Source organism: Archangium gephyra, from assembly GCF_049060025.1.
In the GTDB taxonomy this organism is placed as follows: Bacteria; Myxococcota; Myxococcia; order Myxococcales; family Myxococcaceae; genus Archangium; species Archangium gephyra_A.
Genome location: NZ_JBMEQQ010000002.1, coordinates 3,780,173 through 3,892,599, shown reverse-complemented (window position 1 = coordinate 3,892,599; position 112,427 = coordinate 3,780,173). Strand labels below are relative to the sequence as shown.

Below are 112,427 nucleotides of genomic sequence, written 5' to 3'. Positions count from 1 at the left end.
GATGGCCGCCCCGCCTCCCAGGAAGCCAAAGGGGATGATGGGCGTGCGCGTCTTGAGCGCCAGGCGCATGAAGCCCGTGCCGAAATCCACCAGGTCATAGCGCTGCGGGTAGAGCTTCGCGGTGCCGCGCGCGCCCTCGGGGAAGATCATCAGCAGCCGGTCCTCCTCCAGCAGGCGGATGGCGTGCTCGGGCAGGCCGGGGAACTGGCCACAGCGGCTGGCCCACGTGGAGGCCACCGGCGTGGCGTTGATGAACTTCTCCGCCATGCCCTGCGCCAGCCGCGGCGGCTCCATCTCCAGGAAGCACGAGGTGACCACCATGGCCCCGTCCACCGCCACCCCGCCCGAGTGGTTTCCCACCACCATGGCCCTCCCGCGCGCCGGCACGTGCTCGATGCCGTGGCAGCGCACCCGGAAGTAGCTCCGGTAGAAGAAGGACATCAACTCGAAGATGACCCCCAGGTGCCACTTCGACACGCCGTAGGGATCCACCCCGTACGCGTTGAATGGCAGCTCCAGCCGCTCCAGCCGCTCCTTCACCGACTCGTCGCGTTTCACGCCTTCTCCCCCTCCAGGGACACCGCCCTCCATCGTGTCAGATTCCGCTTGGGGGGCCCACCTCCCCATACCTTGTGTTCTCCGTGAAAAGTTATTTTCATTGGTTATGTCTGGATGTCAGGAATATCAGGCCCACCCGTATTTTATGGGAAGCGCTGCTTTCCAGATGAGCCGTGCAGAGGGAGGGTGGAGATGAAGACGATGAGCCGCGTGATGGGAACCTGGATGGCGCTGCTGCTGGTGCTGGCGCTTCCGGTACCGGCCGAGGCCACGGGTCCTCGGGATGTGAAGGTGGAGCGGCGGGAGTTCCCGGTGCGGCTCGCCAACGGGCAGAGCTACACGGTGGTGGGCTACCTCTACTACCAGGGCAGCCTGAAGAACCGGCCGGTGCAGATCCTCTCGCACGGCATCACCTACAACCACGGCTACTGGGACCTGCCGGAGCTCGACGGCCAGGGGTACTCGTACGCGCGCTACATGGCCCGCCGGCACTACGCGGTGCTCGCGTTGGACCTGCCGGGCACGGGGGAGAGCGACAAGCTGGACGGGGATGCCCTGAACCTGGCCGAGGCGGCGAGCGCCCTGCACCAGGTGGCGGTGCACCTGAGGGCCACGGCGGAGAAGAACACCTTCGAGACGCTCATCTACGTGGGGCACTCCTTCGGGGCGCTCATCTCCACCGTCGCGCAGGCGCAGCACGGGGATGCCCAGGCGGTGGTGAACACGGGCTGGCTGAACACCCAGCACGAGGTGCCGGTGGATGGGAGCGTGCTCCTGGCGTTCCTGGAGCAGGGCCCCTACATCCGCTTCCCCGGGGAGATGCGCAGCGCCCTCTTCTACAACCCGGCGAACGCGTCCCCGGCGGTGATGGCCCACGACAACGAGGTGGCGGACGCCGTGACGCGGGGCCAGTACCTGGACCTGCTGACGGTGCTGGCCTCCCCGCAGCTCATTCCCGCCGCGGAGCTCCGGGTGCCGGTGATGGTGCAGCTCGGGGAGCTGGACCTGGTGGCGTCGGGCGCCTACGCCGAGGCCGAGTCGACGATGTACCCGAATGCCCCGTCCGTGTGGGTGGACACGCTCGCCAACACCGGGCACGTCCTCAACGGCCACTACGGCAAGGAGCGCGGCTGGGCGGCGATCGACCAGTGGCTGCGCCGCGTGGTGCGCTGAGGGTGTCACGGGGGGCCCGGGAGTGGGCTGCCGTCCGCGTGACGCGGGCGTCCAACGCGGAGGACCCCCCGGCGAATTTCAGCGGGTTTCGCCGGCCTGGGCGCGCAGGTGCTCCAGGTAGAAGGCCACCACCACCAGCGAGTGGGTGATGGCCCCACCCAGCACGAGCTGGGGCACCGCCGAGCGGGGGTGCAGCTCCACGGTGATGTCCTCGCCCGCGTCCTGCTTGCCCTCGTGCGCCTTCACGCAGTCGAGCGCCAGGTAGCTGTGGCACACGTTGCTCTGGATGGCGGGATTGGGGTGCACCTGGCCGAGCCTCACCACGCGGCCCGGCACATACCCCGTCTCCTCCTCCAGCTCGCGCGCGGCGGCGGCCGCGGGGTCCTCTCCCGGCTCCACGAGGCCGCCGGGAATCTCCAGCGTCGTCTCCTGGGTGCCGAAGCGGTACTGGCGGATGAGCACGAGCTGGTCGTCCTTCGTCACCGCGACGACGTTCACCCAGTCGGCGCTGTCGATGACGACCCGGGGCTGCTCGTGGCCGGTGCGCGGGTCCGCCACCACGTCCTGACGGACCTTGAGGACGCGGTAGTCGTGCTCCAGGCCCCGGCGAAGGCGGGGCCACGGTTTGATGGGGCTCATCGGCTCAGTTCAACAGCTCGGCGCGCTCGCGCAACTCCCGGGCCGTCAACTCCAGCCGATCCCTGTCCGGCGCCTCCGGCGACAGCTCCAGGCAGCGCTCCACGTCCTTGAGGGCCGCCCGGTAGGCCCCCAGGTTGGCGAGCAGGGCCGCCCGCGTGCGCAGCTCGCCTGGATGGTTGGGGGCCAGCATCAGCAGCAGGTCCACCACCGCGAGCCCCCGCTCGCTCTCGTCGCGCTCCAGGTACACCCGGCGCAGGTTGGAGAGCATCCGGTAGGTGATGAGCTCCACCGGCGCCGGCGCCAGCATGGCGGGCGTGAAGCGCAGCTGCGGCGCCACCCGCTCCAGCAGCTCCTTGCAGCCCTCCTCGGTCAGGATTTCTCCACCGTTGTACGGGTCCACCACCAGCTTGTGGTCCCCCGCGCTGCAGGCCACCAGGAAGTGCCCGGGGAAGGGCACGCCATAGAGGGGGATGCCCGCGCGCCGCGCCACCTCCAGGTACACCACCGAGAGCGTGATGGGCAGGCCCACCTTGTGCTCCAGCACCTGGTCCAGGAAGCTGTTCTCCGGCGCCTGGTAGTCGTCCTCGTTGCCGCGGAAGCCTTCGATGTCCGCGAGCACGTGACGCAGCGCGGTGAGGCCGGCCATCACCTCGCCATGGCCGGTGTGCCGCTCCATCTCCAACTGCACCCGGGCGGCCAGCGCGTCCAGCGTGTGCAGGTACGCCGCGACGTCCAGCTCCGGCCGGTTCAGCGTGGCGATGGCCAACGCCGCCAGGTCCAGCCGCGGCGGATCCGACGCGAGCGCGGATACCAGGCGTTCGCGGGCTACCGGCGGGCTCAAGGTCGAGGTGATGCTCACGGCGGGAAGGACTAACCCAGGCAAGAGGGAACGGCAAAGGCAGGCAGGCAGTCAGCTCCGGGGGGGTTCGGGGGGCAACAGCCGCCCCTTGATTTCCGCCCGCATCGCCACCTGGGCCGAAATCAGTCCCGAAAGGAGACCGTCCTCGAACTCGAAAGTCGGGTGTTCCTTGAGTTTGGGGAAGTCATGCGGGTTGCGCAGCTCCTCGGGGGTGATGTTGGGCACCACCTCGCGGGCCAGGCGCAGCACCTTGGCCTGCTGCTGGGAAATCATCCGCTCGAAGAGCTTGCCGGCAATCTCCAGCATCTCGAGTCCGCTCTCTTCCGTCATGGTCTCCTCGGTTCAGTGCTGGGCGATGTCCCACTTCACCCGGCGCCACGTGCGCCGGAAGGACTCTATATCCCCCTCGACCGCGTCCCGCTCCTCTTCCCGGCCATCGAGGAAGGCCACGAAATCGAGCTGCTGGCCGGGCTGGCCGTATTCGGCGTCGAAGAGGCGGACGATTTCGTTGGCGGGAAGGGTGCGCCGGCCGGCCACGTCCACCAGGCCGATGCGCACCCCGCGCATGTCCTGGGAGGGGGCGTAGGACTTGTAGACGAGCTCGGTGCACACGAGGGTGGAGTCGGAGAAGAAGTCGAAGTTGAAGTCGTAGGGCCGCCCCTGCAAGTGGAAGGCGCGGGCGATGGCGCGGGCCTTCTCCACCGGGGACAGGCGCGGGCGCAGGACGCCGAGGTAGTCCACGTGCATGCCGTGCTCGGGGCCGGTGAAGGACACGCCCTCGCTAATGGACTCGATGATGCGCATGGCGTCGCCGTGGCTGTCCGGGGCGGTGTAGGTGGCCCACTTGGCGGGGTACTCGCGCGCCAGGTGCCCGGCGAGCGTCTGGGGCGAGCCGGGCAGCGTCTTCAGCCAGTCGCGCACCCCGGCGTCGCCATCGAGGAAGGTGGCCCAGTCCTGTGGGGTGCCCACGTAGAGGCTCGGCGTGGGGCCAGAAGCCGGGCAGGCCGATGTTGGAGAGGTACCAGTTCTGCCGGGCCACCAGGATGTCGCCCGGCTGCATGCGCGCCAGGAGGGCGAGCGTCTGCTCGCGCCGGATGAGGGGCTGGCCGATGCGCTTCACCCGGGTGTCACCCATCCACTCGGCCACCGAGCGCTGCACGGGGAAGACGGCCTGGGCGGTGGAGTCCTTGAGGACGTCCGCGCCGGCCTTGGCGAAGAGGGTGAAGCCGCGCTCGAGCAGCTTGCTCCGGGCCGCCTTGGAGTTGTGCCGCATCTCCTGGAGGAGCCACACGGCGCGGCGCACGTTGAGGATGCCCGTCTTCTTGAAGAGGGGCCGGAGCTGCTCGCCGTAGGTGTCGCCCGTCATGAGCTGGGTGCTGGTGGAGACGTGGATGGCCTTCTCCTTGAAGCGGGCGAAGGTGCGCGCGGGCAGGCCGTACTCCTCGGCGGGCTCGTCCAGGAGCACCTCGAGCTGCTTGCGGCCGCTGGTGAGCTTCCGCGTACGTCAGCCCGTGGGCCAGCTCCGTGGTGAGCGCCCCGTGGGTGAGCAGGAAGCCCCAGGCGTGCTTCGTCTGCTGGGTGAGCGCCGGCACCTTGATGAAGTCCCAGTAGCGCTGGCGGATGAGCTCGAGCGAGGCGAAGTAGTCGGAGAAGGCCGCCCAGGTGGTGAGCAGGGTGCGCTTCTCGTCCGGCGTGTAGGGGATGTCCTGCTTGCGGTGGTAGAGGCCGCGCGTCTTGGAGATCTGCTCCTGCAGCGCGCGCAGGCCCTGGGCGTAACGCTCGACGGCCTCCAGGTCGCGCAGGGCCTGGTCCACGAAGGCACCATCCCCCAGCGAGTAGACGCTCGTGGCGTCGGAGGCGGAGGACGTGGCCTCGGAGGCCTGGAGAGCGGGCGAGGGAGCGGCGGGAGGCGCTGCGAGCGCGAGCCAGGTGACGAGCAGGGGAGTGGAGAGCATCGGAAGTCCCGGAGGAGGTCTGGGGAGCGGCACTCTACCCTGGCCCTGGCTGGATGGCTGCCCGGGAGGCACGGCCGAAAGGGTCATGACGAGGTGGCCCGCCAGACATTCCATCCACAGTTTGAAGCCGAGGCCCGGGAGCGGAGAGGGAAGCCCGGGCGGAAAGGCACAGGACACGAGATGGCATTCGGATTTGCGGAGAACCCGGCACTCTCCATCACGCCCCACCTGGACTCCGTGGACTACCCGGCCACGCGCGAGCAGATCGTCTCGGCCGCGGCGGACAACGGCGCCTACATGGACATCATCAACGTCCTCAAGTCGCTGCCGCAGGAGGAGTACCAGTCCCGGGAAGACGTGATGAGGGATCTGGCGGAGGCGGCGCGGCGTTTCGCGTTGGGTGGCCGCGACTACAGTGACGATGGGGTGGATCGGGATCGGCGCAACATCGGCCGCGACCTGGTGGAGAACGCCCCGGATGGGAACCAGCGGCATCCGTAGTCACGGGTGACGAGTCGTGCAGTCGAGGCGCTCGCGGGCGCCGGCCACGTGCCGGTCCTCGCGGGCGCTGTGTTTTTACTGGCACCCGATGGCTTCGCTCGCGGTCCGCTGTGTAGGCTCCGAGCCACGACGGACTCAGGGGGCCAGGGCGATGAACCGCGTGCGCGTGATGGCAGGGATGCTGGTGCTGATGATCGGGACCGCGTGTCCCGTGGGTGGGGAGGCGGGAATTCTGCGCCAGGCCATGCTCAAGGACCTCGCCAATGAAATGGCTCAAGACGGTTGCCAACCCGCGGATCTTCAGGAGCGGTGTGGGGACCAGTACTACGATGCCTGTCTGGAGACATGCATCGAGAAGATGAACAGGAGGGACCGGAGATGAAGTGGCGCAGCCGGCTTGCTGTCCTGCTGGCGTTCCTGCTCCCAGTTCCACTGATCTGGGCCGCGAACAGGCTGCTGGTAGGTGCGCTGACTGGGCCCATTGTACGAGAGGACGCGGGCAGGTTTGTCCCCATGCTCCCACCCGACGAGGCGAGCCGATTACTCACATTCGCGAGGTCCTGTGCGGGGGATGAAGATTGTGAGGCCCCGCTCGTCTGTCTGCGCCAGTTGAAGTGGAAGAGAGCCTGCGTGGCGAGCACCTGTGAAACGAATGCGGACTGTAGCAGTGGCCTCTCCTGCTATTCCGTCGCAGTGGGCGAACGAGTGGTGCGCATGTGTGGTGCTCCAGGTGAGGTCTCGGAGGGTCAATTTTGTACGGAGCTTCCTCGTGAACGGAGCTGGGCGTGCGCACCGGGCCTGGTCTGTACCCAGATGGCATGTCGCCGCCCCTGCCAACCTCAGGATCCCCAGAGTTGCCCCGGTGGGTATTTTTGTAGCGCTGCGGATGTGAAGGGCCCCGTGTGTCTGCCTTCCTGTGAGGGGCAATCCTGTCCGGAGGGAAAAAGATGCGTGTCACTGATGCATGGAGCCTCGGTGTGCGCGCGGGTGCATGGAACGGATTGCCAGCTCGAACCCTGCCCGGCGGGGCAGGTATGCGATGTTTCGGTCCGGGAGTCACAAGCTGGGGTGGGGATGAGGTGCGCGCCTGCATGTAGCAAGCAGGGGCTACCATGCCCCGAGGGGTTTTCGTGTATCGGGGAGACGTGCCGTCAGCAATGCAAAGCCGACGAGCCGGGCGCCTGTGGGCCTCTGGAGAAGTGTGCGGGATTTTCGGAGCGCTCCCCAGGAGTGTGTATTTTCAACTTCGGGCAATGAGGGCGCGAACTCCTGTATGGCCGCCTGTGAGGAGGAGCTGGCGAGAAGGAGCCGGAAATGACGTGGCGAGCCCGGCTTGCCGTCCTCCTGGCATTTTCATTGGCAATCCCGTTGATGTGGGCGTTGAACGGGCTGCTGCTGGGGGGCCTGAAGACATCCGGAACACGCGAGGATGGCAGCAGGATTGTTCCAATCCTTGCGCCAGACGAGTCGAGACGGTTGCTCACCTTTGAAAAGCCGTGCAGCGCGGATGAGGACTGCGATGCTCCACTCGTCTGTCTACGAGGAAAGTTGCTGTGGAAGGCTGCCTGCGTGGCCAGTCAGTGTGCGACGGATGAGGATTGCAGTGAGGGCCTCTCATGCTACTCAATCCGGACAGGCCAACGCGTGGTACGCAGGTGTGGGGCTCCAGGCAGGGCGACAGAGGGGATGTTTTGTGTGGAGTTGCCCCTCAAACCTGAAATGGGGTGTGCGCCGGGTCTGATGTGTACCGACAAGAGATGCCGCCGCACCTGTCGGCTCCAGGAGCCCCAGGACTGTCCCGGTGGGCATTTCTGTAGTGCCGCGGATGTGAAGGGCTCCGTGTGCCTGCCGAGCTGTGAGGGCCAGGCTTGTCCGGAGGGACAACGGTGCGTGTCGCTGCCGCACGGAGCCTCCGTGTGCGCGCGGGTACATGGAACGGATTGCCAGCTCAATCCCTGCCCGGCGGATCAGGTGTGCGATGTCTCAGCCCAAGAGTTGAAAAATGATGTGTGGATGAAGTGCGCGCTTGCGTGTGGCGGGCAGGGACCCTCGTGCCCCGAGGGGTACTCATGCATGAGCGAGCGCTGCCTCCAACAGTGCAACTCGGATGCTCCGGATGCCTGCGGGCCGAGGCAGAAGTGTGTGGGATTCTCCGAGAGCCAACCCGGGTTTTGTATCGTCGATTCTGGCAAGTGAGGAGCGCCCGGTTTCGGGTCCTCCTCCCGGAGGCACGCGGCGCACGGAGCGCCACGGTGCCCACAGGCCCGAGTGGAATGGCTCAGCGCCAGTCCGGCGGGGCCATGTTGACGCGGGGCACGTAGTAGCCCTCGGGCCCCTGCAACACCGTCTCGAAGCGCGGATCGTTGAGCACGGCGCTGCCCGGGCTCTTGTCCACTCGCGCCGGGTCCACCTTGGCGCCATGCATCGGCAGCTTCGCGTACGTCGGGATGCCGTACTGGTGCTTGCCATCCACGGCCACGCCACAGATGGGATACGAGGTGCCGTCCGATAGATAGAGACGGTCGAACTGGATGTAGACGCGGTTGGGCGTCGTCACCGCCTCGCCGGTGATCTTCAGGTACAGTTCCTGGCCGTTCATCTCCACGAACATGGAGGCGGCGACGGGGCCCGGCTTGAGGTTGAGGGCGCCTCCATCCTCGATGGATTCATCCGAAACCGGAGTGCCCGATTCCGGCTCGATGAAGGAGCCCTGCTCGTCGGGCTTGATGCCCAACCTGGCGGGGGTGGCACGGGCTTCGGGGGAGCAGCTCGCGAGGTAGCCGATGGGATCGGGCCGCACGGGAGTGGTGGCGCACCCGAGGAGTTGCGCGGAGGCCGCACTCAGCAGGCTGGTGAGTAGCGCGCACCTGCGCGAGCTCGCCGGAGGCGGAGTGGGGGAGGCCACGGGGGCTTCGGAGTGGGAAGAGGTGGGCAAGGGCTGTGTTCCTTTCTCGGAATGCGCCGGAGTGGCCAGCGCGGTGGGCTCCGCGTGGAGCAGCATCCACCCTATCCCGAGCACTCCCAGCCCAAGGGCCAGCGCGGCGAAGTGCCGGAGCCGCCTTCCCTCCCACCACGCGCGGGCGGGCGGAGGGTTCTCCTGAGGAGGGGCAGAGGGCTCTGGCTCCGGGAGTTCCTCCCGAGGCTCTTCCAGCATGTCCACCTCCGGGAACAGCTCCCTCACCCGCGTGCACTCGGAGGGGCGCTGCGCCGGAGCCTGCCAGGGCGCGGTGTGCCCCTCTTCCCCGAGCAGCCGCTCCAGCTCCTCGCGTACGGCCCTGGCGCTTGGAGGGCGCTGGTCGGGGTCCTTCGCCAGCAGCCGAAGGGTCAGCACGCACAACGACTCGGGCGCACCGGGCTCGAGCCGTCCGGGCTCCAGCGGCGGCGTGGTGGCGATGGCCGCCAGCAACTGCTCCAGTGGCACCCGGGTGCTGAAGGGACGGCAGTTGGTGAGTGTCTCGTACAGCAGCACGCCCACGGCATACAGATCCGCTGCGGGACGGGCTTCCAGCCGCGAGTCCCGGGTTGAAGTCTCCGAGATCAGGGACGCCAGGAAGAGGACGGCCTCGGGTGGCTGGCAATGGAGCGTCCCCGGCGCGAGCCCATCCGTCAGCACGCTCGCACAGGGCAGGTGCACCGTGCCGAAGTCGATGAGAAAGGGGGTGTCGTCTCCCTCTCGCACCAGCAGGTTCTCCGCTTTCACGTCCCGGTGGCAGATGCCGCGCTCGTGCAGCACCTCGAGCGTCTTCAGGAACTCGCACAGCACGCCCACGGTCCGCTGCAACGTGACGCGCTCGTCCCAACGCCAGACGTGGAAGGTGCTTGCGGAGACGTAGGGTGTGACGAAATAGGTGTAGCCCTTCTCCGGGTCGGGCCACCGGCCCCACTCGAGCACCGGCAGCAGTTGGGAATGCTCCAGGTGTTCCAGGGAGAGCACCTCGCGGCGCATCCAGTCATCCACCCGATCCTCGTCCTCTTTCGAGGCGGGCCGGGCCGCCATCTTCAATGAATAGCGGCGGCCCTCGCGCTCCACCAGGAAGACGAAGGAGAAGCCACCCACGCCCAGCCGGCGCACGATGAGGAAGTCCCGGATGCGGTGCCCCGAGCGAAGCTGGTGGGGGCTCAGTGGCGGGTTCATGGGTGCGTCCGCACTTCTTCGAGGGGGAGCGGCTGGAAGGCCCCAGGTGAGTCCTCTCCGTCCAACGCCAGCTCCAGCCGCGAGGCACCTTCCGGGAGAACACCCGTCAGGATGTGGCGCTGGCGTATCGGCCCGGCTTCTCCTGAGACCAGGTGCGTGGGCCACTCCAGGAGGACGCCGTCCGTGAGCGCCGCCCGCAGTCGCGCCTGGACCAGCCGCCACGGGGAGGTGCCCTTCTTGCGGCTGCGCAGGGCCACGGTGGCGAAGAAGCGCCGCTCCATCCAGAGCACGGATTCGGCCTCTCCCCGCGAGGCTCGTGTCTCGAGGTCCACCGTCTGCTGCGGGACGCCGAGCGTGGCGCGGCCGTCGGGTGTGGACAGGAGGCCCCGGGCCAGGGACTCCACGGCGGCCGCATCGGTGGAGGGCTCGCCCTTCACCACGCGCACCTGGATATCCACCGCGTCGCTCCGGGTGACGAGCACGAAGCGGAGGGGTCTGGCATCGGGCCCGGTCTCCACGGTGAGGGGGATCTGCTCATCCTCTCCCAGGTCCGTGGTGGGAACGATGATCAGCGAGCCGTTATCCATCGGAACCAGTTGGAGGCGCTTCTCGTCCGCGGGAAGCGTCACGGCTCCGAGTCTCAGGGGGGCTTCGAACAGAAGGAGCGAGGCCATCCCCGCACGCACCTGGAGCGCGAGGGGGGGCACCTGCTCGGGCCGGACAGGGGCCACCAGCATGCGCCGGCGGATCCACGGTGAATCCAACCGGACCTGCGCAGAGGCCGGGGCGGAGAGCAGGAGGGACAGGACGAGGAGCCAGGAACCAGGGCGCACGTGAGCACTCTCAGGGCAGGCGCGCAGGGTAGGGGCGGTCGGCTCGTGGGGGCAAGGACAAACCCACTTGCGCGGTCAGCCAGGGAGAGCCCACTTCGGAGATTGCCTCCGCCCCTGGATGGGCCTTCCGGCCGCGAGTTGAACGAACTTGTCCAACAGTCGGACAGCTTTTGGAAGACCGCGCCCGTGCCCTCGAACCGCTCGCGAGTCCCGGGGCTTTCTGCCAGCGTGCGCGGCCGTCATGCGCCTTCTCCATTCGAGCTTCCTGCTGCTCCTCGTGGCCCTGGTCAGCGCGTGCAGCCGCAACGCCCCCTCGCTGGTGCCCGCGCCGGGCGCGCCGCCTCCCGCTCGGCTCGAGTTCAAGCCTCCCGACGGTGCGGTCCTCACGGAGTCGCTGAAGAGCTCCGTGGGGTGGAGCGGCGCACCGGGCACGCAGGACGCGGAGTTGACCACCGTCACGCGTTTCACTCCCGAGCAGAGCGGCTGGCTCCTCACGCAGCGGGTGACGCAGGCGCGCTACACCCGGGAGGGGGCTCCGGTGGAGACGCTCGTGGATGACGTCCTCACGCGCTTCCCCTTGCGCGTGCGGCTCGCGGGGGATGGCACCTTCGTGGGCGTGGTGGAGCCGGAGGCCGCGCTGGCGGCGCTCGCGGCGGTGGCTCCGGCGGGACAGGACGTCTCGCTCCTGGAGGGCTTCTTCGCCCCGGAGGCGCTGGAGGCGCGCACGCGGGCCGAGTGGGAGGCGAAGTACGGCGGCCTCTACGGGCGCGCCTGGGAGCCGGGCGCTCAGTCCTACGTGGTGGGCACGGTGCCGCTGGGCGGGCGCGAGGTGACGTACCTGCTGGAGCGCACCTTCACCGGGACGCTTCCCACCGAGCACGGCGAGGCGATGGTGTTCTCACTGCACTGTCTGGCGGCGCCAGGCGCGGAGGCGTCCCCGCGGGTGCTCGAGGCGTTGAGCCAGGCGGGAGACCCCGAGCTGACGCCCGGGGTTCAGTGCGAGGGAGAACAGTTGCTCGGCAGAGGCCGTTTCATCCCGGTGCGACGCGGGCTCACCTTGCGGGCCACATTGGGTGACGAGACCTGGACGTGGGCAGCGAAGTCCCAGTTGGAGTCGCTGCAGGCGCCCGAGGAGGAGCGGTGATGAGCTACGAGCAGAACCTCATCGAGGACGAGGCGGGCATCCGCGCGGTGGTGCAGGCCAGCAAGCGCGTGGCGGTGCTGGGCATCAAGACGGAGCAGCACGGCGGCCAGCCGGCCTTCTACGTGCCGCAATACCTGGCGAACGCGGGCGTGGACGTGGTGCCGGTGCCCGTCTACTACCCGGACGTGACGCACATCCTCGGCAAGCCCGTGTTCCGGCGGCTGGTGGACATCCCGGGGGACATCGACCTCGTGGACGTGTTCCGCCGGCCGCAGGACATCGACCAGCACGTGGAGGACATCCTCGCCAAGAAGCCGAAGGCCGTCTGGTTCCAGTCGGGCATCCGCAACGACGCGGCGGCCCGGCGGCTGGCCGAGGCGGGCATCCAGGTGGTGCAGGACCGCTGCCTGATGGTGGACCACCGGCGTTACGGGCGCTGACCGCCTCCTGCGGTCACGCCTGCTCGAAGGGCACCGGAGGCCGGGCGATGGCGCGCTCGGCGCTGAGCTTCGCCTGGTGCAGGGCATCGAAGCCCCGCTCCATCTGCGACGGCGACACCGGCGGCAGGGTGGACACCACCACGTAGACGGGGACGTTGCGCTCCTTCAGCAGCGAGAGTTGCAGCCGGAAGTGGTCCTGCCTCAGCGCCGCCGAGCCCGCGGCAATCCCCTGTGCGTACGCCATGGGGCCTCCCAGCATCTTGCGCGTGCGGCTCGGCAGGTAGTGCACGAGGATGGCGTCCAGGTCCTTCCCGAAGGCGCTGTCCCGCATCGCCAGCGCGGGCGCCTTGTCCACCAGTCCTCCGTCCCAGTACAGGTCCCGCCCCAGCCGCACCGCGCGGAACAGGCCCGGGTAGGCGCACGTGGCGTGCACCCGCGGCGCCAGCTCGCCCGAGGTGAACACCTCATGCGTCCCTTGCGTGAGGTTGGCGCTCACCAGCAGCAGCGGGTGCGGCAGCTCCTCGAAACCGTGCACCGGCAGCGTGTCCTCCAGCAGCCGGCGGAAGCGCTCGCCCTTGAGCAGGCCCGTGGCCCCATGGCCCTCGCTCGGAAACGCGTTGAGCACCGCTCCGATCGGATCCGGATCCCAGAACGCCTGCCGCGTCTGCTTGAGGACCAGCTCCTCGATGGTGTGCACGCTCGCCCCCGCGGCGGCATACGCGGCCACCAGGCCTCCGGCGCTCGTCCCGGCGTATGCCGAGGGCTTCAACCCCGTGGCCGCCAGCCCCTTGAGGAACCCGGCATGTCCATAGAAGCCGAAGTACCCGGCGGAGAGGACGAGTCCGAAACGTTTGCCTTCGAGGAGCTGGTGCAGGGAGGGAGCGGCCATGGCGCGTCTCTAGACGACCCTTCCCCACATGGCAACGCGCCGCGTCGCCCCGGTGCTCTTCCCTGGCATTCCGCGTCATATCGACGTATGTTGATTCACCGATATGGAAGAGCTGTCCCAATCCTTCCGGGCCCTGGGTGACCCGACTCGTTTGCGCATCCTGCGGCTGATGGCGCGGGCCCCGCTGAACGTGTCGGAGCTGGTGTCCCTGGTGGGGGTGGCGCAGTCCTCGGTGTCCCACCACCTCGGGAAGCTCAAGGGGCTGGGCCTCATCCGCGAGGAGCGGCAGGCGGGCTTCACCTATTACTCGCTGGCGCTGGAGCCCCAGGACGCGCGCTGGCCGCTCATCCGGCTGGCCCGCGAGGCCGCGGACGAGGAGGGGGACCTGGCCCGGCTGGAGGATCTCCTGCGCCAGCGCGAGGACCGGCAGGCCCTCAACGAGCGGCTGCTGGAGCCGGGGCAGTCCTGGTTCCTCTGGGCGGGGGCGCTGGCCTCGCTGCTGCCGGCGCTGGACGTGGCGGACTTCGGGTGCGGCACGGGCGTGCTCTCGGTGGCCATCGCCCGGTGGGCCTCGCGGGTGTGGGCCATCGACCAGAGCGAGGCCGCGCTGGTGCAGGCCCGCGAGCGCGCCGCCCGCGAGGGCCGCTCCAACATCACCTTCCTGCGCGAGGACCTGCACCGGCTGTCGCTGCCGGCGGGCGAGCGCGACCTGGTGGTCATCTCCCAGAGCCTCCACCACACGGAGTCCCCGCCGGCGGTGCTGGCCGAGGCCGCGCGCATCCTCAAGCCCGGGGGCAAGCTGGTGCTGTTGGAGTTGATGCCCCACGACGAGCGGTGGGTGCTGGAGCGGCTGGGCCACCGGCACCTCGGCTTCGCCCCGGAGACGCTCGAGGCTTCCCTGCGCGAGGTGGGCTTTGGCGCCCTCACGCGCGAAACGCATGCACGCGAGGGGGCGAGCCCCTTCCGCGTCTTCCTCCTCACCGGAGTCAAACAGTCATGAGCAGCCACCTTCCCGCTCCTCTTCCTCCTCCTCCGGGGCAGCACGGCCGCCGCGTGGAGGCCCTGCGGGCCGCGATGCGCGAGCGCGTGCTGGTGCTGGATGGCGCCATGGGCACCCAGTTGCAGAACCAGAACCTCAAGGCCGCGGACTTCGGCGGCGCCGAGTACGAGGGCTGCAACGAGTACCTCGTCCTCACCCGGCCGGACGTCATCGAGGGCATCCACGCCGCGTACTTCGCCGCGGGCGCGGACGTGACGGAGACGGACAGCTTCGGTGGCACGCCGCTGGTGCTCGGCGAGTTCGGCCTGTCGCACAAGGCGATGGAGATCAACATCGCCTCGGCGAAGCTGGCGCTCCGGGCCGCCGAGGCCGCCGAGGCGAAAGACGGGCGGATGCGCTGGGTGGCGGGCTCCATCGGCCCCACCACCAAGGCCATCAGCGTGACGGGTGGCATCACCTTCGAGGAGCTGGTGGACAACTTCGCCGCGCAGGCGGAGGGGCTCGCGCTGGGCGGCTCGGACTACCTGCTCATCGAGACGTGCCAGGACACGCGCAACGTGAAGGCGGCGCTGCTCGGGTGCGAGCGCGCCTTCCGCAAGCTGGGGTGGAAGCTGCCGGTGGCGGTGTCCGGCACCATCGAGCCCATGGGCACCATGCTGGCCGGCCAGTCCGTGGAGGCGCTGGCGGCCTCGCTGGAGCACGTGGAGCTGCTCTACCTGGGCCTCAACTGCGCCACCGGCCCCGAGTTCATGACGGACCACATCCGCTCGCTGGCCGCCATGAGCCCCTTCGCCGTCTCGTGCGTGCCCAACGCGGGCCTGCCGGACGAGAACGGGCACTACCTGGAGTCCCCCGAGATGCTGGCGCGCTCGCTGCGCCGCTTCTGTGAGCAGGGCTGGCTCAACGTGGTGGGTGGCTGTTGTGGCACACACACCGGCCACGTGTCCGCCATCGCCGAGGCGGTGAAGGGCCTCACGCCTCGCCGCCAGCTCCCGCCTCCGCGCTCGACGCTCTCAGGCGTGGACTTCCTGGAGGTGCGCAACGAGGAGCGCCCCGTCATCGTCGGCGAGCGCACCAACGTCATCGGCAGCAAGAAGTTCAAGGAGCTCATCGTCGCGGGGCAGCTCGAGGACGCCTCGGAGATCGCCCGCGCCCAGGTGAAGCGGGGCGCGCAGGTCATCGACATCTGCCTGGCCAACCCGGACCGGGACGAGCTCGAGGACATGCGCCGCTTCCTGGACGTCGTCGTCAAGAAGGTGCGCGTGCCCCTGATGATCGACTCCACGGACGAGCGCGTGCTCGCCATGTCGCTCACGTACTCGCAGGGCAAGGCCATCATCAACTCGGTCAACCTGGAGGACGGCGAGGAGCGCTTCGAGAAGGTGGTGCCCCTGGCGCGTGAGTTCGGCGCGGCGCTGGTGGTGGGCTGCATCGACGAGAAGGGCATGGCCGTCACCCGCCAGCGCAAGCTGGAGGTGGCCGAGCGCTCCTTCGAGCTGCTCACCGGCAAGTACGGCATGAAGGCGGAGGACCTGTACTTCGATCCGCTCGTCTTCCCGTGCGCCTCGGGCGACGCGCAGTACACGGGCAGCGCGGTGGAGACCATCGAGGGCGTGCGGCTCATCAAGCAGCGCTTCCCCCAGTGCAAGACGGTGCTGGGCATCTCCAACGTGTCCTTCGGCCTGCCCACCGCGGGCCGCGAGGTGCTCAACTCCGTCTTCCTCTACCACTGCGTCCAGGCGGGCCTGGACATGGCGCTCGTCAACTCGGAGAAGCTCGAGCGCTACCCGTCGCTGCCTCCCGAGGAGCGCCAGCTCTCCGAGGATCTGCTCTACAACCGGGGCGCGGATCCCATCACGCCCTTCGCCGCGCACTTCCGCGAGCGCAAGCCGAAGAAGGCCGACGTGAGCACGCTGCCGCTGGAGGAGCGGCTGCAGCGCTACATCGTCGAGGGCAGCCGTGACGGCCTCCATGCGGACCTGGACCTGGCGATGGCGAAGTACGCGCCGCTGGACATCATCAACGGCCCGCTGATGAAGGGCATGGACGAGGTGGGCCGGCTCTTCGGCGCCAACGAGCTCATCGTCGCCGAGGTGCTCCAGAGCGCCGAGTTCATGAAGGCCGCGGTGAGCTACCTGGAGCCGCACATGAGCAAGGCCCAGGCGGCCAGCCGCGGGAAGATCGTCCTCGCCACGGTGAAGGGCGACGTGCACGACATCGGGAAGAACCTGGTGGAGATCATCCTCGCCAACAACGGCTTCGAGGTGGTGAACCTGGGCATCAAGGTGCCGCCCGAGCAGTTGGTGCAGGCGGTGCGCGAGCACTCCCCGGACATCCTCGGCCTGAGCGGCCTGCTGGTGAAGAGCGCGCACCAGATGGTGGCCACGGCGGAGGACCTCAAGCGCCAGGGCGTGGACGTGCCCATCCTCGTGGGCGGCGCCGCGCTGAGCCGCAACTTCGTGGACCGCAACATCGCGCCGGCCTACGGGGGCGGCACGGTGGCGTACGCGCAGGACGCCATGAGCGGCCTGGAGCTGGCCAAGCAGATCGTCGACCCGGCCTCCCACGAGAAGCTCAAGGGCGAGCTGGCCGACCGCCGCACGAAGCTGTCGCAGCAGGACAAGGACCGGCCCAAGGCCAGCGCCCCGGTGGCCGCGGTGCGCAGCAAGGAGGTCTCCATCCTGGAGCAGGTGCCGCCCGCGCCGGACTACGTGCGGCACGTGCTGACCAACACGCCGCTGGACACCATCTGGCGCTTCATCAACCCGGTGATGCTCTACGGCCGCCACCTGGGCCTGCGCACCGCTTCCCGCGCGCTGGGCACCCCCGCCGAGGCGGACCTGGCCAAGACGGAGGAGGGCCGCAAGGCGCTCGCGCTCAAGGAGCAGGTGGAGAGCATCAAGGGCTCTCTGCGCGGCGGGCGCATGCATGCCAAGGCCGTGTTCCGCTTCTTCAAGGCGGGCAGTGACGGCAACCGCCTCCACCTCTTCGATGGCGAGACGGGCCAGCCGGGCGTCGTCTTCGAGCTGCCGCGTCAGGAGAAGCCGGGCGGGTTGTGCCTGGCCGACTTCGTCAAGCCGCTGGAGAACGGCGCGGCGAGCGACAACGTGGCCATGTTCGTGGTGACGGCCGGGCAGGGCATCCGCGAGCTGAGCGAGGAGTACAAGGCCAGGGGCGAGTTCCTGAAGATGCACGCCGTGCAGGCGCTCGCGCTGGAGACGGCCGAGGCCTACGCCGAGATGCTCCACACCCAGCTCCGCAGCATGTGGGGCTTCCCGGACAAGCCGGACATGACGATGCTCGAACGCTTCCGCGCCGAGTACCAGGGCAAGCGCTACTCCTTCGGCTACCCCGCCTGCCCCCGGCTGGAGGATCAGACGCTCCTCTTCCAGGCCCTGCGCCCCGAGGAGATCGGCGTCCAGCTCACCGACGGCTGCATGATGGAGCCCGAGGCCAGTGTCTCCGCGCTCGTCTTCCACCACCCCCAGGCACACTACTTCTCAGTGTCGTGAGAGGGTTGACCCCAAAGTAGGGTTCATGGGGGCGTGAAGCCCACATTTTAACACCTGGGTCAGTTTTGTCCCAGAGGTGGGTCATCCCCGATACTCGACGTGCGAGATCATGGTAGAAGTCCATCCCCACTGGTAGCGCGGTGGGGCGGAATGCCTCATCCTGGAGGCCCATGAGCACACGCAGTTCGGAAGGCCGTCATTTCGGAGTCGTTCGGGAGCTGAAGAACCAGTACGCGGAGGCCCGGTCCCCGGGGGTTCCGGAGGAGCACCTGGAGCGGATCCAGGCGCGGGTGAAGGAGCTGGTGCCTTCCCTGATGGCCTGGCGGGAGCGCTTCCCGGCCATCATGGCCTCGCGGCTCAAACCCGCCACGTTGGGTAGTGTGGCCGGGCACCCGGAGTTGACGCTCGAGCAGCACCTGCTCATCGCCAAGGCGGGGCTGCTGGTGTTCGCCGTGGACGACATCGCCGATGGAGAGATCGGCGCGCTGGAGGACGCGGAGGTGCAGCGCGTGCTCGAGCGCTACGTGGAGACGGTCCGGGCGCCGGACTCGCTGGAGTGGGCGGGCGCGGACGAGGCCAGCTTCGTGGGCGGCGCGGTGCAGGACGTGGCGAGGCAGCTCCACGCGGCGCCCGGAGCGGGGCGTTTCCTGTCGCTCTGGCAGGAGCATTTCCGGCGCATGGGCGCGGGCCACCTGACGGAGCTGCGCGACAAGCGCCGCTACCAGCGGGAGGGCGCGCTGCCCACGCTGGAGCATTACCTGGACGTGTCGCGGTGGACCTGCGGCGCGCCCATGTACCACTGCGCGGCGCTCGTGGTGCTCGCGCCGGACTTCGCCGGGGAGCCGCTCCAGGAGCCGCTCGTCGAGCACGCCCTGTCGGACATGGGGCTGCTGGGCCGGTGGATGAATGACGTGCGCAGCCTGGAGCGCGAGCGCGCCGAGGGGAAGTTCAACAGCCTCACCCTGCTGTGCGCGGCGGGGATGCCCGAGGCGGAGGCCGAGCGCGAGGCGGTGGAGCGCTCCGGCAAGCACCTCGAGTCGCTCTCGAACGTCGCCGGACAGCTTCCCGAGGCCTTGCGTCCCTGGGGCAAGACGCTGGTGGCCACGGGCCACTTCAGCCGGATGTTCTACATGCAGCGCGAGTTCCACCACCCCGAGTCCAGCGGCTAGGCGCGCCACGCTTCCGCCGAAGTCCCTCCCGAAGAGGTCTGATGAAACGTATCCAGGATGTCTTGTTGGCGGAGCTGCACTCGCTGGTGTCTTCACTCGGCGCGAAGGGCGGGTTGATGAGCCCTTCCGTCTACGACACGGCGCAGATGCTCCTCACCCTGCCTCCAGCGGAGGGTGGCTGGCCCGCCGTGGAGTGGCTGCTGTCCCAGCAGCATCCCGATGGCGGTTGGGGTGATCCGGCCATGCCGCTGCACCGCGACATTCCCACCCTCGCGGCCGTGCTCGCGCTGCGGGAGTACGGCCGCCGCCAGGGAACCCGCTCCGCCATCCAGGAGGGCGTGGCGTTCCTGCGCAAGCAGGCGGCGCTGTGGGCCACCATGGCCCATGACGATCTGCCCGTGGGTGGGGAGATCGTCCTGCCCGGCCTGTTGAATCAGCTCGACGCGGCCGGGGAGATGCACATCCCCCGCAGGCCCTACGGCAAGCTGATCGAGTTCGGCGAGCGCAAGCGACAGTCCGTCGCGAAGCTGCCGATGCTGCCGGGCATGCCCTGGAACCACGTCTGGGAGATCACCGGCACCGAGCCGGATCCGCGGATCATCGACGGCTCGGGAGGCCTCAGTCACAGCCCGGCGGCGACGGCGGCGTGGGTGAAGGCCGCCTCGGACCGGCCGGAGCTGGAGGACACCGTGGAGCGCGCGCGCCGGTACCTGTCCAACGCCGAGCGCGCGTGCGAGATGGGCATTCCGGGCGTCACCTCGACCATCTACCCCTTCGAGCGCTACGAGCAGGTCTTCTCGCTCTACGCCCTGCAGATCGCCGGCGTGCTCAAGGATCCGCGCCTCGAGGGCGTGGTGATGCCGATCGTCAAGGAGCTGGTCACCGCCCTGACTCCCAAGGGCATCGCGATGAGCGACCACTTCCTGCAGGACGGGGATGACACGGCGGCGGCCGTGATGCTCCTGCACGAGTTCGGCTACCCGGTCGACCTCTCGGTCCTCTACCGCTTCCAGAAAGACGACCACTTCGTCGCCTACGCGGGGGAGATGCACCCCTCGCCGACGGTGACGGCCCGCTGCATCCACGCCCTGGTGGTGATGGGCCAGGACGTCGCGCCCTTCCAGCGCTTCCTGCTCGACCGCCAGGACGCGGATGGACGCTGGACGGTGGACAAGTGGAACCGCTCCTGGCTGTACACCACGGGCCACGCGGCCATCGCCCTCGTCGGCTCTCCGCACGTGGAGGCGCTGCGCGAGGCCGTCGAGGCCGTGCTCGTGTGCCAGAACCGCGACGGCGGCTGGAGCACCAACGGCCCCTCCAACCTGACGGAGACGGCCTACGCGGTGCTGATGCTCGCCTACCTGGAGCGCCAGGGCTTCTCCAACCAGGGCATCGTCCTGTCGTTGGACCGGGCCTTCGCGTGGATGCTGCAGAACTACCGGCCCTTCGCCCGTCCCGAGACGAAGGTGAAGTGCTGGATCGCGAAGGAGCTCTATCGCGTGGACCGCATCGACTCCATCTTCGAGCTGAGCGCCATGTTGATGCTCGACCAGCGCAAGTCGAAGGAGCGCGGGGGCGGCTGAGGCCCTCGGGGCACTCCACGCGGGTGCCCCGGGCTTCGAGCGGGTGGTTGCGCTACGCCACCTGGCTCGCGTCGCGGGTGGCGGCGTCCTCGCGGTGCTTTACCCGCATCTTGAGGTGCGAGGGGCGCAGGGTCACCGTGAGGACCTCGGGGGAGCTCCTTGTCGTCGACGAGCTCGACGTTCAGCCGCTGCACCATGGTCGCGACGATGAGCTGCTTCTCCATCATGGCGAAGTGGTTGCCGATGCAGGTGTGCGGGCCCGCGCCGAAGGGAAAGTAGGCGTAGCGCGGAAGCTGCTTCTCGAGCTTCCGGCCGGAAGCGGTCGGGATCGAAGCGCTCCGGGTCCGGGAAGAACGTGGCGTCCCGGTGGATGATGTAGGGCGGCATGAGGACCATCTGCCCCTTGGCCAGGCGGTACCCCGCGACGTCCAGGTCCTTCGTGGGCGCGCGTGCCAGCATGAAGATGACGGGGTAGAGCCGCAGCGACTCCTTGATGACCTGGAGCGTGTAGCGGAGCTGGGGCAGGTCCTCGAATGCCGGCGGACGCCCACCCAGGACGGTGTCCACCTCCTGGCGCACCCGGGCGAGCACCTCGGGGTGCCGGGCCAGCAGGTACCACGTCCAGCCCAGCGAGAGCGCCGTCGACTCATGCCCGGAGTAGATGGTCATGAGATCGTTGTGGAGCTGATCCTCGCTGATGGGCTGGCCCTCCTCGTCGCGCACCTGCACGAGCGAGGACAGCATGTCCTTGCGCTGCCCATGGTCCACGCGCCGCTGGCGGATCATCCCGCGGAAGGTCGTGTCGATGGTGCGCAGGGCCTCGCGCACGCGCTTGTTGCGCGGCGTGGGCCAGGAGAGGGGAATCTGCACCAGGCTGGAGGTGAGGTACTCGATGTGCTGCAGGGCCTGCCCCATCGCGCCGAGCAGCTCGTTCGTCTCGTGGCGGTAGTCCACGTCGAAGAGCGTCTTGCCGATGATGCGCATCGTCAGGGTGGCCATCTCGTCGTGGACGTCGAACTCCTGGCCGTCCTTCCAGCCCGCGATGGCATCCAGGGTGTACTGCACCATGGTCTGCGTGAAGTGGGCGAGCTGCTCGCGCTGGAAGCCAGGCGCCAGGAGCTTGCGCTGCTTGCGGTGCTGGGGCCCGTGCAGCAGCACCAGGCTGCGCTCGCCCACGAGCGGGATGAACGTCTTCACCAGGGGGCCGCCATCCACGTCGTTGGCGTGGTGGTGCAGCAGGGTGTGCGCGATGGTGCCGGAGGTGACGACCGTGATGGGGAGCGGGCCCACGCGGATGGTGCCGATCTCTCCGCAGGTCTCCTTGAGGTCCCGGAAGAGCTTCAGCCGGTCGTGCCGGAAGCCGGACAGGTTCCCCGTCAGGAAGTGGCCCGGGAACCGGGGGATGGGCCTGGGCGTGGTGACGGCGGTGAGGGTGGGGGCGTCAGGAGGGGCCGGGGGGGGACTGGCGGGGGCGGGGGCTTCCATGGAAGTCCAGTCCTACACCCTGACCCAGGGGGTCGCCAAGACAGCGAGGCTGGATTGTTACAGCGGCGAGCAGGCGGGCGCGGTAGGCCCCCCGGACCCTACCTGCATTGCAGGCCCAGCCAGGCCCGGTCGAACCGGCAGGCGCGCAGGTCCTGCTCGCGGATGAGGAGGTAGAGGTTGCCGCCGTCGCCCCAGGTGAAGCCCGTCTGGTCATCCGAGCCGATCTGCCAGAGCAGGCGCCAGGCGGAGGCCCCGGGCTCGAGCCGCCGCGCCTCGGGGGAGTCGTAGCCGCGCGAGCCGCCGCAGTAGATGCCGTGGGAGACGAGCTGCGCCTCCAGGCGGGCGTCGTTCTGTATCCACCAGGGATGGCCCTCCACCTGGTGCGCGTGCTCGCCGCCGGAGAGCCGCTCGCGCAGCACGAGGTAGTCGTCCGCCTGCTCCGGGCCCCAATCGTCCGCGGGCACGGGGGCGCGGCGGTCCGCGGGGTCCGGCAGGCAGACGCCGAGCCGGGGCTCCAAGCGCAGGGGCAGGTCGAAGGCCAGGCCGGCGTCCTCCAGCTCCTTCGGAGGCGCGAGCGGCACGGCCTCGGCGCTGTGGGGGGTCCAGAGGAGCTTCCAATACTCGCTGTCCTTGGGGTTGTACCCCCAGCGTTGCTCCTGCGCGTCGTAGAAGAGGGCGAGGACACCGTCGCGGGGCAGGTGGGGCAGGGCCTCGCCCCGGCACGCGGCGAGCTCGGCGAAATCCAACTGGCCCACGAAGACGAGCGGGCCCCGGGGCGAGCGGGGCCATGGCGTGCCCGGTGGGACGAGCGGGTGTCCTCCATAGCGGCACCCGGGCAGGGTGGGATCCTCCGCGTCCCGGGCGGAGAAGAGGAGGCAGGGCGCGGCGACGGACTCGAGACGCTCGTGCCAGGCCTGGAGTGAGGAAGGAAGGGGAGGAAGTCCGAGCATGGGCGCGGCAGGCTACCCGACTCCGGTTACACTGGGAGTCATGAGCGCGCCGAACATCCGCCGGGCCATCCAGCTCCTTCCCACCTGTGCCACCACGGGTGTGGGGAGTCTTCCGCACACCCAGCTCGAGATGGGCCTGCAGGCCGCGCTCGTGCTGGACATTCCCTTCCTGCCGCAGCTTCCCGTGGGGCGGCCCTCGGAGTTCATGATTCCGCAGGCGCTCGAGGGGTTGCCGGGCGTGCGGTGGGACGACGAGGGCATGTGCACGGTGGACCTGGGGGCGTGGGAGGCGGGGCGCGCGGACTTCCTGGCGCGGCTGGAGGGAGCGTTGTCCTCGGGAGCGCTGGAGAGCTTCGAGCCCTCGCTGGACAACTGCCGGGCGTGGAGGCCGTTCCTCTGGGAGGTGGAGAACCGGAAGCTGGCCTTCGCGAAGGCGCAGCTCGCGGGCCCCTTCACGGTGCGCTCGGTGGCGCGCACGAGCGAGGGACACGCCACGTTGGACGTGCCGGGGCTGGACGAGGCCATCTTCCGGCTGGTGCTGGCGCGCTCGCTGGCGATGGTGAAGGCGCTGCGGCGGGCGGGGACGACGCCGCTCTTCTTCCTGGACGAGCCGGGCCTGTTCGCCTTCGAGCGCTCCAACCCGAGGCACCTGCTGGCGATGCAGGAGCTGCGGCTGCTGGTGGTGGCGCTGCAGCGCGAGGGCGCGCTGGTGGGGGTGCACTGCTGCGGCAACACGGACTGGGCGAGCCTGCTGGACGCGGGGCTGGACATGCTGTCGCTGGACGTGCGGCTGTCGCTGGACGCGGTGCTGGAGGATTCGGGGGCGTTCTCGCGCTTCCTGGACTCGGGGGCGACGCTGAGCCTGGGCATCATCCCCACGGACCTGGCCTCCACCTACGCGGTGGAGGAGCTGGTGGACGCGGTGGAGGTGTCACTGAAGGCGGCGCTGCCACCGGGACACGCCTTCGAGCGGGTGGGCTCGCAGGTGCTGCTGACGCCGGCATGCGGGCTGGCGATGCGCACGGTGGTGGACGCGGAGCGGGTGCTCGAGCAGCTCAAGGTCGCACAGCGCAGGCTCCAGGAGGCGCTGACGGCCGAGCAATCCACGCCGAAGTCCCCGTACGCGAGCTGATCCGTTAGCGACCAGGTTGAATCCGAGCCCCCCACCCCTCGCCCTCCGGGAGAGGGAAAGGGTGAGGGTATCGCGCATCCCAGGTTGAATCCGTGGCCGAGGACCTCAGCGCCCGAGCTTCAGCTCGCGCTCGGCCTGGGCCCAGTCCTGCTCGTGCTGACCGTGGCCGGCGCCGCGAGCGAGGAAGATCTCATAGGCGCGCCTGGCGATCTGCTCATGAGTGGGGGTGGTGCGGTTGGAGGCCGCGGCATTGCGAGCCGTGGTCTCCGGCATCTGCTGGGTCGGCGTGGGGTGGGACGTCTTGGCGTGCGTACGTGCCATGCGGAGCTCTCCTCCAGGAGCAAAGGAAGACTGCGGACCGCAGCATCGGCACCTGGGAGCGGGAGGGGAATTGGACCCGGGGCCCTCCGTTGCCGGAGCGACACGCCGGACCCGGGCCTGTCCTCTAGAGGACGCTCCTCACTCGCGAAGCGCACCGGCGGTGACAGCGGCCTCGAGCGCCTTGTGCATGGCGGTGCTCATGCCGAGCGAGGAGGCCTCGCCGGGGGTGCACCAGCGCAGCTCCTGGAAGGCGGGGGCGCGGGTGGGGTGCTGCTGTCCCGTCACGTGCAGCAGCCGGAGCGAGAGGGATCGGTGGGTGAGCTGCCGGCGCACGGTGCCGAGGTGTCCCCTCACGGAGACGTCCGTACCGAGCGCCTCGGCGAGCTTCGCGGCGGACTCCGGGTCGGCCGTATCGTCCTGCACCTCGGCGGCGGGCAGCTCCCAGAGGCCGCCGAAGAGGCCCTTCTCGGCGCGCCGGGCGAGCAGCAGGCGGCCCTCGTGGGCCCAGACGGCGACGGCGAGCGTCATCCGCTTGGGGGCGGCGCGCACCTTGGCGGGGGGCAGCTCGGCCACGCGGCCATGGAGGTACGCGAGACACTGCTCGCGCACGGGGCACAGAAGACACAGGGGATTCTCCGGGCGGCACATGGTGGCGCCGTGCTCCATGAGGGCCTGGTTGAAATCCCCGGGCCGCTCGCCGGGGACGAGCGCGGTGGCGAGCTCCCACAGCCGGGCCTCGCGGGCGCGGTCACCGGGGGCCCCCTCCACCTCGAAGAGGCGGGAGAGGACGCGGGCCACGTTGCCATCCACGAGGGGGGCGGGCTCACCGAAGGCGATGGAGGCCACGGCACCGGCGGTGTAGCGGCCGAAGCCGGGGAGGGAGAGCAGCTCGGCGGCGGTGGAGGGGAGCCTGCCGCCGAAGCGGGAGACGATCTCCTGGGCGGCGCGGTGCAGGTTGCGCGCGCGCGAGTAGTAGCCGAGCCCGCGCCACCCGGCGAGCACGTCCGGCAGCGGCGCGGCGGCGAGCGTCTCCACGGTGGGGAAGCGCTGGAGGAACCGCTCCCAGTAGGGGATGACGGTGGCCACCTGCGTCTGCTGCAGCATGACCTCGCTGAGCCAGATGGCGTACGGGTCACGGGTGCGGCGCCAGGGCAGGTCGCGCTTCTGCCGGTCGTACCACGCGAGCAGCGAGGCGCGCAGGGACTCGCGGCGAGCGGGCTCGACGAGGGGCGAGGGAGAGGACGCCTTGCGTTTGCGCGGAGGGCTCATGGAGCCTTGGCGGGATTGACGATGCGGCGGGCCACGCGGTCGAAGAGCGCGGGGACCCAGCGGTTGGCGAGCACCATGACACGGCCGGGGAGGGTGAGGACCGTCTCGCGGCGCTTGCGCCGGCTGGCGCGCACCATGGCGGTGGCCACGGCGGCGGAGCTCATCGCGTTCAGGGGAATGGCGTCCTGCTTCCAGCCCTCGGCGTTGAGGCGGGAGTCGCGGAACTCCGTCTCGGTGAGGCCGGGGGAGACGAGCAGGACGGAGATGCCCTCGGCGGCGAGCTCGGCGCGCAGGGACTCGGTGAGGAGGTTCACCGCGGCCTTGGAGGAGCCATAGCCGCCGAGCAGCGGCAGGCCGCGGTGGCCGAGCACGGAGCTGACGTTGACCACCTGCGAGCCGGGAGCGCGCTGGCGCAGCAGGGGCAGGGCGGCGCGGGTGACGCGCACCAGGCCGAAGAAGTTGACCTCGAAGACGTGGCGGAGCTGCGCCTCGCTGAAGCCCTCGACGGGGCCGTAGAGGCCGAGCCCGGCGTTGTTGACGAGGATGTCCAACCCGCCGAAGGCCGCCTCCGTCTCGCGCATGAGACGGATCACATCCTCCTCCACGGTGACATCGCAGCGCACAACGAGCGCCCGCACGCCGAGTGCTTCCACTTCGCGCGCGGTGTCCTGGAGCTGGGACTCGCGGCGGGCGGCGAGCACGAGGTGGGCGCCCTGGGCGGCATAGGCGGTGGCGGCGGCGCGGCCGATGCCGCTGGAGGCGCCGGTGATGAGGACCACCTTCCCCTGGAAGTCTTTGTTGGCCATGAGGCGCGGCACCTTAGCGGCTCTCAGGTGGGGGAAAAGGACCTGCTGGGGAGTGCCTGCACGCTTGTCCCTCTTTCGACTTCAGCGAGCCACCGTCTAGGATGCGCGACCTCCCATGCGGCGCACCTCCTTCGCCAACGATTTCTCCTGGTCCAAGAGCCGGCACGAAAAGCTCCAGGAATGCCTGAGGGCCTACTACCTCTATTACTACCGCTCCTGGGGCGGCTGGGAGTCGGGGGCGCCCAAGGAGGTGCGGGAGCTGTACGTGCTCAAGAAGCTGGGCAACCGCTACGCCTGGGCGGGCAGCGTGGTGCACGACGCCATCAAGGACGCGCTGTTGGACATCCGAGCGGGGCGCGCGGTGGAGCCGGAGAAGGTGGAGGCTCGGGCGCGCAAGCTGATGCAGGACGACTTCCGCCACTCGCGGGGCAAGTCGTACTGGACGCAGAAGTACCGCAAGACGTTCTCGGGCCTGGTGGAGCACGAGTACGACGAGCAGGTGGCGGACGAGGCCTGGAAGCAGAACTGGGAGACGGTGCGCTCGGCGTTGGCGTGGTTCTTCAGCTCGCGCTGGCCGGAGCTGGCCCGGGGGCTGAAGCCCGCGCAGTGGCTCGAGGTGGATGCGGGGGCCGAGTTCTCCACCTTCACGATGGACGGGGTGAAGGTGTTCGCGATCCCCGACTTCGCCTACGTGGACGCGGACGGCTCGCCGGTGGTGGTGGACTGGAAGACGGGCAAGGCGCGCGAGGGGTATGACGAGCAGGTGCTGGGCTACGGCCTGTACGTGTCGCAGCGCTACCGGCTGCCGATGGAGAAGGTGCGCGCGTCGCTGGTGTACCTGAACGACGGGGTGGAGCATCAGGTGCAGGTGGACGCGGACGCGGTGGAGGGCTTCAAGGCCCGCTTCGCGCAGAGCGTGGCGCGGATGCGCGAGCTGCTGGCGGACCCGGCCACCAACACGCCGAAGGACGAGTCCGCCTTCCCGCAGACGGAGAACCTGTCGGCGTGCACCCGCTGCGCCTTCCGCCGCCCCTGTGGCCGCGAGGCAGCGGCGGCGAAGGTGGCCTGAGCCTCAGGCCCGATGCTGCCATGCCCGGCGACTCACCCATCCCCCCTCCCGGCGGCTTGCCCACCCTGCGCTTCCCCCCCAGCTCCCCATCTCGAGCCGGGTGGAGGACATCACCGCGGCCATCACCGCCCATCAGGTGGTCATTGTCGCGGGGGCCACCGGCTCGGGGAAGACGACGCAGCTGCCAAAAGTCCTGCTCGCCATGGGGCGCGGACGCCCGCGCCAGATTGGCGTCACCCAGCCCCGGCGTATCGCCGCGACGAGCGTGGCGGCGCGCGTGGCACGCGAGCTCGGCACGGAGCTGGGCACGGACGTCGGCTACCAGATTCGCTTCGAGGACCGCTCGTCCCGGCAGACGGCCGTGAAGTTCATGACCGACGGGGTCCTGCTCGCGCAGATTCACAGCGACCCGCTCCTGCGCCGCTACAACACGATCGTGCTCGACGAGGCCCACGAGCGCAGCCTCACCATCGACTTCCTGCTGGGGTGGCTCAAGCGCATCCTCCCCAGGCGCCCCGACCTCAAGGTGGTGGTCAGCTCGGCCACCATCGAGACCGAGCGCTTCTCCCAGTTCTTCGGGGGGGCTCCGGTCATCCAAGTGGAGGGCCGTACCTTTCCGGTGGACGTGCTCTACGAGCCGCCCCCCGAGGACGCCGAGCTTCGCCGACTCCGTCGCCGATGCGGTGGCGGACGTGCTCTCGCTCGACCCGGACGGGGACGTCCTCGTGTTCCTCCCCGGGGAGCGGGAAATCCGCGAGGCCGAGAGTGCCCTGAACGCGCGCGAGCTCCGCGGCACGGTGGTGCAGCCCCTGTATGCGCGCCTGTCGGCCGCCGAGCAGTCGCGCGTCTTCTCCACCATTCCCCAGCGCCGGGTCATCCTCGCCACCAACGTCGCGGAGACGTCGGTCACCATCCCGGGAATCGTGTACGTCGTGGACACGGGGGTGGCGCGCCTGTCGCGCTACGACCCGCGCTCGGGCACCACGCGCCTGCACATCGAGCCGGTCTCCCAGGCCAGCGCCGACCAGCGCAAAGGGCGCTGCGGACGCGTGCGCGAGGGGATCTGCGTGCGCCTCTACGACGAGGCGGGCTTCACCATGCGGCCCGCCTTCACCGACCCGGAAATCAAGCGCACCGGGCTCGCGGGGGTCATCCTGCGGATGAAGTCCCTCGGCCTCGGTGACGTCGAGGACTTCCCCTTCCTCGACCCGCCCCAGCCGAGGGCCATCGCCGAGGGCTGGCGGGTGCTCGAGGAGCTCGGGGCCATCGAGGGCAAGGATCGCACCTTGACGCCGCTCGGGCACCAGCTCGCGCGCTTCCCGGTGGACCCGCGCATCGCGCGGATGATTCTCGCCGGCGCCGAGTACGGGTGCCTGGACGAGGTGCTCATCGTCGCCGCGGCGCTCAACCTGCAGGACCCGCGCGAGCGGCCACGGGAGCTCGCGCAGAAGGCGGACGAGTCGCACCGGCGCTTCCGTGACGAGCACTCGGACTTCACGGGGCTCCTCAAGCTGTGGGCGTTCGTGCGCGAGGCCGAGGGCCGGGGGACGTCCCATCTGCGGCGCGTGTGCCGGGACAACTTCCTGTCCTTCCTGCGGGTGCGCGAGTGGCGGGACGTCCAGCGCCAGCTCGAGGAGACCGTCCGCGAGCTGCGCCTGCCGCGCAAGGGCCGGGGCGCCCCGGCGCGCGGGGACGTCCTGCACCAGGCGCTCCTCACCGGGCTCCTGTCCCGCATCGGCCAGTGGAATCCGGAGCAGCGCCACTATACGGGCGCGAAGCAGACGCGCTTCATGCTTCACCCCTCGTCGGCGCTCGCGAAGAAGCCCCCTGCCTGGGTGATGGCGTTCGAGCTCGTGGAGACGTCCCAGCTCTTCGCGCGCACCGTGGCGAAGCTCGACCCGGAGTGGCTCGCGGCGGCGGCCCCCCACCTGCTCAAGCGCAGCTACTCCGAACCGCACTGGTCGGAGAAGTCCGCGCGCGCCGTCGTGAAGGAGAACGCGACCCTCTTCGGGCTTCAAGTCTTCAAGGAGCGCCCGGTGGCCCTGGCCAGCATGGACCCCGCCCGGGCCCGGCTGATGTTCCTCGAGCATGCCCTGGTGCGCGGCGAGTACCGCACCCGGGGGGCGTTCCAGGAGAAGAACCGCCAGGTGCTCGAGCGCGTGGCGCGCCTGCGGGACAAGGCCCGGCGCAGCGAGCTGCTCGACAGCGAGGCGCTGCTGACGTTCTTCGACCAGCGCGTCCCGGCGGACGTGACGGACGGAGCGAGCTTCGAGGCCTGGCGCCGCAAGGCCGAGGCGGCCGACCCCGACGTGCTCGTCCTCTCGATGGAGGATGCCCTCGCGGACGACCCGGGCCTGTCCCCGGCGCACTACCCGGACGCCATCACCCTGCACGGCGCGTCCGTGCCGGTGACGTACACCTTCGACCCCGCGGCCGAGGACGACGGCATCACCCTGAGCGTGCCGCTGCTGCTGCTCGCCCAGCTCGTCCCGGGTGAGCTCGACTGGACCATCCCCGGGTGGCAGCGGGAGAAACTCACCGCCCTGCTCGAGCAGCTCCCTCGCGCCCAGCGCAAGCAGCTGGGGCCGGTGCCGGACCTGGTCGACCGTCTCGAGAAGGAGCTGGTGCCCTTCCGCGGGCCGATGATTCCGGCGCTCGCGCGTGCGGTGTACCGGCTGAGCGGCGTGGACGTGCCCGAGGAGTCCCTCCGGGCGGATGCCGTGGCGCCCTACCTGCGCCTCACGCTCCGGGTGCTCGACGAGCGGGGAAAGGAGCTCGCGCGGAGCCGCGACGCCGACGCGCTGCTCGAGCAGTACGGGGGACATGCACGGGCGAGGCTGCGCAGCGCGGCACCGGCTTCGGACTGGGAGCGCAAGGGGCTGACGGCCTGGACCTTCGGAGAGCTGCCCCCCGTGGTCACCCGGCGGGTCGGCGGGCTCGAGGCTCCGCAGCTACCCCGCGCTCGTCGACCGGGGCGCTGCCGTGGACCTGGTGCTGCTCGAGACCTCCTCCGCCGCCGACGCGGCCACGCGCACGGGGGTCCGCCGGCTCCTGATGCTCGCCGCGCGCGGACACGTGGCCGTCAGCGCCGCGCGCATGCCGCTGCCCTTCCCGTCCCTGGACGGCGCGCCGCCCGCGCGGGGCCAGGCCGACGCCTTCCGGGCGCTCGTCCTCGCACGCAGCGTCGACGATGCGTTCAACCTCGCACCGGGTGCGCCGCTGCCCCGCACGAAGGCGGCCTTCGAGGCGCTGGTCCGTGAGGGCTCACCGCGCATCGAGCCTGCGGCCCGGGACTGGGCGAACACCGTCGCTGTCACCTCCATGGAGCTCGCCACGACGCTCGCCGCACTCAAGGCGGCATCCAAGGGGCCGAGCGGCGCGGCGGCCGTGCGGGACATCCGCTCGCAGCTCGGGCACCTGTTCCCCGCCAACCTCATCGAGTGGATTCCCTTCGTGCGCCTGCTGAACTACCCGCGCTACCTCCGCGCAGCCCAGGCACGGCTGTCGCGTGCGGTGGCGAACCCCGGCAAGGACGCAGGGAAGGCCGCGCCCTTCACCCCCCTGTGGGAGACCTTCCTCGCCAGGCGCGCCACCGTGCGTGACCAGGAGGCGGCGCAGGAGCTGCGGTGGGCCTTCGAGGAGCTCCGCGTGGCCATCTTCGCTCCGGAGGTGACGACGCCCGTGTCGGTGACGGTGGCGAAGATCGGCGCGGCCCTCGCCGCGCTGCGCTAGACGCGAGCGGCTCCGGGATTGCAACATCAAGAAGAGTGACAAAGCTCCTTGAGCCTCATCGCCATGACAGGGACATCAAGCGAACACCATGTCAAAGTCCTGTTTCATCTTGAGCAGGATGAGGATGGATATCCTCCAGCCCGTGTGGAGACACTCTGGGCCATCGAGATGGGGGACGGTCTCTACAAGATCGACAATATCCCTTTTTTTGTTACGGGCATTGCCGTGGAGGACATCGTCTCGGCGGAGCCAGAGGCGGGCATGCTTGTCTACAAAGAGGTCGTCCATCCCTCGGGGCACAGCACCTTCCGTGTCGTCGTGTATAACCATGATGAGGTCCCCGGGGTGCGTGGACTCTTCAAGCAACTGGGCTGCTCGACGGAACAGAGCCACCTGCGAGGTTTGATCGCGGTGGACGTGCCTCCATCCGTTCCATGGGATGCCCTGAAGCGGGTGCTGGATACAGGCCGAGCGCAGGACCGGTGGGACTACGAAGAGGCCTGTCTGGCACGGTCCTGACGGTTACCCGGTGAGGGGGTGAAAGTCGGGTCTGTCGGGACGGCCAGGACGGCCGGAACGGTGTCCCCGGAACGGTGTCAAAGGATTCCCCGGAACGGTGTCCACGCCTTCACCTTTGCCTCCAACCATTTCCACCTGCTGGTGTGGGCCCGGGGGGCAGCGCTCGCCGGTTTCATGCAGTACCTGCGCGCCAACCTCTCCAGGAAGGTGGGGCGACTGGTGGACTGGAGCGGCGGCTTCTGGGAGAGGCGCTATTCAGCCGAGCCAGTCCTGGACGACGAGGCGCTGGTGGGGCGGTTGCGCTACGTGCTGGCCCATGGGGTGAAGGAGGGCCTGGTGGAGAGGAGCGCCGAGTGGCCGGGCCTCTCGTGCCTGCCGCAACTGCTGGGGCCGGCGAGGCGGCTGTTTCAGTGGTTCAGCTGGACGAAGCGCTGGAGCAAGAGGAGGAGCGAGGACTTGGAGGCGGGGGAGGGGCGCTTCGCCAAGGAAATCGCCGAGCCAGTGGAGCTGGTGGTGGAGCCCCTCCCGTGTTGGAAAGGACTGGGGGAGGAGGAGCGGCGGCGTGCGGTGCGGGGATTGGTGGAGGCGGTGGAGTCCGAGGCTCGCGCACGGGACAAGCCTGTCATGGGGGTTCGAGCTGTGCGGGCCCAGCACCCGCATACCCGGCCCGAGCACCTCAAGCGCAGCCCGCGGCCATTGGGTCATGCCTCCACGCGCCAGGCGCTGAGGGAGTTGCGCGAGCAGTACCGGACCTTCGTCGCGGCGTTCCGCGAGGCGGCAGCTCGGTGGAGGCGAGGGGACTTTTCGGCCCCCTTTCCGCTCTACTCCTTCCCGCCGCGTGTCGTGCCGAGTCCCCTCACACGAATTCTTTGACACCCTCTCGGGCCGAGTCCCCTCACACGAATTCTTTGACACCCTCTCGGGGAGCACTTGGGGCTGCCCTCGTGGCCTGCTCAGCTGGCCCCGGCGCAGGGGCCATCGCAGCTGGCGTGGTGTTGAGCCCCAAGCAGTCGCGCTGCCCCACATGCCCACGCCCCTGCTGCGTCCTTCCAGGAGGCGGGGCCGCTTGGGCCGGCGTGTGCCTCCAGGAGGCTGCACGCTCTGCGCACCGGCCTGGCGCACAGCCCGGGGGGCTCCCGTCAGCGGCCCTCCGCGGCCCCTCGGCTCCTGCCCTCTCCCTCAACACGGCCCCCATCCCTCCTATACGCCGGGCTGGAGCAGGTGCGCCGCAAGAGTTCCTCATCGAGCGGTGCTGGGATTGCCTTTGCGGTCAGGGCGCGAGTACGCCAGTCACGGTGGTGCTGGCGAGCACGGGCGCACTGTCCGAGTCGGAGGTGTGGATACTGAAGACGTAGCTATGACCCGCTACGATCCACTTGGCGTATTCGCAGGCAGAGCCGTTGTCGCTCTCCTTCGTGAACAGTTTGCCTGGGCCCCCGTCCACGCGCACGCGGATCCACACCGGTTGGGTGAGGAAAGTGGTCGACCAGCAGATTTTGGTGGTACCCGCCGCCCCAGCCGCCACCGAGACCGTCTGTGGGCTCGCGCTGATGGAAGCCCGCGTCCCTACGTAGTCGCACTGCACTGCGTTCCACCCCCCGCCGGTGGAGCAGGTACCGCAGCTGCTGAGGCAGAGATAGTAGCTGGGGAGATAGCCGTACGGGCACAGGGCGCCACACCTCAACAACTCACTCTGGACGGTCCCAGGCTCTTCGGACTCGGTGTCGGGTGGCATGTCGACCCCGCACGCCGTGATGAGAACAACCATCACGAGTGAAATACCCATCAACTTGTTCCCCATCAACTTGTTCTTGAACACTATTCTCTCCCAGGTTGGCGCAAGAGTGCCTTTGGTTTCTTCGGGGCGGGTGATTGCTCTTGCAATGTTTCAAGGTGAAGACGCATGGCGTGGTGGACAAGGGCCTGCTTCAATTGCCACCAGGCACTGAACGCTCACCATGCCGCGAGCATGTCGTAAGTATTCACTGGCTGAAGGTGCTCACCTGCAAGAGGTGAAAGAGAGAGATTCTCTCGTTCTGCGAAGTCAGGACGAGTGCCGCCTCGCATACGCGGCCCAGGTACACCGGCCCGGGCAGGGGATGGCGTGGTGAGGGAGCGTGGCGACATCTGGGTGTCACTCACTCGTCCGGTGCACGCACCTTGCGAGGGTGCACCACCACGGCTCCAGCGCAGGGGCTCGCCCAGCGCGCGTGGTGTTGAGCCCCAATGCGTATTCCGGCCATCGTGATCACCCAGATCGGTCGATCGTGATCACCTGGATCGGTCATAGTGATCGGAGCGAAGCGACGCTGACCGGGGACCTACTTCTCCGCAGACTCCTCCTTCCTGCGGGAGGGGCCCTTTAGCATGACCCGATGGGAGTTATGTCGCACCCTGTCGCAAATAGCGTCGGCCACCGTCGGGTCACCCAGGTGGTCGTGCAGCTGGCTGGTCATGAGGGTGCTGCGGTTGCCGTACCTGTCCTCGAGAATCTCCAGCATGTCCCTGCGCTCCTGCACCTTGAGCGGCGCCAGCCCCCAGTCATCAATCACCAGCACGTCCACCTTGGCCAGACGCGCGAGCACCCGCGCGTACGAGCCGTCCGCGTGTGCCAGCGTCAGCTCATCGAAGAGCCGGGGCGCCCTGCGGTAGAGCGCCTTGTAGCCCTTGCGGCACGCGGTCTGCGCCAGCGCGCATGCCAGGTACGTCTTGCCGGTGCCCGTGGCTCCCGTAATCACCACGTTCTGGTGCTCGGCCACCCAGCGGCACGAGCCCAGCCGGGGCTGCGCTGGACGGAGGTGGACGTGCGGCCCCCGCCCCGAAAGCAACCCCGGTGCGCCGTCCTGGAGGGCTTCTCCCTGCATGCCAACACGCACCTGCACGCCAACGACAGGTTGGGGCTGGAGCGGCTGTGCCGCTACGGGGCGCGCGGTGCGCTGGCGCTGGCGCTGGAGCGTTTGTCACGAGCGGAGGACGGCCGCATCGCCTGGCGAATGAAGCGCCCGCTGCCGGACGGCACCACGCACCTGCTCTTCACCGGGCTGGAGCTTTTGCGGCAGTGGGCGTGCGAGCAGCGCGCATTGCCCCAGTCGGCGCTGAGCCAGGCAATCAAGTACATGAGCAACCGGTGGACGGGGCTGACGCGGTTTCTGACGGACCCGCGGGTGCCGCTGGACAATGGCGCCACCGAGCGCGCCATGCGCGGGCTGGCGCTGGGGCGCAAGAACCACTACGGCAGCCGGAGCCGGCGCGGCACCGAGGTGGCGGCCCATCGGATGGCGGGGCCGGGACCCATGTCTACCTTACGACGGAGGACGGCCCGGGGCGGATCGTCGCGGGGGAACCACCATGTCCAGCAAAGGCCTCGCGAGCGCGGTGGCGCTCGTGTGTCTGTCATACGGAGGGGGCTGCGGCCTGGCAGCCCGCCAGCCCGGCGGAGCCACCACCGCGGGCGCCAGCGAGGAGGCCCGCCAGGAGCAGCGGCGGGCCATGCGCCAGGAGGAGGTGGCCTCCCGCCCCCGCCCCACCGGGGAGCAGGCGCGGCAGGGCATCACCGACGCGCTCGCCGAGCCCGAGACGAGGGCGCAACCGCGGAGGGGCGTCGATGCGAGGGTCAGCCAGCCGCCGCGGAGCGTGCCGGGTGGGGAGGGTCCCTCTGCTGCCGAGGGGCCGGTGGCCACCGCGGGCCCGAGGGCGGCAGGGGAAGGTCCGGGCGTCGGAGGCGCGAACCTGGCCGGAGAGATGGCCGAGCCGGTCATCGAGGAGCCGAAGAGCGAGCCGGGAGCGGTCTTCCCTCAGTGCGAGGGGTTGCGGGGGGAAGCGGCACGCACCTGCATGGAGGCCGGGCTGGCCGCGTTCGGTGCGTCCGTGGCCCAAGCGGCCGCCGGGGAGGTCCGCGAGGCGCTCCAGCCCTGGCTACTCCTGCTCACCGCCGGAGGCGGGTTGCTGGTGGTGCAGTTCCTCCTCAACTTCCTCTCCCTCTTCATGGCGCGGGGCGCCACGCCTGACGGCCCGCGGGCGCCGCGTCCCCGACCGGGCACCCGCCCGCCGAGCGTGGCGACCTTCCTGGCTGGCGCTCGAGCTTCGCCCGGAATGAGACCGGCTCCACCTTCCTCGGAGAGGGAGGTCCTGGCGGCTGAAGACAGAGCTGAGCCGCGCCCGGGAAGTGCCGTGATGAGCGAGCAGCGGGAGGAGGAGGGGCACGGGGATGAGCGCGAGCAGGTGGGGCAGACGGAGGACCGGCTGCGCGGCGAGCCGTTGCTCACCCTCGAGGAGCTGGAGCGCTGGCGCGCGCAGGCGCTGGACGTGCAGCACCGGCTCGGCCACCTCCAGGAGGAGAAGCGGGAGCTGCTGCGCAAGGTGGGCGGGGCGGCCCTGGGGCTGCTGGTGCTGGAGGGGGGCCACTCCCGCAGGCAGGCGCGCCGACGCGAGAGGCTGCTGTCCCTCCTCCTTCGTGAAGGCGACGGACATGCTCCTGCCGGACTCCTCACGTCACTCCGGGCGAGGATTTACGGAGGAGGCTGGTGGCGGGGCGAGGAGGGCTGAAGAAGCTTCCACCTGACAGACGGCCAGCCGTGCGGATGTCGACACCCGCCCCGCGCATCGTCCCCGGCTGTCACAACCCGCCGCCCGCGCGTCCCTCCTGGGGATTCACCTGGAGAGGTGGGTGAATCCCTCATCCACTCGACACGCGGGCCCCCATGAACCCTGACAAGGCAGTCACCCTGGAACAAGAACTCAAGTGTTATGGTCAACCGGATACGCGCTCGCGGGAGCTCGGCCGGCTGCCTCGGCAGCGGTTCAACGTGATCGAGGAGCGCCTGTCCTGCCCCAGCGAAGAGACGGACTACCTGCTCCTGTCCACCCCTGGCATCGGCACGGGACAGGCGTGGATCTGCTCCCGCTGGAAGGACCATCGCTATGCCTCCGTGACGGAGAGCCTCTCCGATGCCATGGCCATTCCCGAGTCCTTGCTCGTCGCGCGCCTCAAGGACTTCCGCGGCTACGGGTACGACATGCACCAGAACATCAGCTACCCGTGGCCGCTGCCCGGTGTCCAGGTGCCCACCGGTCTGCCGACGCCGAAAATCAACTGCTGCACCTTCGTCGAGGCGCTGCTCGTCAAGGCCTGGGAGGATGCGCTGCCCGGGCGCTTCAGCTGGAGCCGGAGCCTCCACGACCAGATGATGATTCTCGGCAAGAAGGACGTCTTCTCCCCGGTGAGGGCCGTCGTCGAGGCGGGCATGGCCACGCCCCTCGCGGACCCGAGCGCGCCCCCTCCGCCCTGGACGCTCGTCCAGGGCTGGAAGAGCCTGAATCCGCTCAAGGGAGGCCACTCCTTCCTCGTCGTCGCGGAGCGTCAAGGCGTCGTGCTCACCCTGGAGGCCAATGCCGCCTACGGGCTGAGCGGCGTTGGCTTCCGCGGCCTGGGCAATGCCGAGCAGTTCGGCTTCGCGCCGCCTCCGGACTGGTGGTGCAACCCGGACCTGTGGATGGGTGGGAAGGTGTGGACCTGGGAGCGCCTCCTGGCCGCCTATGGGGTCCTCAAGCTGGCGCGTCTCAAGGTCATCGACCCGCGATGGGCCGGGTGAGCCGCGCCACTACGCCCGGCAACCCCTGGCCACCCAGGAGAAAAAGGCGAAGGGCCTGGAACCATCGGGGCGGCCGTGCAGGCGGAGACGCAGGTGGATATCCGTCTCGCGGCGGTGGGGCAAGTGGAGATGGTCGCCGTGAGCGCCGAGTCCGTCACCATCGCCCTTGCTCCTGGTGCTGTCGCCATGACGGCTCGGGCCATGAGCGGCGCCGCTGCCAAGGCTCCTCCCAACGGCTTCAGGGCGTGGGGCTCGTACACGAGCGTCAAGCGGGTCATGGGCTCGGCGGGCCCAGGGAAGGAGTGGCACCACATCGTCGAGCAGACGTACTTGGGGCTGCCCTCGTGGCCTGCTCAGCTGGCCCCGGCGCAGGGGCCACCGGCGGATGCCGTGCGGCTCGTGAATGTGTTTCGTGGAGTAGATGGTGAGTGGGGACCCGGCCGGGACGGGCTTGCGCAGAGGTCCGCCAGCGGCTTCCGGTGGAGCCCCAGCGACGTCGTCAGGCCCGGCTCGAGCGCAAGGCCGCACCCGCGCGCCGCACGATGGCCTCCTCCGCCGTCAGACCGAAATCAATGTTTCGAGCCACCTGGGGAGCGGGAGCGGTGGCACGTCCCCGGTTCTAGCACGGTGGAGTCCATGAAAGCACGGCTTCCAGTCTATTCACGGGGCGTCTCGCGGTACACTCCGTGAGGCTCGGGCCAGGAGGCCTCGTGCCCCCGGCCGTCCCTCCTCCTCGGCAGGTGCGCCACTTCCCGCTCGTCCTTCACGGGCCCCTTGGTCACTTCCTCGCTCTCCACCCGCGGTTCCCTGCCACCGGTGGCTCGCCCTTCCATGCCTGCCGACAGCGGAGGCGGGTGCTCTCCGCCCCTGGGTGGCCATCCCGCCGGGACGCGCCCCATCACGAGCGAGGGGTTCGGACTCCACCCGTTCTGACGAGCGGAAACCGTGGAGCAAGCCTTCAGCCAAAGAAGGAGGAGTCCAATGTCCAGGAGAACGACGCACAGTACTTCAGAAGAGCGACCGGAATACTCGAGGAAATCGCTCAAGTTGTTCGCTGTATCACTGGCGTGGCTTCTACCTTTGCTGGGTGGTTGGGCTGGCTCACCCGGCAGTAACACCCCAGATGCCTTCAACGTACCTGACCAGATCCAAGCCAGGCTGGGCACGGCGCTTGCCCGCACTCAATGGGAGATGCATGTAGGCGGTTTCGAAGCTGGAGCGACAGGCTCCAACTTCGTGATCGATGCGCCATGCACTACGAAGAAACATGGTGATGTATGCTTATACGAAGCGGCGGTGGTGCCGCCGAGCGACGATTCCGCGTGGTTGCCCGCGCCGAACGGCGACACCATCAACTTTCAGGGCACGTCGGCTCTCGCCTGCCTCAAGCAGGTGGACTACACGTACTTCCAAACCTTCGTGAACATTCCCTCGGAGGTGTCCGTCAAGACCCATACCGTGGATTTCTCTGGGTTGGACGACGGTGCACGGGTCACGATCTACAATAGCCGACATCCCAGCGGACTGGTTGTCGACGGCAGCTACGTGTTCCTGGGCGGCGCTGGTACCGCCGATCTTGCCGACCTCCTGACGACGGGGCTCAATCGTATCGTAGTGACTCAGTTGAATGACTGCAGTCGTGGCAGGCTGGATAGCGCCAAGGTCATTCTGAACGGCATGGCAGGTGGCGTGCTCCCGGAGTGTGACCGCGAGGTTCAAGGCCGCTTCATCCTGACAACCAAACAAGAAGCTCGAAGCGCTTCGAGGCGTGCGAACCGTTGTTGGGCTGGTCGATGTGTATCTCAATGATGAGGTTGACTCGCTCGACGCGCTCGCGTGCCTGGAGTCGGTCCGCTGTCCGGAAGGCGCGGACAGATGCGGGTTCTCCGTGTTCGACAACGACCGGGTGGCCAGCTTGGACGCGCTCCAGAGACTGCGGAGCGTGGAGGGAGACCTCGTCATTGGGATGAATCCCAGGCTTACCAGTCTTCGGGGGTTGAGCGGTTTGCGCTCGATTGAAGGCAAACTCTCTATAGGCAGCAACGTAAGCGCTCGGCGGACCACACCTTCCGAGTGAGGGAGGAGGCGTTCAGCGTCGCGTTCCAGGAGGTGTAGACATGGGACGCAACACGGAAGAAGTGGACGCAACGCTCGCGAGGGCCGCGGCAAGCAACTACTGGACGGAGGCCGAAGCGCAGGAGGTGCTCGAGGCCTACGAGGAGAGCGGGTTGTCGGTGGCGGAGTTCGCCCGCCGCCATGGGCTTACACCGCAGCGGCTGAGGTGGTGGAAGAAGCGGCGGGCCGAGGAGGCGGGCCCGGCGCTCTCGTTCGTCCCGGTGCACGTCGCGGCGCCACCGTCGACAGAAGCACAGCGGGCACCGGGCACAGCCAGCATGGAGGTGCTACTGGCCAGGGGCCGGCGCATCCGTGTGGAGCCGGGCTTCGACGCGGACGCGCTGGCGCGGCTGGTGAGGGTGCTGGAGGAAGCATGCTGACACTGCCCTCCTCGGTGCGCATCCACCTGGCGAGCCAGCCGGTGGACATGCGCAAGTCCTTCGACGGGCTCTCCTTGCTGACGCGACAGGTACTGCGGGAGGACCCCTTGAGTGGACACCTCTTCGTCTTCTTCAACCGCACGCGCGACATGGTGAAGGTGTTGTGGTGGCACTCCGGTGGCTTCTGCCTCTTCTCCAAGCGCCTGGAGAAGGGCAGCTTCCGCCTGCCGCGCTCGCTACCGGAGGACACGGGCGCCGTCACCCTGGACGCGGTGGAGCTCACCCTGCTGCTGGAGGGGATTGATTTGAAGGCCAGTGTCCGCCGGCCTCGCTGGCAGCCCCCACCTCTGAAGTCGGCTGCTTGAGAATACCTCTTGCGTCCAGGGGCAGCTCCATGGCTCATGTCCCGGGACATGAGCGGCGCGGCCCCCGGCAAGAAGACGACGGACGTACACGGCGTGGCGGCGCTGTTGCGCACGCTGCTGGCCGAGGGCCAGGACGAGCAGGTGATTGAGCTGGTGGTGGGCCTGCTCTCGCAGTTGGTGGAGAAGAACACCGAGTTGGAGTTGCGGCTGCGCAAGGAGATGCGCCAGCGGTTTGGCCGCCAAAGCGAGAAGCTATCCGCCGAGCAACTGTCGCTGTTCCTGGAGCAACTGGGCCAGGAGAACGCCGGGGCCCAAGAGGCGGCGGCGCCTGAGGCCAGGGACGCAGGCGTCGCGGCGGGCTCCACGCCGCCCTCCAAGCCACCACACGAGGAGTCGCGAAAGAAGGAGCGCAAGGGGCACGGGCGCCGTCCGCTCCCCTCCAGCCTGCCGCGCGAACAGCGCGTCCACCAGCCCCCGCCCGAGGCGCTGCGGTGCGAGGCATGCGGGCGGGACAAGACGTGCTGTGGCGAGGAGAGGAGCGAGACATTGGAGTGGGTGCCCGGTCACTTCAAGGTGATTGAGGAGGTACGGCCCAAGTACGCCTGCCGGCCGTGTGGTGACGGGCTGGTGGTGGCTCCTCCCGCCGACAGGGTGATTGAGGGGGGATTGCCCGGACCGGGCCTGGTGGCCCACATCCTCGTTTCCAAATTCAAGGACCACCTGCCGCTGCACCGGCTGAGCGGCATGTACGCGCGCCATGGCGTGCAGCTGCGTACCTCGACGCTCTCGGACTGGGTGGCCGCGGGCGCCGACACCCTCCAGCCGCTGGCCCGGGAGGTGGCCCGGCGGGCGCTGGACTCGCACGTGTTGCAGAGCGACGACACGCACCTGAAGGTGCTCGACAGAGAGCACCCCAACGGCCTCAAGCGCGGGCACATGTGGGTGTACTTGGGGGACACCACCTGGGCGGCCTTCGTCTACACGCCGGACTGGAAGGAAGAAGGGCCCCTGTCCTTCCTGGACAAGCGTGAGGGCTGGCTGCTGGTGGACGGGTACAAGGGCTACGACAAGCTGTTTACCCGCCAGGGCGCCACCGCGCTGGAGGTGGGGTGCTGGAGCCATGCCCGTCGCTACTTCGTCGAGGCCTTGGACGCTGGTGACACACGAGCGGCGCTGCCGCTCTCTCTCATCGGCCGGCTCTTCGAGGTGGAGCGCGAAGCCGACGAGCAACAGGTGGACGAGGCCGAGCGGCTGCGCAGGCGCGACACGCTCTCACGCGCTGTCACGGAGCACCTGGGGCGCTGGGTGGCCGAAGTCTACAACCGGGAGCCGCCCAAGAGTCCGCTGGCGCGGGCGTGCCGCTACGCCATCAACCAGTGGAAGTCGCTGACGCGCTTCATGGAGGACGCGCGCCTGCCGCTGCACAACAACGCCTCGGAGCTGCGGCTGCGGGAGATTGCCGTCGGCAGGAAGAACTACCTGTTCGCCGGCAGCGACGCGGGAGCCGAGCGCGCCGCGTGCGTGTACACGCTGGTGGCCACGTGCGTGCTGGCCGGGGTGGAGCCGTGGGCGTACCTGGCTGACGTGCTGGAGAAGCTCGCCCAGGGCTGGCCGCAGCGCCGTCTCGATGAACTGCTGCCGCCCATGTGGAAGGCCGCGCGCGCGGCTGCCGCGCAGATGCCCTCCACCTCTTCTGCCGCGACCTGAGCACCGCCCATCCCCGTCGGCAGACCGGCGGGCGGCGCACCCGTTATCACATCTGCGCCGCCCCTCTGCACCGCTCCACCGAGTGGATACCCTCCACCTCTTCTGCCGCGACCTGAGCACCGCCCATCCCCGTCGGCAGACCGGCGGGCGGCGCACCCGTTATCACATCTGCGCCGCCCCTCTGCACCGCTCCACCGAGTGGATACGCAGCAACCCCCTTCTGAAGGACCTGGATGGGTTGAACGTCACTTCGGTCAAGGGCTCGCTCGCCATCTATAATAATGCGGGTCTGGCGAGTCTCGGCGCACTGCGCAATCTGACTTCAATCGGAGGCGGCCTGCAAATCACCAACAATCCGAGCTTGACGAGCCCTCAAGGGCTCGAAGGTGTTCGATCCGTAGGTGATTCGATTCAAATCGCGTTCAACGACAGTTTGCGGAGCGTGGAGGGTCTTCAGAATCTGACCGCCGTCAATAATCTAGACATCTGGAGAAACCAGGTGCTCACTGGCCTGGGTGGCCTGCGAGGACTGACTTCGGTGCGTGGGCAACTCTCCCTTTTTGGCAATCAGGAACTGAAGGGACTTGAGGGCCTTGAACAGGTTCAAAGTCTGGGCTCCCTGCGCATCGAGCAGACGGCACTCGAAAGCCTGGATGGCTTCAGGGCTCTTGGTGACATACAGAACCCGATGACAATTCGAGACAATGCTTCGCTTGCGGAATGCCTCGTCAATGAGTTCGTCGCGCGCTTCCCTCGGGGCTGCTCCAGTTGCACCAGGAACATGGGAAGTGACACGAGTTGTGGCGCGTACCGACTGAAACTACCCCACGGCGGGGGATTCGAGAAGAGCGCGTTCGAAAAACACCCGAACTACGAGCAATACAAGCCGTACTACTATCTTGCGCCTGACGACAACTACTACTACTTGCGTTCGCATTTCCAGCGGGAGTTCAAGCACTATACGCCGTACGAGATTCCGATACTGAGCTCGTATCCTCAAGGAAAATCTGTTCTGTATCTCGACTGGGACGGAGAGGACCTCGCGCCGATGCACTATGATTTTTGTGGCGAGCCGCAAGGCTCCCGGGTTTGCAAGGCGCCTTTCGGCGACACGCTGGAGCCCGAAGAAGAGAAGGTCCTGCGCGATGCCTCAACCCTCGTGGGATACATGTTCTCTCCTTTCAATATCAACGTGACGACGAGCCTGGACGAGTTCCTTGCTGTCCCGGAAGTCAACAGAGGCATCGCCATTCAGAGCCGCGTTCTTCACACGCCGGCAGGCGGTGTGGCCGGACACTTCTTCGGGCAAGACGGCAATACTGCGGTCGTCACAGTTCGACACCAAACGACGCATGAATATGGCCACACCTTCGGCGTGGGTCATACCTATGTAACGTCACAGCCAACGCGAATGAAAGAGCTGCCGCAATGGTCATCCGTTCATGATCCATTCCATTCTGGAGTCATTCAGTGGACAAAGGGCGAATACCGGAACAGCCACTATGAGAGTATTCTCATGGATGGCGTTCCTCTGGTCGACGGCGGCTCGGATGCACTGCGCAAAATAGCCGAGCACGTTGGATATCGCCCTGACGATCACTCCAATTACCGGCAACGGGCCACCCCTCTCGGCCCGGATCAATCCGTTCGGGGAATCATCGGCCGCAACACTGACATCGATTGGTTCAAGCTCATGCCCGATGCGGGTTCGGCTCTGTCGATCCAGGTTTCAGCCACCTTTGTGACCTACGTCTCCTACAAGGTGTCCAGTCTTGATGTTGGCGTAAAACTCTACGATTCCAACGATGCTCTTGTTGCTGAATCGGATCCGGCGGATTCAATAGATGCACGTATCGATGTCCCAGCCGACACCCTGTCGCATTTTTCTCCTCCATTCTTCCTGGTCGTGGATGGCGTTGGCCTCGGCGAGCCGCTCGCTCCCGAGAATGCCTGGGGGTACACGGACTATGGCTCCATGGGTCCATACGAAGTCCGGGCGAGTTTTCAGGGTGAACAGAACAGTCAGACGATCAATGGCCTTACCGCGCAGTTGTTTGACCAATATATTGAGAGCGAGGACGATTTTGATCTCGCTCGACCCGAGTCGATCCAAACGGTCCGGGGCTTCGGTGCGGTACCGTTGAAGCCGGCGGCAGACGATTTCTCGGTACGCGCCGCTGGATTTATCGAGATTCCTCCGTTGCCGCGGGGCCGAGAGCTTGCCTTTGACTACACATTTGAAGTGCGCACGGACCATGACTCGATCGGACGTATGACCCTCTTCGATCAAAGCGGAAACAAACTTCTCGAAGTGGACGGCAGAACGAGAGTTCATCCAGAACGCTGCTGTCGATGTGACGAGCCTGCCTGATTATCATCAACTGCCGCCCTATGACACCTCATCGCAAGTGTATTCGATCGCGGCGTCGGCCCTGTCGCTGCCACCTGGCATCTATCCCATAGCTGCCACGTACGCGCACCGCGACCTCAGTGGCGAGACTCCCCATTTCGAGGTGAGGTATCGGTCAAGTGAAGTCGCACTGCGTAAGTTCTTCGAGCCCATTCCCAGTTCGATTCTGTATCCTGACACCACGAAAGGTGGCAAAAAGCTCCCCCGGGAGTAAGGGCCCTCCCGGAACTGAGCGCCGCCCCTGCCAGTCGAGCGGGGGGGCGCGCTGTTTCCACATCTCCGTCGCCGCGTTGCACTGAGCCTGCCCCGGTTTTGTGGACACACCTCATAAGTCGGCTACACGGGAGGTAGTGTTCATGGAGCGAAGGAAGAGGCGGAGTTTCAATCCGGAGTTCAGGGCCGATGCGGTCCGGCTGGTGCGCGAGGGCAGCAAGAGCCTGCCCCAGGTCGCCAAGGACCTGGACCTGACCGAGTCGGCGCTGCGCAACTGGGTGCGCGAGGCCAACGGGGGCAAGAGCAAGGAGCCAGCAGGCGCGCTTTGCGCAACCGAGCGGGAGGAGTTGGTCCGGCTGCGCAAGGAGGTGCGTCATCTGGAGATGGAGCGCGACTTCCTAAAAAAGCGGCGGCCTTCTTCGCGAAGGAGACCTCGAGGTGAAGTTCGAGTTCATTGACGCGGAGAAGGCCCACTTCCCTGTGGATTTCATGTGCCAGCAGCTGGGCGTGTCGCGCTCGGGCTACTACGCCTGGAAGGAGCGCCCGGAATCCGAGCGGGACAAGGCGGACCGGGACCTGGCCGAGGTGGTGACGCGGATACATCGGGACAGCCGCGGCACGTACGGCAGTCCTCGCGTCCACGCGGAGCTGCGTGCCCGGGGGCAGCGCGTGAGTGGTAAGCGTGTGGCCCGGCTCATGAACGAGCACGACATCGCTGCTCGCAAGAGACGTCGCTTCGTGCGCACGACGGACTCACGCCACAACCAGCCCGTCGCCCCCAACATCCTCGAGCGCAACTTCTCCCCCGGCCAGCCCAATAGCACCTGGGCCACGGCCAGCAGTTACGTAGGGACGGGGCAGGGCTGGCTCTACCTGGCCGTCGTCATGGACCTCTTCTCGCGCAAGGTGGTGGGCTGGTCCATGAGCGAGCGGCTCAATCGGCACCTGGTGCTCAACGCCCTGGACATGGCGCTCAAGGGACGCCAGCCACCGCAGGGGTTGTTGCACCACTCGGACCGGGGCAGCCAGTACGCCAGCACCGACTACCAGCAGGCACTGGCTGCTCGTGGGATTCAATGCAGCATGTCGCGCAAGGGCAACTGCTGGGACAACGCCGTGGTGGAGAGTTTCTTCAGCAGCTTGAAGCAGGAGCTCGTCTACACCACCGCCTTCGCCACGCACGAGCAGGCCCGGCTGGCCCTCTTCGAATACATCGAGGTCTTCTACAACTGCCAGCGGCGGCACTCTTCGCTGGGCTACGTCAGTCCAGTGGATTTTGAGCTTGCAGCCTTACCGCAGAAGTTGGCAGCATAACCCTACTGTCCACGTAACCGGGCAAGCCCATTTATGAAACGAGCCCTGAAAGCAGGTCATGTTACCTGCCTTCCCTGGTCCATTTTTGAAATGCGCTCTTAGCGCGGGATGAAGACCCGCTGCGTGCCGTGGGTGGCGATGCGCGCGATGTGGTCGCTCGCTTCCATGCCGTTGCCCAGCGTGACCGCGATGTGCCCGTGCGGATTTCCGGGGGAGTTGTAGGCACCGCTGACGACGATCGCTCCGGGAGGCAGGGCGCGGATCTGCGCATCGCTCAGGTTCACTTCGCGGAAACGGGGGTCTCGCGCGAGCGTGGCCGCCGCCATGTAAGCGGACGGAGACCGAGGAATCGCCATGCCGGCCGCCTGCAGCGAGTTGAAGACGCCGCGCGCGCACCAGCCGCGGGTGTTCATCTGCGAGGCCACGCCGCGTGCGACGTTCGCCAGATGTTGCGCGCGCGAGCCGAACTGGCCGGGCGAGTTCGAGACCTGGCCGGGGCCGGACGGAGCCGGGCGGGACGGGGCGGGGCTGCCGCCGGAACGGCCCGGGATGCTCAGCGTCGCCCCGGCGCGAATCATGTTCGGATTCGCGATGTTGTTGGCCCGCGCCAGCGCGGAGACCGTCGTCCCATAGCGGCCCGCGATCCCCGAGAGGGTCTCTCCCGCGCGCACCACATGCCGCCCGCCGCCGCCGCTCGGTGCGGCGAAGCTGTCCGAGCGGCCCGGGATGTTCAGCGTCGCCCCGGCGCGGATCACGTTCGGATTCGCGATGTTGTTGGCCCGCGCCAGCGCGGAGACCGTCGTTCCGTACCGCTGCGCGATTCCCGAGAGCGTTTCACCGGGGCGGATTTTGTGGGCCATGGCTGTTTCCTTGGAATTCGTGAAGCTTTCGACGGTGATTATCGATCGATGCCCTCCGACAGTTGCCGGTGAATGCGCTAAAATGATGTGGGTCAAGCGCGCACAAGGTGGGTTCATGAGCAATGACAAGGAGTTGGCGAAGTGGGCGGCGGGGCTGGAAGCGGAGGACGAGCCAACGCGGGCCCAGGCCGCGAAGGAGGTGCTGTCCGCGCTGGCGCGTCCCGGTTTCAAGAACAGCGAGGCCGCGCTGTCGCTGCTGCAGGCGTCGTGGTGGCCGCTGACGCGGGAGCTGATCCCCGAGGCGGTCGCGGCGGTGCTCTCCGCGGTCCGCGGAATGGCGCTGGATGCGCCCGCGCTGGAGGACGCGTCGCTGCTCCTCGGCCATCTGGGCCGTGAGGATACGTCCCGGCTCGAGGCGCTCGAGGCGGCGCTCCGGGACCCGGCGCCCACCGTGCGTCGCGCCGCGGCGGGGGCGGTGGGACGGATCGGCGAGGCGGCGCTCGGAACGCTGCCGCTGCTGATTGAATGTCTCCGCGCGCCGGAAGAGGAAGTCGGGGGGGCGGCCCTGGAGTCGCTCGGAACGCTGGGGTCGCTCGCGCCCGAGGCGATCGCACCGGCCCTGCTCGCGGAGGCGGAGCGCTCGAAGGGCGCGCGTCGCTATCTGGCGCTGGCGGGCCTTCGCGGTCTCCTCGAGGAGCCGTATCGCGCTGGGCATCCGCTGGCCGGCGTGCAGAACCTCGGCGCCGTCGCGCTGCTCGGGCTCGCCGATGAAGAGCCCGCTGTCCGCCTGGAAGCGGCGGCACTGCTCGGGATGGCGTCTTCGGGTCCGGCGGAGGGGAATGGTGCGCTCGAGCGCTCCCTGCGCGACCCGAGCCCGGATGTGGCGGCGTATTCAGCCATTGCCCTGTTGCGGCGCGGAGCCGGGAGCACGGAGGCGCCCGCCAGGCTACGGGAGCTGCTCTTCAGCGACACGGCGGAGCACCGCTTCGCGGCACTCAGCGTGTTGGACGGGCTCGAGCCCTCGATCGCGAAGCAGCTCAGGGCGGTCCTCGATGAGGCCGCACGACAGGGTCCGGAAGATGTGCGCGCGCTCTGCCACCAGCTCGTGGCCTCGGCGGATGTCCTCCAGAGCAGGCGCGGCCCTCCGGCCTAGCGCCGTACGGTCAGGTGCTCGTCTTCGATGGAGGCCGATGAGCTCCTCCTTTGAATTCGAGACTTCCGGGCGATAATGGAAGAAGCCAGAATATCTACCAAGCGACGCCGGGGACACGCGCGATGGGGTCCACCATGTTCGTGGCGACGTGGTCCTGGATGTCGTCGCCCCCCATGCTGCCGTCCTCGGACGCCCTCCTCGCCACCTCCGCTCCAGGCCGCGACCTCTCAACAGGGCTCCTATCCGTCCTATACTTAAGAGAAATAGGGGCACGGTTGAGGGCAGGGGACTCGGAGTAGACTCGTCGCCATGGGACTCTTGACCTTCAGCATCAACGTCACCCTCGACGGTTGCGTCGACCACCGGGAGGGAATCGCCGACGACGAGACACACGCTTTCTTCACCCGTCTTATGGACGAGGGAGGGGCGATGCTGTGGGGCCGCGTCACCTACGAGATGATGGAGAGCTACTGGCCGGCGGTCGCTCGCGGCGACGAGGAGGCGCCGCCGGCGATGCGCGCGTGGGCGGTCAAGCTGGAGGCCAAGCCGAAGTACGTGGTGTCGTCGACGCGAACGGACTTCAGGTGGACCAACAGCCACCACATCACCGGCGACTTGCGTACGAGCGTGCAGAAGCTCAAGGACGTAACCCCTGCCGGCGTGCTCCTCGGTAGCGGCAAGCTCGCGACCGAGCTGGACCGGCTGGATCTGATCGACGAGTACAAGTTCCTACTCCACCCCAGGGTCGCCGGTCACGGCCCGACCCTGTACCAGAGCGGGCTACCCAGCACGCGACGGCTCGAGTTGATCTCGGCGACGCCGCTCCGCAACGGCGCCGTCGCTATGCACTACCGGCGCGCGCGCGGCTAACAACGGGTTGCAGCGGACGGTCCGCTGCGCGGCCCGCCGCTGAACCCGAGCGTTAGACGGGCATGAGCGAGAAACCGAAGTGCGGGCACTGGGATGCGACGTTCGGCTGTGAGGAGTGCGTGGCGCGAGTCCGGGCGAGGTACCCGGAGTTCCCCCTGCAGACGGACCGGGACGTGAAGCCCGGGCCGGTGAGCGTGCCCTGGCCGGGTGAGCTCGACGTGCCCGAGGAGTCCCTCCGGGCGGATGCCGTGGCGCCCTACCTGCGCCTCACGCTCCGGGTGCTCGACGAGCGGGGAAAGGAGCTCGCGCGGAGCCGCGACGCCGACGCGCTGCCCTACTGGCCGTGCGACCGCACCAGGAGAATGCCCCCATGGAGCACAAGCGATTCTTCGACGAGATGTTCGCGCAGGTGGATGCGCTCGACGCCCGCGGCTTCGCGTCGCTCTTCACGGAAGGGGGCGTCTTCCGCTTCGGGAACAACGAGCCGGTCGCCGGCCGTGGCCGCATCGAGGACTTCATCGCCGGGTTCTTCTCGGCCATCGGCGGCATCAGCCACCAGTTCCAGAATTGCTGGACGCTGGAGGACCGCGCCTTCGCCAACGGGTGGGTCACCTACGTGCGCAAGGACGGCAGCAAGCTCACCGTGCCGTGGGCGACCATCTCCCGCTTCGAGGGCGGCAAACTGGCCGAGTACAACGCGTACGTCGACGCATCGAAGCTCTTCGAGCCGTAGGGCCCGCTACAGCCCCATTTCCCGGGCCCACGAGAAGGCGTCCGGGACGCTCAGCGTCCCTGGGACAGGCGGCGCACGACGACCCCGGCCGCGTTCATGCCGAACACGGAGGTGACGAAGGCGACGCTGCCGTCGATCTGGTTGCGGTGCTCGCAGCTATGGAAGTCGTTGTCGTTGGGGCACACGCAGGAGAAGCCGTCGTCCGCGTCGTAGCGCAGGGACAGGGGCTGGCGCCGTTGCTCGATGGAGTAGACGGCGGTGATGCCCGTGGGCCGCTCGGTGGGCACGCCGTACTTGCGCTTGAGCAGCTTGCGGATGTCCTTGGCGAACGGGTCCATGTGCGTCTCGCACAGATCCTCGACGTGGATGGCGGTGGGATCCAGGCGGCACCTGGGCGTCGGGGTTGATCTCCTTGCAGCGCTGCGCCATCAGTTGAGTGTGTCAACGCCTTTGACATCATCCGCAGTCAGGACTCAGAATGCCCGGATGAATCCCTGGCGGACATCACCAAGGCTCCTTGCCCCAATCCTCATCATCCTGCTGACGTCCTGTAGTGCCACTCGCCACACAGCCCCTGCCAGCCCTGAAGAACTCATGGGATTCGTGCTCCTCATCGAGGAGACGCCCGATGCGCAAACAACTCACTCCTGGCAGCGCGTCGAGGATTTCGGTCTCTCGCATTCTCGCCACCTGTCGGGCGGCAACAGGCCGTCAGGTAGCATTATCTTGGCGGCAACCAGACTGCGGGACTGCCATGCGGAATTCAATGATTGTCAGGACAACTGCTTGAAACGGCCCCTTGCCCCTGGCTACGAACATGTCAAGCATGGGAGCGGCGCACACAGTCGCATCTGCAGGGATGGCTGCTGGCAGGCCTACCGGGACTGCGAGGATCTGCAAGATCTGCGAGGGCGCCAAACTCACGAATTCACCGCGACAGATAATGCCATTGAATGGCTGAAGCACAATCGCAAGACGGTTCTGGTGGGAAGCGTTGTCGTCATCGCGGGGGTGGTTTTTGTCGTGGCTTCCGCTGGGGCTGGAGTACTCGTGCTCGCACCCGCCGTGCTGTGGACATCGGCAGGAATCATTGCTGACCCGCACCTCGCGACGGTGTCTCCATGAACATGCATGAACTTCTTCCCAAGGTGCAGGAGTTGCTCGTGCGCCTTCGGACAAGCGCTTCGTCCGAAGACAAAGAGCTCCTGGCGGTTGCCTATTTCGCTCTGGACTTCATTGAGGTGACGGGCAACTTCTACCCGTTCGAGGCCTTCCTCCAGAGTTGGAATAGCCCGGGGGGCACTCTTCCCACGGTGGCGTCCTTCGGCTCTCGCGAGGAGGCGGAGACCTGGTTGAAGGAGCACCCTGAGCCGCCTCATGGGGCCTTTGTCCTGGTCTCCGGCCAGCCCTACTCCGTCTTCTACTTCCGCCACCTCGACAGGAGGCTGCTACTCCCGGCCCCCTCTCTCGAGAAACGCGCGCTGGAGTGAGACCTTTGAGTCATGAGCCTGCCCCGGTTTTGTGGGGCAAGCCCATTCCTTGTGGACTCAAAGAGCCCGGATTCACCCAGGACTCAGCGAGATGCGGGTCCCATTCCGAGTTTAGAGCCCCCCCTCCTCCACGGGTTCGACTTCCGGCGGGGACGCTCAGCGTCCCTGGGACAGGCGGCGCACGACGACCCCGGCCGCGTTCATGCCGAACACGGAGGTGACGAAGGCGACGCTGCCGTCGATCTGGTTGCGGTGCTCGCAGCTATGGAAGTCGTTGTCGTTGGGGCACACGCAGGAGAAGCCGTCGTCCGCGTCGTAGCGCAGGGACAGGGGCTGGCGCCGTTGCTCGATGGAGTAGACGGCGGTGATGCCCGTGGGCCGCTCGGTGGGCACGCCGTACTTGCGCTTGAGCAGCTTGCGGATGTCCTTGGCGAACGGGTCCATGTGCGTCTCGCACAGGTCCTCGACGCGGATGGCGGTGGGATCCAGACGGGCCGCCGCGCCCATGGAGCTCACCACGGGAATGCCCAGGCTGACGCACCGGTGCAGCAGGTGCAGCTTGGCCTTCACGTTGTCGATGGCGTCCACCACGTAGTCGTAGCTGCCCGGGGCGAGGAGCTGATCGGCCATCTCGTCGCGGTAGAACTCGCGCAGTCCCTGCACCTGGACGTCGGGGTTGATCTCCTTGCAGCGCTGCGCCATCAGCTCCGCCTTGGGCTTGCCCACCGTCTTCGCGGTGGCGTGGAGCTGGCGGTTGCCGTTGGTGACGCACACGGTGTCGAAGTCCACCAGCGTGAGCTGGCCCACGCCGCTGCGCACGAGGCCCTCGGCCGCGTAGCTGCCCACGCCGCCCAGGCCGAACACGATCACCCGGGCCTTGGCCAGCCGCTCCATCGCCGGATCCCCGAGCAGGCGGCCGGTGCGGTCGAAGCGCCGGTGCAGCTTGAAGGGCTTGGGCTCCGAGGGAGCAGGGGTGCCAGTGGCGGCGGGGACGGCTTCCGGGGGAGTGGGCTGCGGATTCATGGGGGGCCTCTATAGCGCGACCGCCTCCCTACCGCTAAGGCCGGGGAAAGGCTTCCCGGAACAACCTGCGGGCGTTCTCGGTCGTCCGCTGGGCAAGCACCTCCGCCGGCTCCCCCAGCACCCGGGCCATGCCCTCGAGGATGCGCGGCAGGTAGCCCGGCTCCGAGCGCCGCCCCCGGTGGGGCGTGGGGGCCTGGTCCGGGGCATCCGTCTCCACCATCAGCCGGTCCGGGGGGATGACACGCAGGGCGTCCAGCGGCTTGCGCGCCTCGGCCCAGGTGACGGGGCCCGCGAAGGAGAAGTGGCAGCCCTTCTGGATGTAGAAGCGCGCCAGGTCCACGCCCCCGCCGTAGCTGTGCATCAGCACCCCGGCCTCGGGCAGGGGCTCCTGCTTGAGAAGCTCGATGAGGGCGGGGTGGGCGCGGAAGCAGTGCATGAGCACGGGCAGGCCGTGCTTGCGTGCCAGCGCCAGGTGCCGCCGCAGCACCGCCACCTGCCGTTCCATGGGCGCGCTCGCGGCCGAGGGCCCATCCAGCCCGCACTCGCCCACGGCGATGGCGCCCCCCTGGCCGAGCAGCGCGTCCAGGCGCTCGAGGTGCGCCTCGTCCTCCTCGGGAGGGAGGTCCGGGAGGAGCTGGGGGTGGATGCCGAGCCCCACCTGGAGGCGCGGCTCGGCGCGGGACATGGCCAGCAGCGGCTCCCAGTTGTCCGGGCCCACCCCGGGGACGAGGATGCCGTGCAGTCCGGCGGCCCAGGCGCGGGCGAGCACCTCGTCCCGGTCCGGGTCGAAGCGCGACGCGTCGAGATGGCAGTGGGTGTCAATCATCGGAAAGGTCCGGTGGCACTTCGTTCGTCCGTCGTTCAGCCCGAGACAACCGCCGCGATGTGGGTACCGGGTTCAGCCCCCGGGGCCGCGGAGCGAGCCTATACGCACGCGGTGGTTTTGGAGGGTCCCTATGACCAAGCGTGTTGTCCTCGGTGCGCTCGTGAGCGCGCTGATGATGGTGGTGACGGGCTGTTCTGAGGAGTGCGTCGACCGCGCCGATTGCCGCAGCAAGAGGGGAGAGCCAGGCGAAGGCAAGCAGTGGGTCTGCGTCGACAACGAGTGCGAGACCCAGGACACCACTCCCGCGCCGGGCGCGGACGCGGGCACGGAGACGGACGCGGGCACGGAAACGGATGCCGGCACGGAGACGGACGCGGGCACGGAGACGGACGCGGGCACGGAGACGGACGCGGGCACGATGACCATCGCCGAGGGTGGTGACTGCACGACCACCGAGAGCTGCATGGCGGGCCTGTACTGCGAGGGTGCCACGGGCTCCAGGAAGTGCGAGCCGCTCCACATCGCGTTGACGACGGCCGCCACGGCGGGCGGGGCGACCGAGGCCGTGGTCGTGCGCTACAAGACGCCCGGTTCCGAGCCGGCCACCGGCACCACCGCGGTGACGGAGCTCAGCGAGGGCACGGGCCCGAGCCGCTTCCCGCGCTGGAACCGGGACGGCACCGCGGTGGCCTTCGTGGAGGAGGGCACGGGCAACGCCGTGACGCTCGTCACCCGGAACCTTCCGCTCACGGAGGGGGGGACGACCCCGCTCACCACGGGCGCCAACGCGGGCGGCACCATCGACTTCCGCCACCTGGAGTGGGAGCCCTCGGCCTCGCTCGCCTGGAGCACGACGGCGGCGTCGGGCAGCATCTCGGGCATCTCCGTCATCCCCGGCACGGGCGGAACCGTGCAGTCGGCCACCACCGAGGGCGTCTTCCCCTCGTGGACGGCGGACGGCAGCCGGTTCACCTACAGCGTGAGCACCCTCGGCCTGAATACCAAGGAGCTCGGTGGCGCGGCGAGCAGCCCGGTGGCCGGCTCGGCCCCCACCAGCGAGCAGCCCCTTCACAACAAGGTCAATGGCGTCCTGCTCTACCTCGATGCCAACGGCGAGACGGAGACGATCGGCGGGGTGGCCACGCCGCTCACCCGGCTCTACACCCTCAGGCCCGCGACGGCGGAGGTGCCCGTGCCGGCCCGCGAGACCATCGCGGAGACCACCAGCGAGGCGGTCACGGTGCCGCCCGGTGAGGTCAGGTCCTTCATCGCCAACCACACCTGGGCCCCGGGAGGCACGCACGCCGCCTACGTCCGCGTCTACTACGTCAAGCCCGCCGTCGGTGATGCCACCCTCTGCGCGGGTGGGAGCGACTGCGGAGGCAGGCAGGGCAACGTCATCTTCGTGCGGCGCGTGGACGCCAACGGCACGCCGCAGGGCGCCGAGGTGGAGCTCGCGTCCGAGGCGACGCTGCCGTCGTTCTCTCCGGACGGTCACTTCATCGCGTACCTCTCGGGCGGTAGGCTGAGGGTGCAGCGCATCAACCCCGAGGCCACGGACGCGGCCACGCTCAAGGTGGGCCCCGTCATCACCCACACCTGGACGGGCACCACCACCCCGAGCAACCGCGCCGACGACCACCGCCCGCGCTGGCAGCCCCGGTAGTCCTCTCGCGAGTCCTCTGAAGCGCGGAGCAGGGCCCGGCGCCCGCGTCCCGGAAGCCACGGGGCGCGGGCGTTGTCCTGTGTACACTCGGCCGCGGCGGGAGGCCGGGGACTTGCCTCCCACGGCAAAGCGACGTACCCAGGCGCCCCCGGTTCGCGACTCGCGGGCCGCTCTTGCGTTGGGAGGATCCTGGATGAAGCTCCACGCCGTGCTCTGCCTGCTGGCCCTGACGGGTTGCGCGACCGTTGCGTCGCCGCTGTCCACCCGGTCCGAGCCCCTCTCCGGGAGCGGTGGCCCCGCGGGAGACGTGCGGGCGGTACCGGAGCCGGTGCGCATGGAGACGCCCGCGGGCACCTTCCTCGTGCACCCCAACAACGCCGGGGACTTCGGCAGGCTGCTCGCGGGCGAGCCCACCGACAAGCAATACATCTCCATCGCGGACGTGCCCTGAGGGCCTCCGCGGGGGCTCACCCTTCCCCGAGGGCCCTGCGGCCGGAAGGGGAGGGGAGACTCAGCCCTCGAGGACGATGCGCCGTCCGAGGACCCGGGTCATCTGCGGCGAGGTGACGAGCTTGAGCACCTCGAAGCTCTCTCCGCCGGCCGTGTCGTAGGCCGCCGCGATGAGCTTCTCCCAGGGTGAGCAGCGCTGGGGCCGCCTTGCGATGGGTGGTCCTCCGGGGCTTGGGCATCGTCCGGCGCCCCTGCCGTTGGACCGAACCGCTCTTGCGTGTCGCCGTCTTGGCCATGGTGTCCTCCCACCTGCCGCGTGTGGGTTGATGGACTGATCAGCCCTGTAGCATTTGCATGCGGCGTGCCAGGGGCTCGTCCGCCTGCCTCCCATGAAGAATCAGGGACTTGCAGTCACCACTCGCCTCGGACCCTGGGGAGGGATTCCAAACTTCGTTCAATCTTCTGGGGGGGAATGCCTCGTTTCGTTGAGGCTTTTCGTACACATCTGACAGGGGAGTCAGGTAAGGCCACCGCCATGAACGTCCAGGTTCTCTTCCACGATAGCTGCTTCGACGGGGCCGCGAGCGCGGCGGTCTTCACCCGCTTCTATCGCGAGCGCGTGCGCCCGGACGCCCGCTTCAGCTACCGCGGCCTGTCCCACCAGGCGGGGGGCGCGGCCATTGATCCCGCCGTCTTCACCGGGGACGAGAACGTCATCGTCGACTTCCGGTACAGCCAGGATCCACGGCTCACCTGGTGGTTCGACCACCACGTCTCGGCCTTCCAGCAGCCCGGTGACGAGGCCCATTTCCGCGCCGACACCAGCGGGCACAAGTTCCACGACGCGCACCGCAAGAGCTGCACCGTGTACCTGGCGGACGTGGCGCGCGAGCGCTTCGGGTGGGATCCCTCGCCCCTGGGCGAGCTGCTGCACTGGGCGGAGATCATCGACGGCGCGCTCTTCCCCAACCCGGAGATGGCCGTGGCGCTGGAGGAGCCCGCCCTGCGCATCATGACGGTGCTCGAGGCGAACAAGGATCCCGCCCTCATCCCCCAGGTCATCGAGCGGATGCAGACCGACTCGCTGGCCGCCATCGCCGCCTCGCCGCTCATCGCCACGCCGCTGGCGCCGCTGCTCGAGCGCCACCGCAAGCACATTGAGCTGGTGCGCGCCAAGGCCCGCTACGAGAACGGCGTCGTCTCCTTCGACCTGGCGGACGAGGGCGTGGACAGCCTCAACAAGTTCATCGCCTACGCCCTCTATCCCGAGGCCCGCTACACCCTCTGGGTGGGGCAGGGCCCCTCGCGCGCCAAGGTGTCGCTCGGCTCCAACCCGTGGCGTCCCCAGGAGCGGCGGCATGACCTGGCCGCCATCGCCTCGCGCTATGGCGGCGGTGGGCACCCCGTGGTGGCCGCCATCAGCTTCAAGGCCGGGGAGATTGCGCGCGCCCGTTCCGCCTGGATGGAAATCCTGTCCGAGCTGTCCGCTTAATCCCGACACGCTACATTTTGCGGACCTCGCAAAATTTGCGAGCTTTCAGGCCGCAACACGTGCGGTGATCGCCATCGGACACTCGTGCTTTCGGGGGGTTGGCAGGCGGCCTGACACTTGCTTGGCGTCCTGGCTGTGAACGGCCTCCTCCAATTTTTCCAGCAGCTTCGCAATCCCGGGCGCCGGTCCGAGCGGGTCGGCCCCGAGAGGGCGAGCCGCCTGGCGGTGGCTTGCCTGGGAATAGACGTACTCGGGCTTTCCTGTGAGCCTCCCCTCGGGGCGGGCCGGTTTGCTTCTGCTCGGGGCGTTGGGGGATCCTTTCCGCGCAAGGGGTTCGACGCCATGCCGCGGCTTTCTTCCACGAGGCTGTTGGCTCCCCAACTTTCAGTGGGTTAAGAATCTTTTGCTTTCTGTGTAACCCAGGGTAATCTGTTCTCCGTTATAGAGACGCAGGAATGATGAACCACGCAAAACCAGCCAACCACGGACGAAGGGCGAGGGGCTTCACGCTCCTCGAGATCCTGATCGTGCTGGCCATCCTGGGTGTGCTGACGGGGATGGCGGTGGTGACCTTCGAGGCGGTGGGGCGGCGTGGGGCCCTGCAGAACGCCACGTTCGATTTCCAGGCCGCGATGATGTCGGCGCGCACGCGTGCGGTGTCTCGCGGCTACCCGGTGTGGGTGGTGCTCTACCCGAAGGCCAACCGCGCGGGGCTGAATGGTGGCCTGGGCGCGTTCATCGTAGTGGAGGACCGCAAGAGCGAATACATGCGCACCCCGGCCAACCTCTTCGCGCTGGAGCTCAAGCCGAACGTGGTGGGCGACACGGGCAGCGTGTCGGCGGTGTACTTCCTCGAGGACTACAACAAGAAGGTGCGCTTCGAGACGCTGACGCCCGGACGTGTGGGCCTGTTCAGCGCGCCCTTCCAGACGCTGGCGGCGCGGACGTGCAGCTTCTGCTCGGAGGGCGGGCCCGGGGCCGGCGCCATCGGCTACTTCCCGGATGGCAGCGCGCGCTTCGTCGACGGCGCGGGCAGCTACGCCGCCGCCACCAATCAATCCATGGCCCTCCGCAGTGTGGAGGGCCGCGCCCAACAGCTTTTCGCCATCTCTGGCCCCTCTGGCTACATGGCGGTTTCCAGCCCGGACAAGCTCTAACTTCGGAGGATCTGCCGTGGACTCCACTTCCCGCCGTCCCGTCCGCCGCAACCGTGCCGCCCGCCGCGGTGTGAGCCTCATCGAGGGGATGACCGCCTCCGTGGTGCTGCTCATCGGCATGGTGGGTATCTTCCAGGGCATCCTGGTGGCCAGCCGGCAGAACAGCATGGCCAACCAGGCCACCCGCGCCTCGGGCATCGCCTCGCAGGTGCGCGTGGCGCTGGACACCCTGGGCTTTGCCCGGGTGATCGGCACGCCGGACCGTCCCGGGCTGCTCGTCGGCCAGCGCTGCAACCCGAGTGACGAGGTGCGCGAGCTCGCGGGCGGCATGGAGACGATGGAGCCCGCCAGCGGCGAGCGGTGGCGGGTGAGCTGCATCTTCGACCTGGATGCCTTCGAGCAGGTGGCGCACCCCTCCGTGCGCCTGCTCCCCAGCTATGCGGCCTCGGACATGAGCCATTACCGGCGCATCCTGGTGGTCATCGACAAGGAGGACGAGGCCTCGGGCGTCACCATCCACCAGGTGACAGTCGTGGTATCGTGGACGGAGCTGGGGAAGCGCCGGTTCGTGCGTCAGAACTTCGGTTTCTACGACTCGGGCCCCTTCGGAAACGAAACCTACGTCGAGATCTGAGCGGTCACACATGGCCCCATCGAGAAACACCCAGGCCCATGCGCCGGGCGGCTTCACGCTGCTCGAGCTGCTGGTGGGCACCGCGACGACGACCATCATCCTCGCCGCGGTGGCCGTGTCCTTCATGGGCATCCAGAGCTCCTACCAGACCGAGTCGCGCATCAAGGTCGCGGTGGAGGGTCTGCGCACGGCGACGCACTTCATCGAGCAGCGGGTGCGCCTGGCCGGTTACGGCATCGATCCGCGCTTCGCCTTCGACTTCAACGCCGCGGTGCTGCCCGGGCAGAGCAAGTCCAACCACACCCTGGTGTTCGCCGAGGGCCTGCCCCGGTCCGTCACCGACGACCTGGCCTTCCGCTACCGGGATTCGGCCTACCTGCGCCGGGGGCGGTTCATGGGCGGGGGCGGCGTCGTTCTGGAGGCGAGCACGTTCGGCATCGATCTGCGCGCGGGCCAGCGCCTCATCGTCTCGTGCACCAACGGCAAGAAGTACCTGGTGCTGAAGGTCGGCGCGGGCGGGGTGTCCAAGAACGCCGCCTCGTCCGCCAACTTCACGGTGGACCTGGCGCTGTCCTCCATCCCCGCGGACGACACATGCCTGAGCAAGGCGGGGCCGCTGGATGCGCCCTACGTCATGCTGTTGCACGAGGTGCGCCTGCGCATCATGGACCTGCAGGGCCGCCCGTTCCTCATGGCCTTCCAGGGCCTGGATGAGCTGAACATGGAGAGCGCCGTCCCCCTGGTCGCGGATGTGGAGTCCTTCCAGGTGGCCTACATCATGAACCGGCCTCCGCAGGCTGGGCCCCACGCGCTGCTGCCGCCGGTGGACGTGTCCTCCGCGGAGCCCAACTGGGTGCTGGGAGACGTGAACAGCGCGGACAGGGACTGCACTCCGGACCCGAGGGATCCGCTCCTGCCGGAGCCCCAGTACAACGATCCCTACGATGCCGCCGTCCGCTACTCGCGCCACCCGGCCAACATCCGCGGGGTGCGCCTGAGCCTGTCGCTGCGTTCGACGACGCGCGAGGCCAGCGGGCGCCGCGCCTTCGAGCGCGAGAACCTGGAGGACTCCGAGGAGGCCAATCCTCCGGATGGCTTCTACCGGACCAACATGACCACGACCGTGCGCGTGCCCAACCTGCTGTCGCGCTCTGGTTTCAACCCGCCGGTGGGGGAGCTCCACCCCGGCGCCAACGTGTGGGGAGGCTGACCAACATGCACCTCAGGAAGAGGGCCCCCCGCGGCAATGCCCTGATGTTGACCCTCATCTCCATCGCCGTCCTGATGGTTCTGGTGGGGGGCGCCATCCAGTTCACCAACTACAACCGCGAGGCCACGGCCGAGAAGTTGCGGGGTGATCGTGTGGGCTCGTGCGCGGACGCGGCACGCCGCCATCTGCTGTCGCGCCTGCGGCTGTTCCGCGCCACCAGCGAGCTGCAGATCCTCAACACGACGCTCATCGATGATCCGGATCCGAGCGCTCGCTCGCAGATGATGACGGGCCACTACGGCTCTCCCGCCGAGAGCACGGTGGTGTCCGTCAACGCGGTGTCCATGGGCGAGGCGTCGAAGCAGTCCCGTGACATCGCCAATACCGTGACCGACTCTGGCGGCACGCTGGGCGGCAAGTACTACCGCGTGGTGGTCAAGTGCCACGAGAGCGCGGGCCGCGAGTCCGAAGTCGAATTCCTCTTCCGTTACGGACTGTGAGGAAAGGCGCCATGTTCCGCAAGTTGACGCTCAGCCTCGTTGCTCTCTTCGTGGTGCTGCTCCGGGCCGACACCGCGTCCGCCATCGATCAGGCGGCCTGCTGCCTGCCCACCACGTCCCGTCTGGACGCCCTGATGAATCCGGTCAAGGGCAGCGACGAGAAGTTCTTCTCGCGCCCGGGCGGGCCTCCCAACATCCTCTTCGTCATCGACACCTCCGGTTCGATGCACGCGTGGCCGAAGTCCTGGCCCACCACCAAGGGGTGCTCCAACTCCTTCCTCAACGGGCTGGGGTACACCAACTCCGAGCAGTACCCCCGGCTGTGGACGGGTCTGAACTCCCAGTCCGACGAGTGGTTCGCCAACGGCAAGTATTACGAGGCGCCCTCGGAAGGGTACGGCGTCATCTTCGGGGGCAGCCCGCAGAACACCAACACCTGGGCGGACGCCAACAACGCGTGCTCGTCCATCAAGGACATCAAGGCCGCGGACCAGACCACCTGTCGGAGCTGCCTGGATACGCGGGGCTACTACATCCACAACAGCAGCACCCGGCGGGTGAAGGGCAACTTCCTCAACTTCTACGCGCCGCGTGACTCGGGTGCCGTCAAGGTGATGGCGGACGTCATCCGCGACCTGCGCGAGGTGCGCTTCGGCGTGATGGGTTTCCAGACCCGCGCCGCCAAGACGTGCTGGGGCAAGAAGGCGGGCACCAGCACCCAGTGCCTGTGCCTCCAGGAGCCCATGGGCCCCACCTGCGACAAGTCCTACCCGCTGGACAGCAGCTCGGTGGACAGCAACCGCAACGCGGTCCTCAACGGCCTGACCAACGTCAAGGCCAACAACAACATCGGCCTGGGCTGGGATGGCTGCAACACCCCGCTCGCGGACGCGCTCTATTCGGCGGGCTACTACTTCCAGTCCAAGGGCGCTCCCACGCCCTTCTCCACCTACCTGGGCACCCACCCGACGAGTCCCAACTTCAGCGCGGCGGACGGGGTGTGCTTCGAGTGCGGCTTCAACGCCGTCATCCTGCTGACGGACGGCGAGCCCTATGACGAGGGCAAGGTGGTCTCCCTCCCGGACACCATCAAGAACGACGACACGCCCTGCGAGGGCTGCTCGGCCAGCCACCTGCACAAGGTGGCCAAGATGATGTGGGAGAAGGACCTGCGCTTCGACATGGAAGGCCAGCAGCGCGTGGCCACCTACACCATCGGTTTCTCCGAGGACGTGGACGACAGCAAGCTGCTGCAGGAGACGGCGCGGCTGGGCGGCGGCAAGTTCTTCCCGGCCCGCAGCACCAGCGAGCTCAAGCGCGTGATGCTCACCATCCTGGACGACATCAACGCGCGCAACACCGCCTTCTCCTCCGCGGCCGTCAACACCCTGCAGACGCAGAGCGTGTCGGCCACGGCCATCATCCCGCGCATGATGCCGGCCAAGAACGGCTCCTGGGCGGGCAGGCTCTACCGCTACGAGCAGTTCAACGAGTTCGTCGAGGACCAGGACCGGAATGGCGACGGTGACCGCTCCGACGTCTTCCTCATGGACAAGTCGGGAACGCTGGTGGCCGAGGACAGCTCGAGCGAGTACCGCAAGGTGCTCTCGCCCACGGGCGGCCCGGGCGGCACGCCCACCTTCGGCAGTGCGGCCGAGCCCTTCTGGGAGGCGAACAACAAGCTGCAGGAGCTCGGCCACAAGAACCGCAAGATCTGGACGGTGACGGACAACAACGGTGGCGGCTCGCAGGACGGGTTGATGACGGAGAAGGATGACGTCGTCGAGTTCACGCTCGGCAACCTGGGCAAGCTGCGCCAGTACCTGGCCGTGAGCGGCGCGCCCCTGTGTCCTACGGGCCTGGCCCTCACCTACAAGCCGGGGCTCATCCTCGAGCGGATGAAGATGACGTCCACGTTGGATCTCGCGCAGGCCGTGACGCTGATGACGGCGCAGGGCCTGGTGGGGATTCCGGCCACGCCGACGACGCAGGCCGCGTATGATCTGCTGTGCGCGGCGCTCGTGATGCAGTACGTGCGCGGGCAGGATCTGTTCGACGAGAACGGCGACGGCAAGCGTGACGACACGCGGCCGTCCGTGCTGGGTGACATCTTCCACTCGTCGCCGGTGGTGGTGGATCCGCCGGTGGACAAGTTCCTGTGCGACATCGGCATCAGCAACCAGTGCGTGAGCACGCTCTACGCCACCAAGCAGCGCACGGGCGTGGAGTCCACGGAGCTGATCAACTACACGCAGCCCACCTCCTGCAACGATGCGGCGGAGACGCAGCGCGACGCCTATGACGCCTGGCACTTCATCAACCGCAAGCGCGAGCGCCTCATCCTGGTGGGCGCCAACGACGGCATGCTGCACGCCTTCAGCGACGGCCAGGGCCAGGAGGACGGCAAGTGTGAGGTGACGTACCCCAGCAACGCGACGGGCGGAGGCACGGAGCGGTGGGCCTTCATCCCGGCGGATCTGCTGTCGCGGCTGCAGGACATGCTGCAGGGCCACGCCTACTACATCGACGGCGACATCATGGTCCGCGACATCTGGGCGGACGCCAACAACGACGGCAAGAAGCAGATGGAGGAGTTCCACACGGTGGCCGTGGTGGCCGAGGGCCGGGGTGGGACGCACTACTTCGCGCTGGAGATTCAGTGGGAGGGCGGCGCCACCCTGGCGTCCGCCGCGAAGCCGGCGCCTGCCTTCCGCTGGATGTTCCCGCAGCCGTGCACGGACGAGGCGCTGCGTTTCGGCAAGACGCTGATGAGCCTGAGCCCCAAGCCGCCGCCCATCGGCCCCGTGCTGCTCGCGTCCGACTCGGGCCTGTCGCGCCACGAGGACAAGAAGCTGCTGAGCTCCGAGCGCTGGGTGGCGGTGCTGTCCGGTGGCTGGTCTCCCGCCAACGAGAAGGGGCGCGGCATCTACATGGTGGACGTGTGGAACGGCACCGTGCCGGACCGCCGTGACAACCTGCTGTGGAAGTGGGAGTACTCGGACTCCTTCTCCGGCACCGCGGATCCGCGCAAGGACATGCTGTACGGCTTCGCGGCGCCCGTGGCCCTGGCGGACTACGGCTCCAACACCAAGGTGCGCTTCGACGGCTTCTTCGACACCGCGGTGGTGGGTGACCTGGGCGGACAGATCTGGACGATGCGCTTCCACGAGCCGGGTGTGCGCGATGCCTCCACGAAGCTCATCGGCAACTGGAGCGGTGCGCGCGCCTTCACCATGGACAGCAAGGGGGTGAACGGGGGGAATGCGAAGAGCATCGCCAGCCGCTCGCCCTTCTACTACCTGACGTCCCTGGCGTTGCAGCCGGAGAACCGGGCGCTGCGTGCCTTCGTCGGCTCGGGCAACCGCTACCAGCTCCTCGACAACGGCGCCGGCATCTGCCGCTTCGACAACCCGCAGGCGTGCTCCAAGCTGGGGTGCGGCTCGACGAAGTCCACCTACAAGCTGACGCGCAACGACTCGGACTTCCAGTGGCTGAGCAACGAGTGGGCGAACCGCCTCTACTCGGAGGGCCGCTACACGCCCTTCAACTCCGAGGCGACGGGCTCCACCCACTTCTGCGGCACGGCGGGGGACACGGACGTCCTCAAGGCCGAGTTCGAGTACCGCCAGGCCAACCTTTGCCCCGCGCCCAGCGGCGGGAGCAAGGTCAGCTACGAGTTCGCCCGCACCAAGGCGCAGTGCGGCCAGGATGCGTCGGGCGTGTTCGACTGCCGGGTGACCGACCCGGGCAACACGTTGAACATGAACGACCTGGACCTGAGCGCGTCCTCCACGCCGAGCTCGCTCGGGAAGAACCGCTTCTACGGCATCTGGGCCTACGGCGGCGTCGCGGAGCGCATGTTCGACGAGAACTCCGCGGGCGACTCGAAGAACAAGGCCGCGGACTACGACTCGCGGCGGCTGACGGATACCGGCGGCGGCCTGGGCACGGGCGATCTCACCAACGTGACGAACGTGCAGTGTGATGCCCTGGGCAACTGCAAGTGCGAGACGGGCAAGTCGTGCGCCCCGAAGGTGGTGGCGGGCGCGGACAGCTACGGTTGGTACTACGAGTACGAGGGTCTGCCCCACAAGACGGCCAGCGGCGCCGCGGTGCTCTCGAGCTGCACCCTGTGGAACTCCATGTACCCCGGCCCGTCCTCCGCCGGAGCCTGCGGCAGCGCGAACAGCAACCTGGCCCGGCTCTTCCAGGCCGACTTCGTCACGGGTGCGCCCAACTGCGCGGCGGGCTTCATCGAGGGCAACGCCTTCGCGCGCGCCCAGAACCGCTCCGTGCTGGCGCCTCCTCCCGAGCCGTCCATGAGCATCCAGATCTCGAAGACGGGCCAGGTCGTCTATGGCGTCAACTTCTTCGAGCCGGGCAAGGGGCAGGCCACCGGGGTGCAGGTCTCGTCCGACCGGGACGTGCTGCAGTACATCTACGAGCTGCCCGTCTCGAGTGCGCTGCACTCGTGCCGGCATGACGCCGCGGGCGGCAAGGAGTTCTGCATCCCCTCGGAGCTGTAGGCCGGGGTTGGCGTGGCACTCCGGGGCCCGTCCTCGCCGCGCGGCGAGGGCGGGCCCCGCCGCTTTCCGGGGAGGCCCTGGAGACCGGGCGGGCAGGCACCTGACACCTTCCCGTGCCGCGGGCGATGCCGTAGCCTGCGGCACTCCATGTCCCGGCGCGGTCCGTTCGCCCTCTGTTTCCTTCTCCTGGGTTCCTGCCAGTGGACGTCTCCCACGTCCGCTCCGGCCGTTCCCGACGCGGGTCTCCCGCCGGTCGCCTCGGTGCCCGCGGCAGCCCCCGTGCCCGAGCCCCTTCCCCCGTGCCGGGCGCGGGGCTCCAGTCCGCTCAGCGCGGCGTTGGATTACCTCGACAGCGGCAAGTACCCGGAGGCCCTCTCCTGCGCGGCCCAGGCCTCGGCGCTGGAGCCGGACTCGGCCGCCGCCCACTCGGCGCGGGGCGAGGCGCTGGCCGCCCTGCAACGCACGGCGGAGGCGCAGGTGGCCTATGCCCGGGCGCTGGCCATTGATCCGGGCCAACCGGACGCGCTGCTCGGCGCGGCGCACCTCTACGCCGTGCAGTTGCCCTCCAGCCGCGAGTACGACGAACTGGGGGCCCTCTACGCCGAGCGGGGGCTCTCCCAGGCGGACGTGGCACCGGAGCTGCTGCCGCGCTTCGCCCTGGTGGCCTCCATGGCGCTCAACGACCTGGGACAGGCCGCCGAGGCGCTCGAGCGCGCCCAGCTCGTCCTGGCGCGCGAGCCGGACAACCGCGAGGCCGCCTACGAGAGGGCCCTGGCTCTCTTCGAGCTGTGTCGCTTCTCCGAGGCCCGGGCGGCCTTCGGCACCCTGCTGAAGGATCCCCAACGCGGGGCGCACGCGCACTACCACCTCGGGCTGCTGATGGAGCGCCAGGGGAAGTGGAAGCAGGCGCAGGAGCACTTCGACAAGGCGCGGGCCCTCTCGCCGGAGGACTTCCCCGCGCCGCCCACGCCCACCGAGGCCGAGTTCCGCGACGAGGTGGCCCGCGCGGTGTCCGCCCTCCCCGAGGACATGCGGAAGGATCTGACCGGGGTGCCGGTGCGCGCCGAGGAGCTGCCCGCGGAGGAGGACCTGCTCTCCGGTGAGCCGCCCCTGTCACCCGCCATCCTCGGCCTCTTCCGGGGCCCGCCGCTGGGCGAGCCCTGCGACGGCTCGGAGACCCCCTGCCGCTCGGTGGCCCTCTACCGGCTCAACCTGGCCCGCGCGGTGCGCACCCGGGAAGAGCTGCGCGAGCAGATAAAGGTAACGCTGCTCCACGAAGTGGGGCACCTTCGGGGCGAGGACGATCAGGAACTGGCCGCTCGCGGCCTGGAGTGACACGAGACATGGCTCGCCCAACCCCCCCCACCGCCCGCGTGAGCCTCAAGGGGGCCAAGGCCCTGCGCAAGGGCCAACCCTGGCTGTACCGCACCGAGCTGTTGGAGCCGCCCCAGACGCAGGAGCGCGGCGCCGTGGTGTCGGTGGTGGACCCGCAGGGCAACCCCGTGGGCCAGGCCTTCTACGCGCAGCGCTCGCCGCTGGCGCTGCGGCTGATGACGCGCAAGGGCCCCGCCGAGGAGAAGGTGGACGAGGCCTTCCTGCGCCACCGCCTGGAGCTGTCGATCGCGAGGCGCGCGCCACTGCGCCAGCGGGACGGCGTGCGCCTGGTGCACGGCGAGGCGGACCTGCTGCCCGGCCTCTTCGTGGACCGGTACGGCGCGGGCCTGTCGCTGCAGACGCTCTCCGAGGGCATGGACGTGCGCAAGGAGTGGGTGGCGCGCACGCTGGCGGAGCTCACCGGGGCCACCCACGTGGTGTGCCGCGACGACGCCTCGGGCCGCGATTTCGAGGGCCTCACCCGCGAGGTGAAGCTGCTGCACGGCCAGGGCGAGGCGCGTTTCAGCTACCACGAGGGGGAGAACCTCTTCGAGGTTGACCTGCTGGGCGACATGAAGACGGGCGCCTTCCTGGACCAGGTGGAGAACCACGTGCGCGCGGGCGAGCTGGCCCGGGGCGAGGGGTTGGACCTGTTCAGCTACCACGGGGGGTTCGCACTGGCGCTCAGCCGCACCTGTGACTCGGTGCTGGCGGTGGAGCAGGACCCGAAGGCCTCCGAGCGGGCCCGGGCGAACGCCGCGCGCAACGGGCGCACCAACGTCACGGTGGAGAACGCCAACGCCTTCGACGTGCTGCGCCGCTTCTCCGAGTCCGGCCGCCGCTTCGACACGGTGGTGGTGGATCCGCCGGGGCTGGCCAAGCGGCGCGAGGGCCTGGCCACCGCGCTGCGCGCCTACCACGAGCTCAACCTGCGTGCCCTCAAGTGCCTGCGCCCCGAGGGCCTGCTCGTCACCTGCTCGTGCTCCGGGAAGCTGACGCGCGAGGCCTTCGAGGAGATGGTGCTCTCGGCCGCCGCGGATGCGAAGCGGCCGGTGCAGATTCTCGAGCGCCGGGGCGCGGGATTGGACCACCCGGTACTCGGCGGCCTGCCGGAGACCGAGTACCTCAAGGCCTACTTCGTCCGCGTCCTGCTGTAACCCCGGCGGCGGGCCTCTTCAGATGCCCATCTCCTCGCGCAGCCGCTTCACCTGCTTGAAGTACTCGGTGCGGGGGAAGGGGACGTTGAGGATGTGGAAGTCCTTCTTGGAGAGGCCCACGCTGCCGAAGCAGTAGTTGCTGTCGGACATGTTGCGGCAGAGCACGAGGTAGGCGCTGCCGGTGCAGTTCTCGCTCTGCACGCAGTAGGCGCAGTTGTGGCACTGCTTGCAGTCCACGCAGTGCGAGCAGTTGTTGCACAGCTCGCAGCGGGTGCAGTGGGTGCACTGGTAGCAGCTATCGCAGTCCTTGCAGAACATGCAGTTGGCGCACCGCTCACAGCCCTCGCACGCGTAGGAGCCGGGGTTGCCCGGGTCCGCCGTGTACAGCTTGGCGAGCCGCTGGTACTGCTCCATGAACTCGCGCTTGCCCATGCCGGCCACCTGCTGGCGCGCCTGGGCCTCCTGAGCGAGCGTCTCCGGTACGTTCCCCCGCGACCCTCTGTCCTTCACCACGGAAGCTCCTTTCATTGGCGGTCCGTGCCGCCGGAGGCCTGGTGCAGCCGCGCCAGCCCCTCGAGGTCGATGTCTTGTGCCACCCGGCGCACCTCCACCGTGCCCGGAAATCCCCTGCTGCTCACCGCCACCACGTACCGGTTGCCCACCAGCAGGCTGGCCTCGGCCAGTCCGTTCGAGGCGTCGTAGCGTACGAAGCCCACCGCCTGCTTGTCCTTCCAGAAGATGGGGGCGGTGGGATCATTCGTGGCCCGGCTCCGGCCCTCGTCGGCCGCGGCGCGGATGGCCTGCCCCAGCTTCTTGCCCAGGGAGGTGTCCACGATGCGCACCTTCACTTCCCGATCCTCACCCTGGGTGAAGCTGCGCTCGGCCTCGCTGACGGACACGTCCCCGTACCGGCCGGTGGAGCCCGCTTCCTGGGAGCGCTCCAGGCCCTGCAGGCTCTCCGGAAGGAAGGCCCGCAAGTCCTCGAAATGAGCGCAGGGGAAGGGGGGCAGGGTGTTGGCGGCCGTGCTGTCCGCGTCTGCCGGTGTTTTTTTTCCACCACCGGTGCAGGCGGTGCCCGCGACGAGCGCGAGGAGAAAGAGCCGCTGGAGGAAAGAATAGTCGCGCACGGGGGAATCAAAGGGTATCCCCGAGCCGCGCGCAATGGACCTCTCGAAGCTCAACCCCCCGCAGCGCGAAGCCGTGCTCACCACCGAGGGCCCCCTCCTGGTGCTGGCGGGCGCTGGCAGCGGCAAGACTCGCGTCATCACCAACCGCATCGTCCACCTGCTCGACAAGCGGCCGGGTGGACTGCTGGCCCGCAACATCCTGGCCGTCACGTTCACCAACAAGGCCGCCACGGAGATGAAGGAGCGGCTGGTGCACATGGCGGGCCCCCGGGCCCAGAACGTGCTGGTGTGCACCTTCCATGCCTTCGGCGCGGAGATGCTCCGCGAGGACATCTACCGGCTGGGCTGGCCCAAGAAGTTCACCATCGCGGACCAGGGAGACCAGGCCGCCATCATCAAGCGGGCCATGCGCGAGCGGCGCATCGACGACCGCACCTTCGATGCCCGCAAGGTGCTCAATCTCATCTCCAAGGCGAAGAACGCCGGCAAGACGCCCGAGCCGCTGGGGGAGGGGATGGGGGATGACTACGATCTCATCGCCCACATGGTCTACGAGGGCTACCAGCTCGCGCTCAAGGCGCAGGGCTCGGTGGACTTCGATGACTTGCTGATCCTCCCCTCGCGGCTGCTGCGCGAGCACGAGGACCTGCGGCACAAGTACACCCAGCGCTTCCGCTACCTGCTGGTGGACGAGTTCCAGGACACCAACCAGGCGCAGATCGATCTGCTGACGCTGCTGGCCAGCGGCGAGACGCGCAACGTGTGCGTGGTGGGGGACGACGACCAGTGCATCTATAGCTGGCGCGGCGCCGAGGTGCGCAACATCCTCAGCTTCGACAAGTACTTCGCCGGAGCCAAGGAGGTGCGGCTGGAGCAGAACTACCGCTCCACGCAGGTGGTGCTGGACGCTGCCAACGCGGTGATCGCCAAGAACCCCGAGCGCAAGGCCAAGAAGATGTGGTCGGACCGCAAGGGCGGCGAGCGCATCAAGGTGGTGACGGCCCCCACCGAGGAGGAGGAGGCCCGGTACGTGGCCACCGAAATCTCCCGGCTGATGGCCGGAGGGATTCCGGCGGATGAGATCGCCATCCTCTACCGGGTGAACGGCCAGGCGCGCCCCATCGAGGAGATGCTGCGCGAGAAGAGCATCCGCTACGAGGTGGTGTCGGGCAGCGAGTTCTTCGACCGGCGCGAGGTGAAGGACGTCATCGCCTACTTCAAGCTGATCGCCAACCCGCGGGACGAGACGGCGCTCTTGCGCATCATCAACGTCCCGGCGCGGGGCATCGGCGACGTCACCATGGAGCGGCTGGTGTCGCACGCGCGGCGCGACAGCGTGTCGCTCTGGGGCGCCATGGAGCGCGCCGATGGCTACGAGGACCTGCCCAAGGGCGCGGCCGAGAAGGTGAAGGACTTCCTCCAGCTCGTCGAGCGCTACCGGCAGTCGTACGAGACCGGCAAGCTGGCCGAGGTGACGCGCAAGCTGCTGGAGGAGATCGGCTACAAGGACGACGCGAAGTCGCTCACCACCTCGCAGGCCAGCGCGGACCGGAAGCTCAAGTCCATCGACCACGTCCTCAACTCCCTGGAGTCCTTCGAGAAGCGCGAGGGCCCGAAGGCCAGCCTGCTCACCTACCTCAACCGGCTCAGCCTCGACACCCGCCAGGAAGAGGAGGAGGTCCCCGGCGCCCACAAGGCCGTCACCCTGATGACCCTCCATGCCTCCAAGGGCCTGGAGTACCGGGTGGTCTTCTTCATCGGGATGGAGGAGGAGCTCATGCCCCACAAGGGCATGCAGGGCGAGGCGCAGAACCTCGAGGAGGAGCGCCGGCTCTGCTACGTGGGCATCACCCGGGCCAAGGAGCTCCTCTACCTCACCCGGTCCGCCATGCGGGTGAAGCGGGGCAAGGAGGTGCCGCGCACCCCCTCTCGCTTCCTGGACGACATCCCCCCGGAGCTGGTGGAGCTGATCGACCTTGACGCACCGCGCAAGGGCCCTCCGGGCGAGCAGGAGAAGAACTTCTTCGCCAACCTCAAGGAGCGCTTCAAGGCACCGGGGACGAGCGGGGGAGTGGCCCCTGGCCCCAAACCGGCCGTGGGTGGAGCACGGTGAACGCAGTGCGACCTTGACTTGCCCCCCGCCCGCCTCTAAGACGGTCGGCCTTTCCGGGCCGGTTTGGAAGTTTACAGGCCAGACCCGTGGTTGCTACGGCTACAGGCGCTTACGGCGCCAACCATGCTTTTGGAGTTCAAACAATGTCGCAGAGGACCTACAGCGCGAAGTCGGCGGATATCAAGCGCGAGTGGCACATCATCGACGTGAACGGCAAGGTGTTGGGCCGCGCGGCGAGCCAGATCGCCACGCTGCTCAAGGGCAAGCACAAGCCCACGTACACCCCGTCCATCGACACGGGTGACCACGTCATCGTCATCAACGCCGACAAGGTGAAGGTGACGGGGACGAAGGAGCAGGACAAGATGTACTACCGGCACTCCCGCGCCGGTTTCCCCGGTGGCTTGAAGAGCACCAACCTGGCCAAGCTGCGTGCCCGGCACCCCGAGGACATCGTCCTCAACGCCGTGCGCCGCATGCTGCCGCGCAGCGCCCTGGGCCGTCAGATGATGACCAAGCTCAAGGTGTACGCCGGTGACACCCACCCGCACGCCGCGCAGAAGCCCGCGACGCGCGAGGTCGAGGCGTAAGCGCTGTCCTACCTTCCCCACTTTCCGCACCCTATTTAGAGAAGAGACGACATGGCTACCGCCACCGAGAAGGGTTTCTATGGCACCGGCCGCCGCAAGGAGGCCACCGCGCGCGTGTGGATCCGCCCGGGCACTGGTGTTGTGATTGTCAACGGCCGCGACATCAACGTGTACTTCGGCCGCGAGACGTCCAAGATGATCCTGAACCAGCCGCTGGACGTGCTGGAGCAGAAGGGCAAGATCGACATCGAGGTCAACGTGCGCGGCGGCGGTCTGAGCGGCCAGGCCGGCGCCATCCGCCACGGGCTGTCCCGTGCGCTGTGCAACTACAACCCCGAGTTCCGTCCCGCGCTGAAGAAGGCCGGTTTCCTCACGCGTGATGCTCGCGCGGTGGAGCGCAAGAAGTACGGCCAGCCGGGCGCGCGTCGCCGGTTCCAGTTCTCCAAGCGCTAAGCCGTTCGCACACGGTCTCGCTGGAGTACACGCACGGCGGGGGTTCCTTCGGGAGCCTCCGCCGTTGTGCTTTGCGGGCCGGGGCAGGCGAGCGCGCCGCGTCCAGGCCCCCCTCGTCGGCACGGTTTGACGTGCTACCATCGGCGCATCCATGGAACTCAACGAGATCCTCCAGATTGCGCTCCGCGGCGGTGCGTCCGACATCCACCTCAAGGCGGGCCTGCCGCCCATGTTCCGTGTCGACGGCTCGCTCGTCCCGCTGAAGGACGCCAAGCGCCTGCCTCCCGAGGAGGTGGCGCGCATGGTCTTCGGCATCATGAACGAGTTCCAGAAGGAGAAGTTCAAGCAGAGCAACGAGGTGGACCTGGCCTACGGCGTCCCCGGGCTCGGCCGCTTCCGCGTGAACGTCTTCCAGCAGCGCGGCACCATCGGCGCGGTGATGCGCGTCATCCCCACCAAGGTGATGGCCATCAAGGAGCTGATGCTCCCGCCCATCCTGGAGAAGATCTGCCTGGACGAGCGCGGCCTCATCCTCGTCACCGGCACCACCGGCTCGGGTAAGTCCACCACGCTCGCGGCGATGATCGATCACATCAACGCCACCGAGACGAACCACATCATGACCATCGAGGATCCGATCGAGTTCCTCATCCGGGACAAGCGCTCCATCGTGAACCAGCGCGAGGTGGGCGTGGACACGATGTCGTTCGCCCAGGCGCTCAAGAGCGCGCTGCGGCAGGATCCGGACGTCATCCTCGTGGGCGAAATGCGAGACCACGAGACCATCGAGACGGCGCTCGCGGCGGCGGAGACGGGCCACCTGGTGATGTCCACGCTGCACACGCTGGACGCCACGGAGACCATCAACCGCATCGTCTCGGCCTTCCCGCCGTACCAGCAGAAGCAGGTGCGCATCCAGCTCGCGAGCGTGCTCAAGGCGGTGGTGAGCCAGCGGCTGATTCCGCGCGCGGATGGCAAGGGCCGCGTGGCCGCGGTGGAAGTGCTGCGCTGCACCGCGCGCGTGAAGGAGCTCATCGAGGACAAGGACCGCACGAAGGAGATCGCGGACGCCATCTCGCAGGGTTTCGACACCTACGGGATGCAGACCTTCGACCAGTCGCTCATGTCGCTGGTGAAGCAGGGGCTCGTCACCTACGAGGAGGCCCACCGGCAGGCCACCAACCCGGACGACTTCGCGCTGCGCTTCTCCGGCATCAGCGCCACCTCGGACTCGAAGTGGGACAACTTCGACGGCAGCGCCGCCAAGCCGGTGCCGGGCACGGCCAGCTTCGGCCAGAACCAGCAGCCCGCGCCGGCCGCGACGCCGGCCCGTGTTGCCGCCGCGCCCCGTCCGGGTGCTCCGGCCTCGGTGCCGCGTCCGGGCGTGCCCGCCGCGCCCGCCGCCGCCTCTCGCGCGGGAGTCCCTGCGGTCGGTGCGGCCCGTCCCGCGGCTCCGGCGCCCGCTCCCGCGGCCCCGAAGGCGCCCGCGGCCGACGACGACTTCCAGATCGAGCGCTTCTGACGGGAAATCATTCCCTCTCCCTACGGGAGAGGGTCAGGGTGAGGGTATTTGTCCCCGTGTTCCAACCCGTGTGGCGCGGGCTCAAGGGGATCCAACCCGAGTCCACCTGATACCCTCACCCCGTCCCTCTCCCGAGGGGAGAGGGGACAGCTACGGGGGTTGCTCTACGGGGGTTGCTCTACGGGGGTTGCTCTACGAGGGAAGCTCTTCGTCTTCGCCTTCCTCGTCCCCGAGCTGCGCCCGCAGGCGCGAGAGCCGCTGGGTGCCGATGAGTCCCTCCTTGGCCAGCACCTGCAGGAAGTCCACGATGGCGCGCAGCCCGACCTCCATCCCGGCCTCGGGCTTGCCGGCGATCTCGGTCTCGTAGAGCGCCTCCATGTGCTCGGGGTTGATGGGGGTGGGCCCCTCGCCCCAGGCGATGTTCACCAGGGCCCGGGAGATGAGCGCGCGGACCGTCCGCTCCGCCTCATCCTTGGCGCCCTTCTCGAAGCCGAGGATGAGGGCATCCACCTGCTCGCGGGTGAGGGCGGCCAGGGAGGGCACCTCGCCGAGCGCCTCCTGGACGAACGAGCTGTCGAACGTCTCCACCTCCTCCTCGTAGCCGAAGGCCTCCTCCAGGAGGATGGCGGCGATGAAGGCATCCGTCTCGTCGTCGGTGGCGCCCTCGGCCTTGAGGGCCTCCCGGGCCTTGAGGGTGGCGTCCTGGAGGGCGGGGTCCTTGGCGATGGCGCGCGTGGCGGCGTAGGCGGCGAGGAAGACGACGGCCGCCTCGGCATCCGAGGAGAGGTGGCGCTTGCCCTTGCCACCCATCAGCTCGTTGCGCTTGTCGGGGTGGGCGGAGGCGGTCTGGGCGAAGAGCCGCTCCTCGGGCCCGAGCGGCTCTCCGTTCTTCTCCTTCTCGAGAGTCTCGCGGGCGGCTTCGGGGCTGAGGTAGCGGGCGATGAGGGGGTGCATGCCGCGCCTGTTACCACATGCTAGAGAGCAGGCGATGGACTCCGAGGACACCCCCCCCGAGGAAGTCAAACGTGCGACGGACGCGTGCCTGCGACTGTTGGCCGTGCGCGCCCGCAGCCGGCACGAGTTGCTCACGGCGCTCGAGCGCAAGGGCTTCTCCGAGCCGGTGCGCACCGTGGCGCTGGCGCAGGTGACGGGCTGGGGCTACCTCGATGACGAGCGCTTCGCCCGGGATCGCGCGGCGGCGTTGCTGCAAAAGGGCAGGTACGGCCCCCAGGCGGTGGAGCAGCGGCTCCAGGCCCACGGGCTGAGCCGCGAGGCGGCGAGCGAGGCGGTGGCCCAGGCCCGTGGCGCGGTGGAGTTCGACGCGGAGGCGGCCGCGCGCCAGGTGCTGGAGCAGCGGGGCCTGTCCGGCCGGAAACTGGAGCCCAAGGAGCACGCCCGGGCTGGCCGTCTCCTGTTCAGCCGGGGTTTCTCCGAGGACGTCATCCAGCGGGTACTCGGTGACGCGACGCTGGAACCTTCGGGCGCGGACGATTAGCTTGCTTCCCTACCCATGCGTCTTCTTCGAGCTGTCTGCCTGACTGCCCTCCTGTGCACCGCCGCCGGCTGTGCGGCCCTCTCCACCGGCCAGAGCGGGGATCCCGACTTCGCCGCGGATGCCGCCGCCAACCTCCAACTGGGTGACGAGGCCCTGGAGCGCAAGGACTTCCTCCAGGCCGAGCGGTACTACGAGCACGTCCGGACCAAGTACCCCTACCTCGAGGTGGCCAACGAGGCCGAGCTGAAGCTGGCGGACCTCGCCTACGCCCAGGAGACGTACGCGGAGGCGCGCGAGAAGTACCAGTCCTTCATCAAGCTCCACCCCACGCACCCCAAGGTGGACTACGCCGCGTACCGCTCGGCCCTCTCCCACTTCGCCGACATCCCCGCGGACCTCTTCATCCTGCCTCCCTCGACGGAGAAGGATCAGACCGAGGTGCGGGCCGCCCTGGTCTCCCTCAACGACTTCGTCCGCCAGTACCCCAACTCCCAGTACGTCCCCGAGGCCAAGAAGAACATCGAGGAGACGCGCCGCAAGCTGGCCGAGCACGAGCTGTACGTGGCTTCCTTCTACGCCCGGCGTGAGCGCTGGAAGGCCGTGGTGCAGCGGCTGGAGGGGCTGTTGAAGAACTACCCGGGCACCGCCATCGAGGAGGAGGCCCTCTTCGACCTGCACGAGGCCTACGTGAAGCTCAACGACACCGAGCGGGCCCGGCAGACCCTGCAACGGGTCATCGAGCGCCTGCCGGGGACTCCCGCCGCCGAGCGGGCCCGGCGGATGATGGGCTCGTGAGGAGCACCGAGGACTGGAGCCGGCTGGGCGGCGGGCTCATCATCGTGCTGGCCGCCGCGGCCGCCATGGTGGTGCTCGTCCCGCGCCTGTTGGGCGTCGCCGCCGGTCCCGAGGCGGAGATCATCACCGCCCTGAAGACGACCGAGCGGGAGGGGTTGTCGATGACCCTCCCCGGCGTGCAGGCGCCGCTCGAGTCCCAGAAGCACTACTTCGCGCGCATCACCGTCAACGTGGAGCCCGGAGGGGAGCGGGCCGTGGCCTGGGCGACCCTGGATTTCGACGGCAAGCTGGGCGCCACGGCCATCAGTTCGCTGGGAGTGGAGCGGGTGCCCTTCGTCCGCCGCGGGCGGGAGTGGGTGCCGGAGAACCTGGCCGCGCCCCGGTTGGCGGCGGTGGTGCGGGCGCTGGAGTCCCGGCGCCGGGCCCTGGAGTCGGGAAACCGTCAGGCGCTGGCGGGCCTGCGTGCCCCCGGCCTCGAGGCCAATATGGGGGGAGGGGAGGCGGAGCTGGAGCGGGTGCTGGAGCTTCCAGCGGCGCCGCTACCGGGCCGAGACGTGGTTCTTGCGGCTCGAGCGGGACGAGGCGGTGGCCACCGAGACGTGGCGGTTGGAGGGGGAGTTGCTCTCCCGGCCCGTGGACGAGAAGGGCCAGCGCCGGCTCTCGCTGATTCGTCACGGAGAGGAATTCTTGTTTTCGTCCGGTCTCATGTAGGCTAGTCGCCGTTCTCAGTTGGGCTCGGTTGGGGTGGGATGGGTGGAGCAGCGGGAGGGAAGCCGAGGGCCATGGCCACACTCATCATCGAGGTCGTAGCACCGTGAGCACTCCGAGCGGATCGCCGGCGAAGACGTACGCGCTCAAGTTCATCTCCGGCAAGTACCAGGGCGGCGAGTTCCCGCTGAAGGCGGAGAAGCAGATCGTCATCGGCCGCTCGAGCGAGCTGGACATGGTGCTCGTCGAGGACATGGTGTCGCGCAAGCACGCGCGCATCATGGTCAACGGCACCGGGATGATCTCCATCGAGGACCTCGGCTCGACGAACGGCACGTTCGTCAACGGCGAGAAGGTCAAGCAGGCCACGCTCAAGGAGGGGGACCGCATCCTCATCGGGACCTCCATCCTCAAGCTCATCCTGCAAGGCGCCGGGGTGGGCGAGGTCGACGAGGTGGTGGCCAAGCAGCGGTTGGAGGAGGCCGCGGTGCAGGCGGCGCGCACCTCGACGAAGGCCTCGTCCATGACGGGGAAGATCGAGGAGATTCCGCTGCCGGACCTGCTGCAGCTCTTCCACACGTCCAAGAAGAACGGCGTGCTGGTGGTCACCAACGACCACGAGGCGAAGATCTACCTGCGCCAGGGCCGCGTGTACTACGCGGTCATCGACGAGAACCACAACCTGGGGCCGCAGAAGAGCTTCAACCGCATCATCACCTGGGAGCAGGGTGACTTCGAGCTGCGGCCGGCCGACCCCCAGGAGTTCATGGTGGAGCTGGACTCGTCCACCGAGGCGCTGCTGATGGACGCGCTGAGGCAGCTCGACGAGTACAAGCGCATCCAGAAGGACCTGCCGACCATGGGCACGCAGCTCACGCTGGCGATGCCGATGACGGCGCCGCTGCGCGAGCTGACGCCGGAGCTGCTGGACGTGCTGCAGCAGGTGCACAACTACGGCTCGCTGGGTGGGGTGCTGGACCACTCGGAGCAGGACGACGTGCAGGCGGCCGAAGCGGTCCTGCAGCTCATCAAGCGCGACTACGTGCGCGCCAGCTAGCCACTACTCGACTTTCGAGGTCCACCGTGTCCGAAGAGCAGAAGCCGCGCCGGCTCACCGAGCTGGCGCATTGCGCGGGTTGAGCGGCGAAAATCCGTCCCGCGGATCTGGCGCAGGTCCTGCGCCAACTGAAGACTTCGAAAGACACGAGGGCGCTGGTGGGCTTCAACACCAACGATGACGCGGCCGTGTATCGCGTGGCGCCGGGGCTGGCGCTGGTGAGCACGGTGGACTTCTTCCCGCCGGTGGTGGACGACCCGTACCAGTTCGGGGCCATCGCGGCGGCGAATGCGCTGTCGGACATCTATGCCATGGGGGCCAAGCCCCTGTTCGCGCTCAACCTGGTGGGCTTCCCCAAGGATCGGCCCATGGAGGAGCTGTCGCGGATTCTCGCGGGAGGCCAGGCGAAGGCGGACGAGGCGGGCATCCCCATCCTGGGCGGGCACTCCATCCAGGACCCCGAGCCCAAGTACGGGCTGGCGGTGACGGGCCAGGTGCACCCGAAGAAGGTGCTGACGAACGCCGGGGCGAAGCCGGGGGACGTGCTGATGCTGACGAAGCCCCTGGGCTCGGGCATCGCGACCACGGCCATCAAGCGCGGGGTGGCTTCCAAGGAGCTGACGTCGCGCGCGGTGGCGCTGATGTCGGAGCTGAACAAGAAGTCCGGTGAGGTGTTCGCCTCGGGGAAGTTCAAGGTGAACGCCCTCACGGACGTGACGGGCTACGGGCTGCTCGGGCACCTGCTGGAGATGATGACGGGCGCGAAGATGAAGGCCTTCCTGGACCTGGAGCGCATCCCCATCCTCTCGGAGGTGCCGTCGCTGGCACAGCAGGGCGTGGTGCCGGGCGGGACGAAGTCCAACCTCGCCCACGTGGGCAAGAAGGTGCGCTTCCCCAAGGGTCTGCCCGAGGACATCCAGTGGGTGCTCGCCGACGCGCAGACGAACGGGGGCCTGCTGGCCTCGGTGCCTGCGAAGGACGTGGCCAAGGCGTACCGGGCCCTGGAGCGGGCCGGCGTGGACGTGGCCCTCATCGGAGAAGTGGGCGAGGGCCGCCCCGGCATCGAAGTCGTTGGGTGAACGGCACTTCGCTCGGGGAGTGATGGACCGCCCCTGTCCGTGAGCGCGAAATCCGCCTCATGACGAGTGGGGATGCCGGTACGGCGGTGGTGGCCGGGGACGCCAAGGACGTGGCGGTCCCCCACGAGCCCCTGGGGCGGCTCTTCCTGCGCTTCCTGCACTTTGGCCTGCTCGCGTGGGGCGGGCCGGTGGCGCAGATCGCGATGATCCGCCACGACCTGGTCGAGAAGGAGAAGTGGGTCACCCGCGAGCACTTCAACCGGGCGCTGGCGGTGTACCAGGTGCTGCCGGGCCCCGAGGCGCACGAGCTGTGCGTCTACTTCGGGATGCTCTCGCGCGGCCGCATCGGTGGCCTGCTCGCGGGGCTGGGCTTCATGTTGCCGGGCTTCGTCCTGATGCTGGGCCTCACGTGGCTCTACCTCCGCTATGGCCTGGGCCAGCCCTGGGTGGGCGCGGTGTTCGGCGCGGTGCAAGCCGCGGTGGCGGCGCTCATCGTCCGGGCGGTGGCGCGCATCGGGCAGCACGTCCTCGTGGACCGCTGGTCCTGGGGCGTGGCCGTGCTCGCCGCGCTCGCGCAGGGGGCGGGGGTGCACTTCGCCTTCTCGCTCGTGGCCTCGGGCCTCATTCTCGTGCTGGCGAGGAAGGGGCTGCGGCTGCCGGCCGTGGCGTTCGCCGGAGCCTGCGCGGTGGCGGTGGGGTTCTTCCTGGTGCTGCACGGCTTCGCCCCCATGGGAGCGGGTGGGGCGGACGTGGGGCAGGGCACTGTCCAGGGCCATGCGTCACTCCCTCAACTCCTCTGGTCGGGCCTGCGCAGCGGCATGCTCACCTTCGGCGGGGCGTACACCGTCATCCCCTTCCTCCAGCGGGACGCGGTGGTGACGGGGGCGTGGATGACCAACGCGCAGTTCCTCGATGGGCTCGCGCTCTCCGGGCTCATCCCCGCGCCGCTCATCATCTTCTCCACCTTCGTGGGCTACCTCGGCGGCGGGCTGGCGGGCGCGCTGGTGCTGACGGCGGGCATCTTCTTCCCGGCCTTCGCCTTCACGCTCCTCGGGCACGACTTCTTCGAGCGCTCGCTGAACCACCCCCGCCTCCGCTCCTTCCTCGAGGGGGTGACGGCGGGCGTGGTGGGGCTCATCGCCGCGACCACGGTGGGGCTGATGCGCGCCAGCCTCACCGGCATTGCCCCGGTGGTCATCTTCGCCGTGGCGCTCGCGGTGCTCTTCCGGTGGCACTCGAAATTCCTCATACCGCTGGTCATCGGCGCGGCGGCGCTCGCCGGACTCCTGCTCCAGGTGGGGTGAGGGCAGGGGAGCGGACCCGGCCGTACCGCCGGCCGCTGGCGGTCCGCCGGGAGCGCCTCTACGATCCCTCCCGGCCATGACGCTCCGACTCCCCGCCCTCGTCAGTGTGCTCGTCCTCCTCTGTCTGCCCGCGTCCTCGCGCGCGGCCGAGCGCCCCGCGCGCATCGTGGTGGACCCGGGCCATGGTGGTGACCAGGGAGGGGCGACGAGCCCCTCGGGCCTGCTCGAGAAGGACGTGTCGCTCCAGGTGGCCCACCGGGTGCGGGAGCGCCTGGAGAAGGAGCTCGGGGCGCACGTGCTGATGACGCGGGACGAGGACCAGTCGCTGCCCCTGCCCGAGCGGGTGGAGTTCGCCAACAAGCAGCGGCCGGACCTCTTCGTGTCCATCCACTGCAACGCGATGCCCACCCGGCGCACGCGCGCGCGCGTCCAGGGCATCGAGACGTATTTCCTCTCGGCCAACGCCTCCAACGCCGCGGCGCGGGCGGCCGCGGACCGCGAGAACGCCGAGGCCCCGGCGGCGCGGGGGGCACGGGGAGACTCCACGCTGGCCTTCATCCTCCACGACCTGGCGCGCACGGAAGCGCACCAGGACTCCTCGCGCCTGGCGTACGCCATCCACCAGAAGCTCATCGCGGCCACGGGAGGCGCGGACCGGGGGGTGCTGCAGGCGCCCTTCTATGTGCTCAACGGCGTCGAGGCCCCCGCCGTCCTCGTGGAGATTGGCTACCTCACGCACCCGGACGAGGGAGGCCGGCTGGCCCGCGCCGAGTACCAGGAGCGGCTCGCCGCGGCCATCACCGAGGGCATACGGGCCTTCCTGGCCGAGGTGCGCCGGCGCGACTCCCCGAAGGGCCCGAAGGTGGCGGCTCCCGCGACTCCCTGACAGAGGCGCGCACTCACGACGGACAGCGGGGCGGCTCGTCTGCTAGAGAGGCGGGCCCGTTTCCCCCTTCCGAGGAGCCTCCCCATGCGGTCCTTCAACCGTGGGGCGCTGGACATGCGCCCCGTCACCCTCACCCCCGCCATCACCCGTCACGCCGAGGGCTCGACCCAGGTGGAGTTCGGCGATACCCGCGTGCTCGTCACCTGCTCGGTGGAGGAGCGGGTACCGCCCCACCTGATGGGCAAGGGCTCCGGCTGGGTGACGGCCGAGTACGGCATGCTGCCGCGCTCCACGCACACCCGCACGCAGCGTGAGGCCGCCAAGGGCAAGCAGACCGGGCGCACGCTGGAGATCCAGCGGCTCATCGGCCGCTCCATGCGCGCCGCGGTGGATCTGCCGGGCCTGGGCGTGCGCACCTTCACCCTGGACTGCGACGTCCTCCAGGCCGACGGCGGCACCCGCACCGCCTCCATCACCGGCGCCTACGTGGCCCTGGTGCTCGCGATGCGCAAGCTGCACAAGGCCGGGGTAATGTCGCGCATGCCGAAGCTCACCCCCATCGCCGCCGTGTCCGTGGGCGTGGTGAAGGGCGAGGTGCGGGTGGATCTCGACTACGACGAGGACTCCACCGCCGACGTGGACCTGAACCTGGTGGCCACCGATGACGGCCGCATCGTCGAGGTGCAGGGCACCGCCGAGCACCAGCTCTTCGATCGCAAGACGATGGACGCGATGCTGGACGCGGGACTGGCCACCATCCGCCAGCTCACCGAGGCCCAGCAGAAGGTGCTCGGCGCATGAAGCCCCGTCTGCTCTTCGCCACGGGCAACGCGGGCAAGCTGCGCGAGCTGCGCGGCCTCGTGGGAGACGCGGTGGAGGTGGTCTCCCTCGAGGAGCTGCCGCCCATCCCCGAGCCCGAGGAGACGGGTGCCACCTTCGAGGAGAACGCCGAGCTCAAGGCCCGCGCCTACGCCGAGGCCTCCGGACTGCCGGCGCTCGCGGATGACTCGGGGTTGTGTGTGGACGCACTCGGAGGACGGCCCGGGGTTCACTCGGCGCGCTACGCCGAGGGCGACGACAAGGCGCGCTACCAGAAGCTGCTCGCCGAGCTGTCGGGCGTTCCGGAGGAGAAGCGCACCGCGGCCTTCATGTGCGCGCTCTGCCTGGTTCAGCCGGGCGGGGGCCGCGCCATCATCGAGGTGGGCCGCTGCGAGGGGCGCATCGGCCACGAGCCCCGGGGCTCCCACGGCTTCGGCTACGATCCTGTTTTCGTCCTGCCGGGAGGCAGGGCGCTGGCGGAACTGACGTCCGAGGAGAAGGCGGCCATCTCCCATCGAGGCCGCGCCTTCCAGAAGATGCTGCCCCATCTCCAAGCGATGGCGGGCGGACAACCTGTCGGGGGGTGAGCAGGCGTCAGGAACGTTTGCCTTGCGCGTCCGTTCCGGATGGTTCAACAATGTTGAACTTCATCGGGGCGTAGCGCAGCCTGGTAGCGCACCTGCCTTGGGCGCAGGGGGTCGGAGGTTCGAATCCTCTCGCCCCGATACAGCAGCACCGCGGTAACGGAGAAGACTGGGTGCCAGTAGCTCAGCTGGATAGAGCATCGGCCTTCTAAGCCGAGGGTCGTGGGTTCGAGTCCCGCCTGGCGCGCCACCATCTCCGTTGTGACAAAAGGGGCTTGAACCGTAACGGTTTCCACGGTAGGGAAGCCGCCACGTTTCAGCGCGGTTGTTCCAGCGCGAGTTGTTCGTCGTAACGGCGGCCATAGCTCAACTGGTTAGAGCGCAGGACTGTGACTCCTGAGGTTACCGGTTCGATCCCGGTTGGCCGCCCTCTTTGAATCCCCCCCGCTTTTCGCGCCTATAGCTCAACTGGATAGAGCATCGGCCTTCGAAGCCGAGGGTTGGGGGTTCAAGTCCCTCTGGGCGCACAGCAGCACCCCCTCTCGAGGGTGCTGCTACGGCTCGCTCAGGCCTTGGCGCCGTCCACCGCGGGAACGCGGCAGCGCAGCTCGGCTTCGGCCTCGAGCGCCGCGAGGTTCTCGCGCATCGGCCGGGCCCACTTCGCCTTGGGCTGCTCCATCAGCTTCTCGTGAGCCAGGTCGATCGTCTCGGCCAGCTCCTCGTCGCTGAGCTCCGAGGCCGTCTTGCCCTTGTGCGGACCGAAGGCCACCACCACCGACGAGCTCTTCAGCTTCGCCGGAGCCTCCAGGGCCGGTGCCGGCTCGGCGGCCGGAACGGGCTCCAGGTGGGTGTTCTTGGCCTTCACCTCGGCCTTCACGTCCTTCGCCTTGGCGGTGTCCTTGGCCACCATCGGCTCGCGGACCTCCTTGGCGGAGGTGGCCGCGGGACGCGCCTTCACGGACTCGCGGACCGGCTCGGGTTCACGCACGGTCTCCTTGTGCGTTTCCTGAGCCTGCACCGGGGCCGGAGTGGGAGCGTGCTCCTTCTCCTCGCGCGCCTCACGGGGAGCCGTGGGCAGGGGAGGGAAGGACGCCTTCACGGGGCCGGAGCGGGTGCCCAGCACCTCGTAGCCGCCGTGCGAGGACGCGGGCTCGGCCTGCGCCGGCTCGAACTCCTCGGCCGGCATCTCCTCGCGCACGTACAGGCCGCCGAAGGCCTCGGGGTACGCCTTGCGCAGGGCCGCCACGCGCGCGCACTTCTCGATCATCGTCGTGGGAATCTTGGCCCACAGCGGCGTCTGCTGGACGTAGCCCGCGAAGTCCAGCCACACCACCACCGGCAACTTCCCATCGCGCACCACCCGCGACCAGGCCCCCACCAGGCTGCCCTTGCGCTTGGCCGGGTTGAAGCGGTGCACCACCTCGCCCTTGCCCTGGTCCACGATGATCTCATCCTCGGCGTACACCGCACTCGCCTGGATGCCCTTGAAGTCCGGGAAGCGCTCCGCGCGCGCCAGCATTCCCGCCTCGGAGGGCTGGAACTCGTAGCGCGTCACCCAATTGGGCTTCTCCCGGTTGCCCGCGTTCTGCCGGCGGGCCACACAGAAGGCCTCCTTCAGCAACGGGTCCAACCCGGAGCGCTTGCACTGTTCGATGAAGAGGGCGAACTCGTCCTCCCCGATGCCTCGGGGGCAGATGGTCCGCTTGATGAGTTCCACGCGCTCGTGGCTCCACTGGCCCGACGCGGTTTCCGCCTTGTTGTGTGCTTCCATGCCGCTGCTCTGTCTCCGCCTGCGAAAAGGGCGAACGACCACCGTCCGCCCGCACCTCGGGGAGGATTCAACCCTGGACGGAGTGCTTTGGCATCCCGATACTGAACACCTGTCCAGCGCCAGCTCGGAGGGCAGGCGGGCTCAGCGGCGGGGGTCTGGAGGGGTTGCGCGGGGGTCCGAAAAAAAGCATTTGACGTGGACCGCGTCGCACCGTACAAGCCGTCCCCGTCGACGCGCGGTGACGAACCGCGGCGGCGCACAAGAGTCGGGAGCGTAGCTCAATTGGTAGAGCAATGGACTCTTAATCCATAGGTTGTGGGTTCGATTCCCTCCGCTCTCACAGACCGGGGCCCCTTCAGCGATGAGGGGGCCCCGGTTCCTTTTTGGGGTCCTGGATTCGCGTGCGCCGGGCCCCGGTTTTCGGGTTACAACGCACGGTCAGCCCCCGGGCGGGTGGCGAAACTGGTAGACGCGCCAGACTTAGGATCTGGTACCGCAAGGTGTGAGGGTTCGAGTCCCTCCTCGCCCACACTCCGGCCATTTCGCGTTGACCGGATCGGACCTATCTCCTAAACGCGCACGTCCCATCTTCAGTGTCTTCACCCATTCGACACGCCGGCGTCCACGGTGCGCCCGGCGCGAGCGAGGCATCCCCATGAAGGTCCAGATCGAGGAGCTCTCTCCCATCGAGAAGAAGCTCTCCATCGAGGTCGAGCACTCCCGCGTGACCGAGGAGCTCACCCGGGCGTACAACGCGCTCGGCAAGCAGGTGAAGCTGCCCGGTTTCCGGCAGGGCAAGGTTCCCCGCCGCATCCTCGAGCAGCGCTACCGGGAGCAGGTGGAGGACGAGGTCATCCAGCGCGTGGTGCAGAGCGCCTGGCTGGAGGCCGCCCGGGAGCACAAGGTGGAGGCCGTGGCCCCGCCCCAGGTGACCAACAACTCCGGCCTCAAGGCCGACGCCCCCTTCACCTTCGAGGCCCGCGTCGAGGTGAAGCCCAAGGTGGAGGCCAAGGACTACCAGGGCCTGCCGCTCACCCGCTCCGACACCAAGGTCGAGGACAAGGACGTGGACGACCGGCTGACCCAGCTCCGGGAGAGCATGGCCCGGCTGGAGCCCGTCGAGGGCCGTGACACGGCGCAGATGGGTGACTTCGCCACCGTGGACTACGTGGCCACCGTGGACGGCAAGGACTTCCCCGGCAGCAAGGCCGACGACGTGACGGTGGAGCTGGCCGCCGGCGAGCTGGTGGAGTCCAACGTGGCCGCCCTCGAGGGCACCAAGGTCGGCGAGTCCAAGGAGCTGGACTACGGCTTCCCCGCCGACTACCGGGTGGAGGACGTGAAGGGCAAGACGGCCCGCTTCAAGTTCACCGTCAAGGGCCTGAAGAAGAAGGTCGTCCCCGAGCTCAACGACGACTTCGCCAAGGAGACGGGCGAGGCCCAGTCGCTCGAGGAGCTGCGCGGGAAGATCCGCTCGGACCTGGAGCAGGGCAAGCGCAACAAGGCCCAGGGCGAGGAGCGTGACGCGCTGCTCAAGGCCCTCATCGAGCGCAACACCTTCGAGGTTCCCAAGTCGATGGTGGAGCGCACCATCGACAACATGCTGGAGAACCGGCTGCGCGCCATGGCCCGCATGGGCATGGACCCGCGCCAGCTCAACCTGGACTTCGCCCGGCTGCGCGAGGACCTGCGTGAGGAGGCCACCAAGGAAGTGAAGGGGGCGCTGCTCATCGAGGCCATTGCTCAAAAGGAGAACATCCAGGCCAGCGACGAGGACGTGGAGAAGAAGCTCGAGGAGCTCGCCAAGGAGGCCAAGCAGGACATCGCCGTCGTCCGCAAGTACTTCAAGGGCCCCGAGGAGCGTCAGGGGTTGAGCCTTCGACTCCGCGAAGAAAAGACGATTGAATTCCTGAAGGGTCAGGCGAAGTATTCCTAGGAGTTCTTCTTCCTTCGACCCTTCACGAGGTTGTCATGCCCTTCATGCCCGTTCCCTACGTCATCGAGCAGACCCACCGGGGGGAGCGCTCGTACGACATCTACAGCCGGCTCCTGAAGGACCGGATCGTCATGTTGGGAACGGAGATCGACGATGACGTCGCCAACGTCATCGTCGCGCAGCTCCTGTTCCTGGAGTCCGAGGACCCGGACAAGGACATCAACCTCTACATCAACTCGCCCGGTGGTTCCGTGACGGCGGGCTTGGCCATCTACGACACCATGCAGTACGTGAAGCCGCAGGTGTCCACCATCTGCGTGGGCCAGGCGGCTTCCATGGGCGCGGTGCTGCTGCTGGCCGGGGCCAAGGGCAAGCGCTACGCCCTGCCCAGCTCGCGCATCATGATCCACCAGCCGCTGGGCGGAGTGCGCGGGCAGGCCACGGACATCGAGATCCAGGCCAAGGAAATCCTCCGCATGCGGGCCAAGCTCAACGAGCTCATCGTCAAGCACACCGGCCAGCCGATCGAGCGTGTGGAGAAGGACACGGATCGCGATTACTTCATGGGGGCGACGGAGGCCAAGGCGTACGGCATCCTCGACGAGGTGCAGAACCCCCGGAAGGTGCTGACGCCCCCTACGGGCGAGCGCAACAAGTAGGCGCCCCCTCGCGGGGCATACGGGCCGGAGCCGCGGGGAATGCTGCACCGCGTCTCCGGCTTCTGTTTTCTGCGCCTGTCGTTTTCGGCTGTTAAGTATCCGGCAGGTGCGTGGACGCCCCGGACAGGGGCTGACTAGATTGGCTTCAAGGCAGGGGGGCGGGCCGGTTGGGGAGCGCACCTCCAGGCAGTTGCAGCGAGGGCAAACATGGCGGGTAAGAACGTGGAGAAGCGAGACAACCAGTCCCTCTGCTGTTCGTTCTGCGGAAAATCGCAGAAAGAGGTGAAGAAGCTCATCGCGGGACCGACGGTCTACATCTGCGACGAGTGCATCGGACTGTGCAACGACATCATCGCGGAGGAGATCGACCGCGAGGAGACCAAGGACACGAAGCTGCGCATTCCGCGGCCCAGTGAGATCAAGGCCATCCTCGACGAGTACGTGATCGGCCAGGAGCGCGCGAAGAAGACGCTCTCGGTGGCGGTGCACAACCACTACAAGCGCATCGAGTCCAAGGTGGCCATGGACGACGTGGAGCTGCAGAAGAGCAACATCCTTCTGCTGGGCCCCACGGGCAGCGGCAAGACGCTGCTGGCGCAGACGCTGGCGCGCATCCTCAACGTGCCCTTCACCATCGCGGACGCCACGTGCCTCACCGAGGCCGGCTACGTGGGTGAGGACGTCGAGAACATCATCGTCAACCTGCTCCAGGCGGCGGACCACGACATCGAGCGGGCCCAGCGCGGCATCGTCTACATCGATGAGATCGACAAGATCGCCCGCAAGTCGGAGAACCCGTCCATCACCCGCGACGTGTCGGGCGAGGGCGTGCAGCAGGCCCTGCTGAAGATCATCGAGGGCACCGTCGCCAATGTTCCGCCCAAGGGTGGCCGCAAGCACCCGCAGCAGGAGTTCCTGCAGGTGGACACGACGAACATCCTCTTCATCTGCGGCGGCGCCTTCGGCGGGCTGGAGCAGGTCATCGAGCGGCGGCTGGGTGGCCGCAGCCTGGGCTTCGGCGCGGACATCCAGTCCAAGAAGCAGCGCAACCTCACCGAGCTGCTCAAGAACGTGGAGCCGGAGGACCTGCTGAAGTTCGGCATGATTCCGGAGTTCATCGGCCGTCTGCCCATCGTCACGGCGCTCGAGGAGCTGGACGAGTCGGCGCTGGTGAACATCCTCAGCCAGCCGAAGAACGCGCTGACGAAGCAGTACAAGAAGCTCTTCGAGCTGGACGGCATCTCGCTGAAGTTCACGGACGGGGCGCTCAAGGCGATTGCCTCTGAGGCCATCCGCCGCAAGGCGGGAGCGCGCGGCCTGCGCTCCATCCTGGAGAGCGCGATGCTGGACGTGATGTACGAGCTGCCCTCGCGCAAGACGGCGCGCGAGGTGGTGATCTCCGAGGAGGTCATCCTCAAGAAGAGCGAGCCGGTGGTGCTCCACTCCCAGGACAACAAGGAGACGGAGCCCAAGAAGGAAAGCGCCTAGTCGCAAGCGCGCCCAAGCGCCCGCGCGCAAACACCCGCGCGCGAGAACCCCTCTCCCCCCGGGAGAGGGACGGGGTGAGGGTATCCGGGCCCCAGGTTGAGCCCGTGCCCCCACCGCGCGTCACGGACGCCCCCGCCAGTCCCGCACTTTTCGTGGGACGGACGGGGGCGTTGCCTTATCTGCTGTCCCACGCATGGAGACGAAGCGGATGAATTTCCCGGCCACGAGGGCGGAGGCGGTGGTGGACACCCTGCACGGGGTGGAGGTAGCGGACCCGTACCGCTGGCTTGAGGACGAGAAGTCCCCCGAGGTGCAGGCGTGGATGAAGGCCCAGGACGCCTTCGCCCGGGAGCACCTCGAGCGGTTCCCCGGCCGCGAGGCGCTGCGCCAGCGCTACACGGAGCTCTTCTACGTGGAGTCCCTGTCCGCGCCGGCCATGCGCGGGAACCGGTACTTCTACGTCCGTACGCACAAGGACAAGGAGAAGGCCGTCCTCTATTGGCGCGAGGGCGAGAAGGGCGAGGAGCGCGTCCTGCTGGACCCCAACACCTGGAGCACGGACGGCACGGTGTCGCTGGGGATGTGGGCGCCCTCGTGGGACGGCCGGAAGCTGGCCTTCAGCCGCAAGCCGAACGCGGCGGACGAGGCCATCCTCCACGTGCTGGACGTGGACACGGGGAAGTGGAGCGAGGTGGACGTCATCGAGGGGGCCAAGTACGCCTCCCCGAGCTGGACGCCGGACAACGAGTCCTTCTACTACGCGTGGCTGCCCACGGACCCGTCCATCCCCGTGGCCGAGCGCCCCGGCTACACCGAGCTGCGCCTGCACCGGCTGGGCACGGATCCGAAGACGGACGCCCAGGTGCACCCGCGCACGGGGGACCCGAAGACGTTCCTCAACGGAGGCGTCAGCCGGGACGGCAAGTACCTCTTCGTCTACATCACCCGCGGCTGGAGCGAGAACGACGTCTGGTGGAAGCGGGTGGGGGAGAAGGACTTCCGCCTGTTGGTGAAGGGCGAGGGCGCCCGGTACGGCGTCGACGTCTGGGAGGACTGGTTCTACGTGCTCACCGACGAGGGGGCGCCCATGGAGCGCGTCTTCAAGGTGTCTCCGGACCGGCCCGAGCGCGCGGCGTGGAAGGAACTCGTTCCCGAGGACCCCGGAGCGGCGCTGCAGGGCATCAACATCGTGGGCGGACACCTGGCGCTCGCGTACCTGAAGGACGCCACCACGCGGGTGCGGCTGGTGACGCTCGAGGGCCAGCCGGTGCGCGACGTGGCGCTGCCGGGCGTGGGCGCGGCGAGCAACCTCTTCGGCCTGGAAGACCGCGACGAGGCGTGGTTCGTCTTCAGCTCCTTCAGCACCCCGCCGCAGGTCTACAAGACGTCCGTGTCCAGCGGGCGGGTGGAGCTGTGGGCCCGGGTGGACCTGCCCATCCAGCCCGAGCGCTACACGGTGGAACAGGCCTTCTCTCGCTCCAAGGACGGCACGCGGGTGCCCCTCTTCCTCGTGTACCGCAAGGACCTGAAGAAGACGGGGGACAACCCGACGCTGCTCTACGGCTACGGCGGCTTCAACCTCAGCATGCTGCCGTCGTTCCGCTCCAGCATCTACCCGTGGTTGGACGCGGGGGGCGTGTACGCGGTGGCCAACCTGCGCGGGGGAGGGGAGTACGGGAAGGCCTGGCACGAGGCCGGCCGCCTGGATCGGAAGCAGAACGTCTTCGACGACTTCCACGCGGCCGCCGAGTTCCTCATCCGCGAGGGCTATACCCGGCCCGACAAGCTGGCCATCCAGGGCGGCAGCAACGGCGGCCTGCTGGTGGGGGTCGCGATGACCCAGCGCCCGGAGCTGTATGGGGCGGTGGTGTGCCAGGTGCCCTTGTTGGACATGGTGCGCTACCACCTGTTCGGCAGTGGCAAGACGTGGATTCCGGAGTACGGCACGGCGGAGAAGCCGGAGGACTTCCGGGTGCTCCACGCCTACTCGCCCTACCACCACGTGAGGCCGGGCGTGCGCTACCCGGCCCTCCTGATGATGGCCGCGGACCATGACGACCGGGTCGACCCCCTGCACGCCCGGAAGTTCGTGGCCCGTGTGCAGAAGGCGGGACACGCCGCGCCCGCCCTGCTACGTATCGAAGCCAACGCGGGCCACGGCGGGGCGGACCAGGTGGCCAAGGCCATCGAGTCCAGCGTGGACCTCTACAGCTTCCTTTTCGAAGTGCTTGGCGTGCAGGCGGGCGGCATTGCATCCGCTGCGAACGCAAATCGGGCCCGCTAAACCAGCGGCCGGACACCCGTTGGCCCCGAGGTGTTCCCTTGCTTGCAGGCCAACGTTCCCCATCTTTCACGCGGGGAACGGCCGCCGGAGGGGCCGTGTTATAGAGACCGTCTTACCTGTTCGTACTCTCGGTGTGCGGGCGGGCAACTTTACCAGGGGCTTGCTACCCAGCGTGGCAAGCAGGCAGGTGGCGAATACATGTTCTTCGGACGAGACGACAAGAGGGATGCCCAGAAGCGTGGGAGCACCGTACCGCTCCTCCCGCTGCGGGACATCATCGTGTTTCCGCACATGGTGGTCCCGCTGTTCGTCGGCCGGGAGAAGTCCATCGCGGCCCTGAAGGACGCGATGGCCCACAAGGGCCCCGACGACAAGGCCGTCATCCTCCTGGCCGCCCAGAAGAAGGCCAAGACGAATGACCCGACGGCGGAGGACATCTTCCACTTCGGCACCATCGGTCACGTCATCCAGCTCCTCCCCCTGCCCGATGGCACGGTGAAGGTGCTCGTGGAAGGCGTGCGGCGCGCGCGCGTGAAGAAGTTCATGCCCAACGACGCCTTCTTCATGGTGGAGGTGGAGGAGGTCGAGGAGCAGAGCGAGAAGTCCGTGGAGCTCGAGGCGCTCGTGCGCAGCGTGCACTCGGTCTTCGAGGCCTTCGTCAAGCTCAACAAGCGCATTCCGCCCGAGATGCTCATGCAGGTGGCGAGCATCGACGACCCGGCGCGCCTGGCCGACACCATCGTCGCCCACCTGTCGCTCAAGTTGAACGACAAGCAGGCGCTGCTCGAGACGGAGAGCCCGGCCAAGCGGCTGGAGAAGCTCTACGAGCTGATGCAGGGTGAGATCGAGATACTGCAGGTCGAGAAGAAGATCCGCACCCGCGTCAAGAAGCAGATGGAGAAGACCCAGAAGGAGTACTACCTGAATGAGCAGATGCAGGCCATTCAGAAGGAACTGGGTGAGCGCGACGAGTTCAAGAACGAGATCCAGGAGATCGAGGAGAAGCTCAAGAACAAGCGGATGAGCAAGGAGGCCACGCTCAAGGTCAAGAAGGAGCTCAAGAAGCTCCGGATGATGAGCCCGATGAGCGCCGAGGCCACCGTCGTCCGCAACTACATCGACTGGATCATCAGCCTGCCCTGGTACGAAGAGACCCAGGATCGGCTGGATGTCGTCGAGGCCGAGCGGGTGCTCAACGAGGACCACTACGGCCTCAAGCGCCCCAAGGAGCGCATCCTCGAGTACCTGGCCGTGCAGCAGCTGGTGAAGAAGCTCAAGGGCCCCGTGCTCTGCTTCGTGGGGCCTCCGGGCGTCGGCAAGACGTCGCTGGCTCGCTCCATCGCCCGCGCCACCGGCCGCAAGTTCGTGCGTCTGTCCCTGGGCGGCGTGCGTGACGAGGCGGAAATCCGCGGCCACCGGCGCACGTACATCGGCGCCATGCCGGGCAAGCTCATCCAGTCGCTGAAGAAGGCGGGCAGCAACAACCCCGTCTTCCTGCTCGATGAGATCGACAAGATGTCCACCGACTTCCGTGGCGACCCGAGCGCGGCGCTGCTGGAGGTGCTGGACCCCGAGCAGAACCACAACTTCAACGACCACTACCTCGACCTCGACTACGATCTGTCGAAGGTGATGTTCATCTGCACCGCGAACACGATGCACAACATCCCCGGTCCTCTGCAGGACCGCATGGAGGTCATCCGGATCGCGGGGTACACCGAGCCCGAGAAGCTCAACATCGCGCGGCGCTACCTGATCCCCAAGGAGCAGGAGGCCAACGGGCTCGCGGACCTGAAGATCGACATCACCAGTGACGCGCTGCGGACCATCATCCACCGCTACACGCGTGAGTCCGGGGTGCGCTCGCTGGAGCGTGAGATCGGCGGCGTGTACCGGAAGATCGCCCGCGACATCCTGAAGAACGGCCGGCGCGACATCGTCGTCGACCGCAAGCAGGCGATGAAGTACCTGGGCACCCCGCGCTTCCGCTACGGCGTGGCCGAGCGCGAGGACCAGGTGGGCATCGTCACGGGTCTGGCCTGGACCGAGATGGGCGGAGAGATCCTCACTACCGAGGCCACGGTCATGCCGGGCAAGGGCAAGCTCATCATCACGGGCAAGCTGGGCGAGGTGATGCAGGAGTCGGCGCAGGCGGCCATGTCGTACGTGCGCACTCGGGCGGAGCGGTTCGGCATCGACCGCAAGATGTTCGAGAACTACGACATCCACGTGCACCTGCCCGAGGGAGCCATCCCGAAGGACGGTCCGTCGGCCGGTGTGACCATGTGCACCGCGCTCGTGTCCGCGCTCACCCGCATCCAGGTGCGCAGGGACGTGGCCATGACGGGTGAAATCACCCTGCGCGGCCGGGTGCTGCCCATCGGCGGCCTGAAGGAGAAGACGCTCGCCGCCCACCGCGCGGGCATCAAGACCGTCCTCATCCCGAAGGCCAACAAGAAGGACCTGAAGGACATCCCGAAGAAGATCCGCGCCCAGCTGCGCATCGTCCCCGTGGAGTTCGTGGACGACGTGCTGCGCGAGGCCCTCCTCCTGGAGAAGCCCGAGGAGTTCGGCCGCAAGGACCAGCAGAAGTCCTCGGATGCCCATCCCGCTACCGGAGTGTCGGCGCCGGCGTAGCGGCAGGCCAGAGGGTGAAGTGATTCGCGGGCCCCGGGGACTCCCCTGGGGCCCGTTGTCTTTTCGGGGGGCAACCAGGGATGCGAGGCACCCTCACCCCGTCCCTCTCCCGGGGGGCGAGGGGAGGGGGGCGCACTCCGCACCCCACGGGCCCCGGTGGGCGCGGTACAACCCCGCCCCAGTGGCTCCGCGCTCGTCCCGACTCGCCTTGATGCTCGTCCTGGTCCTCGTGGCCGGAGGCTGCGGCCGCTGCGGCTTCCAGCCCGACCCCGGCGTCAAGGTCGTCGTCCCCTCGATGCCCACCACGCTCGACTGGAGCTACTCCGACCCCCATAGCTGGGCCAACTACCCCGTCATGCTCGCCACCCAGCGCGGGCTCACCACGCTCGCTCCGGACCACTCCGTCCAGCCCGGGCTCGCCGAGCGCTGGGATCGTTCCCGCACCGCCACCGGCCAGGAGGTCTACACCTTCCACCTCCGCCAGGACGTGCGCTGGTCCGACGGCGTCACCCCCCTCACCGCCCAGGACTTCGTCACCGGCTGGCACCGTGCCCTCCAGGGCCGCGAGCGCGGGGAACTGGCCGACCTCGCCGGTGCCGACGCGGTGCTCGCCCTCCAGGAGCAGGGGGCTCCCCGCGAGCAGCTCGAGGCCGCCCTCTCACGCACCGGCGTCGAGGCGCTCGGCCCACACACCCTCCGCGTCACCCTGGCCCGGCCTCGCAGCTACTTCCTCGCGCGCCTCGCCAACGTCTACCTGTTCTTCCCCACGCCCTCCTCCTTCCTCGCCGGCAAGTCCGAGGAAGCGGTGCGCGACTACTTCGACCGGCCTCGCGAGGGCCACCCCCTGTCACTCGGCCCCTACCGCGTCGAGAGCTGGGACCGCGCGGGCGAGCGCGTGCGGCTCGTCCACAACCCGCACTCCGCCTTCCAGCCCCCGCTCGGCCCCGGCGAGCGTCCCGCGCCCGTGCTCACCCTCCTCAGGTCCGAGATCGGCCCCGCCCTCTACGAGCGCGGCCGGGTGGACTTCGTCTTCGTGGACAGCGCCGTGGCCCTCCAGGGCCGCGGGCCGGACGACCTCCAGCGCGAGCCGCTCCTCTCCACCTACTTCCTCGCCTTCAACACCGAGCGCCCGCCGCTCGACCGGCCCGAGGTGCGCCGCGCCCTCTCCCGCGCCATCGACCGTGAGGCCCTCATGACGGGCCTGCTGCCCGCCACGCGCCCCAGCCACGTCCTCCTCCCGCCCGAGCTGCCCGGGGCCGCCACCCCCGAGGAGGCCGCGCGCCTGCCCCAGTTCAACCCCGAGCGCGCCCGCGCGGAGCTCGCCGGAGTCCCCGGGATGGACCGGCCGCTGCGGCTCGTCTACCGCTCGGGAGACTCCTTCGTGCCCGAGGTGGCCATCGCCGAGCGCCTGGCCGCGCAGCTCGCCGCGGTGGGCGTGAAGGTGACGCTGGATGCGCGCTCGGACTTCTCCGCCGAGGTGGCCCGCCGCTCCGCCGAGGGCCCTCGCGCCTACGACCTGTACCTGCGCCGCCTGGGCGCGGACTACGCGCACCCCAACACCTTCTTCACCCTCTTCGAGCGCAACGGTCTCCACCAGACGGGCTGGGAGACCCAGAAGGGCGGCGAGCCCATGGACCGTTTCGAGCGGCTGCTCGACGAGGCGGATGCCGAGCCCGATGAGGCCCGCTCGCGCGCCCTCTACAGCCAGGCCCAGGCGGTGCTCCTCGACGAGGTGGCCGTCATCGCGCCGCTCTACCACCCGGACCGGTACTTCCGGACGCGCGCCTCCCTCCACGGCGTGGACGTGGACCCCTTCAACTTCCTCTCCCTGCGCGAGCTGCGCCTGGGCGGGACTCCCGTGGAGGTGCGCTGAGCCATGCCCCCCGCGCTCCTGCGTCTCGGCCGGCAACTGGTGCTCGTGCCCATCGTCGCCATCGCGTCCTACTTCCTCATGGCCGCGCTGCCCCTCACCACCGAGGACGACGCCAAGCGGCAGGTGGCCCCCGAGGTGCTCGCGTCCTACCGGAGGGACCTCGGCCTGGGGCAGCCGCTCGGCTTCCTCCGCCCGTGGGAGAAGCTCTTCCGCGGCGAGCGGCTGGGCACCAGCGCCCAGGGCATCACCGGGGATGAGCTGCTGTGGAAGCTCTCCGGCAGCGTGGGCGTGGGACTGGTGGCCCTGGTGCTCGCGCTCGGGTGGGCCCTGGCCTTCGCGTTGCTCCGTGCCCGCTGGCGGCGCGGCCGGCTCTCCGTGCTCGGCGATGCCCTGCCCGCCGTGGCCTTCGGCACGCCCGTCTTCATCCCCGCGCTGCTGCTCGCGCCCGCCGTGGTGGAGCGCGGCCACCTGCTGCCCGAGCTGAGCGCCGCGCTCGTCATCTCCGTCTGGCCCGGCATCTTCCTCGGCACCCTGGTGGCGGACGCGCTCGACACGGAGCTGGCCCGCGACTACGTGCGCACCGCCCTCGGCAAGGGACTGTCCCGCCGCGCCGTGTTGTGGCGCCACGTGCTGCCCAACGTGCTGCCCGCGCTGCTCGATGCCGTGGGCCCCGTGGCCACCGCGCTCCTCGCCGGCTCCTTCGCCGCCGAGCGCGTCTTCGGCCTGCCGTACTTCGGCCAGCTCTACGTCCTCGCCGTGCTGCAGAAGCAGGTGGCCGTCGTCGTGGTGTCCACCACCGTCTTCGCCTCGCTGCTCGTCCTCGTGGGCCTCTCGGTGGAGCTCGTGCGGCTCCTCGTGGACCCGCGTGCCCGGGAGGCCCGCGCATGAGCGCCCCTCGCATTCCCACGCGCGCCTGGGTGGGCCTCGTGCTGCTGGTGGGCCTGGGTCTCGCGAGCTGGCTCATGGGCCGCGTCTTCCCCGAGGCGCTCGCCCGCACCTGCCCCCTGGGCATGGACCCCACCCACCCGGATCGCACCGTGTGCGAGCTGGCCTTCGGCGGCCTCTGGGTCTCCCTGGCCATCGGCCTCACCGCCGGGGCCCTGTCCACCGTGCTGGGGCTCGGCGTGGCCATGAGCGCCCGGGCGGCGGGCGACGTGGTGGAGCACTGGATTCTGCGCGCGGTGGACGCCGTCTTCGCGCTGCCGGACGTGCTGGTGGTGATGGTGCTCCAGCTCGCCGGGCAGTCGATGCTGGACGCGGGCCACGCGGGCGGATTGGGCCCCTTCGGCCTCATGGTGGTGTCCCTGGCCCTGGTGGGCTGGGCGGGCCCGGCGCGCATGTTCCGCAACCGCCTGGCCACGCTGGAGGGCCAGGAATTCATCGCCGCCTCCCGGGCCCTCGGCGCCGGCCGCTGGCACCTGCTGCGCGTCCACCTCTGGCCCGCGCTGCGCCCCTTCGTGCTCGCCGTCTTCCTCAGCCGCCTGCCGACCGCCATCCTCACCGAGTCCACCGTCAGCTTCTTCGGCATCGCCCGGATGGAGCCCATGTCGCTCGGCCGCTACCTCGGCACCAGCTACGCGGCCCTCATCTACGAGGGCGGCGCCCGCGTGGTGCTGCCCGCCTGGGGCCTGCTGGTGTTGCTCGTGCTCGGCGCCTCGCTTTCCTCCCAGGCACTCGGGGCCGGGACGCGCCGCGCCTGAGGGGAGCGGCGGTTCGCCCCTTCAGCCGATGCGAGTGTGGAATTACTGGCAGTGCGGTGGACGTTGGTACCACACGAACCCCATTCCCAGAAGGTTGCCATGTCCATCGTCAACGAGGAGCTTCCGATCGCCACGGGTCACGCCCGCTCCAAGACCCGGGACGACGACAACCTGAAGCTGGAACCCGTCCGGGGCACCGTCCTCGTCGTCGAGGACGATCCGGCCCACCGCGAGCTGCTGGTGGAACTGCTCACGCAGTGGGGTTACGCACCGCTCCCTGTCGGCAGCGCCGAGGAGGCCGAGTTCGCCGTGCGCAACAAGCGCATGGACGCGGCCATCGTCGACGTCTTCCTGCCGGGCCGCAGCGGCACCAACCTCATGGCCCGCCTGCGCGAGAAGTTCCCCCAGGCCGTGCTCATCGGCGTGAGCGCGATGAGCGATGCGTCCATGGCCCGCAAGTGCAAGGGGCTGGGCGCGGATCTGTTCATCGGCAAGCCGCTGGCGCCCGAGAAGCTCGCCCAGGCGCTGCAGTCCCGGCACACCAGCTGGCACTGAGACGATTCGGTTGCACGGAGGGAGGGAAGCGCCGACACTTCCCTCTGTGCAGACCTTCGCTCCCGGCCTTCTGGTGGCCACGCCACAATTGACGGACTCGAACTTCCGCCGCTCGGTCATCCTCATGCTCGAGCACAGTGAGGGCGGGTCCATGGGCATCATCATCAACCGCGGCGCCTCGCTGACGCTGGGGGAGCTGGCCAAGAACCAGTCCCTCGAGATCGCCCCCGAGCGGGTGGACCAGCCCGTCTTCATGGGCGGCCCCGTGGAGAACCACCGCGGCTTCGTCCTCCACAACGTCGAGAGCGTGCAGGAGAAGCACGAGGTGGTGCCCGGCCTCTTCCTGAGCCTCACCCTGGACTCGCTCGGGCCCCTCTTGAAGGATCCGTCGGCCCACCTGCGCTTCTGCCTGGGCTATGCCGGTTGGGGCGCGCAGCAGCTCGAGAGTGAGATGTCCTCCGGCTCCTGGCTCTATGCCGAGGCCTCCGCCCGGCCCGTGCTCGAAGGGGATCCGGGCATGCTCTGGGAGAACTCGCTCAAGAGCATGGGCGTGGATCCCGCGATGCTCCTGAAGGGAAAGGGACTGAACTGATGCTTGATCCAAATGCCATCCGCGAGCGGATTGTCGGCGCGCTGCCCGGCTCGGAAGTGGACGTGCGCGACACCACGGGGACCGGAGACCACTTCGAGGCCCGCGTGGTGAGCCCCGCCTTCGCGGGCAAGTCCATGGTGGAGCAGCACCAACTCGTGTATGCGCCGCTGCAGGACTGGCTGAAGACCGGCGAGCTGCACGCGCTGGCCCTGAAGACCTACTCGCCCGAACAGTGGAAGAAGTTCGGCAATCGCTGACCGAGGTAACCGAATGATGACCCCCGAGTTGAAGGCCCGTTTCGACGAGGCCGTCCGCAACAACAAGATCGTCCTCTTCATGAAGGGCAACGCGATGTTCCCGCAGTGCGGCTTCTCCGCGCGCGCGCTGCAGATCCTCCAGCAGCACGGGCAGGTGCACACGGTGGACGTGCTCGCCGATCCCGAGGTGCGCCAGGGCATCAAGGAGTACAGCAACTGGCCCACGATTCCCCAGGTGTTCATCAACGGGAAGTTCGTGGGAGGCTCGGACATCCTCATGGAGCTGGAAGAGCGCGGCGAGCTGGCGGAGATGGTCGCTGGCAAGACGCCCGCCTGAGCGCGGCGGACCCCTGAATCACCTGGCACCGGGCGGATCCGTGAGGAGCCGCCCGGGCCGCGGACGCTCCGTGGCGTCCTCATATCCACGGGCCACCAGCGCACTCAGGTCGAAGGGCACGCCCCGTTCTCGCTCCAGCCGCTCGGCGCGGGCTTGAAGCGACTGGCGCGAGTGCGCCTTCGGGTGCGGCAGCCCCACCAGGATGCGGTTGGCACTCCCCGGCACATCGAAGGTGTAGAGCCGCGCGAAGCTCGCCTGGTAGGTGTGGACCATCGGGCCGAACAGGGGATTGGGCCGCTCCCACACATTGGCCACCACCGCACCGCCCGGGGCCAGACGCGCCCGCACCGCCCCGAGGAACTCGTGCGTCGTCAGGTGCTCGGGGATGGAGCTCGCGCTGTACGCGTCCAGGAAGAGGAGATCATACGCGGGGCCGGGCGACTCGATGAAGCGTCGCCCATCGCCCACGTGCACGCGGAGGGCAGGGTCCTCCTGGAAGCCGAAGTAGCGCCGCGCCACCTCCACTACGGCCGGATCCAGCTCCACCACGTCGATGTGCGCCTCGGGCCACACGGCGCGCAGGAACATGGGCATGGCACCCCCGCCCAGGCCCACCACGAGGATGCGCCGAGGCTCCGGCACGAAGGCCAGCCCCGCCATCGCCACCCGCGTGTAGGGCAGCTTCAGCTCCAACGGATGGCCTGGCCTCACCTGACTCTGTGTCGCGCCGCCCTGCTCGAACTGCAGGTAGCGCCAGCCCTGGTGATCCTCGCTGACGACGAGGTGGTTGTACGCGGAGTCCGCTTCGTACAGCACCGTGCGCGGGCTGATGACCGAGCAACCGAAGAGCACCAGGGCCACCAGGGCCAGTCTCGGGACGCCGCGTCGCATGGGGGACGCTAGTGCCGCGAGTGCGAGGAGGCCCGTGGGCCATGGCCGCCTGGGAGGAGGGGGTTCAGCGCGTAACGTTGGGAGCCCGCCCGCCTGCTGTGCGAGATGGGGAGCATCCCCCGCGAGCTCGAGGTGGACGCGGGGTAGAGTCTCGCGGCATGCGCGCCTTCTTCCTGCTCCTCACGGTGTGGGTGGGCCTTCCCGGCCTCGCACGAGCCCAGGCCGTGACGCCGTACCACCCCCGCATCGCGGGCGTGCCCATGTCCTGCATGTCCTCCCAGGGCATGCCGGTGGCCTTCGTGCCGAATACCTCGCTCGCCGACGTGGGGCTGTGGTTCTCCGGGTGGCCCGGTGTCCCCGCGCACGTCGAGTACAACCCCGGCCTGCTGGCGCGGCTGCCGCCTGGCGTGCAGCTCTTCTGGTTCGGCCATGCGTGCGCGCACGCGGTGAGCGGGGAGAGCGCCCGTGAGGAGAGCGCGGACTGCGGGGCCGTCCAACTCCTGAAGCGCGAGGGGCGCCTGTCGCGCGCGCAGGTGGGCGAAGCTCCAGTCCTACTTCCTGAACGCGCCGGCGGTGGTGCCGTGGGGCCATCGGCCGGGGCCCGCCCGCGCGCAGCGGCTGCTCGCCTGCTACGACCGCGCGCCCTCACCGCCTTCGAAACCCAAGGGCTGAGCCCGATGTCTTCTGGTGGATGTCGCGGCTTTCCCATGGGCCGCGCGTGCGCATGAGAGATGGAGGCGCTCCAACGCGTGCGATAGCCTTTGCCTCGACTTGGCCCCCTCCGAACCTCCCCCCTCCGGCGCCCGGCGCTCGGCCGTCTTCAGCCTGCGCACGCGGGTGGGCCTGCTGGTGTGCCTCTTCGCCGTGGTGGCCGTCACGAGCGTGGGGGCGGTGGCGGGGCGCCTGGCCGAGCGGGATGTGGATGCGCGCGTAGGCGAGGGGCTGGCCACCGTGGCGCAGTTGCTCGCCGAGCGCACGCAGGCGCAACTGGCCTCGCGCCTGGAGCAGGTGAGGATGCTCGCCGAGCTGGAGCGCCAGGGGCTGATGCCCGAGAGGCCCGAGGCGCGGCGGGCCGTGGTGGAGCAACTGCAGCGGGGCACTCCGGGCTTCGCCTGGGTAGGCTTCCTCGATGCCTCGGGCGTGGTGCGCTACAGCACCGGGGGCCTGCTCGAAGGGGCCAATAGCTCCGAGCGCCCTGCCTTCCGCGAGGGCAGCCGGGGCCTCTTCGTCGGTGACGCACACGAAGCGGTGCGGCTCGCCGGGCTGCTCGAGAGCCCGGAAGGTCCCCTGCGCCTGCTGGACCTGGCGGTGCCGGTCCACGCCCCGGACGGCACGCTGAAGGGCGTGATGGCGGCGCACCTCACCTGGGATTGGGGCCGCGCGCTCAAGCGGGCGCTGGCGGAGACGGCGGGGGCGGGGCTCGAGGTGCGGCTTTTGCGGCGTGACGGCTCGCTGCTGAGCGAGCCGCCCACGGGAGCGGAGACCTTCCGCCGGGCCGTCCTGCCCGCGCCGCTGGAGCCGCATGTCCAGCGGGGAGGCTGGGCCGAGGCGACGTGGGAGGATGGCCGGGCCTACCTCACGGGCATCGCCCCGCTGCGCGCCACTGGCACCACGCCCGCGCTGGGCTGGACGGTGATGGTGCTGCAGCCGTCCGAGGTGGCCTTCCAGCCGGCGGTGGCCGTGCGCGAGCGGCTGACCGGGCTGGGGTTGCTCGCGGGCCTGCTGCTGGCGGTGGTGGGCTGGGCGCTCGCCGGGCGCGTGGCGCGGCCCCTGACGGACATCGCGGCGGCGGCCGAGCGCCTGCGGGCGGGCGAGTACGACGTACGGCTGCCGCACGGAAAGCGGGGGGATGAGATCGGCGCGCTCTCCGCGTCGCTGGAGGCGCTGCTGCGCATGCTCGAGGCGCGCGAGGCGGAGCTGCGCCGGGCCCTGGCGGTGCGCGAGGACTTCCTCACCGTCGCGGCGCACGAGCTGCGCACGCCCCTCACCGCGCTCACGTTGCAGCTCACCTTCATGGGGCGGCAGGCGTCCGCGGCCGGGGTGAGCGGGTTGCTCGCCACGAGCCTGCAGCGCGCCACCCGGCAGGTGAAGCGCCTGGGGCAGCTCAGCGAGGCGGTGCTGGACACCTCGCGCATCGAGTCCGGCGAGCTGGAGCTGGAGCTGGAGCCGCTCGAGGTGGGGGACTTCACGCGCGAGCTGCTCGAGCGTGTGCGCGACCTGTCGCCCGGCGCGGACCTCCGCCTGGAGGCGTGTGCTCCCGCGGCGGGGTGCTTCGACCGCCGCCAGCTCGAGCAGCTCCTCACCCACCTGGTGCTCAACGCCATCAAGTACGGGAAGGGCAAGCCCGTCACGGTGCGCGTGGAGGCCACGGCCGGGGAGGCGCTGATCTCCGTGCGCGACGAGGGGATTGGGATGCGGCCCGAGGACGTGGAGCGCGTGTTCGGCCGCTTCGAGCGTGCCATCTCCACACGCCACTACGGGGGCTTCGGGCTGGGGCTGTTCATCGCGCAGGCGGCCGCCCGGGCCCATGGGGGCCACATCCGCGTGGAGAGCGAGCCGGGCCACGGCTCCTGCTTCACCGTGGCCCTGCCGCTGCGCGCGCCCGAGCCTCCGCGCGCGTAGCCGGGACTACTGCTTCTCGCTCCAGATCTGCTTCATCCAGTCCTCGACGTCCCGCGACTCGCGGGGGATGTCCTCGGACAGCACGCGGCAGCCCGTCTTCGTCACCAGCACATCGTCCTCGATGCGCACGCCGATGCCCCGGTACTTCGCCGGCACCGTCAGGTTGTCCTTCTGGAAGTACAGGCCCGGCTCCACCGTCAGCACCATGCCCGCCTTCAGCTTGCCGAACTTGTAGGCCTCCTGGCGCGCCTGCGCGCAGTCATGCACGTCCAGGCCCAGCATGTGGCTGACGTTGTGCAGCGAGTAGCGCTTGTAGAACTGGTGCTCCTCCTTGAGCGCCTCCTCCGGCGTCGACTTGAGGATGCCCAGCTCGTACAGGCCATGCGCCAGCACCCGCATGGCCACCCGGTTGGGCTCCATGAAGTCGTTGCCCGGCTTCACCGCGGCGATGGCCTGGTGCTGCGCCTCCAGCACCAGCTCGTAGATTTCGCGCTGCTCCTTGGAGAACTTGCCGGAGATGGGCAGCGTGCGCGTGATGTCCGCCGTGTAGAGGCTGTTGCCCTCCACGCCCGCGTCCAGCAGCAGCAGCTCGCCCTTCTTGAGGTCGCCGTCGTTGCGCATCCAGTGCAGCACGCACGCGTGGTGGCCGGCCGCGGCGATGGTGCCGTAGCCCACGTCGTTGCCCTCCACCCGCGCGCGCAGGCTGAAGACGCCCTCCACCTCGCGCTCGCTCCGGGCCGCCTTCAGCCGGCGGATGACGTCCTCGAAGCCCCGGTGCGTGGAGTCGATGGCCGTCTCCAGCTCGCGCACCTCCAGCTTGTCCTTGATGAGCCGCATCTCGGACAGGGCCGTGGCCAGTTGCTTGTCGCGCTCGGTGTGCTCGGCCACCGAGCCGTCCACCTTCGCCGAGTGGCCGCGCAGCACGCGCGTGGGGATGACGGCCGCGCCCCGCAGGCCCTCCAGGAAGCCCGGCAGCTCGGGCAGGCCGCGAGCCTCGTGCACGCCGAAGCGCGCCTGGCTCTCCTTCACGCCCAGCCGAGGGCCCACCCACAGCTCGCCCTTCACGCGATCCGTGAAGAAGGTGGAGTCGCTCCGGCCCGGGTTGGGCTCCACGAAGAGGATGTCCGTGTGGCCACCGCCCTCCTTCGGTTGGAGCACCAACACACAGTCGGGCTCCATGTTGCCCGTCAGGTAGTAGAAGTCGGTGCCCGGACGGAACCGGTAGTAGGTGTCGTTGGCGCGCACCTTCTCGTGGCCGGTGGGAATGACGAGCGTCTCGCCCGGGAAGAGCTTGGACAGCTCCCGGCGGCGGGCCTCGAAGACCTCGGCGTTCTTCATCTTCGGGACGGGCTTGCCGGCCTGGGGCTTCCACCCCTGCATCATGAAGTCGAGCAGCGCCTGGGGCGGCGTCGAGTCGTGGCTGGCGGGCTTCGCCTTCGATTCCGACTCCGGGGTGATGAGGGGCTGCTGCTCGGGCGCCTGCTCCTGCTCGGCGGCCGCGAGGGCCTGGGCTCTGGATGGGGTCTTCTTCGCCATGGGACGACTCTTCAACAACCCATCGCGCCCCTTCAAGCCCGATGCACCGCGTTGTGCGTGCAGTGTCCATCCGGAGTGGTGCTCGCTCCCCTGGTGAGTCATGCTATTCCTCGTCTCCCCGGCTTTCCGTGAGCTGTGGGACCCGCGGCCCCGTGATGAGCGACGAAGAGCAGACAGCGGTGATCGACAGCAGCCGTGGGCTTCTCTCCAACGGCTCGTTTGGCAACGGTTCGTTTGGCTCGCTGGACAACCGCACGCCCATCACCACCCCGGGTGTCCCCATCGCCGCGCGGCGCTCGCTCGAGCCGGGAATGTGGGTGACGGGCCGCTACCACATCCTCGAGCCGCTGGGCGAAGGCGGCATGGGCCGCATCTGGCTCGCCGAGGATGCGCAGGAGCAGCGCCGTGTGGCGCTCAAGGTGATGCAGGTTCCCGAGGGCCTGCCGCCCGGCAAGGTCGAGGAGCTCGTGCTGATGTTCCGCCACGAGTTCTTCGCGATGAAGCGGCTCCAGCACCCGGGAACGCTCAAGGTCTTCGACTGCGGGCTGACCGAGTCGGGCCACCGCTACATCACCATGGAGGCGGTGGACGGCCAGGATCTCAGCCGGCTGGCGCGTGAGCAGGTGCTCGACACCCGCGGCCTCTACCGCGTCCTCATCCAGATGGCGCAGGTGCTGGCCTTCATCCACTCGCGCCTCTACGTGCACTGCGACATCAAGGCCAGCAACGTGCGCATCACCAGCTCCGGCGCGGTGAAGCTGATGGACTTCGGGGTGATGCACCAGCTCGGCACCCCGGTCTCCGGCCGCCTCAAGGGCACGTTGGAGTACCTCGCCCCCGAGTGGCAGCGCGGCGCCAGCATCGACGGGCGCGCGGACCTCTACTCGCTGGGGGTGATGGCCTTCTTCCTGGCCACGCGCCAGCTCCCCTTCAAGCGCGACACCCCGGCGTCCCTGCTGGCGGATCACCTCTCCAAGCCCCCGCCGCGGCCTTCCAGCCTCGGCCCGGTGGATTCGCGGCTGGAGGAGATCATCCTCACCTTGCTGGCCAAGGATCCGCGCGAGCGTTTCCAGGACGCCTCCGAGTTGCTGGCGGCGCTGTGTCACGCCAGTGGGGAGCCGCTGCCCGAGGAGCCGCTGGCGGCGCGCGCCAGCTACCTGCACGTCCCGGAAGTGGTGGGGCGGCAGGCGGAGCTGGAGCTGTTGCTGCGGGCGCTCCAGAAGGCGGGCCAGGGCCAGTCGCGCGCGGTGCTGCTGGGGGCGCCCGCGGGCGTGGGCAAGTCGCGCCTGTTGCAGGAATTCGAGCTGCAGGCCCAGCTCGCCGAGATCCCCGTCGGAGTGGGGCAGTGCCGCGCGGAGGGACTGGCACCGCTGGCGCCCATCGGACAGGCGCTGCGGGTGCTGGTGCCGCGCACCCCGGCGGAGCTGCTGGAGCGGCTGGGGCCGTTGCTGGGCAAGCTGGTGCCGGCGCTCGCCACCGGAGCGGCGCCCACCTTCAAGGATCCGGGCGCCGAGAAGATGGCCGTCTTCGGGGCGCTCGCCGAGTGGCTGCAGACGCTGGGGCACCAGTGCTCCTTCGTGCTGTGCCTCGAGGATCTGCACTGGGCGGACACCGCGTCGCTGGAGGTGCTCAACGTCATCATCCGCTCGCTGCACCAGACGCGCGGCATGGTGGTGGCGGCCTTCCGCTCGAACGAGCTGAACCGCCTGAGCCTGGCCTTCGAGACGGTGGACCAGGGACTCACCTCGCGCCTGGAGCTCGCGCCGCTGACGGACGGACACCTGGAGGTGCTGGTGCGGCTGGTGCTGCCCGGCCTGGAGGTGCCCGCGGGCTTCGTGGCCCGGCTGCACGCCACCACGGGCGGCAATGCCTTCTTCGCCACCGAGTGCCTGCGCATGCTGGTGGAGGAGGGCGCCCTGAGGCGCGTGGGCGGGCGCTGGAGCGTGGTGGGGAACCTGGAGGAGCGTGCGCTGCCGGGCAGCATCCGGGAGGCGGTGCTGGCGCGGCTGGCCACCCTGCCCGAGGACCGGGTGGCGCTGCTGCGGCGGCTGGCCCCGGCGGGACGCAGCCTGGAGCTGCCCCTGGTGCGCGCCCTGTCGGACCTGCCCGAGGTGGAACTGTTCCAGGCGCTCGACGAGCTGGTGGAGCGGCAGTTCCTCCAGCGAGTGGGGGGCCGCTGTGTCTTCACCCATGACACCGTGCACGAGTCGCTCCAGGAGAGCACCCCGGAGACGGAGCGGAGGGCGCACCACGGGCGCATCGCGGAGACGCTCCAGCAACTGGGAGGCAACAGGCCGGGGGTGGCACGGGCGGTGGGCTACCACTTCACCCGCTCGAACGAGCCGCAGCGCGCCGTCGTTCCGCTGCTGCGCGCCGGACAGGCCTCCATCGAGGCCAAGGCCCTGCTGGATGCCACGCTGATACTGAAGGAGGCCGCGGCGCTGCTGGAGGCCGGGCCCCGCACGCCCGAGCGGGTGGAGCAGCTCATCCGCACCTGGGTGACGCTCATCGAGATCGGCTACGTGAGCGATCCGCCCACCTCGCTGCTCTACGCGGAGAAGCTCTTCGCCCACTGGGCGGCCACGATGGACCTGGGCGAGGGGCGGCGGGAGGCGTTGGCGCGGCTGGCGGAAGCCTGCGCGGCTCCGGAGACCGGACGTTCCGAGGCCCTGCGGCGTGTCATCCGGGAGATTCCCATCGAGGCGCGGATGGAGCCCTCGGAGGTCTTCTGGAAGCAGGCGGAGCTGCAGATATTGCAGAGCATCGCGCTGGCCATCATGGGGCGCACGGCGGAGTTCCACGCGCTGCTGGAGCGCGTGCAGGCCGAGCACCCGGTGGAGTCACCCTACCGCGCCGGGGCCCTCATCGCGCGGGGCGGGCTCAGCGCGCACACGGGCCGCTTCGCGGGCGTGGTGGAAGCGCAGCGCGCGGAGGTGAACCGGCTGCGCGCCCTGCGAGACGCGGTGGAGCAGCCGCCCCGGCGCCTGGCGTGGGCGCTCGGCATGGGCTGCTACTTCCTGAACATGAACCTGGCCCTGCGCGGGGAGCCGCTCGATGAGGTGGCCACGCAGGACGGGTTCGACGTGGCGGACACCTACGGCTTCACCGACATCCGCATCTACCACCTGCAGTCGCAGATCGTCCGGGCCTCCTTCATCGGCGATGCCTCGGCCTTCGTCCCGCCCTTCAGCGAGAAGCAGGAGCTCATCCGGCTCCTGGGCCACCCGCGCCTGCCGGAGCGCAACCTCGCCATCTACACGCCGCCCTACTACCTGGAGCGCGGCGAGCACGAGCTGGTGGCCGCGGTGGTGGCCCGGGGCGAGCAACTCTCCCAGGTGTTGCCCGGGGATCGCTGGCTGAAGCTGTACGTGCTGGTGTACTCGGCGTGCCGGGATGTCCTTTTCGAGGACGTGGCCGCCGCGCGCGAGTCCCTGCCGAAGGCGCTGGAAGCCGCACGGGCGGGGGATTTCCGGATGGAGACGCTGGTGCGCGTCTACCAGTCCCGCTTCGAGCTGGCTCAGGGCCGTCCGGAGGCCGCGCGCGAGGCCGCGGAGGCGGCGCTGCGGCGCTCCCTGGAGCCGGTGCTCGCCAATCCGTTCGATGAGATCCTCTCGCGCCGCGCACTGGCGTCCCTGGTGCCAGGGCAGGAGGGGGAGGGGCACTTGTGGCGCGCGCTCTCGCTGGCCGAGGCCACGGGCAACGTGTTGCAGGTGGGGCTGGTGAACCTGGCCCTGGCGGAGCGGTGGCTGGAAGAGGCGCCCGAGCAGGCGGAGGAGGCCCTCGACGCAGCGGAAGGGGCCCTCCTCACGGTAAGGGCCAGCGCGCTGCTGCCGCGCGTGGAGTGCCTCCGGACGGCAACGAAGCGCCTAGGCCGTGCGCGCGGTGTCCTCGCGTAGCAGGGCGAGCTGTCCGAGGAGGACGGGAACGGCCGTCTCCACCCGGAGGATGCGAGGGCCGAGCGAGAAGGGCCGGAAGCCGTGGGCCTCCAGCAGCTCCGCCTCGAAGGGTACCCAGCCTCCGTCGGGTCCCACGGCCATCACCACGCGCGGTGCCTCCTGCACACCGACCCGGTGCAGCGGCTGTTGCGCGGGAGGGTGGGGGAGGAGCCGGAGCGCCCCGGTGCCGAAGACGGCATCCAGCTCGTCCTCGACGAAGGGGCGGAAGCGCTCGCGGATGAGCACCTCGGGAAGCCGGGTGTCGCGGGCCTGTTCGAGCCCCTGGAGGAGGAGCTCCTCGACGAAGCCGGGGGCCAGCACCTTGGAGTCGAAGTAGCTCTTCTCCACGCGCGCGGCGTTGACGAGCACCACCCGGTCCACGCCGAGCTGGGCCACGGCGGGCAACACGCGCTTGAGAGCCTTGGGGCGGGGGATGGCGAGCAGCAGGTCCACCCCGGCCCTCGGAGGAGGCGGGTCGGAGAGGGCGACGCGCAGGCGCAGCAGGCCCGGGGTGTTCTCCAGCACCTCGCCGGTGCCCACGAGCCCACCGAGCCTGCCCACGCGCAGCGTCTCGCCGGGCTCGGCGCGGAGCACCTCGCGGGCGTGCTGGGCCCGGCGGCCCGTCATCTGGACGGTGCCGTCGGGGAGGAAGTCGGAGTCTTGAAGGAGGAGCAGGTTCACTTCCCGCCCATCACCTTGTCCTGCTGTTGTTGGAACTGCTCGACCTTCTTCACGGTCTCGCGGGCCTTGTCGAGGAGCTCATTGGGAGTGGGGATGCGCGCCTTCTCCAGGGGGGCCCCGGGGTTCCGGTTCGCGCCGGTCTCGGGCGAGGACGGGGACCCGGAAGCGGGTGGCTCGTCGGGTTCCGAGAGCATGGATCTCACCACCTGCTCCCGGGTGCGTTGGACCTCCTCGACCTGCTTCACGGTATCGCGGGCCTTGTCGAGGATCTCCGCGGGCGAGGCGATCCGGGCCTTCTCCAAGGTCTCCTTGGGATTCGGCTCCTTGCCGGCATCCACCGGGGACGAGGGCTCCGGCGTGGGCTCGGAAGCCCGCGGCTCCCCGAGGCGCAGGGAGCCGCTTACGGTGAGGACCTGGGCCTCCACCGGCCTGGCCCGGGCGCGGTACTTCTCGGGGATGCCGTCGAGCGAGCTCACGAAGTTGACCGTCTTCTGGTCATCCTCGTACTGGTACATGCTCGCGGCTCCGGCGAAGACATGCTTGTCCTCGGGCGCGGCCGGGAAGCCCTCACCGTCGAAGCCCAGGCTGAACGCCTGTCCGTCCACCGTGTCGAGCTCGACGGCCTTCCCGCCGGAGGCGTAGCGCGGAGGCGCTCCCGGGAAGCCGCCATGGCCCTTCACCCAGACGATGCGGAGGGAGGGCTCCCGCACCTCGATCGGCGTGCGGACGAGGGCCCCGGCCTTCGCGCCCCTCACGCGCACGCCATGCTCGTAGAGGGTGGCCACCTCCAGGTCCTGCCAGTTCGCCTTCGCCTGGAGGGCCGCGGGGAGCGGATCGACCACGAGCACCCGCGTGCCGTCCGGAGAGACGAACTTGAGCTGCTCCCGCGTCGCGATGCAGGTGTCCCACCGCCACATCACCTTCTTGTCATCCCACGGGGAGGACCACGTCGAGGTACTCGTGCACCGGGTGGCCTTGCCGTTGCGGAACGCGGTCTGCTGGACCTCGGCGTTCCCGTCGGAGGAGCGCGCCGACCACGTCTGCTCGGGAAGCTCGTCCGCCGGAGACGGCGGGGCCTCCGCGGGCTGGGTCGCGGAGGGCTGGGCCTCGGAGGCGGGGGCTTCGGAGGGCTGGGGCTCCGCGGCCGCTTCCGGAGGAGAGGGCTGTGCGCCAGGGTCCTTCCCGGCGCCAGGTGGCCGCTCGAGCCCACTCGCCGGCTCGGGCTGGGCGGGCTGCTGACAGCCGCTCAAGAGCAACGCCACCACCAGACTCCTCAATCGCATGCGGGCCCTCGCTGCTCCATGTCCGGAAGCGGGAGCCTACACGAGTCCCGGCGGCGCCCGGAAACCCATCTCCACGCGGGTTCCAGGGGCCTTCGAGTCCGCTCTGCGCCCGCCTACCACCGCACGCGCAGTGAGTCGAAGCCGCGGAAGGTGAGGTGGTGGCACTTGTGCTCCGGCAGGTGCCCCTCTTCCAGCCGCAGTCCGGGCATGCGGTCGAGCATCACCTCGAGGATGATCTCCAGCTCGCGGCGGGCCACGCCGGAACCCAGGCAGTGGTGGGCGCCGAAGCCGAAGCTCACATGCTTCTGGTGGACGTGGTCGCGGGTGATGTCGAAGCGCTCCGCATCGGGGAAGACCTCCGGGTCACGGTTGGCGGCGCCGAGCATGAGGAACACCATGTCTCCCTTGCGGATGGTGCGGCCACGCAGCTGGAAGGTCTCCTTGGCGATGCGCAAGATGCTGGGCACCGCCGGCCGGAAGCGAATCGACTCCTCCACCGCCGATGGGATGAGGCCGCGATCCTCCCTCAGCTTCTGGAACTGCTCGGGGTGCATGAGCAGCTCATGAAAGAGGTTGCTGATCTGGTCCGTGGTGGTGGTGTGCCCGGCGAAGAGCATGAGGATGGCGTTGGCGACCAACTCCTCGTCGCTCATCCCACCCGCCTGGATCATCCGGCTGAGCACGTCCCTGCCCGGAGCCTGCCGGCGCTCCGCGATGACGCGGGTCAGGTACTCGCTGAACTCCTCCACCGCCGTGTTGGCGCGGCGAGCCACCTCCAGCCTGTCCGAGTTGGCCGTGGGGGCGGAGAACTCGGCGATGGGCTTGGACCATCCGCAGAAGCGCTCGCGGTCCTCCGCGGGGATTCCGAGCAGCTCGGCGATGACGAGCTGCGGCAGCGGATAGGCGATTTCCCGCACCAGCTCCATCCGCCTCCAGTCCTGTACCCGGTCCACCAGCGAGTCCGCGATGCGGCGGATGATCGGCCGCCAGACATCGAGCGCCTGGGGCGAGAAGCTGGGGCTGACCTGCCGGCGCTGCCGGAGGTGCTCCATGCCATCCTTCTGGACCATCTGCCGGCGGAAGGTGTCCACGAACTTGCGGATGGCCTCCAGGTTGAGGCCCTGGAGCTGGGCCTCGAAGAAGCCCACCCGATCCGCGCTCAGGCGCGGGTCGCGGAAGCTGGCCACCACGTCGTCGTAACGGGTGAGGAACCAGGCATTCACCGCGTCCGACCAGTACACCGGCACGTTGTGCCGGAGGACCTGATAGAGCGGGGTGGGGTCGAGGAGATTCTCAGGACTGACAGGGTTGAGTTGGAGTTTCTGGGCCGCGCTCGACATGGCTTCCCTCCTCGGAGTGTCAGGGATTGATTGCCTGACATGAGTCACTCTGAGGCCAGTGCTGTTTGGGTGCTGTGAGCGGGCTCACTCCCGCGAGGTAAGCAATTTCACACGTCTCAATGCCTGCGTTCGCCCCGGTGCGCGTTCAGGTACCGCACGAAGCGTGGGAAGACGTCGCGCGCGCAGTCCTTGCCCAGGAAGACGTCCTGGTGCCCGTAGCCGGGGATGATCTCCAGTGAGTGCCGTCCCGGTGCGAGCGACTCCAGCCGCTGGTAGCAGACGATGTTCGAATCGGTGAAGACGTGGTTGCTCTCTCCGGTGACGAGCAGGACGGGTGTCTCGATCTCCTCAGCGAAGTCGAAGTAGTCGTCGGGCAGATGGTCGAGTCTCGGGTCGGAGGGGTCGTACTTCACGGCTCCGCCGGCGTTCACCATCTTCCGCAGGTGCCGGTAGTAGTGGACGCTGGTGGCGCCATGGAGATCCCCGCCGCGTTGGTGGGTGACGTCATGGAGGTTCTCGTGGTGGTAGGGCGCGGGCCAGCCGGTGCCCCACATCATGCTGAGCATGTGACAGGCCGGCACGTCGCACTCGGGGTGGAGCAGATCCACGGCCCGCCCGAGCAGGCCGCTCCGGGAGAGCAGGGGCTCGTGGCTGGCGTTCGGGTCGAGGTACGGCATGTCCAGCACGCGTTCGAGGAGGAAGGGCGCCACGGCGAGCTTCAGGCGCGACCACGTGGGGATTCGCGGGGTGAGCGCCGCGCTGCTGGCGATGACGCTGGTGATGTCCTCCACCACGCCGCCGAACAGGCTCATCATGAAGGTGACCGAGCCCAGGCAGTGCCCGATGACGTGCAACCGCTTGTCTCCGATCTCCTGGCGGATGCGGGCCACGGCCGCCGGGTAGTCGAACGCGGCGACGTCGTCCAACGTGTAGCGGTGCCGCAGCAGGTTGTACGGGTGCCGGTTGCTCATCCGGGAGTCGAGCGTCCACACGTCGGTGAACCCATGATCCAACAGGTACCGGACCAGGTTCTCGTGCTCCGGCATGATGAACATGTCGCTGGACGTGGTGAGGCCGTGGATGACGAGCACCACGTCCTCACATGGCTCCCGCTGGAAGCGCAGCATGCTCAGTCCCAGCTTGTCCTCGGTGGTGAGAGGGTAGATGCGGACGTCGGCGTCCGGCACTCCCTCCAAGGTGAAGCGCGGAACCACGCGCTCGTGCTCCAGCGCCCTCGTGTCCTTCGTCTTCGGTGAAACGTTCATGCGTGTCTTCCTTCGTGAGGGGGCGCCACCGGGGTTCAAGCCGCCTCGGCCCCGGTCTGCTCCTGGGGGCTCGGGCGGGCGGGGCGCCGGGCGAGGATCCGCTCGGCGAAGCGATCCGACAGGGCGGCGATGGTGAGCGCGGGGTTGGGACCGACGGGCCCGGGCATCACCGAGCCATCCGCCACGTACAGGCCGGGGTAGCCGAAGACCTCGCCGTGGGCGTCGACGACGCCCTCGTGCTTGTCGCGCCCCATCGCGCAGCCGCCGAGCGGATGCACGGTGACCATCTGGCCCAGGTACCCGAGCGGGTTGTGCACCAGTTCCCCTTCGAGCGCCGCGGCGACCTCCTGCATGGCGCCGCGCAGCCGCCGGAAGTACCCGGCCGAGCCGCCTCGCGGGCTCCAGTCCAGGTCCAGCGTTCCATGGCGCGTCAGCCGCAGCTTGCCATCGGGGATGTCCCGGCCCATGCCGAGCATGGCCATCGACGTGGCCGAGTCCATACAGGGACCGAGCGCCTCGGCGAGCTCCGCGCCGATGTCACTCCGGCGCTCGGTGCGCGTCCACTCCCGGGCCAGGCGCCCGACGAGCTTGAGCGAGCGCAGCATCACCGGCAGCGGGTTGCGCGACTCATAGAGCCAGTTGAGGAACTCGGGGTGGCCTGCGTCCTGGATGTAGAAGCCCCGGCCATTGCCGCCCTCGAGCGAGTCCCGGACGCGGATGGCACTGGTGATGACGGGGCCATTGCCGCCGTCGAGCACTCGGGGCCGTGCCGTGCCGGAGCCGCTCTCCTTGCTGCCCATGAGGAAGGCCAGCAGGTCGCCATTGCCCGAGAAGCGCATGCCGAGCTGCCGGCTGATGCGGGGGAACGAGTGCCGGTTGCGCAGCAGCAACTGATTGGTCCCGAAGGTGCCGGCCGCGAGGATGAGCCGGTCCGCGGTGATGAGGTGGCGGCGAGGCTCTCGCGGGAGCGGCTCGCCCTCGGTGACACCGCTGTAGTCCACGTATTCGACGGCGTAGCCGCCGCCCACGTCGGGGCGGAAGGCCTTCACCTCGCACCGGGTGCGGAGCTCGGCGCCGAGGCGCTTCGCGGCGGACAGGTACGTGAAGTCCAGCGAGTTCTTGCTGCCGTAGTTGCAGCCGAGGTTGCACTCGCCGCACATGCGGCAGGTGAGGCGCGTGCGGCCGTGCAGGTTCGGAGCGGACTCCTGGATGGGCTCGCCGGGGACGGGCCGCTGCCCCGGGTTGCCGAAGGTGACGCCCAGCTTGGGGAGGAACCACTCGTACCCGAGCCGCTCGGCGGCCTGCTTCATCGCCTGCGTCTTGGGGGTGGAGCGGTAGGGCTCGTGCTCGAAGGGGAAGCGCTG

Annotated in this window: 98 protein-coding genes, 6 tRNA genes and 4 pseudogenes (2 of these 108 running past the window's edge); 75 read left to right on the top strand and 33 right to left on the bottom strand. The window is 68.7% G+C overall.

What is annotated here, in order from left to right; all coding sequences use genetic code 11:
- Nucleotides 1–558: the 5' portion of a lysophospholipid acyltransferase family protein gene (locus tag ACN28I_RS16855; RefSeq protein WP_420943027.1), read on the bottom strand. 249 nt of this gene lie to the left of the window's left edge; the window shows 558 of its 807 coding nt (coding positions 1–558); its start codon is at nucleotides 556–558; its stop codon lies off the left edge, out of view.
- A gap of 192 nt (nucleotides 559–750) precedes the next feature.
- On the opposite strand from ACN28I_RS16855, the gene ACN28I_RS16850 reads away from it, so the two are divergent.
- Nucleotides 751–1,731, top strand: coding sequence for an alpha/beta hydrolase (locus ACN28I_RS16850; RefSeq protein ID WP_420943026.1), 981 nt, complete (start codon nucleotides 751–753; stop codon nucleotides 1,729–1,731).
- Nucleotides 1,732–1,809: 78 nt separating this feature from the next.
- Here the strand turns inward: ACN28I_RS16850 and ACN28I_RS16845 are convergent, their stop codons facing one another.
- The 5 genes from ACN28I_RS16845 to ACN28I_RS16825 form a co-directional block, all read right to left on the bottom strand.
- Nucleotides 1,810–2,370, bottom strand: a complete 561-nt coding sequence (locus ACN28I_RS16845) for an NUDIX hydrolase (protein WP_420943025.1) — start codon at nucleotides 2,368–2,370, stop codon at nucleotides 1,810–1,812.
- Nucleotides 2,371–2,374: 4 nt separating this feature from the next.
- A complete protein-coding gene (locus ACN28I_RS16840; RefSeq protein ID WP_420943024.1) occupies nucleotides 2,375–3,229 on the bottom strand; it encodes a SirB1 family protein in 855 nt (284 codons plus the stop codon).
- Nucleotides 3,230–3,280: 51 nt separating this feature from the next.
- A complete protein-coding gene (locus ACN28I_RS16835) occupies nucleotides 3,281–3,559 on the bottom strand; it encodes a hypothetical protein (RefSeq protein WP_420943023.1) in 279 nt (92 codons plus the stop codon).
- Between the two features lie 12 nt (nucleotides 3,560–3,571).
- Complete coding sequence (locus ACN28I_RS16830; protein WP_420943022.1) at nucleotides 3,572–4,198, bottom strand: hypothetical protein; 627 nt, start codon at nucleotides 4,196–4,198, stop codon at nucleotides 3,572–3,574.
- Nucleotides 4,199–4,356: 158 nt separating this feature from the next.
- Nucleotides 4,357–5,184: a hypothetical protein gene (locus tag ACN28I_RS16825; RefSeq protein WP_420943021.1), complete on the bottom strand. Its 828-nt coding sequence runs from the start codon at nucleotides 5,182–5,184 to the stop codon at nucleotides 4,357–4,359.
- Nucleotides 5,185–5,364: 180 nt separating this feature from the next.
- On the opposite strand from ACN28I_RS16825, the gene ACN28I_RS16820 reads away from it, so the two are divergent.
- Complete coding sequence (locus tag ACN28I_RS16820; protein WP_420943020.1) at nucleotides 5,365–5,685, top strand: DUF2795 domain-containing protein; 321 nt, start codon at nucleotides 5,365–5,367, stop codon at nucleotides 5,683–5,685.
- A 151-nt stretch (nucleotides 5,686–5,836) separates the two neighbouring features.
- A complete protein-coding gene (locus tag ACN28I_RS16815) occupies nucleotides 5,837–6,067 on the top strand; it encodes a hypothetical protein (RefSeq protein ID WP_420943019.1) in 231 nt (76 codons plus the stop codon).
- A gap of 1,896 nt (nucleotides 6,068–7,963) precedes the next feature.
- On the opposite strand, the gene ACN28I_RS16810 is transcribed toward ACN28I_RS16815, so the two are convergent.
- Both ACN28I_RS16810 and ACN28I_RS16805 read right to left on the bottom strand, forming a co-directional pair.
- Nucleotides 7,964–9,820: a serine/threonine protein kinase gene (locus tag ACN28I_RS16810; RefSeq protein ID WP_420943018.1), complete on the bottom strand. Its 1,857-nt coding sequence runs from the start codon at nucleotides 9,818–9,820 to the stop codon at nucleotides 7,964–7,966.
- Nucleotides 9,817–10,653, bottom strand: a complete 837-nt coding sequence (locus ACN28I_RS16805) for a DUF2381 family protein (RefSeq protein WP_420943017.1) — start codon at nucleotides 10,651–10,653, stop codon at nucleotides 9,817–9,819. The genes ACN28I_RS16810 and ACN28I_RS16805 overlap by 4 nt, the downstream gene beginning before the upstream one ends.
- Nucleotides 10,654–10,894: 241 nt before the next feature.
- Here ACN28I_RS16805 and ACN28I_RS16800 point away from each other — a divergent pair, with 241 nt between their 5' ends.
- Together ACN28I_RS16800 and ACN28I_RS16795 are read left to right on the top strand one after the other, a co-directional pair.
- A complete protein-coding gene (locus ACN28I_RS16800; RefSeq protein WP_420943016.1) occupies nucleotides 10,895–11,797 on the top strand; it encodes a hypothetical protein in 903 nt (300 codons plus the stop codon).
- Nucleotides 11,797–12,237, top strand: a complete 441-nt coding sequence (locus ACN28I_RS16795; protein WP_420943015.1) for a CoA-binding protein — start codon at nucleotides 11,797–11,799, stop codon at nucleotides 12,235–12,237. Before ACN28I_RS16800 ends, ACN28I_RS16795 begins: the two co-directional genes overlap by 1 nt.
- 13 nt (nucleotides 12,238–12,250) lie before the next feature.
- Here the strand turns inward: ACN28I_RS16795 and ACN28I_RS16790 are convergent, their stop codons facing one another.
- A complete protein-coding gene (locus ACN28I_RS16790) occupies nucleotides 12,251–13,126 on the bottom strand; it encodes a patatin-like phospholipase family protein (RefSeq protein ID WP_420943014.1) in 876 nt (291 codons plus the stop codon).
- Nucleotides 13,127–13,229: 103 nt separating this feature from the next.
- Here ACN28I_RS16790 and ACN28I_RS16785 point away from each other — a divergent pair, with 103 nt between their 5' ends.
- The 4 genes from ACN28I_RS16785 (at nucleotide 13,230) to ACN28I_RS16770 (ending at nucleotide 20,390) form a co-directional block, all read left to right on the top strand.
- Nucleotides 13,230–14,126, top strand: a complete 897-nt coding sequence (locus ACN28I_RS16785) for an ArsR/SmtB family transcription factor (protein WP_420943013.1) — start codon at nucleotides 13,230–13,232, stop codon at nucleotides 14,124–14,126.
- Nucleotides 14,123–17,638: a methionine synthase gene (metH, locus tag ACN28I_RS16780; RefSeq protein ID WP_420943012.1), complete on the top strand. Its 3,516-nt coding sequence runs from the start codon at nucleotides 14,123–14,125 to the stop codon at nucleotides 17,636–17,638. Before ACN28I_RS16785 ends, metH begins: the two co-directional genes overlap by 4 nt.
- 170 nt (nucleotides 17,639–17,808) lie before the next feature.
- Nucleotides 17,809–18,807, top strand: coding sequence for a terpene synthase family protein (locus tag ACN28I_RS16775; protein WP_420943011.1), 999 nt, complete (start codon nucleotides 17,809–17,811; stop codon nucleotides 18,805–18,807).
- A 41-nt stretch (nucleotides 18,808–18,848) separates the two neighbouring features.
- On the top strand, nucleotides 18,849–20,390 hold the full coding sequence (locus ACN28I_RS16770; protein ID WP_420943010.1) for a hypothetical protein: 1,542 nt from the start codon (nucleotides 18,849–18,851) through the stop codon (nucleotides 20,388–20,390).
- Here the strand turns inward: ACN28I_RS16770 and ACN28I_RS16765 are convergent.
- The 3 genes from ACN28I_RS16765 to ACN28I_RS16755 form a co-directional block, all read right to left on the bottom strand.
- A complete protein-coding gene (locus ACN28I_RS16765; protein ID WP_420948653.1) occupies nucleotides 20,300–20,635 on the bottom strand; it encodes a hypothetical protein in 336 nt (111 codons plus the stop codon). The two genes, ACN28I_RS16770 and ACN28I_RS16765, sit on opposite strands and share 91 nt — an antisense overlap.
- A complete protein-coding gene (locus tag ACN28I_RS16760) occupies nucleotides 20,523–21,875 on the bottom strand; it encodes a cytochrome P450 (RefSeq protein WP_420943009.1) in 1,353 nt (450 codons plus the stop codon). Before ACN28I_RS16760 ends, ACN28I_RS16765 begins: the two co-directional genes overlap by 113 nt.
- Before the next feature lie 98 nt (nucleotides 21,876–21,973).
- Nucleotides 21,974–22,825 (bottom strand): YwqG family protein, encoded by an 852-nt coding sequence (locus ACN28I_RS16755; RefSeq protein ID WP_420943008.1) that lies wholly within the window; start codon nucleotides 22,823–22,825, stop codon nucleotides 21,974–21,976.
- A 40-nt stretch (nucleotides 22,826–22,865) separates the two neighbouring features.
- Between ACN28I_RS16755 and ACN28I_RS16750 the strand changes: the two genes are divergently transcribed.
- Nucleotides 22,866–23,957 (top strand): hypothetical protein, encoded by a 1,092-nt coding sequence (locus ACN28I_RS16750; protein ID WP_420943007.1) that lies wholly within the window; start codon nucleotides 22,866–22,868, stop codon nucleotides 23,955–23,957.
- Nucleotides 23,958–24,062: 105 nt separating this feature from the next.
- Here ACN28I_RS16750 and ACN28I_RS16745 read toward each other — a convergent pair whose 3' ends face one another.
- The 3 genes from ACN28I_RS16745 to ACN28I_RS16735 form a co-directional block, all read right to left on the bottom strand.
- A complete protein-coding gene (locus ACN28I_RS16745) occupies nucleotides 24,063–24,278 on the bottom strand; it encodes a DUF2934 domain-containing protein (RefSeq protein ID WP_420943006.1) in 216 nt (71 codons plus the stop codon).
- Between the two features lie 138 nt (nucleotides 24,279–24,416).
- On the bottom strand, nucleotides 24,417–25,547 hold the full coding sequence (gene mutY / locus ACN28I_RS16740; protein WP_420943005.1) for an A/G-specific adenine glycosylase: 1,131 nt from the start codon (nucleotides 25,545–25,547) through the stop codon (nucleotides 24,417–24,419).
- A complete protein-coding gene (locus tag ACN28I_RS16735; protein ID WP_420943004.1) occupies nucleotides 25,544–26,353 on the bottom strand; it encodes an SDR family oxidoreductase in 810 nt (269 codons plus the stop codon). Before ACN28I_RS16735 ends, mutY begins: the two co-directional genes overlap by 4 nt.
- 115 nt (nucleotides 26,354–26,468) lie before the next feature.
- Here ACN28I_RS16735 and ACN28I_RS16730 point away from each other — a divergent pair, with 115 nt between their 5' ends.
- On the top strand, nucleotides 26,469–27,422 hold the full coding sequence (locus tag ACN28I_RS16730) for a PD-(D/E)XK nuclease family protein (RefSeq protein ID WP_420943003.1): 954 nt from the start codon (nucleotides 26,469–26,471) through the stop codon (nucleotides 27,420–27,422).
- Nucleotides 27,388–27,915 (top strand): annotated as a pseudogene (locus tag ACN28I_RS16725) (DEAD/DEAH box helicase); the annotation flags it as partial. The gene ACN28I_RS16730 and the pseudogene ACN28I_RS16725, both read left to right, overlap by 35 nt.
- On the opposite strand, the gene ACN28I_RS16720 reads toward ACN28I_RS16725, so the two are convergent.
- On the bottom strand, nucleotides 27,846–28,016 hold the full coding sequence (locus ACN28I_RS16720; RefSeq protein WP_420948885.1) for a hypothetical protein: 171 nt from the start codon (nucleotides 28,014–28,016) through the stop codon (nucleotides 27,846–27,848). The pseudogene ACN28I_RS16725 and the gene ACN28I_RS16720 overlap by 70 nt on opposite strands.
- A gap of 89 nt (nucleotides 28,017–28,105) precedes the next feature.
- Between ACN28I_RS16720 and hrpA the strand changes: the two are divergent.
- The 4 genes and pseudogenes from hrpA to ACN28I_RS16700 form a co-directional block, all read left to right on the top strand.
- Nucleotides 28,106–30,304: pseudogene (hrpA, locus tag ACN28I_RS16715) on the top strand (ATP-dependent RNA helicase HrpA); the annotation flags it as partial.
- Between the two features lie 100 nt (nucleotides 30,305–30,404).
- Nucleotides 30,405–31,154 (top strand): DUF3418 domain-containing protein, encoded by a 750-nt coding sequence (locus tag ACN28I_RS16710; protein ID WP_420943002.1) that lies wholly within the window; start codon nucleotides 30,405–30,407, stop codon nucleotides 31,152–31,154.
- Between the two features lie 48 nt (nucleotides 31,155–31,202).
- Nucleotides 31,203–31,673, top strand: coding sequence for a DUF4265 domain-containing protein (locus ACN28I_RS16705; RefSeq protein ID WP_420943001.1), 471 nt, complete (start codon nucleotides 31,203–31,205; stop codon nucleotides 31,671–31,673).
- Between the two features lie 174 nt (nucleotides 31,674–31,847).
- Nucleotides 31,848–32,546 carry a hypothetical protein gene (locus ACN28I_RS16700; RefSeq protein ID WP_420943000.1) on the top strand — a complete coding sequence of 233 codons (699 nt, stop codon included), beginning with the start codon at nucleotides 31,848–31,850 and terminating at the stop codon, nucleotides 32,544–32,546.
- Between the two features lie 397 nt (nucleotides 32,547–32,943).
- Here the strand turns inward: ACN28I_RS16700 and ACN28I_RS16695 are convergent, their stop codons facing one another.
- Nucleotides 32,944–33,492: a hypothetical protein gene (locus ACN28I_RS16695; RefSeq protein WP_420942999.1), complete on the bottom strand. Its 549-nt coding sequence runs from the start codon at nucleotides 33,490–33,492 to the stop codon at nucleotides 32,944–32,946.
- Nucleotides 33,493–33,994: 502 nt separating this feature from the next.
- Nucleotides 33,995–34,537, bottom strand: coding sequence for an ATP-binding protein (locus ACN28I_RS16690; RefSeq protein ID WP_420942998.1), 543 nt, complete (start codon nucleotides 34,535–34,537; stop codon nucleotides 33,995–33,997).
- Between ACN28I_RS16690 and ACN28I_RS16685 the strand changes: the two are divergent.
- The 10 genes and pseudogenes from ACN28I_RS16685 to ACN28I_RS16640 all read left to right on the top strand — a co-directional run.
- A pseudogene (locus ACN28I_RS16685) lies at nucleotides 34,421–34,921 on the top strand (IS66 family transposase); the annotation flags it as partial. The gene ACN28I_RS16690 and the pseudogene ACN28I_RS16685 sit on opposite strands and share 117 nt — an antisense overlap.
- Nucleotides 34,922–35,021: 100 nt before the next feature.
- Nucleotides 35,022–36,218: a hypothetical protein gene (locus ACN28I_RS16680; protein ID WP_420942997.1), complete on the top strand. Its 1,197-nt coding sequence runs from the start codon at nucleotides 35,022–35,024 to the stop codon at nucleotides 36,216–36,218.
- Between the two features lie 155 nt (nucleotides 36,219–36,373).
- The gene (locus ACN28I_RS16675) at nucleotides 36,374–37,264 is read left to right on the top strand and encodes a hypothetical protein (protein WP_420942996.1); all 891 of its coding nucleotides are present in this window, start codon (nucleotides 36,374–36,376) and stop codon (nucleotides 37,262–37,264) included.
- Between the two features lie 981 nt (nucleotides 37,265–38,245).
- Nucleotides 38,246–39,073 carry a hypothetical protein gene (locus ACN28I_RS16670; RefSeq protein WP_420942995.1) on the top strand — a complete coding sequence of 276 codons (828 nt, stop codon included), beginning with the start codon at nucleotides 38,246–38,248 and terminating at the stop codon, nucleotides 39,071–39,073.
- A complete protein-coding gene (locus ACN28I_RS16665; protein WP_420942994.1) occupies nucleotides 39,033–39,341 on the top strand; it encodes a hypothetical protein in 309 nt (102 codons plus the stop codon). Before ACN28I_RS16670 ends, ACN28I_RS16665 begins: the two co-directional genes overlap by 41 nt.
- A 40-nt stretch (nucleotides 39,342–39,381) precedes the next feature.
- Entirely contained in the window at nucleotides 39,382–39,759 is a 378-nt protein-coding gene (gene tnpA / locus ACN28I_RS16660) for an IS66 family insertion sequence element accessory protein TnpA (RefSeq protein ID WP_420941581.1), read from the top strand.
- Nucleotides 39,753–40,124 carry an IS66 family insertion sequence element accessory protein TnpB gene (gene tnpB, locus ACN28I_RS16655; RefSeq protein WP_420941580.1) on the top strand — a complete coding sequence of 124 codons (372 nt, stop codon included), beginning with the start codon at nucleotides 39,753–39,755 and terminating at the stop codon, nucleotides 40,122–40,124. Before tnpA ends, tnpB begins: the two co-directional genes overlap by 7 nt.
- A gap of 36 nt (nucleotides 40,125–40,160) precedes the next feature.
- Nucleotides 40,161–41,831, top strand: coding sequence for an IS66 family transposase (gene tnpC, locus ACN28I_RS16650; protein WP_420942789.1), 1,671 nt, complete (start codon nucleotides 40,161–40,163; stop codon nucleotides 41,829–41,831).
- A gap of 82 nt (nucleotides 41,832–41,913) precedes the next feature.
- On the top strand, nucleotides 41,914–44,202 hold the full coding sequence (locus ACN28I_RS16645) for a hypothetical protein (protein WP_420942993.1): 2,289 nt from the start codon (nucleotides 41,914–41,916) through the stop codon (nucleotides 44,200–44,202).
- Nucleotides 44,203–44,597: 395 nt separating this feature from the next.
- Nucleotides 44,598–45,768, top strand: a protein-coding gene (locus ACN28I_RS16640) for an IS3 family transposase (protein WP_420942992.1) whose coding sequence is annotated in 2 segments (ribosomal slippage) — nucleotides 44,598–44,863 and nucleotides 44,862–45,768 — 1,173 coding nt in all. Because the reading frame shifts where the segments join, the coding sequence is not laid out codon by codon here.
- Between the two features lie 98 nt (nucleotides 45,769–45,866).
- Here the strand turns inward: ACN28I_RS16640 and ACN28I_RS16635 are convergent.
- A complete protein-coding gene (locus tag ACN28I_RS16635; RefSeq protein WP_420942991.1) occupies nucleotides 45,867–46,628 on the bottom strand; it encodes a LysM peptidoglycan-binding domain-containing protein in 762 nt (253 codons plus the stop codon).
- Between the two features lie 115 nt (nucleotides 46,629–46,743).
- Between ACN28I_RS16635 and ACN28I_RS16630 the strand changes: the two genes are divergently transcribed.
- The 3 genes from ACN28I_RS16630 to ACN28I_RS16620 all read left to right on the top strand — a co-directional run bounded on the left by ACN28I_RS16630 (nucleotide 46,744) and on the right by ACN28I_RS16620 (nucleotide 49,384).
- A complete protein-coding gene (locus tag ACN28I_RS16630; protein ID WP_420942990.1) occupies nucleotides 46,744–47,781 on the top strand; it encodes a HEAT repeat domain-containing protein in 1,038 nt (345 codons plus the stop codon).
- 309 nt (nucleotides 47,782–48,090) lie between these two features.
- Entirely contained in the window at nucleotides 48,091–48,651 is a 561-nt protein-coding gene (locus tag ACN28I_RS16625; RefSeq protein ID WP_420942989.1) for a dihydrofolate reductase family protein, read from the top strand.
- A 370-nt stretch (nucleotides 48,652–49,021) separates the two neighbouring features.
- Nucleotides 49,022–49,384, top strand: coding sequence for a nuclear transport factor 2 family protein (locus ACN28I_RS16620; protein WP_420942988.1), 363 nt, complete (start codon nucleotides 49,022–49,024; stop codon nucleotides 49,382–49,384).
- Nucleotides 49,385–49,434: 50 nt separating this feature from the next.
- On the opposite strand, the pseudogene ACN28I_RS16615 reads toward ACN28I_RS16620, so the two are convergent.
- Nucleotides 49,435–49,770 (bottom strand): annotated as a pseudogene (locus ACN28I_RS16615) (tRNA threonylcarbamoyladenosine dehydratase); the annotation flags it as partial.
- A 208-nt stretch (nucleotides 49,771–49,978) separates the two neighbouring features.
- Between ACN28I_RS16615 and ACN28I_RS16610 the strand changes: the two are divergent.
- Together ACN28I_RS16610 and ACN28I_RS16605 are read left to right on the top strand one after the other, a co-directional pair.
- A complete protein-coding gene (locus tag ACN28I_RS16610) occupies nucleotides 49,979–50,509 on the top strand; it encodes a hypothetical protein (protein WP_420942987.1) in 531 nt (176 codons plus the stop codon).
- 23 nt (nucleotides 50,510–50,532) lie between these two features.
- On the top strand, nucleotides 50,533–50,874 hold the full coding sequence (locus ACN28I_RS16605) for a hypothetical protein (RefSeq protein WP_420942986.1): 342 nt from the start codon (nucleotides 50,533–50,535) through the stop codon (nucleotides 50,872–50,874).
- A 156-nt stretch (nucleotides 50,875–51,030) separates the two neighbouring features.
- Here the strand turns inward: ACN28I_RS16605 and ACN28I_RS16600 are convergent, their stop codons facing one another.
- Nucleotides 51,031–51,897 carry a tRNA threonylcarbamoyladenosine dehydratase gene (locus ACN28I_RS16600; RefSeq protein ID WP_420942985.1) on the bottom strand — a complete coding sequence of 289 codons (867 nt, stop codon included), beginning with the start codon at nucleotides 51,895–51,897 and terminating at the stop codon, nucleotides 51,031–51,033.
- A gap of 34 nt (nucleotides 51,898–51,931) precedes the next feature.
- Nucleotides 51,932–52,723, bottom strand: coding sequence for a TatD family hydrolase (locus ACN28I_RS16595; RefSeq protein ID WP_420942984.1), 792 nt, complete (start codon nucleotides 52,721–52,723; stop codon nucleotides 51,932–51,934).
- A gap of 130 nt (nucleotides 52,724–52,853) precedes the next feature.
- Between ACN28I_RS16595 and ACN28I_RS16590 the strand changes: the two genes are divergently transcribed.
- From ACN28I_RS16590 to ACN28I_RS16545, 10 genes are all read left to right on the top strand, one after another.
- Nucleotides 52,854–54,389, top strand: a complete 1,536-nt coding sequence (locus ACN28I_RS16590; RefSeq protein ID WP_420942983.1) for a TolB family protein — start codon at nucleotides 52,854–52,856, stop codon at nucleotides 54,387–54,389.
- A 193-nt stretch (nucleotides 54,390–54,582) separates the two neighbouring features.
- Nucleotides 54,583–54,840, top strand: a complete 258-nt coding sequence (locus tag ACN28I_RS16585; protein WP_420942982.1) for a hypothetical protein — start codon at nucleotides 54,583–54,585, stop codon at nucleotides 54,838–54,840.
- A gap of 534 nt (nucleotides 54,841–55,374) precedes the next feature.
- A complete protein-coding gene (locus ACN28I_RS16580) occupies nucleotides 55,375–56,331 on the top strand; it encodes a hypothetical protein (RefSeq protein ID WP_420942981.1) in 957 nt (318 codons plus the stop codon).
- A gap of 455 nt (nucleotides 56,332–56,786) precedes the next feature.
- Nucleotides 56,787–57,488 (top strand): pilus assembly FimT family protein, encoded by a 702-nt coding sequence (locus ACN28I_RS16575; RefSeq protein ID WP_420942980.1) that lies wholly within the window; start codon nucleotides 56,787–56,789, stop codon nucleotides 57,486–57,488.
- Nucleotides 57,489–57,504: 16 nt separating this feature from the next.
- Complete coding sequence (locus ACN28I_RS16570; RefSeq protein ID WP_420942979.1) at nucleotides 57,505–58,122, top strand: type IV pilus modification PilV family protein; 618 nt, start codon at nucleotides 57,505–57,507, stop codon at nucleotides 58,120–58,122.
- Nucleotides 58,123–58,132: 10 nt separating this feature from the next.
- Nucleotides 58,133–59,332: a PilW family protein gene (locus ACN28I_RS16565; RefSeq protein WP_420942978.1), complete on the top strand. Its 1,200-nt coding sequence runs from the start codon at nucleotides 58,133–58,135 to the stop codon at nucleotides 59,330–59,332.
- A 5-nt stretch (nucleotides 59,333–59,337) separates the two neighbouring features.
- Nucleotides 59,338–59,832 (top strand): hypothetical protein, encoded by a 495-nt coding sequence (locus tag ACN28I_RS16560; protein ID WP_420942977.1) that lies wholly within the window; start codon nucleotides 59,338–59,340, stop codon nucleotides 59,830–59,832.
- Nucleotides 59,833–59,843: 11 nt separating this feature from the next.
- Nucleotides 59,844–64,358 (top strand): pilus assembly protein PilY, encoded by a 4,515-nt coding sequence (locus ACN28I_RS16555; protein ID WP_420942976.1) that lies wholly within the window; start codon nucleotides 59,844–59,846, stop codon nucleotides 64,356–64,358.
- Between the two features lie 147 nt (nucleotides 64,359–64,505).
- Entirely contained in the window at nucleotides 64,506–65,693 is a 1,188-nt protein-coding gene (locus ACN28I_RS16550) for a metallopeptidase family protein (RefSeq protein WP_420942975.1), read from the top strand.
- Nucleotides 65,694–65,701: 8 nt separating this feature from the next.
- The gene (locus ACN28I_RS16545; protein WP_420942974.1) at nucleotides 65,702–66,889 is read left to right on the top strand and encodes a class I SAM-dependent rRNA methyltransferase; all 1,188 of its coding nucleotides are present in this window, start codon (nucleotides 65,702–65,704) and stop codon (nucleotides 66,887–66,889) included.
- 18 nt (nucleotides 66,890–66,907) lie between these two features.
- Here the strand turns inward: ACN28I_RS16545 and ACN28I_RS16540 are convergent, their stop codons facing one another.
- Together ACN28I_RS16540 and ACN28I_RS16535 are read right to left on the bottom strand one after the other, a co-directional pair.
- Nucleotides 66,908–67,402: a caib/baif family protein gene (locus ACN28I_RS16540; RefSeq protein WP_420942973.1), complete on the bottom strand. Its 495-nt coding sequence runs from the start codon at nucleotides 67,400–67,402 to the stop codon at nucleotides 66,908–66,910.
- An 11-nt stretch (nucleotides 67,403–67,413) separates the two neighbouring features.
- Nucleotides 67,414–68,016, bottom strand: coding sequence for a hypothetical protein (locus tag ACN28I_RS16535; protein ID WP_420942972.1), 603 nt, complete (start codon nucleotides 68,014–68,016; stop codon nucleotides 67,414–67,416).
- Nucleotides 68,017–68,050: 34 nt separating this feature from the next.
- Here ACN28I_RS16535 and ACN28I_RS16530 point away from each other — a divergent pair, with 34 nt between their 5' ends.
- From ACN28I_RS16530 to ACN28I_RS16515, 4 genes are all read left to right on the top strand, one after another.
- A complete protein-coding gene (locus ACN28I_RS16530) occupies nucleotides 68,051–70,129 on the top strand; it encodes an ATP-dependent helicase (RefSeq protein ID WP_420942971.1) in 2,079 nt (692 codons plus the stop codon).
- A 143-nt stretch (nucleotides 70,130–70,272) separates the two neighbouring features.
- Nucleotides 70,273–70,719, top strand: coding sequence for a 50S ribosomal protein L13 (gene rplM / locus ACN28I_RS16525; protein ID WP_420942970.1), 447 nt, complete (start codon nucleotides 70,273–70,275; stop codon nucleotides 70,717–70,719).
- A gap of 51 nt (nucleotides 70,720–70,770) precedes the next feature.
- The gene (rpsI, locus tag ACN28I_RS16520; RefSeq protein WP_047856232.1) at nucleotides 70,771–71,172 is read left to right on the top strand and encodes a 30S ribosomal protein S9; all 402 of its coding nucleotides are present in this window, start codon (nucleotides 70,771–70,773) and stop codon (nucleotides 71,170–71,172) included.
- 151 nt (nucleotides 71,173–71,323) lie between these two features.
- The gene (locus tag ACN28I_RS16515; RefSeq protein WP_420942969.1) at nucleotides 71,324–72,694 is read left to right on the top strand and encodes a type IV pilus twitching motility protein PilT; all 1,371 of its coding nucleotides are present in this window, start codon (nucleotides 71,324–71,326) and stop codon (nucleotides 72,692–72,694) included.
- Between the two features lie 192 nt (nucleotides 72,695–72,886).
- Here ACN28I_RS16515 and ACN28I_RS16510 read toward each other — a convergent pair whose 3' ends face one another.
- Nucleotides 72,887–73,648, bottom strand: a complete 762-nt coding sequence (locus tag ACN28I_RS16510) for a hypothetical protein (protein ID WP_420942968.1) — start codon at nucleotides 73,646–73,648, stop codon at nucleotides 72,887–72,889.
- Nucleotides 73,649–73,682: 34 nt separating this feature from the next.
- Here ACN28I_RS16510 and ACN28I_RS16505 point away from each other — a divergent pair, with 34 nt between their 5' ends.
- From ACN28I_RS16505 to ACN28I_RS16445, 13 genes are all read left to right on the top strand, one after another.
- Nucleotides 73,683–74,189 (top strand): regulatory protein RecX, encoded by a 507-nt coding sequence (locus ACN28I_RS16505; protein WP_420942967.1) that lies wholly within the window; start codon nucleotides 73,683–73,685, stop codon nucleotides 74,187–74,189.
- 15 nt (nucleotides 74,190–74,204) lie between these two features.
- Nucleotides 74,205–74,984, top strand: coding sequence for an outer membrane protein assembly factor BamD (locus ACN28I_RS16500; protein WP_420942966.1), 780 nt, complete (start codon nucleotides 74,205–74,207; stop codon nucleotides 74,982–74,984).
- Nucleotides 74,981–75,700: a hypothetical protein gene (locus ACN28I_RS16495; protein WP_420942965.1), complete on the top strand. Its 720-nt coding sequence runs from the start codon at nucleotides 74,981–74,983 to the stop codon at nucleotides 75,698–75,700. The genes ACN28I_RS16500 and ACN28I_RS16495 overlap by 4 nt, the downstream gene beginning before the upstream one ends.
- A 98-nt stretch (nucleotides 75,701–75,798) precedes the next feature.
- Nucleotides 75,799–76,749 carry a DUF4388 domain-containing protein gene (locus tag ACN28I_RS16490; protein ID WP_420942964.1) on the top strand — a complete coding sequence of 317 codons (951 nt, stop codon included), beginning with the start codon at nucleotides 75,799–75,801 and terminating at the stop codon, nucleotides 76,747–76,749.
- Nucleotides 76,750–76,775: 26 nt separating this feature from the next.
- On the top strand, nucleotides 76,776–77,828 hold the full coding sequence (selD, locus tag ACN28I_RS16485; RefSeq protein WP_420942963.1) for a selenide, water dikinase SelD: 1,053 nt from the start codon (nucleotides 76,776–76,778) through the stop codon (nucleotides 77,826–77,828).
- A gap of 59 nt (nucleotides 77,829–77,887) precedes the next feature.
- Nucleotides 77,888–79,132, top strand: a complete 1,245-nt coding sequence (gene chrA / locus ACN28I_RS16480) for a chromate efflux transporter (protein WP_420942962.1) — start codon at nucleotides 77,888–77,890, stop codon at nucleotides 79,130–79,132.
- A 76-nt stretch (nucleotides 79,133–79,208) separates the two neighbouring features.
- Nucleotides 79,209–80,018: an N-acetylmuramoyl-L-alanine amidase family protein gene (locus tag ACN28I_RS16475; RefSeq protein WP_420942961.1), complete on the top strand. Its 810-nt coding sequence runs from the start codon at nucleotides 79,209–79,211 to the stop codon at nucleotides 80,016–80,018.
- Between the two features lie 84 nt (nucleotides 80,019–80,102).
- Entirely contained in the window at nucleotides 80,103–80,819 is a 717-nt protein-coding gene (gene rph, locus ACN28I_RS16470) for a ribonuclease PH (protein WP_420942960.1), read from the top strand.
- On the top strand, nucleotides 80,816–81,424 hold the full coding sequence (gene rdgB / locus ACN28I_RS16465; RefSeq protein ID WP_420942959.1) for an RdgB/HAM1 family non-canonical purine NTP pyrophosphatase: 609 nt from the start codon (nucleotides 80,816–80,818) through the stop codon (nucleotides 81,422–81,424). The genes rph and rdgB overlap by 4 nt, the downstream gene beginning before the upstream one ends.
- Nucleotides 81,425–81,488: 64 nt before the next feature.
- Nucleotides 81,489–81,562, top strand: a tRNA-Pro gene (locus tag ACN28I_RS16460).
- A gap of 32 nt (nucleotides 81,563–81,594) precedes the next feature.
- A tRNA-Arg gene (locus ACN28I_RS16455) sits at nucleotides 81,595–81,671 on the top strand.
- Between the two features lie 105 nt (nucleotides 81,672–81,776).
- Nucleotides 81,777–81,850: transfer RNA gene (locus ACN28I_RS16450), tRNA-His, on the top strand.
- Nucleotides 81,851–81,874: 24 nt separating this feature from the next.
- Nucleotides 81,875–81,948, top strand: a tRNA-Arg gene (locus ACN28I_RS16445).
- Between the two features lie 38 nt (nucleotides 81,949–81,986).
- Here ACN28I_RS16445 and bet read toward each other — a convergent pair.
- The gene (gene bet / locus ACN28I_RS16440; protein WP_420942958.1) at nucleotides 81,987–83,192 is read right to left on the bottom strand and encodes a phage recombination protein Bet; all 1,206 of its coding nucleotides are present in this window, start codon (nucleotides 83,190–83,192) and stop codon (nucleotides 81,987–81,989) included.
- Between the two features lie 267 nt (nucleotides 83,193–83,459).
- On the opposite strand from bet, the gene ACN28I_RS16435 reads away from it, so the two are divergent.
- The 14 genes from ACN28I_RS16435 (at nucleotide 83,460) to grxD (ending at nucleotide 97,510) form a co-directional block, all read left to right on the top strand.
- A tRNA-Lys gene (locus ACN28I_RS16435) sits at nucleotides 83,460–83,532 on the top strand.
- A gap of 107 nt (nucleotides 83,533–83,639) precedes the next feature.
- Nucleotides 83,640–83,721, top strand: a tRNA-Leu gene (locus tag ACN28I_RS16430).
- Between the two features lie 126 nt (nucleotides 83,722–83,847).
- Complete coding sequence (gene tig / locus ACN28I_RS16425) at nucleotides 83,848–85,128, top strand: trigger factor (protein WP_420942957.1); 1,281 nt, start codon at nucleotides 83,848–83,850, stop codon at nucleotides 85,126–85,128.
- A 35-nt stretch (nucleotides 85,129–85,163) separates the two neighbouring features.
- Entirely contained in the window at nucleotides 85,164–85,787 is a 624-nt protein-coding gene (clpP, locus tag ACN28I_RS16420) for an ATP-dependent Clp endopeptidase proteolytic subunit ClpP (RefSeq protein WP_420942956.1), read from the top strand.
- Nucleotides 85,788–85,994: 207 nt separating this feature from the next.
- A complete protein-coding gene (gene clpX, locus ACN28I_RS16415) occupies nucleotides 85,995–87,275 on the top strand; it encodes an ATP-dependent Clp protease ATP-binding subunit ClpX (protein ID WP_420942955.1) in 1,281 nt (426 codons plus the stop codon).
- Between the two features lie 208 nt (nucleotides 87,276–87,483).
- Nucleotides 87,484–89,559 (top strand): prolyl oligopeptidase family serine peptidase, encoded by a 2,076-nt coding sequence (locus ACN28I_RS16410; RefSeq protein ID WP_420942954.1) that lies wholly within the window; start codon nucleotides 87,484–87,486, stop codon nucleotides 89,557–89,559.
- Between the two features lie 198 nt (nucleotides 89,560–89,757).
- Nucleotides 89,758–92,196, top strand: coding sequence for an endopeptidase La (gene lon / locus ACN28I_RS16405; protein ID WP_420942953.1), 2,439 nt, complete (start codon nucleotides 89,758–89,760; stop codon nucleotides 92,194–92,196).
- A 211-nt stretch (nucleotides 92,197–92,407) separates the two neighbouring features.
- Nucleotides 92,408–94,069 (top strand): peptide ABC transporter substrate-binding protein, encoded by a 1,662-nt coding sequence (locus ACN28I_RS16400; protein ID WP_420942952.1) that lies wholly within the window; start codon nucleotides 92,408–92,410, stop codon nucleotides 94,067–94,069.
- A gap of 3 nt (nucleotides 94,070–94,072) precedes the next feature.
- The gene (locus ACN28I_RS16395; RefSeq protein WP_420942951.1) at nucleotides 94,073–94,957 is read left to right on the top strand and encodes an ABC transporter permease subunit; all 885 of its coding nucleotides are present in this window, start codon (nucleotides 94,073–94,075) and stop codon (nucleotides 94,955–94,957) included.
- A complete protein-coding gene (locus ACN28I_RS16390) occupies nucleotides 94,954–95,769 on the top strand; it encodes an ABC transporter permease subunit (protein WP_420942950.1) in 816 nt (271 codons plus the stop codon). Before ACN28I_RS16395 ends, ACN28I_RS16390 begins: the two co-directional genes overlap by 4 nt.
- Before the next feature lie 99 nt (nucleotides 95,770–95,868).
- Nucleotides 95,869–96,324: a response regulator gene (locus tag ACN28I_RS16385; protein ID WP_420942949.1), complete on the top strand. Its 456-nt coding sequence runs from the start codon at nucleotides 95,869–95,871 to the stop codon at nucleotides 96,322–96,324.
- A 46-nt stretch (nucleotides 96,325–96,370) separates the two neighbouring features.
- Nucleotides 96,371–96,916, top strand: a complete 546-nt coding sequence (locus ACN28I_RS16380) for a YqgE/AlgH family protein (RefSeq protein WP_420942948.1) — start codon at nucleotides 96,371–96,373, stop codon at nucleotides 96,914–96,916.
- Nucleotides 96,916–97,173 carry a BolA family protein gene (locus ACN28I_RS16375; RefSeq protein ID WP_043405371.1) on the top strand — a complete coding sequence of 86 codons (258 nt, stop codon included), beginning with the start codon at nucleotides 96,916–96,918 and terminating at the stop codon, nucleotides 97,171–97,173. The genes ACN28I_RS16380 and ACN28I_RS16375 overlap by 1 nt, the downstream gene beginning before the upstream one ends.
- A gap of 16 nt (nucleotides 97,174–97,189) precedes the next feature.
- On the top strand, nucleotides 97,190–97,510 hold the full coding sequence (gene grxD / locus ACN28I_RS16370; protein WP_420948652.1) for a Grx4 family monothiol glutaredoxin: 321 nt from the start codon (nucleotides 97,190–97,192) through the stop codon (nucleotides 97,508–97,510).
- Nucleotides 97,511–97,528: 18 nt separating this feature from the next.
- On the opposite strand, the gene ACN28I_RS16365 is transcribed toward grxD, so the two are convergent.
- Complete coding sequence (locus ACN28I_RS16365; RefSeq protein ID WP_420942947.1) at nucleotides 97,529–98,401, bottom strand: spermidine synthase; 873 nt, start codon at nucleotides 98,399–98,401, stop codon at nucleotides 97,529–97,531.
- A 158-nt stretch (nucleotides 98,402–98,559) separates the two neighbouring features.
- Here ACN28I_RS16365 and ACN28I_RS16360 point away from each other — a divergent pair, with 158 nt between their 5' ends.
- Nucleotides 98,560–99,129: a hypothetical protein gene (locus tag ACN28I_RS16360; protein WP_420942946.1), complete on the top strand. Its 570-nt coding sequence runs from the start codon at nucleotides 98,560–98,562 to the stop codon at nucleotides 99,127–99,129.
- Between the two features lie 43 nt (nucleotides 99,130–99,172).
- Entirely contained in the window at nucleotides 99,173–101,023 is a 1,851-nt protein-coding gene (locus ACN28I_RS16355; RefSeq protein ID WP_420942945.1) for an ATP-binding protein, read from the top strand.
- Between the two features lie 6 nt (nucleotides 101,024–101,029).
- On the opposite strand, the gene ACN28I_RS16350 is transcribed toward ACN28I_RS16355, so the two are convergent.
- Nucleotides 101,030–102,559: an aminopeptidase P family protein gene (locus ACN28I_RS16350; protein ID WP_420942944.1), complete on the bottom strand. Its 1,530-nt coding sequence runs from the start codon at nucleotides 102,557–102,559 to the stop codon at nucleotides 101,030–101,032.
- Between the two features lie 155 nt (nucleotides 102,560–102,714).
- Here ACN28I_RS16350 and ACN28I_RS16345 point away from each other — a divergent pair, with 155 nt between their 5' ends.
- Entirely contained in the window at nucleotides 102,715–106,455 is a 3,741-nt protein-coding gene (locus tag ACN28I_RS16345) for a serine/threonine-protein kinase PknK (protein WP_420942943.1), read from the top strand.
- Here ACN28I_RS16345 and ACN28I_RS16340 read toward each other — a convergent pair.
- From ACN28I_RS16340 to ACN28I_RS16320, 5 genes are all read right to left on the bottom strand, one after another.
- Nucleotides 106,426–107,175, bottom strand: coding sequence for a 16S rRNA (uracil(1498)-N(3))-methyltransferase (locus tag ACN28I_RS16340; protein ID WP_420942942.1), 750 nt, complete (start codon nucleotides 107,173–107,175; stop codon nucleotides 106,426–106,428). The two genes, ACN28I_RS16345 and ACN28I_RS16340, sit on opposite strands and share 30 nt — an antisense overlap.
- Nucleotides 107,172–108,458, bottom strand: a complete 1,287-nt coding sequence (locus ACN28I_RS16335; RefSeq protein WP_420942941.1) for a hypothetical protein — start codon at nucleotides 108,456–108,458, stop codon at nucleotides 107,172–107,174. Before ACN28I_RS16335 ends, ACN28I_RS16340 begins: the two co-directional genes overlap by 4 nt.
- A gap of 113 nt (nucleotides 108,459–108,571) precedes the next feature.
- Nucleotides 108,572–109,798: a cytochrome P450 gene (locus tag ACN28I_RS16330; protein ID WP_420942940.1), complete on the bottom strand. Its 1,227-nt coding sequence runs from the start codon at nucleotides 109,796–109,798 to the stop codon at nucleotides 108,572–108,574.
- A 116-nt stretch (nucleotides 109,799–109,914) separates the two neighbouring features.
- Entirely contained in the window at nucleotides 109,915–111,063 is a 1,149-nt protein-coding gene (locus ACN28I_RS16325) for an alpha/beta fold hydrolase (RefSeq protein ID WP_420942939.1), read from the bottom strand.
- A gap of 35 nt (nucleotides 111,064–111,098) precedes the next feature.
- On the bottom strand, nucleotides 111,099–112,427 hold the 3' portion of the coding sequence (locus ACN28I_RS16320) for a GMC oxidoreductase (RefSeq protein WP_420942938.1). 411 nt of this gene lie beyond the right edge of the window; only the last 1,329 of its 1,740 coding nucleotides appear in the window; its start codon lies off the right edge, out of view — the gene reads right to left on this strand; it ends in the stop codon at nucleotides 111,099–111,101.

Bases quoted from the DNA above. Each gene is read 5' to 3' on its own strand.
- ACN28I_RS16850 (WP_420943026.1), top strand. From the start codon at position 751: ATGAAGACGATGAGCCGCGTGATGGGAACCTGGATGGCGCTGCTGCTG.
- ACN28I_RS16845 (WP_420943025.1), bottom strand. From the start codon at position 2,370: ATGAGCCCCATCAAACCGTGGCCCCGCCTTCGCCGGGGCCTGGAGCAC.
- ACN28I_RS16835 (WP_420943023.1), bottom strand. From the start codon at position 3,559: ATGACGGAAGAGAGCGGACTCGAGATGCTGGAGATTGCCGGCAAGCTC.
- ACN28I_RS16825 (WP_420943021.1), bottom strand. From the start codon at position 5,184: ATGCTCTCCACTCCCCTGCTCGTCACCTGGCTCGCGCTCGCAGCGCCT.
- ACN28I_RS16820 (WP_420943020.1), top strand. From the start codon at position 5,365: ATGGCATTCGGATTTGCGGAGAACCCGGCACTCTCCATCACGCCCCAC.
- ACN28I_RS16815 (WP_420943019.1), top strand. From the start codon at position 5,837: ATGAACCGCGTGCGCGTGATGGCAGGGATGCTGGTGCTGATGATCGGG.
- ACN28I_RS16810 (WP_420943018.1), bottom strand. From the start codon at position 9,820: ATGAACCCGCCACTGAGCCCCCACCAGCTTCGCTCGGGGCACCGCATC.
- ACN28I_RS16800 (WP_420943016.1), top strand. From the start codon at position 10,895: ATGCGCCTTCTCCATTCGAGCTTCCTGCTGCTCCTCGTGGCCCTGGTC.
- ACN28I_RS16795 (WP_420943015.1), top strand. From the start codon at position 11,797: ATGAGCTACGAGCAGAACCTCATCGAGGACGAGGCGGGCATCCGCGCG.
- ACN28I_RS16790 (WP_420943014.1), bottom strand. From the start codon at position 13,126: ATGGCCGCTCCCTCCCTGCACCAGCTCCTCGAAGGCAAACGTTTCGGA.
- ACN28I_RS16785 (WP_420943013.1), top strand. From the start codon at position 13,230: ATGGAAGAGCTGTCCCAATCCTTCCGGGCCCTGGGTGACCCGACTCGT.
- metH (WP_420943012.1), top strand. From the start codon at position 14,123: ATGAGCAGCCACCTTCCCGCTCCTCTTCCTCCTCCTCCGGGGCAGCAC.
- ACN28I_RS16775 (WP_420943011.1), top strand. From the start codon at position 17,809: ATGAGCACACGCAGTTCGGAAGGCCGTCATTTCGGAGTCGTTCGGGAG.
- ACN28I_RS16770 (WP_420943010.1), top strand. From the start codon at position 18,849: ATGAAACGTATCCAGGATGTCTTGTTGGCGGAGCTGCACTCGCTGGTG.
- ACN28I_RS16760 (WP_420943009.1), bottom strand. From the start codon at position 21,875: ATGGAAGCCCCCGCCCCCGCCAGTCCCCCCCCGGCCCCTCCTGACGCC.
- ACN28I_RS16755 (WP_420943008.1), bottom strand. From the start codon at position 22,825: ATGCTCGGACTTCCTCCCCTTCCTTCCTCACTCCAGGCCTGGCACGAG.
- ACN28I_RS16750 (WP_420943007.1), top strand. From the start codon at position 22,866: ATGAGCGCGCCGAACATCCGCCGGGCCATCCAGCTCCTTCCCACCTGT.
- ACN28I_RS16745 (WP_420943006.1), bottom strand. From the start codon at position 24,278: ATGGCACGTACGCACGCCAAGACGTCCCACCCCACGCCGACCCAGCAG.
- mutY (WP_420943005.1), bottom strand. From the start codon at position 25,547: ATGAGCCCTCCGCGCAAACGCAAGGCGTCCTCTCCCTCGCCCCTCGTC.
- ACN28I_RS16735 (WP_420943004.1), bottom strand. From the start codon at position 26,353: ATGGCCAACAAAGACTTCCAGGGGAAGGTGGTCCTCATCACCGGCGCC.
- ACN28I_RS16730 (WP_420943003.1), top strand. From the start codon at position 26,469: ATGCGGCGCACCTCCTTCGCCAACGATTTCTCCTGGTCCAAGAGCCGG.
- ACN28I_RS16720 (WP_420948885.1), bottom strand. From the start codon at position 28,016: ATGACCGGAGCCCCCCCGAAGAACTGGGAGAAGCGCTCGGTCTCGATG.
- ACN28I_RS16700 (WP_420943000.1), top strand. From the start codon at position 31,848: ATGCAGTACCTGCGCGCCAACCTCTCCAGGAAGGTGGGGCGACTGGTG.
- ACN28I_RS16690 (WP_420942998.1), bottom strand. From the start codon at position 34,537: ATGCAGGGAGAAGCCCTCCAGGACGGCGCACCGGGGTTGCTTTCGGGG.
- ACN28I_RS16680 (WP_420942997.1), top strand. From the start codon at position 35,022: ATGTCCAGCAAAGGCCTCGCGAGCGCGGTGGCGCTCGTGTGTCTGTCA.
- ACN28I_RS16675 (WP_420942996.1), top strand. From the start codon at position 36,374: ATGAACCCTGACAAGGCAGTCACCCTGGAACAAGAACTCAAGTGTTAT.
- ACN28I_RS16670 (WP_420942995.1), top strand. From the start codon at position 38,246: ATGTCCAGGAGAACGACGCACAGTACTTCAGAAGAGCGACCGGAATAC.
- tnpA (WP_420941581.1), top strand. From the start codon at position 39,382: ATGGGACGCAACACGGAAGAAGTGGACGCAACGCTCGCGAGGGCCGCG.
- tnpB (WP_420941580.1), top strand. From the start codon at position 39,753: ATGCTGACACTGCCCTCCTCGGTGCGCATCCACCTGGCGAGCCAGCCG.
- tnpC (WP_420942789.1), top strand. From the start codon at position 40,161: ATGTCCCGGGACATGAGCGGCGCGGCCCCCGGCAAGAAGACGACGGAC.
- ACN28I_RS16635 (WP_420942991.1), bottom strand. From the start codon at position 46,628: ATGGCCCACAAAATCCGCCCCGGTGAAACGCTCTCGGGAATCGCGCAG.
- ACN28I_RS16630 (WP_420942990.1), top strand. From the start codon at position 46,744: ATGAGCAATGACAAGGAGTTGGCGAAGTGGGCGGCGGGGCTGGAAGCG.
- ACN28I_RS16625 (WP_420942989.1), top strand. From the start codon at position 48,091: ATGGGACTCTTGACCTTCAGCATCAACGTCACCCTCGACGGTTGCGTC.
- ACN28I_RS16620 (WP_420942988.1), top strand. From the start codon at position 49,022: ATGGAGCACAAGCGATTCTTCGACGAGATGTTCGCGCAGGTGGATGCG.
- ACN28I_RS16610 (WP_420942987.1), top strand. From the start codon at position 49,979: ATGGGATTCGTGCTCCTCATCGAGGAGACGCCCGATGCGCAAACAACT.
- ACN28I_RS16600 (WP_420942985.1), bottom strand. From the start codon at position 51,897: ATGAATCCGCAGCCCACTCCCCCGGAAGCCGTCCCCGCCGCCACTGGC.
- ACN28I_RS16595 (WP_420942984.1), bottom strand. From the start codon at position 52,723: ATGATTGACACCCACTGCCATCTCGACGCGTCGCGCTTCGACCCGGAC.
- ACN28I_RS16590 (WP_420942983.1), top strand. From the start codon at position 52,854: ATGACCAAGCGTGTTGTCCTCGGTGCGCTCGTGAGCGCGCTGATGATG.
- ACN28I_RS16585 (WP_420942982.1), top strand. From the start codon at position 54,583: ATGAAGCTCCACGCCGTGCTCTGCCTGCTGGCCCTGACGGGTTGCGCG.
- ACN28I_RS16580 (WP_420942981.1), top strand. From the start codon at position 55,375: ATGAACGTCCAGGTTCTCTTCCACGATAGCTGCTTCGACGGGGCCGCG.
- ACN28I_RS16575 (WP_420942980.1), top strand. From the start codon at position 56,787: ATGATGAACCACGCAAAACCAGCCAACCACGGACGAAGGGCGAGGGGC.
- ACN28I_RS16565 (WP_420942978.1), top strand. From the start codon at position 58,133: ATGGCCCCATCGAGAAACACCCAGGCCCATGCGCCGGGCGGCTTCACG.
- ACN28I_RS16560 (WP_420942977.1), top strand. From the start codon at position 59,338: ATGCACCTCAGGAAGAGGGCCCCCCGCGGCAATGCCCTGATGTTGACC.
- ACN28I_RS16555 (WP_420942976.1), top strand. From the start codon at position 59,844: ATGTTCCGCAAGTTGACGCTCAGCCTCGTTGCTCTCTTCGTGGTGCTG.
- ACN28I_RS16550 (WP_420942975.1), top strand. From the start codon at position 64,506: ATGTCCCGGCGCGGTCCGTTCGCCCTCTGTTTCCTTCTCCTGGGTTCC.
- ACN28I_RS16545 (WP_420942974.1), top strand. From the start codon at position 65,702: ATGGCTCGCCCAACCCCCCCCACCGCCCGCGTGAGCCTCAAGGGGGCC.
- ACN28I_RS16530 (WP_420942971.1), top strand. From the start codon at position 68,051: ATGGACCTCTCGAAGCTCAACCCCCCGCAGCGCGAAGCCGTGCTCACC.
- rplM (WP_420942970.1), top strand. From the start codon at position 70,273: ATGTCGCAGAGGACCTACAGCGCGAAGTCGGCGGATATCAAGCGCGAG.
- rpsI (WP_047856232.1), top strand. From the start codon at position 70,771: ATGGCTACCGCCACCGAGAAGGGTTTCTATGGCACCGGCCGCCGCAAG.
- ACN28I_RS16515 (WP_420942969.1), top strand. From the start codon at position 71,324: ATGGAACTCAACGAGATCCTCCAGATTGCGCTCCGCGGCGGTGCGTCC.
- ACN28I_RS16510 (WP_420942968.1), bottom strand. From the start codon at position 73,648: ATGCACCCCCTCATCGCCCGCTACCTCAGCCCCGAAGCCGCCCGCGAG.
- ACN28I_RS16505 (WP_420942967.1), top strand. From the start codon at position 73,683: ATGGACTCCGAGGACACCCCCCCCGAGGAAGTCAAACGTGCGACGGAC.
- ACN28I_RS16500 (WP_420942966.1), top strand. From the start codon at position 74,205: ATGCGTCTTCTTCGAGCTGTCTGCCTGACTGCCCTCCTGTGCACCGCC.
- chrA (WP_420942962.1), top strand. From the start codon at position 77,888: ATGACGAGTGGGGATGCCGGTACGGCGGTGGTGGCCGGGGACGCCAAG.
- ACN28I_RS16475 (WP_420942961.1), top strand. From the start codon at position 79,209: ATGACGCTCCGACTCCCCGCCCTCGTCAGTGTGCTCGTCCTCCTCTGT.
- rph (WP_420942960.1), top strand. From the start codon at position 80,103: ATGCGGTCCTTCAACCGTGGGGCGCTGGACATGCGCCCCGTCACCCTC.
- rdgB (WP_420942959.1), top strand. From the start codon at position 80,816: ATGAAGCCCCGTCTGCTCTTCGCCACGGGCAACGCGGGCAAGCTGCGC.
- bet (WP_420942958.1), bottom strand. From the start codon at position 83,192: ATGGAAGCACACAACAAGGCGGAAACCGCGTCGGGCCAGTGGAGCCAC.
- tig (WP_420942957.1), top strand. From the start codon at position 83,848: ATGAAGGTCCAGATCGAGGAGCTCTCTCCCATCGAGAAGAAGCTCTCC.
- clpP (WP_420942956.1), top strand. From the start codon at position 85,164: ATGCCCTTCATGCCCGTTCCCTACGTCATCGAGCAGACCCACCGGGGG.
- clpX (WP_420942955.1), top strand. From the start codon at position 85,995: ATGGCGGGTAAGAACGTGGAGAAGCGAGACAACCAGTCCCTCTGCTGT.
- ACN28I_RS16410 (WP_420942954.1), top strand. From the start codon at position 87,484: ATGAATTTCCCGGCCACGAGGGCGGAGGCGGTGGTGGACACCCTGCAC.
- lon (WP_420942953.1), top strand. From the start codon at position 89,758: ATGTTCTTCGGACGAGACGACAAGAGGGATGCCCAGAAGCGTGGGAGC.
- ACN28I_RS16400 (WP_420942952.1), top strand. From the start codon at position 92,408: ATGCTCGTCCTGGTCCTCGTGGCCGGAGGCTGCGGCCGCTGCGGCTTC.
- ACN28I_RS16395 (WP_420942951.1), top strand. From the start codon at position 94,073: ATGCCCCCCGCGCTCCTGCGTCTCGGCCGGCAACTGGTGCTCGTGCCC.
- ACN28I_RS16390 (WP_420942950.1), top strand. From the start codon at position 94,954: ATGAGCGCCCCTCGCATTCCCACGCGCGCCTGGGTGGGCCTCGTGCTG.
- ACN28I_RS16385 (WP_420942949.1), top strand. From the start codon at position 95,869: ATGTCCATCGTCAACGAGGAGCTTCCGATCGCCACGGGTCACGCCCGC.
- ACN28I_RS16375 (WP_043405371.1), top strand. From the start codon at position 96,916: ATGCTTGATCCAAATGCCATCCGCGAGCGGATTGTCGGCGCGCTGCCC.
- grxD (WP_420948652.1), top strand. From the start codon at position 97,190: ATGACCCCCGAGTTGAAGGCCCGTTTCGACGAGGCCGTCCGCAACAAC.
- ACN28I_RS16365 (WP_420942947.1), bottom strand. From the start codon at position 98,401: ATGCGACGCGGCGTCCCGAGACTGGCCCTGGTGGCCCTGGTGCTCTTC.
- ACN28I_RS16360 (WP_420942946.1), top strand. From the start codon at position 98,560: ATGCGCGCCTTCTTCCTGCTCCTCACGGTGTGGGTGGGCCTTCCCGGC.
- ACN28I_RS16350 (WP_420942944.1), bottom strand. From the start codon at position 102,559: ATGGCGAAGAAGACCCCATCCAGAGCCCAGGCCCTCGCGGCCGCCGAG.
- ACN28I_RS16345 (WP_420942943.1), top strand. From the start codon at position 102,715: ATGAGCGACGAAGAGCAGACAGCGGTGATCGACAGCAGCCGTGGGCTT.
- ACN28I_RS16335 (WP_420942941.1), bottom strand. From the start codon at position 108,458: ATGCGATTGAGGAGTCTGGTGGTGGCGTTGCTCTTGAGCGGCTGTCAG.
- ACN28I_RS16330 (WP_420942940.1), bottom strand. From the start codon at position 109,798: ATGTCGAGCGCGGCCCAGAAACTCCAACTCAACCCTGTCAGTCCTGAG.
- ACN28I_RS16325 (WP_420942939.1), bottom strand. From the start codon at position 111,063: ATGAACGTTTCACCGAAGACGAAGGACACGAGGGCGCTGGAGCACGAG.